81 protein-coding genes are annotated in these 91,779 nt (G+C 66.0%); 35 read left to right on the plus strand and 46 right to left on the minus strand.

Going from position 1 to position 91,779, the window contains the following annotated elements; all coding sequences use genetic code 11:
- Window positions 1-74: 74 nt before the first annotated feature.
- From P0086_RS22540 to P0086_RS22555, 4 genes are all read right to left on the minus strand, one after another.
- A complete protein-coding gene (locus tag P0086_RS22540; RefSeq protein WP_275790276.1) occupies window positions 75-1,619 on the minus strand; it encodes a DHA2 family efflux MFS transporter permease subunit in 1,545 nt (514 codons plus the stop codon).
- A 156-nt stretch (window positions 1,620-1,775) separates the two neighbouring features.
- Window positions 1,776-2,942 carry an HlyD family secretion protein gene (locus P0086_RS22545; RefSeq protein WP_275790279.1) on the minus strand — a complete coding sequence of 389 codons (1,167 nt, stop codon included), beginning with the start codon at window positions 2,940-2,942 and terminating at the stop codon, window positions 1,776-1,778.
- A gap of 237 nt (window positions 2,943-3,179) precedes the next feature.
- A complete protein-coding gene (locus P0086_RS22550; protein WP_112604776.1) occupies window positions 3,180-3,368 on the minus strand; it encodes a hypothetical protein in 189 nt (62 codons plus the stop codon).
- Between the two features lie 218 nt (window positions 3,369-3,586).
- The gene (locus P0086_RS22555) at window positions 3,587-4,027 is read right to left on the minus strand and encodes a hypothetical protein (protein ID WP_148656805.1); all 441 of its coding nucleotides are present in this window, start codon (window positions 4,025-4,027) and stop codon (window positions 3,587-3,589) included.
- A gap of 409 nt (window positions 4,028-4,436) precedes the next feature.
- On the opposite strand from P0086_RS22555, the gene P0086_RS22560 reads away from it, so the two are divergent.
- On the plus strand, window positions 4,437-5,354 hold the full coding sequence (locus P0086_RS22560; RefSeq protein WP_275790283.1) for an MBL fold metallo-hydrolase: 918 nt from the start codon (window positions 4,437-4,439) through the stop codon (window positions 5,352-5,354).
- 171 nt (window positions 5,355-5,525) lie between these two features.
- Here the strand turns inward: P0086_RS22560 and P0086_RS22565 are convergent, their stop codons facing one another.
- The 3 genes from P0086_RS22565 to P0086_RS22575 form a co-directional block, all read right to left on the minus strand.
- Window positions 5,526-8,336, minus strand: coding sequence for an MASE1 domain-containing protein (locus tag P0086_RS22565; RefSeq protein ID WP_275790141.1), 2,811 nt, complete (start codon window positions 8,334-8,336; stop codon window positions 5,526-5,528).
- Window positions 8,337-8,474: 138 nt separating this feature from the next.
- On the minus strand, window positions 8,475-9,617 hold the full coding sequence (locus tag P0086_RS22570; protein ID WP_275790143.1) for an alpha/beta hydrolase: 1,143 nt from the start codon (window positions 9,615-9,617) through the stop codon (window positions 8,475-8,477).
- 192 nt (window positions 9,618-9,809) lie between these two features.
- On the minus strand, window positions 9,810-10,424 hold the full coding sequence (locus P0086_RS22575) for a TetR/AcrR family transcriptional regulator (protein WP_275790145.1): 615 nt from the start codon (window positions 10,422-10,424) through the stop codon (window positions 9,810-9,812).
- Between the two features lie 569 nt (window positions 10,425-10,993).
- On the opposite strand from P0086_RS22575, the gene P0086_RS22580 reads away from it, so the two are divergent.
- The 6 genes from P0086_RS22580 (at window position 10,994) to P0086_RS22605 (ending at window position 14,283) form a co-directional block, all read left to right on the plus strand.
- The gene (locus P0086_RS22580) at window positions 10,994-11,149 is read left to right on the plus strand and encodes a DUF1127 domain-containing protein (protein ID WP_112598314.1); all 156 of its coding nucleotides are present in this window, start codon (window positions 10,994-10,996) and stop codon (window positions 11,147-11,149) included.
- The gene (locus tag P0086_RS22585) at window positions 11,149-11,559 is read left to right on the plus strand and encodes a cupin domain-containing protein (RefSeq protein WP_275790285.1); all 411 of its coding nucleotides are present in this window, start codon (window positions 11,149-11,151) and stop codon (window positions 11,557-11,559) included. Before P0086_RS22580 ends, P0086_RS22585 begins: the two co-directional genes overlap by 1 nt.
- A 28-nt stretch (window positions 11,560-11,587) precedes the next feature.
- A complete protein-coding gene (locus P0086_RS22590) occupies window positions 11,588-12,043 on the plus strand; it encodes a carboxymuconolactone decarboxylase family protein (protein WP_275790148.1) in 456 nt (151 codons plus the stop codon).
- Between the two features lie 128 nt (window positions 12,044-12,171).
- Window positions 12,172-12,615, plus strand: a complete 444-nt coding sequence (gene msrB / locus P0086_RS22595; protein WP_112604610.1) for a peptide-methionine (R)-S-oxide reductase MsrB — start codon at window positions 12,172-12,174, stop codon at window positions 12,613-12,615.
- The gene (msrA, locus tag P0086_RS22600; RefSeq protein WP_112604613.1) at window positions 12,615-13,121 is read left to right on the plus strand and encodes a peptide-methionine (S)-S-oxide reductase MsrA; all 507 of its coding nucleotides are present in this window, start codon (window positions 12,615-12,617) and stop codon (window positions 13,119-13,121) included. Before msrB ends, msrA begins: the two co-directional genes overlap by 1 nt.
- A gap of 220 nt (window positions 13,122-13,341) precedes the next feature.
- A complete protein-coding gene (locus tag P0086_RS22605) occupies window positions 13,342-14,283 on the plus strand; it encodes a YeeE/YedE thiosulfate transporter family protein (protein ID WP_275790152.1) in 942 nt (313 codons plus the stop codon).
- A gap of 43 nt (window positions 14,284-14,326) precedes the next feature.
- On the opposite strand, the gene P0086_RS22610 is transcribed toward P0086_RS22605, so the two are convergent.
- The 3 genes from P0086_RS22610 to P0086_RS22620 all read right to left on the minus strand — a co-directional run bounded on the left by P0086_RS22610 (window position 14,327) and on the right by P0086_RS22620 (window position 16,564).
- Window positions 14,327-15,643 carry an epoxide hydrolase family protein gene (locus P0086_RS22610; protein ID WP_275790155.1) on the minus strand — a complete coding sequence of 439 codons (1,317 nt, stop codon included), beginning with the start codon at window positions 15,641-15,643 and terminating at the stop codon, window positions 14,327-14,329.
- A 21-nt stretch (window positions 15,644-15,664) separates the two neighbouring features.
- Window positions 15,665-16,060, minus strand: a complete 396-nt coding sequence (locus tag P0086_RS22615) for a cupin domain-containing protein (RefSeq protein ID WP_275790158.1) — start codon at window positions 16,058-16,060, stop codon at window positions 15,665-15,667.
- A 66-nt stretch (window positions 16,061-16,126) separates the two neighbouring features.
- A complete protein-coding gene (locus P0086_RS22620; protein ID WP_112598304.1) occupies window positions 16,127-16,564 on the minus strand; it encodes a VOC family protein in 438 nt (145 codons plus the stop codon).
- A 220-nt stretch (window positions 16,565-16,784) separates the two neighbouring features.
- On the opposite strand from P0086_RS22620, the gene P0086_RS22625 reads away from it, so the two are divergent.
- Window positions 16,785-17,729: an alpha/beta hydrolase gene (locus tag P0086_RS22625; RefSeq protein ID WP_275790162.1), complete on the plus strand. Its 945-nt coding sequence runs from the start codon at window positions 16,785-16,787 to the stop codon at window positions 17,727-17,729.
- Here the strand turns inward: P0086_RS22625 and P0086_RS22630 are convergent.
- The 4 genes from P0086_RS22630 to P0086_RS22645 all read right to left on the minus strand — a co-directional run bounded on the left by P0086_RS22630 (window position 17,718) and on the right by P0086_RS22645 (window position 23,807).
- On the minus strand, window positions 17,718-18,650 hold the full coding sequence (locus P0086_RS22630) for a LysR family transcriptional regulator (RefSeq protein ID WP_275790165.1): 933 nt from the start codon (window positions 18,648-18,650) through the stop codon (window positions 17,718-17,720). The two genes, P0086_RS22625 and P0086_RS22630, sit on opposite strands and share 12 nt — an antisense overlap.
- 170 nt (window positions 18,651-18,820) lie before the next feature.
- Window positions 18,821-21,973: an efflux RND transporter permease subunit gene (locus tag P0086_RS22635; RefSeq protein WP_275790167.1), complete on the minus strand. Its 3,153-nt coding sequence runs from the start codon at window positions 21,971-21,973 to the stop codon at window positions 18,821-18,823.
- Window positions 21,974-21,999: 26 nt separating this feature from the next.
- Window positions 22,000-23,142 carry an efflux RND transporter periplasmic adaptor subunit gene (locus P0086_RS22640; RefSeq protein ID WP_275790170.1) on the minus strand — a complete coding sequence of 381 codons (1,143 nt, stop codon included), beginning with the start codon at window positions 23,140-23,142 and terminating at the stop codon, window positions 22,000-22,002.
- A gap of 56 nt (window positions 23,143-23,198) precedes the next feature.
- Window positions 23,199-23,807 (minus strand): TetR family transcriptional regulator, encoded by a 609-nt coding sequence (locus tag P0086_RS22645; RefSeq protein WP_112604635.1) that lies wholly within the window; start codon window positions 23,805-23,807, stop codon window positions 23,199-23,201.
- A 369-nt stretch (window positions 23,808-24,176) separates the two neighbouring features.
- Here P0086_RS22645 and P0086_RS22650 point away from each other — a divergent pair, with 369 nt between their 5' ends.
- On the plus strand, window positions 24,177-24,827 hold the full coding sequence (locus P0086_RS22650) for a GGDEF domain-containing protein (protein ID WP_275790173.1): 651 nt from the start codon (window positions 24,177-24,179) through the stop codon (window positions 24,825-24,827).
- Here the strand turns inward: P0086_RS22650 and rfbD are convergent.
- The 11 genes from rfbD to P0086_RS22705 form a co-directional block, all read right to left on the minus strand.
- Window positions 24,822-25,757, minus strand: coding sequence for a dTDP-4-dehydrorhamnose reductase (gene rfbD, locus P0086_RS22655; protein WP_275790175.1), 936 nt, complete (start codon window positions 25,755-25,757; stop codon window positions 24,822-24,824). The genes P0086_RS22650 and rfbD overlap by 6 nt on opposite strands.
- Window positions 25,754-26,839: a dTDP-glucose 4,6-dehydratase gene (rfbB, locus tag P0086_RS22660; RefSeq protein WP_275790177.1), complete on the minus strand. Its 1,086-nt coding sequence runs from the start codon at window positions 26,837-26,839 to the stop codon at window positions 25,754-25,756. Before rfbB ends, rfbD begins: the two co-directional genes overlap by 4 nt.
- The gene (gene rfbC / locus P0086_RS22665) at window positions 26,836-27,399 is read right to left on the minus strand and encodes a dTDP-4-dehydrorhamnose 3,5-epimerase (RefSeq protein ID WP_275790180.1); all 564 of its coding nucleotides are present in this window, start codon (window positions 27,397-27,399) and stop codon (window positions 26,836-26,838) included. Before rfbC ends, rfbB begins: the two co-directional genes overlap by 4 nt.
- Complete coding sequence (gene rfbA / locus P0086_RS22670) at window positions 27,392-28,273, minus strand: glucose-1-phosphate thymidylyltransferase RfbA (protein WP_112604650.1); 882 nt, start codon at window positions 28,271-28,273, stop codon at window positions 27,392-27,394. The genes rfbC and rfbA overlap by 8 nt, the downstream gene beginning before the upstream one ends.
- 37 nt (window positions 28,274-28,310) lie before the next feature.
- Window positions 28,311-29,468 carry a glycoside hydrolase gene (locus P0086_RS22675; RefSeq protein ID WP_275790183.1) on the minus strand — a complete coding sequence of 386 codons (1,158 nt, stop codon included), beginning with the start codon at window positions 29,466-29,468 and terminating at the stop codon, window positions 28,311-28,313.
- Complete coding sequence (locus P0086_RS22680; protein WP_148150978.1) at window positions 29,443-30,615, minus strand: polysaccharide pyruvyl transferase family protein; 1,173 nt, start codon at window positions 30,613-30,615, stop codon at window positions 29,443-29,445. The genes P0086_RS22675 and P0086_RS22680 overlap by 26 nt, the downstream gene beginning before the upstream one ends.
- Before the next feature lie 39 nt (window positions 30,616-30,654).
- Window positions 30,655-31,833, minus strand: a complete 1,179-nt coding sequence (locus P0086_RS22685) for a polysaccharide pyruvyl transferase family protein (RefSeq protein WP_275790186.1) — start codon at window positions 31,831-31,833, stop codon at window positions 30,655-30,657.
- A 36-nt stretch (window positions 31,834-31,869) separates the two neighbouring features.
- Window positions 31,870-34,548 (minus strand): glycosyltransferase, encoded by a 2,679-nt coding sequence (locus tag P0086_RS22690; RefSeq protein ID WP_275790189.1) that lies wholly within the window; start codon window positions 34,546-34,548, stop codon window positions 31,870-31,872.
- On the minus strand, window positions 34,538-36,019 hold the full coding sequence (locus P0086_RS22695; protein WP_275790289.1) for a DUF6212 domain-containing protein: 1,482 nt from the start codon (window positions 36,017-36,019) through the stop codon (window positions 34,538-34,540). The genes P0086_RS22690 and P0086_RS22695 overlap by 11 nt, the downstream gene beginning before the upstream one ends.
- A 171-nt stretch (window positions 36,020-36,190) precedes the next feature.
- Window positions 36,191-37,453 (minus strand): glycosyltransferase family 4 protein, encoded by a 1,263-nt coding sequence (locus tag P0086_RS22700; RefSeq protein WP_275790192.1) that lies wholly within the window; start codon window positions 37,451-37,453, stop codon window positions 36,191-36,193.
- A gap of 44 nt (window positions 37,454-37,497) precedes the next feature.
- Complete coding sequence (locus tag P0086_RS22705) at window positions 37,498-38,073, minus strand: MarR family transcriptional regulator (RefSeq protein WP_112615578.1); 576 nt, start codon at window positions 38,071-38,073, stop codon at window positions 37,498-37,500.
- Window positions 38,074-38,269: 196 nt separating this feature from the next.
- Between P0086_RS22705 and P0086_RS22710 the strand changes: the two genes are divergently transcribed.
- The 10 genes from P0086_RS22710 to P0086_RS22755 all read left to right on the plus strand — a co-directional run bounded on the left by P0086_RS22710 (window position 38,270) and on the right by P0086_RS22755 (window position 52,035).
- Window positions 38,270-40,030: a type I secretion system permease/ATPase gene (locus P0086_RS22710; RefSeq protein ID WP_112598271.1), complete on the plus strand. Its 1,761-nt coding sequence runs from the start codon at window positions 38,270-38,272 to the stop codon at window positions 40,028-40,030.
- A complete protein-coding gene (locus P0086_RS22715) occupies window positions 40,027-41,424 on the plus strand; it encodes an HlyD family type I secretion periplasmic adaptor subunit (protein ID WP_275790196.1) in 1,398 nt (465 codons plus the stop codon). Before P0086_RS22710 ends, P0086_RS22715 begins: the two co-directional genes overlap by 4 nt.
- Before the next feature lie 274 nt (window positions 41,425-41,698).
- Window positions 41,699-42,358, plus strand: a complete 660-nt coding sequence (locus P0086_RS22720) for a calcium-binding protein (RefSeq protein ID WP_112598268.1) — start codon at window positions 41,699-41,701, stop codon at window positions 42,356-42,358.
- 66 nt (window positions 42,359-42,424) lie between these two features.
- Window positions 42,425-44,680 (plus strand): glycosyltransferase family 2 protein, encoded by a 2,256-nt coding sequence (locus tag P0086_RS22725; protein ID WP_275790200.1) that lies wholly within the window; start codon window positions 42,425-42,427, stop codon window positions 44,678-44,680.
- The gene (locus P0086_RS22730; RefSeq protein WP_275790202.1) at window positions 44,677-45,516 is read left to right on the plus strand and encodes a class I SAM-dependent methyltransferase; all 840 of its coding nucleotides are present in this window, start codon (window positions 44,677-44,679) and stop codon (window positions 45,514-45,516) included. The genes P0086_RS22725 and P0086_RS22730 overlap by 4 nt, the downstream gene beginning before the upstream one ends.
- Window positions 45,513-46,766 (plus strand): glycosyltransferase family 4 protein, encoded by a 1,254-nt coding sequence (locus tag P0086_RS22735; protein WP_275790204.1) that lies wholly within the window; start codon window positions 45,513-45,515, stop codon window positions 46,764-46,766. The genes P0086_RS22730 and P0086_RS22735 overlap by 4 nt, the downstream gene beginning before the upstream one ends.
- An 8-nt stretch (window positions 46,767-46,774) precedes the next feature.
- On the plus strand, window positions 46,775-47,506 hold the full coding sequence (locus P0086_RS22740; RefSeq protein ID WP_112615566.1) for a hypothetical protein: 732 nt from the start codon (window positions 46,775-46,777) through the stop codon (window positions 47,504-47,506).
- Between the two features lie 86 nt (window positions 47,507-47,592).
- Window positions 47,593-49,755, plus strand: coding sequence for a hypothetical protein (locus P0086_RS22745; protein ID WP_275790292.1), 2,163 nt, complete (start codon window positions 47,593-47,595; stop codon window positions 49,753-49,755).
- On the plus strand, window positions 49,752-51,071 hold the full coding sequence (locus P0086_RS22750) for a glycosyltransferase family 4 protein (RefSeq protein WP_275790207.1): 1,320 nt from the start codon (window positions 49,752-49,754) through the stop codon (window positions 51,069-51,071). The genes P0086_RS22745 and P0086_RS22750 overlap by 4 nt, the downstream gene beginning before the upstream one ends.
- Before the next feature lie 76 nt (window positions 51,072-51,147).
- A complete protein-coding gene (locus P0086_RS22755) occupies window positions 51,148-52,035 on the plus strand; it encodes a UTP--glucose-1-phosphate uridylyltransferase (RefSeq protein ID WP_112604696.1) in 888 nt (295 codons plus the stop codon).
- A gap of 148 nt (window positions 52,036-52,183) precedes the next feature.
- Here P0086_RS22755 and P0086_RS22760 read toward each other — a convergent pair whose 3' ends face one another.
- The 10 genes from P0086_RS22760 to P0086_RS22805 form a co-directional block, all read right to left on the minus strand.
- The gene (locus P0086_RS22760) at window positions 52,184-53,143 is read right to left on the minus strand and encodes a hypothetical protein (RefSeq protein WP_275790211.1); all 960 of its coding nucleotides are present in this window, start codon (window positions 53,141-53,143) and stop codon (window positions 52,184-52,186) included.
- Between the two features lie 264 nt (window positions 53,144-53,407).
- Window positions 53,408-54,952 carry a 2,3-bisphosphoglycerate-independent phosphoglycerate mutase gene (gene gpmI / locus P0086_RS22765; protein ID WP_275790214.1) on the minus strand — a complete coding sequence of 515 codons (1,545 nt, stop codon included), beginning with the start codon at window positions 54,950-54,952 and terminating at the stop codon, window positions 53,408-53,410.
- 42 nt (window positions 54,953-54,994) lie between these two features.
- Window positions 54,995-55,948 (minus strand): LysR family transcriptional regulator, encoded by a 954-nt coding sequence (locus tag P0086_RS22770; RefSeq protein ID WP_275790217.1) that lies wholly within the window; start codon window positions 55,946-55,948, stop codon window positions 54,995-54,997.
- A gap of 37 nt (window positions 55,949-55,985) precedes the next feature.
- A complete protein-coding gene (locus P0086_RS22775; protein ID WP_275790219.1) occupies window positions 55,986-57,491 on the minus strand; it encodes an ethanolamine ammonia-lyase reactivating factor EutA in 1,506 nt (501 codons plus the stop codon).
- 42 nt (window positions 57,492-57,533) lie between these two features.
- Complete coding sequence (locus P0086_RS22780) at window positions 57,534-58,754, minus strand: hypothetical protein (protein WP_275790221.1); 1,221 nt, start codon at window positions 58,752-58,754, stop codon at window positions 57,534-57,536.
- 125 nt (window positions 58,755-58,879) lie between these two features.
- Window positions 58,880-59,734 carry an NAD(P)-dependent oxidoreductase gene (locus P0086_RS22785; RefSeq protein ID WP_112615552.1) on the minus strand — a complete coding sequence of 285 codons (855 nt, stop codon included), beginning with the start codon at window positions 59,732-59,734 and terminating at the stop codon, window positions 58,880-58,882.
- 122 nt (window positions 59,735-59,856) lie between these two features.
- Window positions 59,857-60,861, minus strand: a complete 1,005-nt coding sequence (locus P0086_RS22790) for a tripartite tricarboxylate transporter substrate-binding protein (RefSeq protein WP_112598246.1) — start codon at window positions 60,859-60,861, stop codon at window positions 59,857-59,859.
- A 38-nt stretch (window positions 60,862-60,899) separates the two neighbouring features.
- The gene (locus tag P0086_RS22795) at window positions 60,900-61,898 is read right to left on the minus strand and encodes a tripartite tricarboxylate transporter substrate-binding protein (protein ID WP_275790225.1); all 999 of its coding nucleotides are present in this window, start codon (window positions 61,896-61,898) and stop codon (window positions 60,900-60,902) included.
- A 147-nt stretch (window positions 61,899-62,045) separates the two neighbouring features.
- Window positions 62,046-62,576, minus strand: coding sequence for a tripartite tricarboxylate transporter TctB family protein (locus P0086_RS22800; protein ID WP_275790228.1), 531 nt, complete (start codon window positions 62,574-62,576; stop codon window positions 62,046-62,048).
- Complete coding sequence (locus P0086_RS22805; protein WP_112598241.1) at window positions 62,573-64,084, minus strand: tripartite tricarboxylate transporter permease; 1,512 nt, start codon at window positions 64,082-64,084, stop codon at window positions 62,573-62,575. Before P0086_RS22805 ends, P0086_RS22800 begins: the two co-directional genes overlap by 4 nt.
- A 559-nt stretch (window positions 64,085-64,643) precedes the next feature.
- On the opposite strand from P0086_RS22805, the gene P0086_RS22810 reads away from it, so the two are divergent.
- From P0086_RS22810 to P0086_RS22825, 4 genes are all read left to right on the plus strand, one after another.
- Window positions 64,644-65,231, plus strand: a complete 588-nt coding sequence (locus tag P0086_RS22810) for a chromate transporter (protein ID WP_275790231.1) — start codon at window positions 64,644-64,646, stop codon at window positions 65,229-65,231.
- Window positions 65,224-65,763: a chromate transporter gene (locus P0086_RS22815; protein WP_275790234.1), complete on the plus strand. Its 540-nt coding sequence runs from the start codon at window positions 65,224-65,226 to the stop codon at window positions 65,761-65,763. Before P0086_RS22810 ends, P0086_RS22815 begins: the two co-directional genes overlap by 8 nt.
- Window positions 65,764-65,898: 135 nt before the next feature.
- Window positions 65,899-66,768 carry a hypothetical protein gene (locus tag P0086_RS22820; RefSeq protein WP_275790236.1) on the plus strand — a complete coding sequence of 290 codons (870 nt, stop codon included), beginning with the start codon at window positions 65,899-65,901 and terminating at the stop codon, window positions 66,766-66,768.
- Window positions 66,769-66,797: 29 nt separating this feature from the next.
- On the plus strand, window positions 66,798-67,838 hold the full coding sequence (locus tag P0086_RS22825) for an amidohydrolase family protein (protein WP_112598235.1): 1,041 nt from the start codon (window positions 66,798-66,800) through the stop codon (window positions 67,836-67,838).
- A 26-nt stretch (window positions 67,839-67,864) separates the two neighbouring features.
- Here P0086_RS22825 and P0086_RS22830 read toward each other — a convergent pair whose 3' ends face one another.
- Window positions 67,865-68,158 carry a hypothetical protein gene (locus P0086_RS22830; RefSeq protein ID WP_112598234.1) on the minus strand — a complete coding sequence of 98 codons (294 nt, stop codon included), beginning with the start codon at window positions 68,156-68,158 and terminating at the stop codon, window positions 67,865-67,867.
- A 151-nt stretch (window positions 68,159-68,309) separates the two neighbouring features.
- Here P0086_RS22830 and P0086_RS22835 point away from each other — a divergent pair, with 151 nt between their 5' ends.
- The 3 genes from P0086_RS22835 to P0086_RS22845 all read left to right on the plus strand — a co-directional run bounded on the left by P0086_RS22835 (window position 68,310) and on the right by P0086_RS22845 (window position 71,138).
- The gene (locus P0086_RS22835) at window positions 68,310-69,419 is read left to right on the plus strand and encodes an alcohol dehydrogenase catalytic domain-containing protein (RefSeq protein ID WP_275790240.1); all 1,110 of its coding nucleotides are present in this window, start codon (window positions 68,310-68,312) and stop codon (window positions 69,417-69,419) included.
- Between the two features lie 125 nt (window positions 69,420-69,544).
- A complete protein-coding gene (locus P0086_RS22840) occupies window positions 69,545-70,222 on the plus strand; it encodes an RraA family protein (RefSeq protein WP_148150961.1) in 678 nt (225 codons plus the stop codon).
- A gap of 55 nt (window positions 70,223-70,277) precedes the next feature.
- On the plus strand, window positions 70,278-71,138 hold the full coding sequence (locus P0086_RS22845) for an alpha/beta hydrolase (protein WP_275790243.1): 861 nt from the start codon (window positions 70,278-70,280) through the stop codon (window positions 71,136-71,138).
- A gap of 20 nt (window positions 71,139-71,158) precedes the next feature.
- Here the strand turns inward: P0086_RS22845 and P0086_RS22850 are convergent, their stop codons facing one another.
- Window positions 71,159-72,094, minus strand: a complete 936-nt coding sequence (locus P0086_RS22850) for a LysR family transcriptional regulator (RefSeq protein WP_112598231.1) — start codon at window positions 72,092-72,094, stop codon at window positions 71,159-71,161.
- Window positions 72,095-72,260: 166 nt separating this feature from the next.
- Here P0086_RS22850 and P0086_RS22855 point away from each other — a divergent pair, with 166 nt between their 5' ends.
- Window positions 72,261-72,857, plus strand: a complete 597-nt coding sequence (locus P0086_RS22855) for a HupE/UreJ family protein (RefSeq protein ID WP_112598230.1) — start codon at window positions 72,261-72,263, stop codon at window positions 72,855-72,857.
- A 186-nt stretch (window positions 72,858-73,043) separates the two neighbouring features.
- Here the strand turns inward: P0086_RS22855 and P0086_RS22860 are convergent, their stop codons facing one another.
- From P0086_RS22860 to P0086_RS22890, 7 genes are all read right to left on the minus strand, one after another.
- Window positions 73,044-73,244 carry a hypothetical protein gene (locus P0086_RS22860; RefSeq protein WP_112598229.1) on the minus strand — a complete coding sequence of 67 codons (201 nt, stop codon included), beginning with the start codon at window positions 73,242-73,244 and terminating at the stop codon, window positions 73,044-73,046.
- Window positions 73,245-73,401: 157 nt separating this feature from the next.
- Entirely contained in the window at window positions 73,402-74,337 is a 936-nt protein-coding gene (locus tag P0086_RS22865) for an ABC transporter substrate-binding protein (RefSeq protein WP_275790249.1), read from the minus strand.
- 223 nt (window positions 74,338-74,560) lie between these two features.
- Complete coding sequence (locus tag P0086_RS22870) at window positions 74,561-75,511, minus strand: LysR family transcriptional regulator (protein WP_162702508.1); 951 nt, start codon at window positions 75,509-75,511, stop codon at window positions 74,561-74,563.
- A gap of 28 nt (window positions 75,512-75,539) precedes the next feature.
- Window positions 75,540-76,544 (minus strand): FAD-binding oxidoreductase, encoded by a 1,005-nt coding sequence (locus P0086_RS22875; RefSeq protein WP_148656773.1) that lies wholly within the window; start codon window positions 76,542-76,544, stop codon window positions 75,540-75,542.
- A gap of 2 nt (window positions 76,545-76,546) precedes the next feature.
- Complete coding sequence (locus tag P0086_RS22880; RefSeq protein WP_112598402.1) at window positions 76,547-77,377, minus strand: IclR family transcriptional regulator; 831 nt, start codon at window positions 77,375-77,377, stop codon at window positions 76,547-76,549.
- A gap of 78 nt (window positions 77,378-77,455) precedes the next feature.
- Window positions 77,456-77,977, minus strand: coding sequence for a hypothetical protein (locus tag P0086_RS22885; RefSeq protein ID WP_148150958.1), 522 nt, complete (start codon window positions 77,975-77,977; stop codon window positions 77,456-77,458).
- Window positions 77,978-78,052: 75 nt separating this feature from the next.
- Window positions 78,053-79,339, minus strand: a complete 1,287-nt coding sequence (locus P0086_RS22890) for an aromatic ring-hydroxylating dioxygenase subunit alpha (protein ID WP_275790254.1) — start codon at window positions 79,337-79,339, stop codon at window positions 78,053-78,055.
- Window positions 79,340-79,564: 225 nt separating this feature from the next.
- Here P0086_RS22890 and P0086_RS22895 point away from each other — a divergent pair, with 225 nt between their 5' ends.
- The 5 genes from P0086_RS22895 to P0086_RS22915 all read left to right on the plus strand — a co-directional run bounded on the left by P0086_RS22895 (window position 79,565) and on the right by P0086_RS22915 (window position 84,656).
- Complete coding sequence (locus tag P0086_RS22895; protein ID WP_112598218.1) at window positions 79,565-79,882, plus strand: non-heme iron oxygenase ferredoxin subunit; 318 nt, start codon at window positions 79,565-79,567, stop codon at window positions 79,880-79,882.
- Window positions 79,883-79,957: 75 nt separating this feature from the next.
- Window positions 79,958-80,725, plus strand: a complete 768-nt coding sequence (locus tag P0086_RS22900) for a class II aldolase/adducin family protein (protein ID WP_275790257.1) — start codon at window positions 79,958-79,960, stop codon at window positions 80,723-80,725.
- 236 nt (window positions 80,726-80,961) lie between these two features.
- Window positions 80,962-81,711, plus strand: a complete 750-nt coding sequence (locus tag P0086_RS22905; RefSeq protein WP_275790259.1) for an IclR family transcriptional regulator — start codon at window positions 80,962-80,964, stop codon at window positions 81,709-81,711.
- Window positions 81,712-81,899: 188 nt separating this feature from the next.
- Window positions 81,900-83,138 carry a cupin domain-containing protein gene (locus tag P0086_RS22910; RefSeq protein ID WP_112598212.1) on the plus strand — a complete coding sequence of 413 codons (1,239 nt, stop codon included), beginning with the start codon at window positions 81,900-81,902 and terminating at the stop codon, window positions 83,136-83,138.
- 3 nt (window positions 83,139-83,141) lie between these two features.
- Window positions 83,142-84,656: an ethanolamine ammonia-lyase reactivating factor EutA gene (locus P0086_RS22915; RefSeq protein WP_275790261.1), complete on the plus strand. Its 1,515-nt coding sequence runs from the start codon at window positions 83,142-83,144 to the stop codon at window positions 84,654-84,656.
- A gap of 64 nt (window positions 84,657-84,720) precedes the next feature.
- On the opposite strand, the gene P0086_RS22920 is transcribed toward P0086_RS22915, so the two are convergent.
- Window positions 84,721-86,334 carry an FAD-dependent monooxygenase gene (locus tag P0086_RS22920; RefSeq protein WP_275790264.1) on the minus strand — a complete coding sequence of 538 codons (1,614 nt, stop codon included), beginning with the start codon at window positions 86,332-86,334 and terminating at the stop codon, window positions 84,721-84,723.
- A gap of 242 nt (window positions 86,335-86,576) precedes the next feature.
- Between P0086_RS22920 and P0086_RS22925 the strand changes: the two genes are divergently transcribed.
- From P0086_RS22925 to P0086_RS22935, 3 genes are all read left to right on the plus strand, one after another.
- Entirely contained in the window at window positions 86,577-87,566 is a 990-nt protein-coding gene (locus P0086_RS22925; protein WP_275790266.1) for an ABC transporter substrate-binding protein, read from the plus strand.
- 91 nt (window positions 87,567-87,657) lie between these two features.
- Window positions 87,658-88,350 carry a class II aldolase/adducin family protein gene (locus P0086_RS22930; protein ID WP_162702511.1) on the plus strand — a complete coding sequence of 231 codons (693 nt, stop codon included), beginning with the start codon at window positions 87,658-87,660 and terminating at the stop codon, window positions 88,348-88,350.
- 31 nt (window positions 88,351-88,381) lie between these two features.
- Window positions 88,382-89,398, plus strand: coding sequence for an amidohydrolase family protein (locus P0086_RS22935; RefSeq protein ID WP_148150954.1), 1,017 nt, complete (start codon window positions 88,382-88,384; stop codon window positions 89,396-89,398).
- A gap of 207 nt (window positions 89,399-89,605) precedes the next feature.
- Here P0086_RS22935 and P0086_RS22940 read toward each other — a convergent pair whose 3' ends face one another.
- The gene (locus P0086_RS22940) at window positions 89,606-91,438 is read right to left on the minus strand and encodes a methyl-accepting chemotaxis protein (RefSeq protein ID WP_275790270.1); all 1,833 of its coding nucleotides are present in this window, start codon (window positions 91,436-91,438) and stop codon (window positions 89,606-89,608) included.
- Window positions 91,439-91,779 lie beyond the last annotated feature (341 nt).

Raw genomic sequence — 91,779 nt, forward strand, 5'->3', positions numbered from 1 at the left:
AGCGATCCTGAAAACGCGCCGCAGACCGGACGACAGCCGGCCTGCGGCGCGGGCAGTTTCGGTCCACGCGCTGATCAGTGCGCGTCGCCGCCGGACATCGGGCCGCTCGGCTTCTTCAGCAGAAGCGTTGCGAGCAGGGCGACGACGAGGCTGGCGCCGAGCAGGAAGAACGCATCGCTGAACGCCATGACGTTGGCCTGCTTGCGGACGCTGGCGGCGATGGCGACGACGGCCTTGTGGGCGGCCGTGGCCTGATCGCTGACGCCGTGGTTCATGAAGTAGGCGGTCAGCTTGGCGATCCTGGTTCGCGTCGCTTCCTCGAAGAGGCTGACCGAGTTTGACAGGATGTTGGAATGGAACTGCTCCCGTTTCGTCAGAAACGTCTGGAGCGATGCGATTCCGACCGCGCCGCCAAGGTTGCGCATCATGTTGAAGAGGGCGGATGCGGAACCGGCGTTCTCCCGTTCGATCCCCGCGGTGGCGACGACCGAGAGGGGGGCGAAGACGAGGGCCTGCCCGACGGCGCGGATGACGTTCGGCCAGAACAGCTGGTCGGCCGCATAGTCGCCGGTCATGTAGACGTTCATGAAATTCGAGGCGGCAAAGAGGGCGAAGCCGACGGCGATCAGCAGCCGGACATCGACGAGCTTCATCACCCGGGGAACGAGCGGGATGAGAAGGAGCTGCGGGATGCCGGTCCACGCCAGCACCGTCCCGATCTGTTCGGAATTGTAGCCCTGGATGCGCGCCAGGTAGATGGGGAGCACGAAGGCCGATCCGTAGAGCGCAATCCCGAGCATCGTGTTCGCCAGGATCCCGAAGGCGAAGTTGCGTCGCGCGAACAGCCTCAGGTTCAGGAGCGGGTTTGCGGACCTGAACTCTATGATCAGGAAGAGCGTCAGGGAGACAGCGGCGACGATCGAGAGCTGGACGATCAGCTCGGATCCGAACCAGTCCTCCTTGTTGCCCTCCTCCAGCACGGTCTGAAGGGTGGCGAGGCCGACCGCCAGGGTGACGATGCCGGCCCAGTCGCCCTTGGCCAGCATGCCCAGCTTCATCGGCGCCTTGTCGAGCGAGGCCCAGAGCAGCCCGACCATCAGAATGCCGGGGACCAGGTTGACGTAGAAGATGAATTCCCAGCCGTAGTTCTCCGTCAGGTACCCGCCGATGGTCGGCCCGATGGCGGGGGCGAAGGTCGCCGAGAGCGCGAAGAGCGCCAGCCCGACCGGTTGCTTCGGCTTCGGCAGCAGCGTGATGATGATGGTGAAGGCCATCGGGATGAGGACGCCGCCGGCAAAGCCCTGGATGGCCCTGAGCACGATCATCTGCTCCAGATTCGCCGCGAACGCGCAGGCCACCGAGAAGACGAGAAACAGGATGGCGTTGGTCAGGAGATAGCGGCGCAGCGAGAAGACCTGGGCCAGCCAGCCGCTGAGGGGAATGACCACGATTTCGGCGACGAGATAGGAGGTCGAGATCCATCCGCCGTCGTCCTTGCCGGCGCCGATCGCCCCCTGGATGTCGGCGAGCGAGGCATTGACGATCTGGATGTTGAGGACCGCCATGAAGGCCCCCAGGGTGGAACCGATCACCGCGCACCACATCCGCAGGGCGCTCATGTCCTTTGCCGAAGCCGGCGCTCCGGTGCCCTGCGGCTGCCGTCCGTTGCCGGCTGCAAGCGTGCGTGTCGCCATCGTTCTGCTTCCGCGCGGGCGGAACCTTCGTGCTGTGTTGTCGGGGATCAGGAATGGGGAACAGATATCCGCCGGATGCCGTCACTTGTCGTGCGACAGCCGGGCGATCCTGGTGTCGATCTTCGGCACGACGGACATTCCGGAGCGGAGCTGGGCGGCGCGCGCCTCGTCGTCGATGATGATCTTCACCGGAATGCGTTGGACGATCTTGGTGAAATTGCCCGTCGCATTGTCGGGCGGAAGCAGGGAGAATTCCAGGCCGCTCGCGGGCGCGACGCTGTCCACATGCCCCTTCACTTCGACCCCGGGAAAGCCGTCGACCTCGATTTCCACGGGCTGGCCCGGGCGAACGTAGGTCAGCTGCGTCTCCTTGAAATTCGCGACGACATAGACCGAATGCAGCGGCACGACCGCCATCAGCTGCGTGCCGGCGGTGACATACTGCCCCACACGGATCGACCGCGCGCCGAGCGTGCCGTCGACGGCCGCGACGATGTTCGTATAGGAGAGGTTCAACTCGGCCTGCTCGACGGCCGCGGCCGCCCGCTCCCGTTGCGCCACCGCATGGTCGCGCTGGCTCTTGAGGACCGGTACCCGGTCATGCGCGGCGATCAGCGCGGCACGGTCCCGCTGAACCGCCGCGGTCGCCTGCTCGAGGAGGGAGCGGCTCTGCTCGGCACGCGACTGCGTGCCCGCCCCGGTGTTGCTCAGCCGCGTGTCCCGCTTGGCCTCGGATGTCGCAAAGACCAGCGAGGCGTTCGAAGCGTCGACCGATGCTTCCGCCTGGCCGATGACCGATTTCTGCAGTTCGATCTGCGCGTCGATGTTGGTGATCGCCGCCTCCGCCGCCTTCAGCTCGGCCCGCGCCTGGTCCAGCGCCACCTGGAAGTCGCGATCGTCGATGCGTGCAAGCACCTGCCCCGCCTTGACGGCGTCATTGTCATCGACCAGCACCTCCTTGACGTAGCCGGCGATCTTGGGGGCAACCGTCGTGTAGTCCGCCTTGACGTAGGCATTGTCGGTGGATTCGATGAACCGGCCGACCGTCCAGTACCGGTTGGCGAAGTGGGCGCCATAGCCCGCGGCGGCGAACAGAACCAGCGCGACCACGCCTTTCTTGACGACGGACTTCCGCCGGGGGGCAACGGCCGGTGCAGGCGATGCGGGCTCGGCGGATACCGAGGCGGGATCGGGTCCGTCGCCGGCGGGCTCGACCTTGAAGGCTTCCTTGCGTGACAGTTCCATCACCACGATCTCCAGCGACCATCGCTCGCGATCGTCCTTGCGTCCGAACGCGCCTCGTGTCGCAACCACAGACAGTTCACTCGCTTTGAGGATGATCGGTCCGGACGGACAATCGGCGAGCGGCGCCTCTGCGCGAAGACTTGGTCATTGGCAGATGGCGCCTGTCAGGTTTGGAATCTTCCCGGTGCGCGGGACAGATATACAAAGGTTGGGAGATGCGGTGGCGCAGGTCGATGCGCCCTAGCGGGCACGCGACGGTCCGCGGAAGATGTTCATCTGCAGCTCGTGTCTCGAGGCAAAGCGCCCGAGGATCCGGATCAGGCGCTCCTCCTCGGCCTGGCATATGCCCGCCTGCCTGCAATATTCCGCAATATCCCACAAATGCTCCGCTTCGGTCGTCTCGGGCAGTCGGGTATCGCGGCAAGTCATCTTGCGCCTTTCGTGCACATAGGCGCCGCTGCCGCCTTGCATGGACATGGATCGGACCCCCCGCATGAATTCCGATGGGAGATCTGGAAGCCTATCGGCTTCGCGCAAGACGGATAACTATACGGTGGTTCTATCCTCCGCAGCGATGCGGAGGAAATCGGTCGACCGGCCGGCCGCTCACGGCGATCGGCCGGTCCAAAGATCGCTGCACGCGCCGTCTAGGCCCGAAGGGTCGCGGATTCCGGGCGGCCGGCCGCACCGGTCACCCGCCTGGCCGCCCAGAGGGTGGCGATGATCCCGAAGATCGCGGGCAGGCTTACGGCCGGAAAGTCGCGAATGATCACCGACGACGAGCAGATGCCGACCGCCACTTCCCACAGATGGAAGGTGGCATGCGCAATCAGCCAGAGGGTCGCGCCCGCCCAGAGTTCCAGCCGGCGCTGCGGCTTCCAGAGCCCGATGGCGAAGGCAGCCGCAATGAACCCCTGGATGATGCCGATGTCGCGCACGAAATGCTGGTTGAACATGCCGGTGTCGGTGACGCCGGGCACGAAATAGTACCAGCCCTCGGGGTCATAGAGCATGTGGAGGCAGAGCCAGGCCGCAAGCAACGTGTTGAAACCGACCATTCCATAGACAGTGTACCTTGAGAGCTGCATTTGAACCTCCTGCAAGAATGACCGCGGACGTTATCACCGCGGACCTGTGGCTGCGCCCCAAACGAAGGTTTATGCGGGCTCCCGGAACGGGTTGGCGACCCTCTCGGGTTGCACAGGTTGACCGGGTTTTCGGTTACCCGGGCCGCCGCCACCCGCGACTTCTTCCGGGGGCATAGGGAGGACAGCAGGGCGGCCTCACCTTGCCGCGTCGGACCCGCTCGACGAAATGACCATCAAGCGGCGACGGCTGCGGAAATCAAGCCCAACGACCGTTTGGGTTCAACGCCTGTGGGCTTCGACATAGACTCCGCGGAGTGGCCAGGGACCACACGTCATCAATACCGCAAAACAGGAGTTCGACATGCCACAGGCAGAAATGAAGGCCCGAGGGATCAGTCAACAGGCAGGCATGCGCTCGCAGGATGCGGTGCACCCTGTCGGACTGGGACAGGGCGAACTGGTTCCGTCGCGCTATGCGGTGAAGGTCGGCGAGATCGACGTGCTGGTGATCAGCGACGGGGTGCTGCCGCTCCCGACCGCGATGCTGGCGCACAATGCCGACCCGGCCGTCCGCGCGGCCTGGCTGAACGACATGTTCCTGCCGCAGGACAGCTTCGACTGGCCGCTCAACGCCGTGGTGGTCCGCAGCGGCGAACAGACCATCCTCCTCGATGCCGGGCTGGGACTGGACCCGGACCTGAACCTGCCGCGGGCCGGGCAACTGCTCAAGCGGCTGGCCGGCGCCGGCATCGATCTCGCCTCCGTGACCGACGTGGTGCTGACGCACCTCCACATGGATCACATCGGCGGGCTGCTCGTCGAGGGCGTGCGGGAACAGCTGCGCCCGGACCTGCGGATCCACGTCGCGGCCGCCGAGGTGAAGTTCTGGGAGGCCCCCGATTTCTCCCACACCGACATGCCGCCGGGCTTTCCGGATGCACTGCGGGCGGCCGCCAAGCGGTTCACGCAGGAGTACCGCAGCCATCTGCGGACGTTCGAGGACGAGCACGAGGTGGCGCCGGGCGTGGTTGTCCGTCGCACCGGCGGCCACACCCCGGGCCACAGCGTGATCCGGATGGCGTCCGGCGGCGACCGGCTGACCTTTGCCGGCGACGCCGTGTTCGCGGTCGGCTTCGAACAGCCCGACTGGCACAACGGCTTCGAGCACGACCCCGAGGAAGCGGCCCGCGTCCGGGTCCGCCTCCTGCGCGAGCTTGCGGCGACCGGCGAGCAGCTGGTGGCCACCCACCTGCCGTTCCCCTCGATCGGACGGGTCGCGGTCGACGGCGACGCCTTCCGATGGGTGCCGATCTTCTGGGACTACTGACCATGAGGCGGGTCAGCGCGGTGACCGCTCGGCACTGTCGTGCGGCGGCGTGACATCCGGTGTGCAGCCTGCGCCGGCGGGACATTCCCAAAAGCGCGAAGGGACGGCGATTGCCGTCCCTTTTTCATGACAGGCGCGCTCGGCGAAAGGCGGCCGCCCGCCGTTGTCGTGTCATGACGCAATCTCCGCCTCGACAGGCAAGGTGAACGTGAACGTCGCGCCCTGCGGCTCGTTGTTCTCGGCCCATAGCCGCCCGCCATGCGCCTCGACGATCGATCGGCATATCGCCAAGCCCATGCCCATACCGTGCGCCTTCGTGGTGAAGAACGGCTCAAAGATCTTTTCCGTGAACTCGATCCCGCCGCCGCGATCGCTGATGTCGATCTGGATCGCTTCCCCCGGGCGATGCACGCGCACGTCCAGAATCCTGTCGTCCGCCACGGAATCCATCGCATCCATGCCGTTGCGGATGAGGTTGACGAGAACCTGCTGGACCTGCACGCGATCGAGCGCGACCGGCGGCAGGTTGCTCTCCACGTCGATCTTCATGCGAATGCGGCGCCGCGCCGCCTCCTCGGCCATTAGGCTGTGCGCATCCCGGATGATGCTTTCGAGCGTCGTGCTCGTGCGCGTCTCCTCGGAGCGCTTGAACAGGGCGCGGATGTGCCTCACAACTTCTCCGGCGGAATGGGCGTTGTCGATGATGCGCTCCACCGATTTCCGCGCCCGCTCGAGATTGGGAGGCGTCGCCGCAAGCCAGGCCTGGCAGGCGCTGGAGTTGGCGACGATCGCCGCCAGTGGCTGGTTCACCTCGTGGGCGATGGCGGCGGACAGCTCGGCAAGGCTCGCCGCCTGGCTCGCCCGCGTCAGGCTCTCCCGCGCCAGATGCAGCTCTTCCTCGACGCGCACCTGGTCGTCGATGTCCTGCGAGAGGCCGAACCACTGGATGATGCGCCCGGTGTCGTCCCTGAGCGGCTCGGCGCGGCCCGACATCCAGCGATAGACGCCGTCCATCCTGCGCATGCGGTAGGTGAGCGAGAAGCTCTCACCGGTCATGAGGGAGCGATTGAGGGTCTCCCGCAGAAGCACGATGTCGTCGGGATGGAACAGGGTCGCCATCGCCGTCGCCAGCCGGTCCGTGCCGGGCTTGTCGAAGTCGCCGACGTCGCGGCCGCAGAACTCGACCAGCCGCTTGCTGAAGAAGGTCGGCTCGCCCTTCGGCGACAGTCGCCAGAGCAGGCTGGGAACCATGTCGACCAGCTGCGAGAGTTCCTGCTCCCGGCTGCGCAGCGTCTCCTGCGCCTTCACCAGATCGTCGATATCGACGCTCACGCCATACCACTGGATGATCGCGCCGGCATCGTCGCGCAAGGGCTCGGCGCGGCTCTCCACCCACCGGTGCGGGCCGTTGGCCCGGCGCTGGCGATATCTCGCCAGCAGCGGTGTCCCCGTCGCGACGGCCAGTGCGAAGATTTCGTTCACCGCCCCCCGCTGGTCCGGATGGATGACGGTCAGGGATCGCGATCCGTCCGGCGCGATCATGTCCTTGAGGCTGAGGCCGGTGACGTCCACCGCGCGCCTGTTGAGATAGCAGGGTATCCCTTCGGGGGTCATGCACCAGATGAGCGCCGGCACGGCGTCGATCATCTGCTGGAGCTGGCGCTCGCTGCGCCGCAGCGCCTCCTGCGCGCGCATCTCGTCATCGATGTCGATGGAAATCACGTACCATTGCGCAATCGCGCCGCCTTGGTCCCGCAACGGCTCCCCGCGGCCTTCGACCCAGCGGTACACGCCATCGCCGCGGCGCATGCGGTACTTCATCGCAAACGGCGCGCCGGTGGCAAAGGAATGGCGGGCCGTCGCCAGCAGTTCGCCTGCATCGTCGGGATGCACGAGAACCGAGATGGCTGCCGCAAGCCGGCTCGTGTCCGGCTTGTCCAGATGGGTCAGGTCGTCCAGGCCGAAGAAGTCCAAAAGTCGCTTGTTGAAGAAGATGGGCTCCCCTTCGGGCGTCATGCGCCGGATGTGGACCGGGACCATGTCCACGAGCTGCGACAGTTCCCGCTCCCGCTCGCGCAGGGCGGCGAGCGCCTGCTGGTTCTGCCTGGAAATGGCGGCCACGATGAGGGAGGAGAACGCCGAGATGGCCAGAAAGAGCTGCAGCATGACCTGCTTTTCCCGCTGGCTCGCCGGGTCGCCGACAAAATGGCTGCCCCCGGAAATCGTGAGCGCCATGGTGATCAGCGCGAGAAGCGTCAGGGCGACGGCCACGCCCTTGAACTCGAAGCGCACGGCGGCCCAGAGAAGCGGCGGCATGATGATGTAGGCCGAGGCCAGGTAGTCGGTGCTCAGGGACAGCGCGGCAAGGCCGAGGAAGATCAGGCCGAGAAGGCCGGCCTCCGTCCACTGCGCGGCAGAGAGCCTGGCCCCGGTGCGCCCCAGCTGGATCACGATCAGCGCCAAAGGCCCGACGAGCAGGATTCCGGTGGCGTCTCCGATCCAGAAGAGCGGCCATACGCCCGTAAAGGTCTGTGCCTCGACGCCGAACCATGCGAGCGCCGCGCTTCCCACCGTCGCGCTGACGAGCGGCGCGACGCCGGCCCCCAGTCCGACGAAGGCCAGGACGTCCGGCAAGCTCTCCAGCTGGAGCGGCCGGCCGCGCGCCCGAATGATCAGCGTCGCGCCGGTCACCGCGCATAGCGCATTGCCGACATAGATGAGGAGACCCGCAACAAGGGGGCTGTGGAACCATATCATCTGCGCCGTCATCTCGGCCAGGCAGCCGGACAGGATCCACCACGGCCAACTGTAGGGCGAGGTGAAGATCAGCGTCGCGATGAATACCCCGGCCGGCGGCCAGATGGACACCGTTATTCCGGGGACGATAGCCAGGGCGTCAGCGAACGCGCACCCCAGCACATATGCCAAAAAGAACAGCCCGAGGTGCAAGAACAAGGGGCGGTGCGACCAGACGGACACCATCGGCTACTCCTGCCGGGCAAAGACGGGCCAAGGCTTCCCAGGCCCTGCTATAGCACATGTTTCACAGCTTTGCGCAGCTGAACCCGATTTGCCCGCTCGGCGGTCTATCCCCGTCAGGCGTCCAACCGGACCGGCCCTTCATCGGCCGATCGGCTCCAGCGTCGAAGTCCTGGCCCTGAACACGAAGACGCCGGGCCCGGCAAAGTGCCGCCCTGACGGGTTCTCGATCTGGGACTGGAATTTCGAATAGAGCGCCACCATCGCGGTGAAGCGTCCGTGCAGGAAGCTGTCGGCCGTCGTCAGTTCCGAGATGTCGACGACCCGGACGCCGTATCGCTTGGCCGCAGCCTGCACCCATGGATCGTGGACATCGTCGACGCCGACACGCCGGCCGCCGGTGAGGATGCCGGCCATGGTGAGCGCCTTGTCATCGCTGGACACGAGCAGCGTCAGCGGCCGCGGCAGCCGGCCGATCGTCTCGAGCCGGCGGACCATTTCGGCGACGTCGATATCCGGGGCAGCCAGGACGATGTTCGAATAGCGCGCAAACACCGCCTGGCGGCGCTCCGGGCTCATTTTCGACAGCGTCTGCACGGTGAGCCACGCGCCCATGCTGTGGGCGAGCAACGTGTTCCCCCCGCCGGAACTCTGGGCCAGGATTTCGATCGTCCTTGCAAGACCGTCCGTCGATGCCGATGCCGCCGCCCGGTCCGCGGCGTAGGCCAGCGCGCTGGCCTTGGACGGCCAGGCGAAGAGCACCGCCACCCGGTCGTCATGCGCATCCGCGGCGATCTGGGCGAGACGATAGATCGATTCCGGATAGGAGTTGTTGTAGCCGTGAACGAAGAGGCGGACGGACCGTCCGCCACCCGGCGCGGCAGCGATGCCCGACCGGAATTCGGCTTCCGAAAGCCGCGCCGATTCGATCGTCACGAAGTCCGTGGCGCGATCCGGTCGGTCCCGCGGCCACTCGATCGCACCGGGCCGGTGCGCCGGCGGGATCGACACGACGTACCTGGCAAAGCGAAGCGTCGGCGACTGGACACTGTTGAAGGACGATGTCGTTCCGGGCTCCGGCGTTCGCAGCGTCGCGACGAAGATGGTGACCGTCCTGCCGCCGGGCTTCACATCGGCCGGCTCCAGGACCGTCGATCCGGGCCGCGACGCACACGCGGCGAGCATGACGATGAGCACGGCGACCAGAACGGGCGTCCATCGCAGCCGGAACGGCGGCCGGATGCCGTTGCGATCGCTCGTCCTTGTCCGGTCACTGGCACTCATGCCTGGGCGCCCCAATGTTTCGGCAGAACGCCCTCGTACCGGCTGAAGCGGACCTCGGACGTGGCCCTGCCGGCAGGCATGTGCCTGGAACAGGCGGGAGTGGCCGGCATTTCATACCCGACCCTTTTGACAGGTGTCAAACGCGCGCCGCTCTCCCACGACGGCCCGGCGACGGCTGCACCGGACGCTTCGCTAGACCCGGTCCGCCGGCGCCCTCTGCGCAGGGGTTCGCGGCGTCGAAGACTGCCCGGTCGTATCGAGCAGCTTTCGCGCCATCTCCCTTGCCTGTCGCACGGGCTCGGCGGTGCGGCTCATCTGCGCGACCACCATGGCGCCTTCATGCAGCAGGTGGATTTCGGCGGCAATTCGTTTCGGTTCGACGAGCCGGGCCGCATAGGCGAGTTCCTCGAAATAGGCGAGCGTCAGGCGCTTGTGCAGAACGGCGGCGCGGAAGACGGGATCGACGGTCGCCTTGTGCTCGCCGGCCGCGCTGACGAAGATGCAGCCGCGGAACCGCTGGTCGTCCACTGCGGCTTCCAGGAAATCGAAGGTCGCCAGCAGGCGCCCCATCGGATCGGTCGCATGCGCATCGACGAAGGCGCGCATGGCGTAGCGATCCTCCTCGTCGCGTCGCTCGAGCGCGGCAAGGATCAGATCCTCCTTAGTCTCGAAGTGCCGGTACAGCGTCGTCTTGGCAACCCCCGCCTCGGCGATGATCAGGTCGACCCCGGTGGCGTGGTAGCCGTGCTCGTTGAACAGCCGCAACGCCGTCTCGAGCAGATGATTGCGGATTTCAGAACGCCGCATTTCGTCCTCGCAGGAAAACAGATCTGTATTTTTAATTACTATTTTTTCCTGCCAATGCAAGTGCTCATCCGGATATTGCCTCGCAACCGGCTGTCCGCAGGGTGAGCGTCACCACCGCGGACGCGGATCGGTGGCAGCGGGTGAGTGAAACAGAATACCGTATTTTCATGCACTTATCAGACCCGACGTTGGCGACTTCCCGCCTCTGTGCTGCCGATCGCTCCAGGTCGCACCTGCCGGCGCGCACCGATGATATCTTGGGGCTTGCAAAACGATACAGATCGGTATACAAACCTCGACATCGATACAGATCGGTATCGTTTATCGATCGGGCAAGACGCCCTTGAGACGGCAACCAAGGAGGAGAAGGCAATGCTTGATGAATTCGCAACCGCCCTTGCGGTCGATGCGGGCACCCGGGAGCACGCAACCGACGTGGTCTCGGTCGCACCCGGTAGGTCCTGCTGAAGGACATTGGCCCATTCGCGCTCTCGATCGCGATCGGTTCGCCGGGCGCGCTGCGCGCCTCCCGCGCCTGAACAAACCTGCAAACGCAAAAGGAAACTCCGATGTTTGCTTCCTATATCCTGTCACGGATCCGCGCCCACCGGCGCTATCGCCGCATCCTGCACGAGCTGTCTCGCTACACCGACCACCAGCTCAGGGACGTCGGCATCTCGCGCTTCGAAATCGAAGCCATCGCCCGCAAGGGAGAAAGGTCATGATGCCTGCAGGATCGATCATCGGCGCCGCCTTCGCCATCCTCGCGATAGCCACGCCCGCAGCGGCCCATGGGCCGGGCGATGTCGTCACGCCGCATTTCGCACAGGCGATCCCGAACATTCCCGGCAAGACGCTGACCGCGCTGGTCGTCGACTATCCGCCGGGCGGGGCCTCGGTCCCGCACAACCACGCGGATTCGGCCTTCATCTTCGCCTATGTCCTTTCGGGGGAAATCGAATCGAAGGTGAACGACGGCCCGATCCGCATCTACCGCGCCGGCGAAAGCTGGCACGAGCCGCCGGCCGCCCGCCACCTCGTCAGCCGCAATGCGAGCAGGACGAAACCGGCGAAGCTGCTCGCCGTGTTCGTCGCCGACACCGGCGAAAAAGCCCTGACCACGCCGGTCGACTAGTGCCGACGCCGAAAAAGGATGCGTTACAATGAGCAAGCGCCTCGACTACAACCAGATCGCCCCCGCCGGCGTCAAAGCCCTTGGCGGGGTCTACGGATACGTCTCGCAGAGCGGCCTGTCCCCGACGCTGGTCGAACTGGTCTATCTGCGGGTGTCCCAGATCAACAACTGCGCCTACTGTCTCGACATGCACACGCGGGCCCTGCTGAAGAAGGGCGAGACGATCGAAAAGCTCGCCCTGCTGCAGGCCTGGCAGGAAGGCGGCGAGCTCTTCGACGCGCGCGAACGGGCCGCCCTCGCCTGGGCGGAGAGCGTGACGCGCGTCGCCGAGACCGGCGTGCCGGACGAGGCCTACGAGGCGGCCCGCGCCGTGTTCGACGAACGGGAGCTCGTTGACCTGACGATCGCGATCAGCCTGATGAACAGCTACAATCGCATGGCGATCAGTTTCCGCAACACGCCGCAGGCAGCGCTGAAGGCGTAGCGCCGGCGCACGGCCCACGAATTTCGACGACGGAGGCAGCCCTGGCGCTGCCTCCGTCCCCCCGCCGGCCGCGCGATGCCGATCGCTCGATCCGGCGGGTACTGCCCATCACTAGGAAAGGACAGCACATGACCTACAAGAAGACCGACGAGGCAGTCGCAAGGCTGACGCCGGAGCAGTATCGGGTGACCCAGCAGAACGGCACCGAGCGCCCCTTCACGGGCGAGTACAACGACAACAAGCGGCCCGGAATCTATGTCGACATCGTCTCCGGCGAGCCGCTGTTCGCCTCGTCCGACAAGTTCGATTCCGGTTGCGGATGGCCGAGCTTCACCAAGCCGATCGAGCCTGCGAACGTGCGCGAACTGCAGGACGGCTCGCACGGCATGATCCGCACCGAAGTGCGCTCCCAGCACGGCGACAGCCACCTGGGCCACGTGTTTACCGATGGCCCGCGCGACCGGGGCGGTCTAAGGTACTGCATCAATTCCGCAGCCTTGCGCTTCATCCCCCGTGAGGACATGGCGGCGCAGGGCTACGCGGCATTCATCGACCAGGTGGAGGATATCTAATGACCAACAGAGCTGTTCTGGCCGGCGGCTGCTTCTGGGGAATGCAGGACCTGATCCGCAGGCTCCCCGGCGTCGTCTCGACCCGCGTGGGCTACAGCGGCGGTGACGTGCCCAACGCCACCTACCGCAACCACGGGACCCACGCCGAGGCCATCGAGATCATCTTCGATCCCGAAGTCATCAGCTACCGGCGGATCCTGGAGTTCTTCTTCCAGATCCACGATCCGACGACGAAGAACCGGCAGGGCAACGACGTCGGCCTCTCCTATCGCTCGGCGATCTTCTACGTCGACGAGGAGCAGAAGCGTGTGGCCGAAGACACCATTGCCGACGTCAACGCTTCCGGCATCTGGCCGGGCAAGGCCGTGACCGAGGTCGAGCCGGTGGGCGACTTCTGGCAGGCCGAACCGGAGCACCAGGACTACCTGGAGCGCTACCCCAACGGCTACACCTGCCATTTCCCGCGCCCCAACTGGGTATTGCCCCGGCGCACTGCCGCCGAATAGCCGGCCCGTCTCCGTCAACGGAGACGACCGTCACCTTCGATGCGCCCGGCAGAAACGCCGGGCGCATCGAAACCCGCGACAATCGGCTTGTCGCTCGTTCGTCAGCCGCCAGTGATACCGGCGCGGCCCGCCGCGCAAAGAGGCGCCGGGCGGCCCGCGCCGGAGGGCGTTCTCCTCGAACCGGTCGTGAAGCCCACAGCGTTTACGGAAGGAGTTCGTCGTGAACGTCTTGTCGTCGACCACCACGGCCACAGGCGCCGGGCTCTGGCTGGCGATGGCGATGATCGGCGCGCTGGGATTTGTGCTCGGCTTCGCGATGAACCACGGATCGATCTGCACATTTGTCGCCACGACCGAACTCATCGCACAGAAGCGGCCGGCCCGGCTCATCGCGCTGATCGAATGCGCGTTCTGGGCTGCGATCGGCTATACGATCCTCGGCGCCGCGCCGACGATGCACGACGTCTGGGCGCCCGTCGCCCAGCTGGCGGCCGCAGCGATCGTCTTCGGGTTCGGGGTCTTTGTGAACGGCGCCTGCATCTTCGGCTCGGTCGGTCATTTCGGCAATGGCGACATCGACTTCGGCTTCACGTTCGTCGGCCTGTTCGTGGTCCTCTACCTCGGCTTCCTGAGCGGTGTCGGGGTGGAGCAGATGCCCGTCAGCGCGGCACCGCCGCTCGGTCTGGAGCCTCTCGCCGTTGCATTGGCGGCGCTGCTGGCGATCCGGCTTGCCATCTTCAATTCCGCGGGAAACTTCCGGCGGCTGACCGTGGCAATGGCGGTCATCGGCATGACATCGGCGGTCATGTCCGTCCTCGCCCCGCGTTTCGCGATCACGGCGTCGATCGGGTCGATTCTCTCGATCCCCGTCGCCGGCGTCCTGATCTTCGTCTGCATGTTCGGCGGCAGCCTGCTCTCCGCGCGCCTGCGCGAACGTCGCTTCGTTCTGCGACGCCCCAACAGGGCCGACATCGTCAGGCGAACGCTCGGCGGCGTTCTCATGGGGCTGGGCGCGCTTCTCATCCCGGGCGGCAACGATACGCTGCTGCTGGTCGGCTTTCCCATGGGCGCCTGGCAGGCCGCACTGGCCTACCTCCTGATCGTCGCCACGCTCGCCCTGCTGATCATCAGGTTCGGCTCCGCGGCTCGGTCGTGGTCGTGACGGCATCGGCGACGGTCCAGAACCTACAGTCGGGCCCCCGGCTTCAGGACCGCAAGGTCCTGAAGGCCGACCGCACCTCCTGGCTGAAGACCTCGGGCTCCTCCCAGGCTGCGAAGTGCCCGCCCCGTGCGGCGCGGTTGTAGTAGATGAGCTTGGGATAGGCCCCGGACAGCCAGGTTCTTGGCGGCTTGTAGACTTCGCCCGGGAAGACGGTGACGGCGGCCGGAACCCGGACGGGTGCCGGCTTGGCGCCCGAGGAGGCGTTTTCCCAGTAGATGCGACCGCTCGACGGGCCGGCATTTGTCAGCCAGTAGAGCGTGATGTTGTCGAGGATGGCGTCCCTGCCCAGTGCCCTCTCCGGATCGCCGCGCGTATAGACCCAGTCGGCGATCTTGTCGTAGAGCCAGGCGGCCAGGCCGACCGGAGAATCCGCGAGGCCGAAGCCGAGCGTCTCCGGGCGCGTGTTCATGATGGCCGCATAGCCGAAGCCATTGGCGACGAAGTCACGGACCTCGGAATAGACCTCCCTCTCCTGCTCCGTAAAGCCGGCGGGCGCCGGCGCGCCCTCCCTGAGCGCCCGCGCCGCCTCGGGCGGGAAGGTGGTGGCGCGTTCGATCCGGTTCACATGGATGCCGAGCAGCCCGTCCGGCGCCTGCCGCCCCAGGGCGTCGCTGATGATCGCGCCCCAGTCGCCGCCTTGCGACACATAGCGGTCGTAACCGAGGCGTTTCATCAGCCTGTCCCACGCCGCAGCGATGCGCTGCGGATTCCAGCCGGTGCTGTCGGGCTTCTGCGAGAAGCCGAAGCCGGGGATCGACGGGATCACGAGATGAAAGGCATCCTCCGCCTGACCACCGTGTCGGGTCGGGTCGGTCAGCGGCCCGATGACGTCCAGCAGTTCGAAGACCGAGCCCGGCCAGCCATGCGTCATGACCAGCGGCAGGGCGCCGTCGTGCGGCGAACGCACGTGAATGAAGTGAATGTCCAGCCCATCGATCTTGGTCACGAACTGCGGGAATGCGTTCAGCTTCCGCTCCGCCCTCCGCCAGTCGTAGCCGGACTGCCAGTAGTCCACCAGCGCCTTCAGCCTGGTAGACTGGACGCCCTGCGATCGATCGCTCACCGTCTCCCCGTCCGGCCACCGGGTCGCCATGAGCCGTTGCCTGAGATCGACCAGGGCCTCTTCGGGCACCGCGGCGAAAAAGCGGCGGACCTCGCCGGTGGCAGCGGCCGCATCGGCGCCTTTCGCCACGGCCGCATCGATGGCAGGCATGGCCTGCAGGAGCCCGATCGCCGCGCCGCCGAAGAGCAGCGCGCGCCGGGAAATGTCCGTTCTTCCGGTCGACGGATGGTCGGTCATGGCTTGTCTTCCGTGGTTCGTTTATTCAACCGGCTCGACGAGCGCGGCGCCCTTCTCGACGATGTAGGTCGCGAGCTCCGAGGCCCTGCCTTCGCCGACGTTCCGTGCCGAGTGCGGCGTCCCCGACGGAATGAAGAGCGACTGCCCCGCCGTGAGGGTCACCGGCGCGCGGCCCTCGAGCGTGTATTCCAGGCTACCTTCGAGGACGAAGGCGACCTCTTCGCCGGGGTGTCTATGGTTTGCCGCGAACGCCTCCGGCCCTAGGTCCACCCGCACTTGGACGACTTCCTTCGAGGAACCGCTGACATCGCTCCTGACGAGCTCCGTGCGCTGGATATCGGGTTGTTGTGCCTGCACCGCCTGCAGCGGAAACGCCAGGAGCGCGAACGCTGTGATCTTGATCATCGGGGTCTTCATCGAACTCTCCCTAGGATGAAGGAGGCACCGGCAGATGCCCGGCGCCTCCTCGCTTTGCCTGTCAGCTCACGCCGCATCCGGGCCGTGACGGAAAACGAGAACCTTGTTGCCTTCCGGATCGCGGAAATAGGCGCAATAGGGACCATTGTCCCCGCGCGGACCCGGCGCGCCCTCGTCCGCCCCTCCGGCAGCGAGTGCGGTTGCGTGGATCTCATCGACCTGCGCACGGGAGCGTGCCTCGAGGGCGACCATGTTGCCGTTGCCGATGGCGGCGGGCTGGCCGTCGAAGGGCCTGGTAATGCCGAATTCCGGAACCCGGTGGCCGTAATAGATGGCCCGCCCCGGCTGGACGAGCACGCGCCCGATGCCGAATACGGCAAAGACCCGGTCGTAGAAGCGTGATGCGGCTTCCAGGTCGTTGGTGCCGACGACGGCGTGACCGATGACCGCGCGCAGGTCTGCGGGCCGGGCGGCGGTTTCGTGGTTCGGTGTGATGGCGTTCATGTCGATCTTACCCTTTCCGTCGACGGCAAGCACCTGCCGTCTGCTGTTTCAGGCGGAAGCCAACGCTCCGCCCTGCGATGCCGACAATCTAGGGGGTGACCTTCCCGGCCGGTACTTGGCGAATTCGAGAGGGTGCTTCTCGGATTCCGGTGCTGGTCGGCGCCGCTTCAGCGCCCGATCATGAAGCCCGGCAACAGCTTTCCAACGAAGGAGGAATGACATGTCGACGGGCTCAACCGGAAAACGGCTTGCCGCCGCGGCGGTGTGGAGTGCCGTGACCTGGGCGGCACCCCAGGCGATCGCGGGCGCTCCCGAGATCGACTACCTGAAGATCGACGGCGACATCACGCTGCGCAGGATGGTCGTGCACGCGGCGGCTCCGAAGGGAACGGTCCTGTTCCTGCACGGCTTCCCGGAGACGCTCTATGTCTGGAAGGACATCGCCGCCGCGCTCGGCGACACCTACGAGGTCCATGCGTTCGACTGGCCGGGCTTCGGCCAGTCGTCGCGACCCGCAGCCGGCACGTTCTCCTATGCGCCGCAGGCCTTCGCCGCCGTCCTGAAGGCCTATATCGCCAGGGCCGGCATCGAACGCTCGACGCTGACGATCTATGCGACGGACATCGGCGCGCTGCCGGCCCTGCTGCTCGCGATCGAGGAGCCGGATATCGCACGGACCATCGTCGTCGGCGATTTCGCCCCCTTCGACCGGCCGGCATACATGTACGAGAGCCTGCAGAACCTGAAGAGCGAACCTTTCGCATCGCAGACCCGCGCCCACATGAACAGGACGAGCGCCGAAATCCTGGCGAATGCCTATCGCCGCGGCCTGCCGAAGGAGCGACAGTTCGATCTTCCGGCGGACGTCCGGCAGGACATGGAAACCGGCTGGGGCGACGGCGCGATGACGGCCGCCGACGCCTTCTATCACTACTATTCCCACTTCACGCGGGATCAGAACCTGCTCGAGGCGAACCTCGACCGGCTGAAGACACCCGTGACGGTGATCTGGGGCGAAGAGGATCTCTATATCTCGAAGAAGATGGGCGAGGAGTTCGCCGGCAGGATCGGTGCGTCCCTGGATGTCCTGCCGGGGGTGGGCCACTATCCTCACCTCCAGGACCCGGCCGGGACGGTCGCGGCCGTGCGCGCGTCAGCCCGATGACCGCAGGCCGTCCGACAGGGCAGCCGAGCGGTATTGTCCGCAAACCTCCCGCAGGCGCGGCAGCGTCCAGTCGATGAAGGAGCGGACCTTCACCGCCAGCAGCCCTTGCCGGGAATAGACGATGTGGATGGGCCGCGCCGGCCCGCCATGTTCCGGCAGGATCGGGACGAGCGCCCCGGACGCAAGGTGCTCGGGGATCTGGTAGTCGAAGAGCCGCGCGATGCCACACCCCTCCAGGGCAGCCGCAACGCAGTTTGCCGCCGTGTTGACCTCGAGGCGTGTCTGCGGATAGGCCTCGAGCGGTTCGCCGTCGACCTCGAACGTCCAGAAGAACGGCCGGTTGTTGAACATGATGCCGTCGTGAGCCGGCAGGTCGCAGGGATGGTTCGGCACGCCCCGCCGCGCCAGATAGGCGGGGCTGGCGCAGGTGAGGAGGCGGAACTCTCCGGCCTTCACCGCATAGAGGGAACTGTCGGCCAGCTCGGCCAGCCGGATGGCCACGTCGACCTGTTCGTTGATCAGATGCACCGACCGGTCGAGCGAGACGAGGTTCAACGAAATCTCGGGGTGCTCCTCCAGGAAGCCGAGCGCGATCGGCAGGACATACCGGTTGCCGAACTCGACGGGCATCGTCACCGTCAGATTTCCCCGCGGCGCCTCGTACTCGCCGGAGGCCCGTCGCTCGGCCTCTTCGAGATCGGCCACGATCCTGCGGGCGGCCTCCACATATTCGCGTCCGGCTTCGGTCAGTTGCAGGTTGCGGCTGGTCCGGACGAGCAGGCGGGCCCCGAGGTGGCGTTCGAGATCGGCGACCTTGCGGCTGACGCTCGGCAGAGGCGCGTTCAGCTTCCGGCTCCCGGCAGTGATACTGCCGGCGTCGACCACAGCGAGCAACACGCGCATGGCATCAAGTCGGTCCATGGAACACCGTAACGATCTTTCATGATCTTACAGTGCTTTTGCCTCCGTCCCTACCCGCCTCCGCCGTTCTTCTGCCGCGTTCGGGCTCGACGCGACGGCGCTCCGTCTCTCCGCCGACCCGCCAGGTCGGAAGCCCCAGCCCGGCGCGTCGTCGCAGCCGGCGCAGTTCGCTACTCGGCCGCGATCGGCAGCGGAGCGGGAACCGGGCGGCCCTCGTCGTCGCCTGTGCTCTCCGCAGGCGGCGCATCGGCCTCGGGGACCGTCTTCTCCCTGCCGAAGAACAGCGCATAGGCGGCCGGCAGCACGAGGATGGTCAGGACCGTGGCGACCAGGATGCCGCCCATCATGGCGTAGGCGAGCGGTCCCCAGAAGACGCCGCGCGAGATCGGGATCAACGCCAGCACGGCCACCATCGCCGTCAGCATGATCGGGCGGAAGCGGCGCACCGCTGCTCCGACGATCGCCTCGGAACGCTCCATGCCGGCGGCAATGTCCTGGTCGATCTGGTCGACGAGGATGATCGAGTTGCGGATGATGATGCCGAGAAGCGCGATGACGCCGAGGATCGCCACGAAGCCGAAGGGCGCGCCGCTGATCAGCAGTGCCGTCGCGGCACCGATGATGCCGAGCGGGCCGGTGGCCAGCACCAGCATCGCCTTGCCGAAGTGCTGCAGCTGCACCATCAGCAACAGGACGATGACGAGCAGCATGATCGGCGCCTTGGCGGCGATCGAGGCCTGGCTCTCGGCCGAGTCCTCGGCGCCGCCCTGGATCTCGACCTTGTAGCCCGGTGCCAGGCCGTCGCGCAGCCCCTTGAGCTCGTCATAGAGCTTCATCGTCACGTCGTTCGACTGGACGCCGTCCGGCAGGGTGGCGCGAACGGTGATCGTCGGCAGGCGGTCGCGCCGCCATTCGATGCCCTGTTCCAGGACCGGGACCACCTTGGCGACCTGCGAGACCGGGACGAAGCCACCGAAATCGGTCGGCACGTAGATCGAATTGACGGCCGACAGCAGGTGGCGGTTGGCGTCGGGCTCGCGGGCGACGATGGAGACAGTCTCCTCGCCGTCGCGGAAATCGTCGAGCGGCACGCCGGACATGGTCGCCTGCAGCATCTGCCGGATCCGCTGCGAGGTGACGCCGAGCGCGCGGGCGCGGTCCTGGTCGATTACCAGCTTCATCGCCGGCACGGGCTCCAGCCAGTCGTCATGGACGGCGCCGAGCAGGGGATTCTCCTCGAATTTCGCCTTCACCGCGTCGGCGATGCGGCGGACCTCCTGGCGGTCCGGCCCGACCACGCGCAGCTGCACCGGCCAGCCGGTCGGCGGTCCGAGGAACAGGCGGTCGACCTTGGAGCGGATCGAGGGGAAGTCCTGCGCAAGCATGGTCCTGAGCTTGACGATCAGCCGCTCGCGCGCCGGTTCGTCATTGGCCATGATCAGGAGCTGGGCGAAGTTCGGATTGCGCAGCTGCTGGTCGAGCGGCAGGAAGAAGCGCGGCGCGCCCTCGCCGATATAGGTGGCGATGAAGCGCTTGTCCGGGTCGTCCATCATCCGCGCCTCCAGGGCCTTCGCCTGGTTTTCGACCTCCTTGATGCTGGTGCCCTCGGGCAGCCACAGGTCGACGAGGATCTCCGGCCGCGACGACTGCGGGAAGAAGTTCTGCGGAATGAACTGGAAGGCCCAGAGACTGGTCGCAAAGGTGGCGAGCGTCAAGAGAAGCACGGCGATGCGATGGCGCACGGCCCAGCCGACCGTCGCCCGCAGCCGCTTGTAGAAGCGCGTGTCGAAGACGTCGTGATGCTCGCCCGCATGCGCGCGCTGCTTCAGGATCATGTGGCCGAGCCACGGGGTGAAGTACACGGCGACGAACCACGAGACGACGAGCGCGATGCCGACCACATAGAACAGCGAGCGGACATATTCGCCGGCGGTCGATTCCGCAAAGCCGACCGGAATGAAGCCGGCGGTGGTGATCAGCGTCCCGGTCAGCATCGGAAACGCGGTCGAGGAATAGGCGAAGCTCGCCGCCTCGACCTTCTCCAGCCCCTCCTCGAGCTTGCGCTCCATCATCTCGACGACGATCATCGCGTCGTCGACGAGCAGGCCGAGCGCGATGATCAGCGCGCCGAGCGAGATGCGCTGCAGGTCGATGCCGAGCTCGTACATGATCGCGAAGGTCGCGGCGAGCACCAGCGGAATGGCGATCGCGATCACCAGGCCCGAGCGCCAGCCGATCGACAGGAACGAGACGACGAGCACGATGATGAGGGCCTCGCCGAGCGCCTTCATGAATTCGCCGATGGCCTCGGTGACCACCTCGGGCTGGTTGGAGATCTGTTCGACAGCGACCCCATAGGGCAAGGCGCTCTCGAAACGGGCGTAGGTCTCCTCCACCGCCTTGCCGACGTCGGTCACCTTGAAGCCCTTGGCCATGACGACGCCGACCTGGACGCTGTCGTGACCGTTGAAGCGGTACTTGCGCTGGTAGGGATCCTCCAGGCCGGAGGTGACGGTGGCGATGTCGCCCAGCCGGATGACCTGGCTTCCGGCACGCAGCCGCAGCTCGCGGATGTCGGCCGCCCGGTCGACGCCGCCTTCGACGGAAATGCGGACCGACCGCGTGCCGGTATCGACGCTGCCGGCCGGATCGACGTTGTTCTGGCCCTTGATGGCGTTCTGCAGGTCGGTGATCGTCAGCCCGCGCTCGGCCAGCGCCTTCGACGAGACGTCCACATAGATCTTCTCCGGCTGGTCGCCGATGATGACAGCCTTCTCCACGCCGGGTGTCGTCAGCAGCATGTCGCGCGCCTGGATCGCGAATGTCTTCAGTTCCGGGTAGCTGTAGCCGTCGCCGCTGATGGAATGCAGCGTGATGTAGGTGTCCCCGAATTCGTCGTTGAAATAGGGCCCGAGCACGCCCTCGGGCAGCTCGCCGGCAATGTCGCCCACCTTCTTGCGCACCTGATAGAAGGCGTCGGCGACGTCCTCGGCGTCGGTGTCCCCCTCCACCTGGAGGGTGATGATGGCGCTGCCGGCGCGCGTATAGGACTTCACCCAGTCGAGATGCGGCGTTTCCTGCAGCTTGCGCTCGATCTTGTTGACCACCTGGTCCTGCATCTCCTCGATAGAGGCGCCGGGCCAGACCGCCTGGACCACCATGATGCGGAAGGTGAAGTCCGGGTCCTCCTTCTGGCCCATGCGCATCAGTCCCAGCACGCCGGTGACGATGATCAGGCCGAAGAGGAAGCGGGCAATGCTCGGATGGCCGATCGCCCAGCGCGAGAGGTTGAACGGCTTGCGGTCGGAGGTCGAGGCGCTCATGGCATCATTCCGTTCTGTCGAGGGGGTCAGCGAACGAGTTGGTCGGCTTCCGCCTGGGCGGACAGCGCTTCGCCGGCCGGCACCTTCACCTTCAGGTTCTCGCTCATGAACTGCGTGCCGGCGGCGACCACGAGATCGCCGGGCTTCAGGCCCTGCGTGACGTTGACGCCATCGGCGCCGAAATCGCCGACGGTGATCTCGCGCGAGCGCACCGTGTCGCTGCCGCGCTCGACGACCCAGACGATCGTCCGGCCGTCTCTCTCCGCGAGCGCGGCCAGCGGAATGGAGACGGCGCTCCGCTCGCTTTCGCCGGCCGTCTCGATCGTCGCCGTCATGCCGAGAAGGACGCGCGGGTCGTTCGGCAGGCTGACGCGCACGGCAAATGTCCGAGACAGCCGGTCGGCGCTGCCTGCGACTTCTCGAACCCGGCCGTCCAGCACGAGGCCCTCATCGGACCAGAACCGCGCCTTGACCGTCTGGCCCGGCCTGAACCTGGCGATGTCCATCTCCGGTACGGCGATCTCGGCCTCCTTCTCGCCATCGACGGCGACCGACACCACCGGCGTGCCCGAGCCGATCACCTGGCCGATATCGGCGTTGACGGCGGTCACGATGCCGGTCTGGTCGGACGTCAGGTCCGTGTAGCGCACCTGGTTCTTCGCCTGGTCGAGCGAGGCGATGGCGGCGTCGCGCGTCGAGACCGCCTGGTCGTAGGCGAGCGTTGCCTCTTCGAGCTGGGACTTGGAGGTGACGTTCTTGGCGAAGAGCCCCTCGGCGCGGGTCTTGGCGAGCCTGGCCGTCTCGACCTGCTTCTCGGCAGCGACGAGGCTGGCCGCGGCCGATTTCACGGCGAGCTGGTAGTCCGTCGGATCGATGCGGGCCAGGAGGTCGCCGGGTTCCACCCGGTCGCCGATGTTGACGTGCCGCTCGGTGATCTTGCCGGCCACGCGGAAGCCGAGGTTCATCTCGGTGCGGGCCTTGACCGAGCCGGAATAGTCGAGCGTGCGGGCCTCTCCGGCATCGGCGACCGCGACGACCTTGACGGGCCGGACGATCTCCTTCGTCTCGACCTTTTCCTCCGAGCAGCCGGACAGCACGAGGCCGAGAGCCGTCATCATGGCGATGGTTGGCAGCGAAATGGACATGCGTGTAGCCTTCGGCGAAAACATCGCTCGCGCTCCTGATCGATAGCTCTGTGTGTCGGATGGCGGCCGGGCCGCCGCATTCATGTCTTCAGCGCCCTGATCGCGAAATCGATCAGTTCGTCGGGTGTCGCGCGATTTTCCTTCGCGAGACACTGGGCCACCATCTGCGGATGGCAGAGCGTCACCGTCGCCGCGCCGAAGCATCGGGCCGCAACGTCGGCGTCCTGCTCCGGAAACTCCCCGGCCGCGATGCCCTCGCGGATGACGTCGGCCAGCAGGGCGTTCAACCGGTCGATATGCTTGTCGATGACGTGCCAGTCCCGTTCCATCGCGACCACCACCATCTCGTGGACCTTCTCCTGGTCCAGCATCGTCTCGACGGTCAGCCGATACTGCGCCTGGCCGTAGCGGCGGAGGCGGTCGACCGCACTGGCCTTCGAACGGAAAATCTCCAGCGCCATGGCATGGACGCCATCGAGCATCCGCGCGCAGAGCGCCTGGTGGATCTCGGTCTTCGAGGCGAAGAAGCGGTAGATGTTGGCGGGCGACATGCCGAGCTCGCGGGCAATGTCGGCGACGTTCGTCTTCGCGTAGCCGTAGTGCCTGAACAGGCGCTCGGCCGCATCCAGGATGCGGGTGACGTTCTCCCGCCTGGTGGTGTCCGCGAGACTGTCGACGATTTCGGTCATGCCCCGTCCAGCTCCGCATTATGAGTGACGAATTTCTTATTTCGTCACTCATAATACGTCATAACCTTGTCGTCAAGGCAGTTGCGCGCCTGCGGCCGGTCCGGCCGGAGGGCCGGTCGCATGGCCCGGCCCGCATCAGCGCTCTGCACGTCTGGAAGGCCGGTGCGACGATAGATTTCGGTTGCTGCGATTCCATCGGATCGAACCACCTGATAGTCTGGGCGAATCCATCAACGACCACCGGATCAGCGCCGTCCACCGATGCCCGTTCAATCCCGACCCCACCAATCCGCGATCGTCCCCCACCTCAGGATCGCAGCGCTTGGCGCCCTCGCCTGCGCTGCCGCGGCGGGCGCCGCCGCTGGCCTGGTGAGCCTGGTTTTTCCGGAGCATCCGTTCTGGCTGGAATGGGCGGTCGCGGCGCTCGTATCCGCCGCCGTTGCATTTCCGCTGCTGCTGACGATCGGCCGGCGCAACGAGGCGCTGCGGGAAGTCCAGGCGCAGCTTCGGCATGCGCTCAGCCATGATCCCGTCACGGGGACGCTGAGCGCCAATGCGTTCGCGACCTCGGTCGAGCATGCGATGGACCGCAGGCGCGTGCACGATGGAGAGAGCACCGACGGCATCATGCTCGTCCTCAGGGTCGGCAACCTCGATGAAATCGGTCGCCGCTATGGTCCGCAATGGGCAGACACGCTGCTTCAGTCGCTCGTCCGGATCGTGCAGTCATCCGTGCGCTACGGCGATCTCGTCGCCCGCCTCGCCTCCGACGAACTCGGCATCTACCTGCCGGACGCGACGACGGAGAACACCCAGGACATCTGCGAACGAATCCGCGCGCGCATCAGCGAAACCACCTTTGCCGCCGGCCAGGAGCGTCAGATATCGGTGTCGGTGCGGCTCGGCGGCACCCGGGTCGAGGACCGCGCCGACTTCCAGGCGCTCCGCGAAGCCGCCAACCGCGCCGCCCTTGCGGAAGAGGAGGCCGGCCCGCCGCTGTTCCGCGAACTGTTTTCATGATCCGACGGGCACCTGCCCGTCCACGATATCCCCGGCGGGCCGGTGCCCGCCCCCGGCCTCACCGAGAATCCGGCTGACGACCGCGTCGACCGACTGCCGCCAATGCGGCATGGTCCAGCCGAAGGCCGAGCCGAATTTGGCGCAGCACAGCTGCGTGTTCGACGGGCGAGGCGCCGGCGCGGCATAGTCGGCGGCGGCGATGTCGCGCACCTCCGCCCATGGCCCTCCGAGCGCCCGGCTTGCGGAAAACACCTGGCGGGCGAAATCGGCCCATGAGGCCGTGCCGGTTCCGGCGAGGTGATAGATCCCGTATGCCACGCCGTCATCCAGCGCCAAGGCGGCGCGCAGAATGCCATCGGCAAGGTCGAGCGCCGACGACGGATGGCCCCGCTGGTCCGAAACCACCGCGATTTCCGTCCGCTCGCGCGCCAGTCGCAGCATCGTCTTTGCGAAATTCGTCCCGAACGGGCTGTACACCCAGCTCGTCCGCAGGATGAGGTGGCGGGTCGTGGCCGCGGCCACGGCCATTTCGCCCGCGCGCTTGGAAAGGCCATAGACGTTCAGCGGCGCCGGCGCGTCCGTCTCCTGATAGGCGCCCTGGCTTTTCCCGTCGAAGACGTAGTCGGTCGACAGATGGATGACCGGCGCCCCCAGCCGGGCGGCCGCCGTGGCGACGGCCCCGGCGCCGGTGCCGTTGATGCTGTGGGCCAGTTCCGGTTCGTCCTCGGCCCGGTCGACGGCCGTATAGGCGGCGGCCGATACGACGAGGTCGGGGCGCGACGATGCCAGCGCCGGCCAGATGGTCTCCGGCCGCGCCAGATCGAGATCGGGGCGCCCGAGCGCGACCACCTCGACCTCGGGCAGCGTCCGCGCCCGCTCCATCAGCGCCAGCGCCACCTGGCCGCGGGTTCCGGTGACGGCGATCCTCACGCCGAGCGCCGCCGGCGTTCGCCGAGCCGCATGCCGGCGTAGCGCCCGTCGCGGATCGGCTCCCACCACCAGCGATTGGCCAGGTACCAGTCCACGGTCATGCTCAGCCCGTCGTCGAACCCCCACTGCGGCGTCCACCCGAGCTCGCGCTCGATCTTGGCGGGGTCGATGGCATAGCGGCGGTCATGCCCGGGCCGGTCGGCGACGAACGTGATGAGGTCGCGGTAGCTCTTGCCCTGGCCGCGCGGCCGCCGGGCATCGAGGCGATCGCAGATGCCCTCGACCACGGCGAGATTGCTGCGTTCGGCACGGGCGCCGACGGCGTAGCTCTCACCCGGCCGGCCATGCCGCACCACCTTTTCCAGCGCGCGCGCATGGTCCTCCACATGCAGCCAGTCGCGAACATTCGCTCCCGTTCCGTAGACCGGCAGGGGTTTCTCCTCGATGGCGTTGATGATCGTGAGCGGGATCAGCTTTTCGGGAAAGTGATACGGGCCGAAGTTGTTGGAGCAGTTGGAGATCACCGCGGGCAGCCCGTAGGTGCGCGCCCATGCGCGCACGAGGTGATCCGAAGCGGCCTTCGACGCCGCGTAAGGAGAAGACGGGGCATAGGCCGTCGCTTCGGTGAACGCGCTCTCCTCGAAGAAAAGATCGCCGAAGACCTCGTCGGTGGAGACGTGATGGAACCGGAAGCGCTCGCGCGCATCCGCCGCAAGTTCGCTCCAGTAGGCGAGTGCGGCGTTGAGCAGGCGAACCGTGCCGACGATGTTCGTCTTAATGAAGACGTCCGGCCCCTCGATCGACCGGTCGACATGGCTTTCGGCGGCAAGGTGCATCACCGCCTCGATCCTCTCGGCGCGCAGGATCTCGAGCATGCGCCGCTCGTCGCCGATATCGGCGCGATAGTGGACGTAGCTCGCCTCATTTTCGATCGTCCGCAGGGAAGCGAGATTGCCCGCATAGGTCAGCTTGTCGACATTGACGACGCGTTCCGCGCCGCCCGCCACCAGATGCCGGCAGACGGCCGAGCCGATGAAGCCTGCGCCGCCCGTAACCAGAATGCGCGTGCCCGTCCCCCTCATGCCGCCGCCTCGAACACCGTTGCGTTCGCCAGGTAGGGCGCATCCCGGTCCTTGGCCGACATCCGCAGGCGGGTGAACCCGGCGGGCCAGTCTATGCCGATATCGGGGTCGTCGAAGCGCAGCGCCCGGTCGTGATCGGGCGAATAGAAATCGCTCACCTTGTACAGGACCTCGGTGTCCGGCTCCAGCGTCAGGAAGCCGTGCGCGAAGCCGGCCGGCACGAGGATCTGGTTGCCGGCCGCGGCGGAAAGCTCGATGCCGAGCCATTTCGCAAACGTGGGCGAGCCCCGGCGGATATCGACCACGACATCGAACACCCGCCCGCGGACGACCCTGACGAGCTTCACCTGTGCCCGCGGCGGCAATTGATAGTGCAGGCCGCGCAAGGTGCCGGCCGCGGCGGAGCGGGAATGATTGTCCTGCACGAAGGCGGTATCGATGCCGCGCGCGGCAAGGGCCGCCGCGTTGTAGGTCTCGCAGAAGAAGCCGCGCTCGTCTTCGAACCGAAGCGGCGTCAGTTCGAGAACGCCGTCAAGGCCAAGGGGACGTATCTCAGGCATCGGCGAGCTCCCGGATGCGGCGGCGAAGATAGACGGCATAGTCGGTCTGCCCCAACAGCGCCGCGCGCGCGAGCACCTGGTCGGCCGAAAGATAGCCGAGTTCGAACGCGATCTCTTCCGGGCACATGATCTTCACGCCCTGGCGGTACTCGATCGTCCGGACGAAGGAGGCCGCATCGTGCAGGCTCTCATGCGTGCCGGTGTCGAGCCATGCGTAGCCACGGCCCAGCCGGCGCACGTAGAGGTCGCCGCGGTCGAGATAGGCGCGGTTGACATCGGTGATCTCCAGTTCGCCCCGCCCCGAGGGCCGGACCGAGGCGGCGATGTCGAGGACGTCGTTGTCGTAGAAATAGAGGCCGGTGACCGCCCAGTTCGATCGCGGCTCGGCAGGCTTCTCCTCGATCGCCTCGGCCTTGCCGGTGGCGGAATTGAAGCTGACCACGCCGTAGCGGCGCGCGTCGTCCACGTGGTAGGCGAAGATCGTGGCGCCGGCCTTCGGCGCGGCCGCGTCGCGGCAGATCTCGGCCAGTCCGGCGCCGTAGAAGATGTTGTCGCCGAGGATCAGGGCGACCGGGCTGTTCCCGACGAAGTCGCGGCCGATGACGAACGCCTCCGCCAACCCGTTCGGTTGCGGCTGCTCGGCATAGGAAAGCGAAAGGCCGAGCGCGCTCCCGTCACCGAGCAGGCCCTCGAACAGCGGCCGGTCCCGCGGCAGCGTGATCACCAGGATGTCACGGATGCCGGCCAGCATCAGGGTGCCGAGCGGATAGTAGATCATCGGCTTGTCGTGGACGGGCAGCAGCTGTTTCGAAACCGAAATCGTCACGGGATAGAGCCGCGTGCCGCTGCCGCCCGCCAGAATGATCCCCTTCATGCGGCCTCTCCGTTCAGTGTTTCCAGGCCCTTCGCCGTCATCGCGCCGGCGCTCCGGCGACATCCGGTGCGATCGCCGCCACGCCGGCCGGGCTGAGCCTGCCGCAGCGCCAGACGCTGTAGGACGGTTGCGTATCCCAGTCGTAGTAGAAGGCGGCGGCCAGCCGTCGCTCCGTGATCAACGCCTGGAACGTGCTTCGTACCGCATGGATCGCCCGCTCCCGGTCCCGCTCGTCGATCGGGCACGAGCGTGCCGTGTTGGCGATGCCCCATTCGGTCACCCAGCACGGCTTGCCCGCGCCGGCCGGCTGGCAGAAATCGAGGAGGTCCGTCACCGCAAGGCGGAGCGCGGGCTCGCTCTTGCGCCCGGGATAGAGGTGGATGCCGTAGCCGTCGATGAATTGGTCGATCCCGCGTGCGCGCAGCAGCGCAATGACCTCGTCCGGATCGAGCCGCTCCATGCCGCGCTGGTCGGCCTCGCCGGTGCCGATATCGGACAGTCCCGCCGAGACGACGGCCGCGTCCCGGCTGTGCACCGTGGCCCGCAATGCCTCGCGGGTGATCCTGACGGCATCGACATAGGCATCGAGCCCCCGCGCGAACGCCTCCCGATCCGCGACCTCGGCGACGCCGCGCGGCGTTCGTCGGCCCGGCGTGCGGTAGACGAGGAGATCGCCGTTGTAGGCGCTGTAGTTGATCTCGTTGCCCGGCTCGACGGCATCGAGCTTGATCTTCCTGTCGTCGATGGCCCGGAGAGCGGCCCGCAGGCCCGCGCGGTAACGGTCGAGGTCGAGATCCGATAGCCGGTAGACGTCCCAGATGCGACCGAAGCCGCTTCGGGGACGGACGTCTTCGGGGTAGTAGTCCTTGTTCCCCAGCTGGATCTCGAGAAGGATGCGTAGGCCCAGGCGGTCGGCGATCTCGAGCGCTTCGATGCTCCTGTCCACCGGCCGCGACAACGACAGCCGGACATGCGTGGCCCCGCTCGCCGCGATCGCCGCCAGCACACGCGCCTGATCCTGGCGCGCGAGCCAGGCCAGGTTGACGCGGTTGATCCCGATGCGACCCTGCGGCGCCTCGCCCGCGGCGGCCGGCGCCTGGCAAAGGGCGCAAAGGACCACGAGCGCGCAGGACAGGAGCCCGCGCGCCCTCGCCCGGCCGCTCTTGCGCCTAGAGACCGATCTGCCCGAGAGCATTGCGGAAATTGACTTCGCAGGCGGAATAGCGGTCGATCACGGCCTGTGAATCGATCTGGCCGAGGAAATTCGCAAGATACCCGCGCTTGTCGGCCTCCCGGTTCCAGGTCGCCGCCTCGATATAGGGGAAGCCGATGAACTCCAGCATCTCCCGCATGCGGTCGTCGACGGCGATCATCAGCGCCGGCGTGCCGGCCTGCATGCCGATGATGCAGCCGTGGAAGCGCCGGCCGAAGCAGAGGTCGCGCGCCGACATGGCGCCTCGCCACTGGTTCGTATCGAAATAGACCAGCAGCTCGTGCTTGCGCTGCCATTTCTCCGCGTGCTTGTACTCGGTCGCCCCGGTGATGCGCCCGCTCGCCGGGTCGTAGACGACCTGGTTGTCGTCGCCGGTCACGGACAGGTTGTAGGCCACCACCTCGTCCTGGACGACGTAGGATGCGACGCTGTCGGGCTTCAGCAGCGCGTGCGCGTCGACGATCGTGTCGGCGACGCTGCCGAGATAGCCGCCGAACGCGATCTTCTGGGCCTGTGCCAGCTCCGGATTGGCGAGGCTTGCAAGCGAGCGCCGCATCTCGTTGGGGGCGAAGTAGAGCGAGGGGCAGCCGGTCGGCTTCACGAACTTCATGCCCTGTTCCTTGAGGAACTCGGCCGTGAAATAGCCGCGGGTGAGGAAGAAGCTCTCCTTGCCCCGCAGCACCTCGAGGAACTTCAGCGTGCCGGCCGGCAGCAGTTCCTTCAGGCCCTCCTTGCGCTGGATGCCGATGCCCATCACCACGATCGGCATCTTCAGCTTGGCGAAGATGTCCGCTTCCAGGTCGGCGGAATAGCCCGGCCGCAGGAGATTGGCGGAGGCGAACACGCACAGGTCGAATTCGCGGTTGACGCGCTCGTAGAGCTCGTTCTTGTCGCGGTTGTTGGCGAGATGCCAGAACGGCAGGTAGGTGACGTCATGACCGCGCAGGCTTTCGGCCGCGCCCTCGCCGATCAGGTAGTTGCCGGTGTTGGCGATCCGTCTGACCTGGGAGATCAGATCCTTCCTGGTCCTGGTCTGGTCGAAGTACGGCCGATGGATGACGGTCGTCCCGGAGACGTCCGCAATCGTCCGCTGCAGATAGGATGGAATTCCCGTAAGCAAGATACGCATAACAGTCCTCTGTACCGAAAAGAGATGGCCTTGCGGCCGCTAGAGGCCAATGCCGATTTCGCGCAGCGTGACGCGGAAGGCGTTCTCGCGGTCGGAATACCGGTCGACGAGTTCGCTCGTGTTCAGCTTTGCCAGATGATCGACGACGAACTGGGCACGGTCTTCGGCCTTGTCGATCTCGTTGATGTCGACGGCGGGAAGGCCGGTGAAGCCCAGCATTTCGCGCATGCGGTCATCCACCGCCACCATCAGGCTCGGAACCGCCGCCTGCATGGCGATGATCGAGCCGTGGAACCGGCGGCCGAGGTTGAAGTCCATCGACGAGGCCCAGGCGCGCCACTGGTTGGTATCGAAGAAGGTGCGAACCTCGAAGCGCTGCTTCTCGCGCTCCGTGCCCGGATAGGCGACCTCGCCGATCATCAGCCCCGAGGCGGAATCGTAGACGCGGTTCTCGCCGTTGGGCTCGACCTTCATGTCGAAATGGAGGAACTCGTCCTGCACCACGTATTGCGGCACCGTATCCTGCGGGGCCAGCGCGTTCGCATCGAGGATCGCATCCTGATTGCCGCCGAGATAGCCGGAGAAGATCGTCCGCGCCTTGCCGATATTGACGCTCGTCAGTTTCTTCATCGAGCGGCGCATGTTGTCCGGCATGAAATAGACGGAGGGGCAACCGGTCGGACGCACGAACGAGAACCCCTGATCCTTCAGGAAGCCCGCCGTCTCGTAGCCGCGCGTCAGGAAGTAGTGCTCGCGCTCCTTCAGGATCGAGAGCAGCCGCTTGGTGCCTTCCGGAAGGTTGTTTTCCAGGTCCTTCCGGCTTTGCAGGCCGATGCCCAACATCACGATCGGCATGTTGAGCTGGCTCAGCACCTCCGCTTCCGCGTCAGCGGAGAGCCCCTTGCGCAGGAGGTTCGCGCAGGTGAAGACGCAGATGTCGAAATTGGCGTTGAACTCCTGCAGCCCGCCGCTGGCCTTGCTCAGGTTGTAGAGGTGCCAGAAGGGAACCTGCTTGGCATGCGGGGCGAGCGCACGAAGCGCGCCCTCGCCGATCAGGTAGTTGCCGGTGTTGCTGATGTTGCGCATTTCCTGCAGGAAATCGTCTTTGGTCTCGGGTTGCTTCTGGCGCTCCGCATAGGAGACCGACAATCCGTGGGCACCGTTTGCAAGGCGCGTGTAGTGACCAGGAATACCCGTCACGAGAATTCTTGGACGCATTGGGCTGGACCTTTCTGATTAACTCCGGCGGGGCATTCAGCCCAACGCCGCGACCCCGGGTTTGGCTGTCGACTGCTCGCGAAAGACCGCGGCTCGGGACAGCGATGAATTCTTCACGGATCCATCGCACCACGACAGGAACTCCGCGAAGGAGGATGACCATGAGCGTCGGGCGGCGGTCCTGATGCAGCCTTCCATGAGCGGGGCGAGCCGGTCGCGGCCGTGCGCGACCTCCTCGATGATCCGCGCCATCTCCCGCACCACCTGGGGATCGGAAGCCGCATTGATGAGGATGCCGTCCTCGCCGTCGGAAATCAGCTCGTCGACGGCACCGACCGCCGTGGCGATGGGGACGCAGCCGAGCTGCTGCGCCTCGGCGATCATCAGCGGCGCGCCCTCCCAGCGCGACGGCATGACGAGGACGTCGGCCCAGCCGAGCGCCTTGATCAGGTCCTTGCTGGCGAAGACGGGCGGCCGCACGTCGACGTCGAGATCCTTCAGCCGGTCGCTCCAGGAGACGCTGGAATCGGCCAGGATCTCCCCGCCGATCGCCCGGGCGTCGAAGGGCACGTGAGATGCGCGCAGGTCCGCCAGCGCTGCCGCCAGCCGGTCGATGCCCTTTTGCTGGTCGAGCCGCCCCATGTAGAGGAGCCGCAGCCGGTCGTCCTTGCGCTCGATCCTGCGGACCGCCAGGACCTCCGCCAGCGTCTTGGGCGGCACCGAGAAACTCGCGCCGTTCGCCACGGCAAAGACCTTCTCGTGCGGAACGCCGTAGCTGTGCAGATAGATCTTGAGCTGCTCCGAGCAGGTCAGGAAGGCGTCGTAGCAATGCTCGTGGGCGATGGCCGCGAAGGGCTGGCCGGCGGGCCGCTTGAAGGCCGTGTTGTCGACGACGTGGAGATAGCAGGCGGTGCGCGTGCCCTCGGCGCGAAGCCGGGCGATGAGCGGGTGCACGGCCATCACGTGGTTGTTGATGACCAGGTCGAAGCCGGAAAGCTGACCCTTCAGCGCGGCCCAGTCGACCGGATGCTCCTCTGCGATGAAGTCCTGCCCGAGGAAGGATCCCGAGCCGCCCCAGGCCGGTATCCCGGCATCCCAGAAGTGGATGTAGTCGAAGCTGGCGTCGAATTCGTCGATCACATCCATCCGCGACGTGCCGAGAACGAAGAGGTGGGTCTCGTGGCCGGCCGCCTTCAGCTCGCGCGCCGCGGCATAGACGACCTTCTCGGCACCGCCGAACGAGGCGTTCGGCACGAGCAGCGCCACGGTCCGCTTGCCCTCGTTGTGGCCCAGCGGCAGCACCGGCGAGCCGCCGACTTCCCTGCGCAACGCCTTGTGCAGCTCGGTGTAGGGCACCAGCCGCGCCGGCCGCCAGGTCCAGCGCCGCCCGGCCGTGTGGCGCAGCGAGCTCGAGGCGATCGCGTTGACGCAATTGACCATCACCTGCTGGGGCGTGATCAGGGAGCGGCGCGGCAGGGTCCGCGGGAAGGGAAAGCGCACCTTCAGCACGGTCGAGGTCGGCCACACCTGCTGGCTGCCGATCGACGCGAACCAGTCGAGCGCATTGTTGTGAATGACGTCCTGGACGAGCCGGGTCGGAAGGAAGACGAGATCGGCGGGGCCGATGTTCTGCCCCCCCGCCCCGTGGTCGATCGGCTCGATCTTGCGCTGGGCGGCGTCGTTGGCGAGCTGGACGAAGACGACGTTGCTGTTCTCGCTGAGCCGCTCCAGGTGCGAAAGCACGTTCGGCAGCATGCGCGAGCGCCGCAGCAGGTCGAGCGCGGCACCGCTTCCGGCCACCAGGAAAGGCGGGAAATGCACGTTGTCGGGTTCGCCGATATTGGCCCAGAACGCCGGGATGATGTCGTCGAGACGCAGCATCGTCGGCGGCTTGGTGGGATCGGTGAAGAACGAGATCGCCGCATCTTCCGTCCGCGCGAACATGTAGCGCGGGCATTCCTCGTGCTCGAAATCCACGAGCATCGGACGCTGGAACAGCGACCTGTGGCGCTTGCGCAGGAAGCTCACCGAGGTGGCGCGGTCGCGGTTGGCCTCCTTGAAGCGGCTCTCCGCCCGCAGCCGGTATTCGAAGACGGTGTCGTGGCAGGGCGTGCCGACGAAGCCGTTCTCGATGCAGGACAGCCAGAACTCCCAGTCCTCGAAGCCGTTCTGCCGGTCGTCGTTGAAACGGACCCCCGCCTGGAAGACGTCGATCGAGATCATCGAGCCGGTATCGCAGATGTTGTCGGTGATGCAGTGGACCAGGCGCGAATAGCGGTTGCCGTAGTGGGCGCGCCAGCTGACCGAAAACGTGTCGATGTTCGTGTAGACCCAGCCGCAGCCGCTGGCGCGGAGCTGGGCGTAGAGCGTCTCGATCGTGCCGGGCAGGATGCGGTTGTCGGCATCGAGGAAATAGACGGCGCGCGCCTCGGGGAAATTCTCCAGGATGAATTCGATCGCGCGATTGCGGGCCCCGCCCGGTCCGGCGTTCTCGCCGAACACGACGTGCACCGAAGGATGGGCCGCCGCATAGAGCAGCAACTGGTCGAACGTCTCGTGTCGCGGATCGCCGTCGACCGAGATGACCATGACCACCCGGCAGCTGCGGAGGTTCGACGCGAGCACCGACTCGATCGCTTCCAGCGCAAGGGCCGCATGGCCGTAGAGGGGCATGGCCACGGCAATCAGGTCGGGGAGTTCCTTGCTACCGGACATCGGCCGCCTCCGTCGATTGCTTGACCAGCCTGAACCCCGACACCTTCAGCCAGGAGAAATCGACGGAGTCCGCGACCGCGCGGCTGAGGATCATCAGATCCATCGGACCGCGCACCGGCTCCTCCAGCTGGATGTTGATGTTGATCGGCTGCTTGGAACTGACCTCGCGCCAGCCGCTGAAGTATGCGGACGGCTTGGCCGCGCCCTTGCGGGCAAGCTCGGCCACCTCCGATCGCGCGTTGGAATTCGCCGGTGCGAGCAGAAAGCTGACCGCCGCGGGCGCTCCCTGCGGATGATCGATGATGGCGCTGGCCGAGAAGGATATCGTTCCGGGTTCGACCGCCCGGCTGATCGCTCCGGCGGAGATGCCGCTCGGCAGCGGATGGCAGACGATGGCATGCTCGTGCTCCAGGAAGCGCACCGTCTGAAACTCCGGCACGATCGGCGTCACCGAGACGTCGGCGATCTGGCTCAACGTGTCGACCGCCAGCCGGTAGTCGACCGTGAACTGGCCTTCGAGCAGATTGCTGGGGGCGATCATGTTGGGCGCGCTGGCGGGCTTGACGCCCGGCAGTCCCGTGAACACCCGGAACGCCAGCGGGCGCAGGTCGAGATCGGGATGCGGGACCTCCGCGCGCGCCGCGTACCGCTCGCCGGCGATCGGATGGCCGAGCGACAGCCCCACGGTTTCGGGCCCGGTCGCGGAGATCCGCAACCGCAGCGTCCGCGCCGCCCCGCCGCAGGCCCGCGGCAGCGAGAAGAAGTTCCAGTTCGGGACCAGTTGCGCGTAAGGCACGGTCCACTCCGCGACGCCCTCGCCGCTTTCGAGATAGCTCAAGGCGACGACGAGCTCGCCGCTCGCCTTCGGCACCGCATGCAGGTGAAGCGCAAACCCGGCCACGCCGAGGCTGGACACCGGCAGCAGCTGCTCGACGAAGGCATTGGCAAGCAGCGGCCCGATCCCCTCGTCCTTCGGGTCCGAATAGGGGTCGTGGGCGAACACCTCGGAAACCGGCTCCCAGTTTCGGGCCTGGAACGCATCCTCGAGCGACCGGTAGTTTTCCAGGAGCGTTTCGCGTTCGCGCCGCAGGATCGCGAGCTCCGAGGTGATCGAGGCGCTGTATCGCGCGAGCCGGCCGACGCCGCCCTCGGTCAGCGCCTGCAGCAGCGCGAAGCTGTCCGACCGCGTTGCCGGATCGAGCCGTTGGACGGGAACCGCAGGCACGGTCCCGAGCGCCCCGAGCAGGTCCATTTGCTCCCGCAGATCCGCCTCGCCCTCGTCGGAGAAGGCCACGGCGATCAGGGGAAAGGCATTCTGCAGCGTCGCCGGGCGATGTTCCTTCGCCTCGAGGTAGACGACCAGGTCCTCGACCGCGCTCCCTTCGAAACTGGCGCGATCCCGGCTCGACGCCGCTATCAGCTTTCGCGCTGCCAGTCGTTTCCCAATGCCGGAAGATATCAACTCTTGCACGCACAGCCTCTGAAGAATTTTGTGACGCAACAAAACCAAAAGACGCTGAATAATCAGACGTTTACTCAAATCATCAGGCGTCAGTGTCGAGAACGTAGCAACTATTCTTGCGGCGCACAATAATAATTTTTGGCGTGAGTCAAGTAATATATTTCAAATATATTTAGAAAATCAAAGTAATACGCCGTCACTTTCTGTTTGCGCATGACGATGCAGCGATTTGCCGGCCAGATTCTCGATCATATCCTGCTGAAGACCAAGGCAGCGGTCCAATCGGAAGCGCCGCTCGACCGTCCGGCGCGCCGCGGCGCGCATCCCCAGATGGCTTTCCGGGTCCTTCAGGGCGCCGAGGATCGCCTCGGCGAGGGCGTCGGTGTCGAAGAAGGGCACCAGCAGGCCGTTCTGGCCGTCGCGGATGACCTCCTTCACCGGTGCTGTGTCCGATCCGATGACCAGGGCGCCGCAGGCCATCGCCTCCAGCACCGACCAGGACAGCACGAACGGATAGGTCAGGTAGAGATGCGCCGCCGAGATCTGGAACAGCTGCCGCAGGACCGGATGCGGCACGACGCCGGGAAAGACGATGTTCTCCTGCGGCATGTCCAGCGAGGCGAGAAGATGGTCCCTCCACGACCCGCCGCCGGGCGGCGGCATACCGTAGCTCGTGCCGTCGCCGCCCACGAAAACGAACAGCACGTCGGGACGCGCCCGCACAACCTTGGCGGCAGCCTCCAGGGCCTGTGGAAATCCCCGATACGGCTCGAGGTCGCGCGCGGCGAAGGTGACGACGGGCGGGCCGCCGGCGCCGAGGACGCGCCCGTCCGGAAGCCTGACCGAAGCCGCCGGATCCGGCCGGAACCGCGCCGTGTCTATGCCTTCGTGGCACACCGTGATTCGCTCCCGGACATCGGCGGGGTAGAGGCCCTTCTGCCAGTGGGTGGGGCTGATGCCGGCCTCGATGGCCTCGAGGGTGACGAGCTGGGCGATGTTGCGCAGCCGCAGCCTCTTGCGCGTCTCCAGATCGGGCGGATCGTCGGGGGCAAAGCCGATGTCCGCCCCTTCCGACCGGTAGAAGAACTCGCAATAGCCGAGTGCCGGCACCTGAGGCAGCACGTCCTTCACGAACATCATGCTGCCCCAACCGATATGGCCGACGACGATGTCGGGCACGAGCCCCTGTCGCACCATGGCGTCGAAGGTTTCGGCGACGCGATGGCCGATTCGCGTGTGATGGTCGGGAATTCCCATGTAGCGGGCCATCTGCGGGCTCGCGCGCGGGCCGGCCTCCGCCCGGTGTCGAACGACACGAACGGAGGGGATCTTCTGGTCGATGGTCTCGGTGATGAGGCTGACCTCGTTGCCCGCCCGCAGGAGCTGGGTGGCCAGGGCGGCGAACTGGCCGAAGCCTCGTCGATGAACGAATGCCACGTGCATCGCGTCTAGCCCGCTACCGCCAGGACCACCGCATCACGCATCGCTCACACGCCGAACCGTGAAGCGCTGCCCCAGGCCAGTTCGAGCTGGTGCAGCGTCTGGAACGCCGTTTCCAGCATGCGCTGGTCCTGGTCGCCCCGGTTGACCGCGCGCTCGTAGGTCATCGCCGCATCGCGAAGGCTTGCCCGCAGTCGCCGGCCCTTCTCCGTCAGCTTGATGCGCGCAGACCGCTTGTCGCGCTGGGAGGCGACGCGATCGATGTAGTCGCCGTCGGCAAGCTGCTTCAGGTAATACGAAACGTTCGAGCCGACATAGTGCCCGCGGTCCAGAAGTTCGGCGACCGAGAGCTCCGAATCGCCAATGGCGAGCAGGACCATCGCCTGCGCGGGCCCAATATCATCGACGCGAAGCTTGGTCAGCTCCGCGCGCACAAGACCAGAAAACCGTCGGCTCGCCCGCTCCATCAGACGAGCGAGCTCGAAATACGTAACCTGCCGGGGGGCGCCGATTTCGGCATCCTGCGGATGCTGGGCGTCAGCTTGCGCCCCCTGATTCTGACCTTGAATATTCGGATCTACATTAAGTTCTACGGACAGATTGAGCACACTCTCTTCTTTCATCCCACTCTCCAAAACGGAAATTACTTCAATTTTTGAAGTAATTTTCAAATATGCCCATTTCCCCCCGATTAACCTGAGCTTGCACAACTCCTCCCTTGTGTGCCAGATTGGTAGGAGCAATACTATGCGTCCGTCCAACTATAAGCCAATCCGTCCTCCAACAGATTGTTCTAACGTTAACTTCAGGCAAATCGCCATGCGTGATACTGTTCAAAATGAGACAAGAAGCAAGGGGCAAAATTGGGGTGGCAAGGCGCCAAACAACTCCGGATTGCTCATCTTGCAAGCGAAGCGTGTATTCTTGTCCGGCTTGCTCTATGCGGCCGCGCTGAGTGTGTGCCTGAATTTATTGCAACTCACGATGCCTCTGTTCATGCTGCAAGTTCATGACAGGGTGCTCAACAGTCAGAGCATGGACACGCTGGTGATGCTGACCGTCCTGGCGATCGGCGCCCTCGTCGTGTTCGGCGTCCTGGAGTACATCCGCGCCCTGTCGTTCCAGGCGATCGGCGGCGCGCTGGTGCGCCGGCTGAACATGCCCGTCCTCGCCGCCGCCGTCCAGGCCTCGGTCGACCAAGGCCTGTCGCGCGCCACCCAGTCGCTGCGCGACATCGCGGAATTGCGGAGCTTCCTGACGTCGTCGGCAGTCAGCGCCCCCCTCGATGCGGCCTGGTCGCCGATCTTTCTCGGCGCCCTGTTCCTGCTGCACCCGCTCTTCGGCCTGATCGGCGCCGTCTCGGTGGCCCTGCTTCTCTGCGGCGGCCTGGTGACGGACATGCTGACCCGCCAGCTCACCAAGGAGGCGAATCAGACGAACGTCGAAGCCCTGTCAAAGATCGGCGCATCCCTGCGCCATGCCGAGGCGATCGAGTCGATGGGCATGCTGCCGGCCCTGGCCAGCCGCTGGCGCGCCCTGCAGCTGCAGGCCCTCGGCGCCTTCGAGACGAGCGGAAGCAGGAGCAAGGCGATGACGTCCATCACCCGCAGCCTGCGCTATTCCATCCAGATCGTCACGCTCGCGGCCGGGGCGTACCTCGTGCTGGAGCAGGCGATCACGCCCGGCGCGATGATGGCGTCGAGCATTCTCGTCGGACGCCTGCTGATTCCCTTCGACACGATCATCGACAACTGGCGGCAGTGGGTTCTCGCGATCGCCGGCTGGCGCCGCCTCGAGGCCACGCTGAAGGCGGACCTTGCGATCCGCCAGACGATGCCCACGCCGCATTCCTCCGGCGACATCGTGGTCGACAAGCTGGTCTACGCGGCGCCGGGGCTCGACGTGCCGATCATCAAGGGGATCTCCTTCACCCTCTCGCCGGGCGAGGTGCTGGGCGTGATCGGCCCCTCCGCCGCCGGCAAGTCGACGCTGGCCCGCCTGCTGGTCGGGATACTGCGCCCCACCTCCGGCGGCGTCTTCCTCGACGGCAACAACACCTTTCTCTGGGAGCGCAGTTCGTTCGGCCAGGTGGTCGGGTATCTGCCGCAGTCCGTCTCGCTGCTGGAAGGCACGATCCGCGAGAACATCGGGCGGATGGCGGACAGCGACCCCTACAAGGTCCTGGAGGCGGCGCGGCTGGCCGATGTCCACGAGATGATCGGGCGCCTGCCGCTCGGCTACGACACCCCCGTCGGCGACGGGCACCTGACCCTGTCCGGCGGGCAGCGGCAGCGGATCGCGCTCGCGCGCTGCCTCTACAACCGGCCCCGCCTCATCGTCCTCGACGAACCGAACGCCAATCTGGACGCGATCGGCGAGCGGGCGCTCATCCGTGCGATACAGCATGCGCGCGAGGACGGCGCCATGGTCATCATCATCGCCCACCGGCCGGCCATCATGCAGGTCGCCGACAAGCTGCTCGTGCTCGAGAACGGCCGCATCACGCAGTTCGGACCGCGCGCGGACGTGGTGCCGGCGACCATGCCGGGTGAACAGCGCCGGGAGATGACCGCGATATGACCGAGAAGAAGCCCCTTGCCGTCCGCTCCGCCCTCGTCGAACGCCCCGCGCGGCACCAGCCGGTGCCGCTCGGCGTCAGCCCCCCGCATCCGGAGCTCGAGGAATTCGATACCCGCTCGCCGCTCCGACGCCTGGTCATTGCGGGCCTTGCCACGGTCATCGTGTCCTTCGGCGGCTTCTTCGCCTGGGCGTTTTCGACCGAGCTCAGCAGCGCGACCGTCGCCAACGGCACCGTCATCGTCGATTCCAAGCGCAAGACCGTCAGCCATTTCGAGGGCGGCGTCATGAACCGCCTCCTCGTCCAGGAAGGCGACAAGGTGATCGCCGGCCAGCCCGTGATCGAGCTGGAGGACACGCGCGCCCGCTCCAGCCTGCAGTCGCTGCAAAGCCGGCGCATCGGCCTGACCGCGAAACTGGCGCGGCTGAAGGCCGAACAGGCCGACATGCCGCAGATCGACTTTCCGCGCGATTTCGGCGAGGTCAGCGACCTGGCCGTCGACGACGCCATCAAGGCCGAGACGATCTTCTTCGAAAAGCGGCGCGAGGCGAAGCTCGGCCGGATAGACGTCCAGAAGAAGACCATCGAGGAGTACTTCGAGCAGGCCAAGTCGCTCGGCATCCAGATCCAGGCGACCGACCGGCAGATCGATCTCATCAACGAGCACCGGACGGCGATCGCGACCCTGGTGAAGAAGGGCGTCGCACCGCGCACGCAGCTGATCGAGGTCGAGGCCAACCTCAGCGAACTTGCCCGGACACGCAGCGAACTCGTCGGCGACAAGGCCCAGGCGGAAAAGGCCGAGGCGGGCGCACAGCTGGCGCTGACCGGCATCGAAAGCGAGTTTCAGTCGACCATCGCCGGCGAGATCACGACGGCACGCGTCGAGCTCGCCGACGTCGAAGAGCAGATCACCGCCTCCAAGGACGTTTTGCGCCGCCTGGAGATCCGCTCCCCGCAGGCCGGCATCATCAGCAACATCTGGGTGCGCACCCCCGGCAGCGCGGTCACCCCCGGGCAGGCGCTGCTCGAGATCGTTCCGGAAGACGAGCCGCTCCTGATCGAGATGCGCGTCAATCCGCGCGACATCGACAGCATCGCCGTCGGCTCTCCCACCCAGATCAGGCTGACGGCCTACAACCAGCGCTCCCGCCTGCCGCTCGAAGGCGCCATCACCTATGTCGCCGCCGACCAGTCGGTGGATGAAAAGTCGAACTCCGCCTATTTCGTCGCGCGCGCCAGGATCGACGCGGCATCGCTCGCGGCGAGCCCCGATATCCGCCTCTATCCCGGCATGCCCGCCGAGGTGCTGATCATCCACAAGGCCCGCCTTGCGATCGACTACCTGACCTCGCCTGTCGTCGAGAGTTTCAACCGCGCCTTCAGGGAAGACTGAAACATCGATACGGACTGCGATGGCCGTTGCGTGTAAATTACTATGAATTTTGAAGTTCTTTTCGGATAAAATCGGATAATTTTACTTCCTAAGTGCCATTATTACCAAAATAGGACGCGACGAACCGGGTTTCGCAAAATATATTTTTCATTATCGGACATTTTGGCCGTGCGATATGCTTGCCTTGTCTTTTATTGCAGTGCACATTCCCCACGCGCAATCGTCGCACCCTGCGCCGATAGCGCGAGAGTGTAACCCTGTAGAGGAGAGGCAGATGGCCACTTTGGAAGGCGGCGCATACGACGACGCCCTGTTCGGCTCACGCTTCAACGACTTCATTCGCGCCCATGGGGGCGATGACTTCGTGAGCGGAGGCAACGGGCACGACCTCATGTTCGGTGAGGACGGCGATGACATCATGTTCGGCGGCAAGGGCAACGACACCCTGTTCGGCGGCGAGGGCAGCGATCTGCTGAACGGCGAGAACGGTGACGACACCCTCGTCGGCGGCTGGGGCGACGACCTGCTGTACGGCGACAAGGGCAGCGACGTCCTGCTCGGCGGACACGGAAGCGACCTCTTGTCCGGCGGCAAGGGCAGTGACGTGCTCTATGGCGGCGACGGCGACGACCTCATCGACGGCGGCGCCGGCAGCGATGTCATGGCAGGCGGTGCGGGACACGACATCTTCGTCTTCGACGGCGGTGGCGGAAACGACGTCATTCTCGACTTCACCCCCGGCGAGGATCTGCTGCAGATCTCGAAGGACATCAATGGGCTCGACGTGTCTTCGCCCGAAGACCTCGTCTCGCGCATCACGCAGGTCGGCGGCAATGTCGTCGTGGATCTCGGCCATGGCGATACGCTGACGTTGGTCAACGCCGACGCGGACGACATCGAGGCCAATCCCGAGAACTACTTCACGGTTCACTGAGCGTGAGCTGGGCGCGCCCTGCTTCCTCCCGTGGGGCGCGCGCTTTCCGATCCAGAGGGATAGCGTGTGACGTTCGACGAATCGAGAAACGCCGCTGGCGATTTCAGGACTGCAAGGATCTTCCGGCTCGGCGCCGACCTGGCCGTCCTCATCTGGGACATTCCCCCATCCCCGTCGGCCGCCGCAAGATACGTCTTGTCGATGGACCAGCCGCCGGTACCGCTCGTCAGCATGACGCTGCCGCTGGCCAACGGCCGGCAACGGATGTTCTGGGCGATGCGGCCGGGAGAGCGGGCGGAGCATGTCGGCATCCGCGCCGAAGACGGCAGGACCATGGACACCGTGGTGATGCAGCCCGCGCACACTTATGCGCCCCTCGATGTGGAGACGCTGTTTGCCGATCTCGCGCCGGAATCCCGCATCAAGTTCGTCAACAACCTCCTGACGGTGTGGCGGAGCGCCTTTCGCATCGCCCGGGACCACCTCTTCAGCATGGTCGTCGAGGATGCCCTCTTTGCGCTCGTGCCCGAGCCGCGGACGGCCGGCATCCTGTGCCAGGTCGCGCAGGGGCGCCATCTGGTGGAGACCACCATCAATCCGGATCTCGGCGACATCACCGCGACCTATGCGGTCGGCGCTGCTTCGGTCGCGCGCCTGTCCGCGAGCCTGCTCCTGGGACGCCAGGCGAAACAGGGCCTGCAATCCTGTCATTTCATCGCGGAAGCGCCGCTCCCGCCCGCGCCGTTCCTCATCGTCCTGCTCAGCAAGAACGGCGTCGCCGTCCGCCAGCTTTCCGACGCCAGGCCGCGCCATCCCAGCCTGCAGAGCTGGTGGGGCAAGAACCGTGATGCGGCAGACTTGCGCGAAATGATCGTGCGCCGGCTCGCCGCCTTGCCGGACGGCGGTGCAGCCACGGCCGTCGACCTGCAGGTTCGGGCGCCGCTGGCGGCGCGCCGGATCGAGAAGTCGTCGATGCATCCCTCTGGCGAGGTCGACCTCGCCCTGGCCCTCCAGGACGGTCTTCTGGCCGGCGGCTGGTTTCATGCGCCCTCCTCCGCGCTCGCCGGCATCGACTACGTCAAGGAAGACGGAACGGCGGTGCCGCTTGATGGAAACAGCTACGAGTTTCCGGCATGGGCGCAGGGCAAGGACGAGAAGAGCAAGACCGATGTGACCGGCTTCGTCGCCTGGGTGCCGTTGACGGAATCGCCGGGTCCGCTCCTGCAGCCACGCTTCCAGATGCGCCTTGCCTCGGGAACCGTCAGGCCGCTGGTGCCGAAGCCGCAGCCTTTCGAGCCGGCGGCCCAGCGAAACCATGTCCTGCGCGCCGTGCCGCCCCAGCATGCGGTCGACGCGGCGTTCCGCACGATCCTTGCCCCCGCCCTTCAGGACGTGGAGCGGCGACTGGGCAAGACCGTCGAGGTCACCGCCACGAAGGACTACAGCCTGCAAAAGAGTGCGCCCCTCGTCTCCATCGTCGTGCCGCTCTACCGGGTCCTCGACTTCCTGCGCTTCCAGCTGTCGGGGATGGCGACGGACCCGTGGCTCACCCAGAACGCCGAGATCATCTACGTCCTCGATTCTCCGGAGATCCAAGACGAGACGGAGCATCTGCTGGGCGGCCTGCACCTACTGCACGGGCTGCCGATGAAGCTCGTGGTCATGAACCGCAACGGCGGCTACGCGCGGGCCTGCAACGCCGGCGCGCGGTTTGCGCGCGGCGCCATCCTGGTGATGCTCAATTCGGATGTCGTGCCTTGCGGGCCGGGCTGGCTGCAGCTGTTGTCGAAGCCGTTGCTGGAGAACAGGACGCTGGGGGCGATCGGCCCGAAGCTGATCTTCGAAGACGGCTCGTTGCAGCATGCCGGGCTCTATTTCGCCCGCGACCAGCGCGGAATCTGGCTGAACCACCACTTCCACAAGGGCATGCCCGGCGACTACGGGCCGGCGCAGCATGCCCGTGCCGTTCCGGGCGTCACCGGGGCCTGCCTCGTGGCCCGCAGGGACACCTATGAGCAGGTCGGCGGCTTCACCGAGGACTACGTGATCGGCGACTACGAGGACAGCGACCTGTGCCTCAAGATCCGCGGCCTGGGGCTCCAGATCGCCTACGAGCCGGCGGCCTGCCTGTACCATTTCGAGCGGCGCTCGATCCGCCGCAGCCAGGACTACATGCGCGGTGTCGCAAGCCAGTACAATTCATGGCTGCACACGCAGCGATGGGACGAGGCCATCACCGAACTGATGGAAAGCCAGTTCGGCAGAGACCCGGGTCAGCCTGCCGCCGCAGGCGGCAAAATCCGGGAAAGGAATGCAGCATGACGCAAGCGGCACTCGCACAGCCCCACGCGCCGGCCCGGCTGGTCGACGAAGACCGGATCCGCTGGCTCCTCGATTCCGTCCGGAGTAACCGCTTCCTGCCGCAACCGGACCCGACCAACGCCTTCGTCGGAGACGGTGACTTTCGCGCGATCGGCGCGGAGTTCCTCGGCCATTTCATCCGCATCGGCGGCCTGCGGGAGGACAGCCGCGTGCTCGACATCGGTTGCGGCATCGGGCGGATGGCGGTGCCGCTGACCCAGTATCTGGACCCGCAGGCGGGCCGCTACGACGGCATCGATCCCGTCGAAGGCGGCATCGACTGGTGCCAGCGGACGATCGCCCCGGTCTATCCCAATTTCGCCTTCCAGCGTCTGGACATCGCCCACGAGCTCTACAATCCGAACGGCAGGATCAGCGGCAAGACCCTGGCATTGCCCTTTCCCGATCGTCATTTCGACTTTGTCATCATGACGTCCGTCGTCACCCATCTGCCGCCGGCGGAGATCCTTGCCTATCTTTCCGAGGTTCGCCGGGTCCTGGTGCCCGGCGGCCGCCTGTTCATGACGGCGTTCGTGGTCGACCGGATCGCAGCGGCGAACGAGAACGGACGGCGCGACCCGCGCCTGGCCTTCCGCCGCTACGGCGAAAGCCCGTGCTGGTTCGTCCCCAACCAGCCGCCGCTGGCCGCGATCGGCTTCGAAGACGGCTTCCTGGAGAAGGCGCTCGGGCGGGCCGGCCTCGCCGTCGCCCTGAAATCGCTCGGCCACTGGCGCGGCACCAGCGCCGCCCACCACCAGGACTTCATCGTCGCCAAGCGCAAGGGAGACGGCCGATGAGCAAGCGCATCCTGGTCGCCGCCCACAACCATCCCTCCCTCCATCCCGGCGGCACGGAGATATTCGCCCACGACCTGTTCCGCGCCTACCAGCGCGCAGGCCACGAGGCGCTGTTTCTCGGCGCGACGAACCAGATCCACCGCGAGGCCAGGCCCGGCACGAGCTTTCAGGGCATCGGCCCGGCGGGAGACGAGGTGCTGCTGTGGTCGGGACACTTCGACCGCTTCTTCATGAGCCAGATCGACCTCTACGGCGTCGTGCCGGACGTGACGGAGTTGCTGCGCGATTTCCGGCCGGACGTGGTGCACCTTCACCACCTGCTGCTGCTCGGCGCCGAGTTCCCGCACATCGTCCGCCGCACCCTGCCCAACTGCCAGATCGTGATGACGCTGCACGACTACTATCCGATCTGCCATCACGACGGCCTGATGGTGCGCACCGGCAGCAGGGAGCTCTGCTACCAGGCGAGCCCCGACCGCTGCCATGCCTGCTTCAAGGACATTCCGCTCGATCGCTTTGCCTTGCGCGAGCGCCATCTGAAGGCCCTGCTGAGCACGGTCGACCACTTCATCTCGCCCAGCGCCTTCCTGAAGGAGCGTTTCGTGCAGTGGGGGCTGGCGGAGGATGCGATCAGCGTCATCCCCAACGGCATCCCGACCCGAAAGCCCGGCGCGGGAAGGCAGAGGCTCGACGGCGGGCGGCCGGTCTTCGGATACTTCGGCAATCTCAACCCCTGGAAGGGGGCGACCGTGCTGCTCGAGGCCGCGCGCCAGCTTCTGGCCGACGGCCTCGAATTCGAGCTCCGCGTTCACGGCGGCGCGCCCTTCCAGAGCAAGAATTTCGTCGAGGAGATCGATGAACTCTTCGCCGGGACCGCGCCTTCCGTGCAGCGCCGGGGCCCCTATCGGCGCGAGGACATCGGCGATCTGCTGGCCGCCGTCGACTGCACCATCGTTCCCTCCGTCTGGTGGGAGAACGCTCCATTGGTCATTCAGGAGGCCCAGGCGCAGGGGCGTCCGGTCATCGCCAGCAACATCGGGGGCATGGCCGAAATGATCGAGCACGGCGTCAACGGCCTGACCGTTCCGCCCAACGATGCCAGGGCGCTCGCCGCGGCGATGCGCAACCTGCTGGAACAGCCGAACCTGTTGCAGGAACTCTCCGCAAACGCCCGCAGGCCCGACGACATCGACACGACTGCCCGCCGCTACCTCGAACTGATGGAACCGGCACGGGTTCAGGCAGCATAGGAGAACGCATGGCCAACCCCGCTGAACGACCGGACGCCGCCCCGGAACAGGACAACGTCAAGCCGGTGAACGGCCGGGTCGACGCCATCGACCAGGGCCGGATCTTCGGCTGGGCGTTCGATCCGATGGCGCCGGAGCAACGGCTGACCATCCGTGTCCTGCTCGACGGCAAGGTGATCGCCGAAGCGGTCGCCGATCGCAACCGCCCGGACCTGCGACGCAACGGCATCGGCGACGGCAAGCACGCATTCGAAATCGCGCTGCCCGATCCCGTGCAGTCGCGCGCGAGCGAGCTCGTCGTCGTCGCCCTGAACGGCAGCGGCTCCGAGCAGGCCCTGCGCGTTCCCCAGCCGGACGAGCAGGCGGCGGAGGCGCTCATCGCCGCGCCGCTCGCCAAGGTGCTGGACAAGCTCGACGTGCTGATGGCCGCGCAGCGGCAGTTGCAGGTCTCCCAGCGCTCGCTGCAGCGCGCCCCGGAAATCGATGCCGACAAGGCCGAAACCGTCGGCCTGACCGAGATCGGCTCCGCCGTCGAAGGCCTCGGGACCGACATCAACCAGCGACTGAACGATCTCGATGTCCATCTGATGCGGCTGGATGGGGTGGTGGCCGGAATGGAAAAGAGCCTGACTGCGCTGCAGAAGCGCACGAACGCCGATTTCAAGCCGCTGCTGCTGCTCTTGTTCGTCCTGATGGGATTTGTCGCAGGCGCCGGCGTCGCCTTGATGGCCAGGATCTGATGCAGGGAGGGAAAGGCGTGCCGGTTGCAGAACAGTCCCACACGGCAGCGACCGCCGCGACAGGCAGGCACGGCGCCAGCCGGGCCCTGCGCGCGGGAAGGGTCGTCGGCTGCCCGGTCGACGAGGCGACCGTGCTGTTCATCGGCCTCGGCCGGGTCACGGCCGGAGACGTGGTGGTCGCAGTCGACGGAGACCAGGCGGGAACGCGACGCGCCTTCGTCTCGAACTGGCGAATGCCCGCCCCCTCGCCGCGGACCAGGCAGGGTTTTGCAGCACTCCTTTCGACCGACGGCACGGACCGGGCGCTGACGACGATCCGCTTCGAGGACGAGGCGGCGGGCGCACATTACGTCGTCGCACCCCGTCCTGCCTCCGCGGAGGAAGCGGCCGCACTCCTGGCCGAATCCGCCGGACCTCAGGCCGCCGCCGTCATGGACCGGCTCGTCGACGCCCTGATGGCCGGCAACGTCTCCTTCCGCGGTCTCAGGACCATCGCCGCGCTGTTGCAGGCGACCCATGCGAGCGATGGCTTCGTCGAACTGGTCGGCGAAAGCCATGACGGGGCGACCTTCCTGCAGGGCTGGAGCCGCAGCATGGCCCCCGGGCGTTGCCGGGTATCGGTCGTCGGCAGTGCTGCGCCGGTGGTCGCGGACTGCGGCATCGCCGTCTTCCCCCGCCCGGACGTTCCCGACGGGGCGGCGGGCTTTGTCGGCCTCCTCGATGCCGACGGCGCCGCCGACGTACGCGACATCGAAGGCCTGGTCTTCCGGGGCCGCGCCGGCTGGCGGTATGCCGCCGCCCACGCCCGCAAGCGCATCGCCGGCCCGCTCGACACGCCCGAGCATATCCGGTCGGTCCTCTTGCGCACCCAGAGCGCACCGGACGTGCTCTTGTCGCTGCGCGCGGCCGCCAACAGCTTCGAGGGCAAGGAAACCGTCTCCGGCCTGCCGTATCCCGTCCGGATGGGACTGGACAACGCCTTCGAAACGGACGGCGGAAACCTCCTCGTCTCCGGCTGGCTGTACGACCCCGACAATCACGTCGCGGCGGTGCGCCTGCGTCGACACAGGGCCGCAGCCCGCCTTGACGAGTGCTGGACGCGCCTCGACCGCCCCGACGTCACGGACAGTTTCGACGACCAGCCGGATTTCGCACCGGGCCTTCGGGGCGGACCACAGGCGCACGGCTTCGTCGCCCACGCCCGGTTGGCGGACGCAGACCCCGAAGCGCCTCTCTACTTCGAGCTGACGCTGCGGGATTCACGCCGGGCGTTTCTGCCGGTGAAACCGACCCGGGCCGCAGCCCGCATGGCGGCCCTGCGCCAGATCGGCGCCATCGATCCGGCGACCTGCACGTTGCAGTCGATCGTCGATGCGCAGATCGTCCCCTTCCTCAGCGATTGCAAGAGATCGGCGCCGGTCGTCGACGCCACCATCGATGCCGGCGCCTTCGACGAGGACTGCGGCCCGCCGATCGTCATCGGCGCCGGCGAAGGCGAAGACCACATGTCTCCGCTTCTGGCCCTGCTCGCACTCGACCCGGAGACGCGGGCCGCGCCGATCGTGATCGCCATCCCCGCCGAGCGCTTTTCCAGGCAGGCGCCCCGCCTCATCGAACTCGCGCGGTTCTATCGCCTCTCGGCCCGGCTGGTGTCGGCGAAGGGAGCGGGCGACGTCTACGACCTGCTGGAGGCCGGCACGCAGGCGCTCACCTGTGAAACCGTCGTATTGCTCTCCGCCGCGCTGATCCCGCACGGAAAAGGCTGGTACGGCAGGCTGGTGGCCACGGCGGCGACCCTGAAAGGCAGCATCGTCTCCCCGGTCCTGGCCTACGAGGACCATTCCGTCCGCTGGGCGGGAAGCTGGATCAACGACGATCCCGACGACCAGCCGGTCGTGGGCCGCTATGCCGGATATCCGCTCAAGGCGGTCACCGCGATGAAGCTGACCCGCATTGCGGCAGCCTCGCTCGAATGCTGCATCATGCCCCGCGACGCCTTGCAGCGCGCGGGCGGCTTTTCCGGCGGCTACATGGGGTCGCAGGAAAAGGGCCTGGATCTCGGCCTGCATCTCAGCCTGTCCGGCATGGAGTCCTTCCTACTGCCTTCGGTCCAGCTGTGGGGCTGCGACGACACGCCTTGCCCCGACACCCCCGCAATGGCGGCCGTCGTGGAAGAGATCGACCGCAAGATCTTCAAGCGCCGCTGGGCGTCGGCCCTCAGGAAGGAATCGGAGAAGAGAGCCGTATGAACGAACAGCTTCGCGTTCTCGTCGTCTCGCATGCGCATCCGACCGTCTCGCTCGGAGGCGCGGAAATCGCTTCGCACAACCTGCATCGCGGCCTGAATGCGCTGCCGAACGTCGAATCGGTCTATCTGGCGCGCGTCGGCCATCCCGTGCCGCGGCATGCCGCTTCCGCCCTGATGAGCCATCGCCTCGCCGATGACGAGGTGCTCTTCCACACCGACGACTACGACCACTTCTTCCTGTCCAACGGCGACACCCAGGCGATCAGCCGGGATCTGCTGCGTTTCGCCCGCGACCTCAGGCCCCATGTCATCCATTTCCATCATGTGCTCGGCATCGGCCTCGAGGCACTCTATGCCCTGCGGGAGGAATTTCCGCATGCAGCCATCGTCGTCACGTTCCACGAATACCTGTCGATCTGCCACAATCACGGGCAGATGGTGAAGCGCCCCTCCGGCCAGCTCTGCGAGACGGCCTTCCCCACCGCCTGCCACGGCTGCTTCCCCGACATTCCCGTCTCGCACTTCCTGAAGCGGGAACTGTTTGCGCGCGGGATGCTCGGCCTCGCCGACGCCTTCGTCTCCCCCAGCCGGTTTCTGGCCGACCGCTACGTCAAATGGGGCCTCGAAGAGGAAAAGCTCTGCGTGATCGAAAACGGGATCACCGTGGAGGCGGCCGCCCCCGCACGGGATCTGCAGGGCCGCAACCCGCGCCGCAACCGCTTTGCCTATTTCGGCCAGATCACGCCGTTCAAGGGCGTCGACGTCCTGATCGACGCGGTTTCGCGCATTCCGAAGGAGACATGGGGGGAGGACTCCTGCCTGATGATCTTCGGCGGCAACCTCGAGCGCCAGCCGATCGAGTTCCAGGAGCGGATGAAGAAGCTCATCGCCGACGCCGGCCAGCGCGTCCGCTTCTACGGCGCCTACCAGAATGCCGACATGCCGCGCCTGATGCGCTCCGCCGACTGGGTAGTCCTGCCGTCGGTCTGGTGGGAAAATTCGCCCGTCGTCATCCAGGAGGCCCTGCTCCATGGCCGGCCGATGATCTGCTCGGACATCGGCGGCATGGCGGAGAAGGTGCGCGACGGCAAGGACGGCCTGCACTTCCGCGCCGGGAGCAGCCAGGACCTCGCCGACCGGATCGTCGAGGTCCTGAGCGACACCCGAAGCTGGGAACGGCTGCGCGCCACCATGCGCCGACCGGCCGACCACATGGCCTGCGCACATGAACACCTCAAGCTCTATCGCAGGCTGCTGCGGCAAAAGCTCGATGCCGCCGGCGTCGAGAGCCCCGGGCTGCTCGCGCACGCGCTCTAGCGAAGAACACCCGTCCCGATCTCCCACCCCTCGAGCAACACCGTTCGAACGCTCGCATGAACTGGAGGCTACCCACATGCACACGAAAGTCCGCAAGGCCATCATCCCCGCCGCCGGTTTCGGAACCAGGATGCTGCCCGCCACCAAGAGCGTTCCCAAGGAGCTGCTGCCGATCGTCGACCGGCCGATCCTCGACTACATCGTGGCCGAAGCCTTTGCCTCCGGGATCGAACACGTCGTCATCGTCACCGGGCGCATGAAGGGGGCCATCGAGGACTATTTCGACCACGCCTTCGAGATCGACGTCAGCCTGCGCAACGCCGGCAAGCACGGCCTGGCCGACCGGATGGCGCAGCACACGCCGGGCACGGGCAGCATTTCCTTCGTTCGCCAGCAGCAGGCGCGCGGCCTGGGGCACGCGGTCTGGACGGCGCGCCAGATCGTCGGCCGCGAGCCCTTTGCCGTCCTGCTCCCCGACATGCTGATGGTCGACGACAAGCCCTGCCTCCAGTCGATGATGGAGCTCCATGGCCGCCATGGCGGCAACGTCATCGCCGTCGAAAAATGCGCCCCCGAAGAGGCCCACAAGTTCGGCATCGTGTCGCTGAAGCCGACCGGCGACGGCCCGGTCGTGACGGGTCTGGTGGAGAAGCCGGCGCCCGGCACGGCGCCGAGCAACCTGTTCATCTCCGGACGCTACATCCTGCAGCCGGAGATCTTCGACCTGCTGGAGACCCAGGCGCCCGGCGCCGGCGGCGAGATCCAGCTCACCGACGCGATGATCGCGCTGCTCGGCACGCAGGAGATCCGGCCGTTCGAATTCTGCGGCCGCACTTTCGATTGCGGCTCGCCGGCCGGCTTCGTCAGCGCCAACCTGCACATGGCGCTCGCCCGCGCCGACCTCGGCGCCAGCGTCGACATGGAGATCGAAACCCTCGCCGCCGCCCGCCGCGCCGTCGCCTGAGCCTGCGGCCGTATCCGCTGCCACACATCTCTCTCCCGAAACCAGATCCCGGTTTCGGGAGACGTGCATCGGCCGGCAGTGGCCCGTGCGGGCGCCGGATCCGCGGCAACCTCCGGCCTTCCGCAACCCGCCCGGAGGACGAGTCGGATCAGGAAAGGGTGCCGCCGCCGTCCGCCCCGCGGCTGCGCGCGATGCGGCCGTCCAGTTCGGCGATGCGGTGGGCGAAGCCGAGGTTGCCCGGCTGAGAGGCCAGGGCGTCCTCGAGCATGGTCCGCGCCGTCGCGAGATCACCGTCGCGAATGTGGCGGTTGGCGCGGTGGTAGAGGAAGTTTGCCCGCTCGACCGGAGAGAAGCCGGCGCCGAACCGTGCATGGAAGTGGTCGGCCCAGGCACGGTGGCGCGCGATCGCCGTCATCGCGATCTGATAGGGCCGCATCGGCGCCGCGACCCTGGCCGTGCGGACCAGCGCCCGCAGTAGCGCCAGATCGTCGTCGCGGCAGGCCTCGATCAGCGACAGCGCGCGCGCCGTCCCGGTGAAGGCCCGGACGGTGCCGTGCCCCGTCATGTGTACCGGGATGAGATTCGTCCGCTCCTGCAGTGCGGCGATCCGTTCCGCATGCCGGCGATCGACGGCATGGAACGGATCGAAGAAGAGATAGGCGCGGCCGGCGGCGTGATCGGGCGCGATCCCCATCCTGGCGTGAAGCTCCGGCGAGAAATGCCGTGCGAACCGGCCGTCGAACGGAACGGCCTTCGGATCGATCGAGACCTGCGGGCAAAAGGCGATGGCGATCGTGGCGTCGAAACGCCTGCGGTAGCGCAGCGCCGCGTAGCCGCCCTGCGAGTGGCCGTAGAGGATCCGCTCGGGTGCCGCGCGCAGGATCGGTGCGACCGCATCGACCGCCTTGACGATGCTTGCCGCCGGAAACCAGTTCGGCCGTCGGCTGATGAAGCCCAACGCCGAAATGTCCGCCTTGTCGCAGAACCGCTGCCCCCAGTACCGGCTGCCGTTCGCCTGCATCTCCATCTCGTTGAAGGTGACGAGCAGATAGGGCGAGGACCCGGCACGATGTATGACTTCAAGGTTATCGTCAGAATATACGATCATCGCCCACCTGAACTCCAATTATACTTCAATATTTGAAATACAATTCCTTCCCCTCCAAATAGACAGAGATTCCGGTTCGAAATCAACCGCGCCCGCAGACGAAGAACATCGCTTTCCGGAAGTCCCGACGACCGCACCGCGCCGCCTGACGTGCCCGCCACCGTAAGAAAGCCCGCCGTCTTTTGGACAGCGGGCTTTGGGTTGATCTGGTGCGGGGCCCGAAACGATGGAGACTGGCCTGTGGCCTCCGCATGCAGCGCCCGGCTAGACTTGCTCGCTCGTGCTGTCGCTCGAAATGAGGGACGTGCCGGTCATGGCCGCCGGCCTTTCTATGCCCATGAGCGAAAGGATGGTCGGCGCGACATCGGCGAGGATGCCGTCGTGCAGCGCGCGCACATCCTCGCGCCCGAACAGGAAGACCGGCACGGGATTGAGCGTATGTGCGGTGTGCGGCTCGCCGTTGACCGGGTCGATCATCATCTCGCAGTTTCCGTGATCGGCAATGACCAGCAGACTGCCGCCGGCGGCCGCCACGCGGTCGGAGACCTGGCCGAGCGCGGCATCCACCGTTTCGACCGCCTCGATCGCGGCGGCAAGGTTGCCGGTATGGCCGACCATGTCCGGATTGGCGAAGTTCACGACGACGAGGTCGTACGCACCGCTGTCGATCGCCTCGACCACCTGTCCCGCCAGCTCCGGCGCCGACATCGACGGCTGCAGATCATAGGTCGCGACCTTCGGCGAGGGCACGATGCGGCGGTCTTCCGACGCAAAGGGCGCCTCGCGACCGCCGTTCAGGAAGTAGGTGACATGGGGGTATTTTTCCGTCTCCGCCATGTGGATCTGCGTGCGACCGGCCTTCGATACGGTCTCGCTCAGACCGTCCACCAAAGATTGCGGCGGAAACAGCGTGTGCATGACCGCATCGAGCTCCGCGCTGTAGGACACCATGCCGATCGCCATCGCCAGACGCGGCCGATCCTGTCGCTGAAAACCGGAGAACGCCGGCAGGAGCAGCGCGCCCAGAATTTCGCGGACGCGATCCGAACGGAAGTTGGCACAGAGGACGCCGTCGCCGTCCCGGATGCCTCTGTAGCCGTCGATCACCGTCGGGGCGATGAACTCGTCCGTCTCGCCGCGTTCGGCAGCCTCGCCGACGGCCTTTTGCGCAGTCTCGGCCACATTGCCCTGGCCGGATACGATGGCCCGATAGGCCCGCTCGACACGATCCCATCGGTTGTCGCGATCCATGGCATAGAAGCGGCCGCTGACCGTTGCGATCGTGGCCTCGGCCGGCAAACCGGCGGAGAGGCGGGCCAGAAAGTCGCCCGCCGATCCCGGTTGCGTGTCGCGACCGTCGGTGATGGCGTGAATGACCGGTTTCACACCGAGTGCTACGAGGGCTCGCGCCAGTGCGGCGATGTGATCCTGATGCGCATGGACCCCGCCCGGGGAGACGAGGCCGATGATGTGGCAGGCGCCGCCCGTCTCCTGCAACAGCGCAGGCAGGCCGGTGCCGGCCAGCAGTTTCGTCAGGCTGTCGTCCGCCACGGCCGCGTCGATGCGCGGCAGGTCCTGCATGACGATGCGCCCTGCGCCGATGTTGAGGTGGCCCACCTCCGAATTGCCCATCTGCCCTTCCGGCAGACCGACCGCGGGGCCGTGCGTCGTCAGGAAAGCGTGGGGACAACGCGCCCACATGCGGTCGAAATTGGGCGTCGTTGCCTGGAGGATGGCGTTTCCGTGCGGGTCTTCGCGCCAGCCCCACCCGTCCATGATCATGAGAACTGTCGGCTTCCTGTCTGCCACGCCTGTCCCTTTCCGCTGAGCTTCAGCACTACCGTTGTTCATCTATCCCGGCACCGATACCTTCAGCCGCGCTTCGAGGATCGCAAGGAACGCACGCAGCTTCTTCGGCACGAAGCGGCTCTTCGGATAGAAGGCCTTGATGACCCGCCGGGAAATGATCTGGCTTTCGAAGATCGAAACGAGCCCGCCGGAATCGATCTCCCGTGCGACGCTGTAGAGCGGCAGGCGGGCGATCCCCGCCCCCTGAACCGCGGCCAGGACGATCGCACTCTCGAAATTGGAATGGAAGACGCCGTCCACCTGCACCGCGACGTCCTGCTCGCCGAGCCGTGCGGTCCAGAGCCTGGGGTCCGGCTTCTGGGTCGTATGGATCAGGCAATTGTGGTGGCGCAGGTCCTGTGGCTTTTCCGGGCGAGGATGCCGCTCCAGGTAGGCCGGCGCGGCGCAGATGACATAGGGCGCCGGGCCGAGCTTGCGCTCGAAGAGGCCGGTGTGAAAGGAATCATCGTCATCGAAGTCACGGCTGCCGATGACGACATCGACGCCGCGCTCCATCAGATTGACGGAGCTGGCCGATACCGTCAGCTCGACCTTCACCGTCGGATAGAGCGCGTTGAACTCGATGATCGCCGGCGCAACGAGGGCCTGGCCGACCCCGGGCGTGGAATGCACCCGCAAGGTGCCGATCAGCTCGGTGCCGAGGCCGCTCGCGTCGGCCTTCGCCGCCTCGATCTCCGACAGGATCCGCACGCAGTGATCGAAGAACACCGAGCCGGCATCGGTCAAGAACACGTTGTGCGTCGAGCGGTTGAGCAGCGTCAGCTTCAAGACGTTCTCGAGCTGCGTGACGTGCTTGCTCATGTAGGACGGCGACTTGCCGAACAGCTTCGCCGCAGCGGTAAAGCTTCCGTGCTGTACCACGCGCGCAAAGATGACGATATCGTTCAGATCGAGCCCGTCGAAGCTCGATCGCGTTGCATCGGAAGAACTGACCATCGCCAACGTATTGGCACAAGCCGTCGCGTCCGGCAATTCAGGAGAAGAGCAGGGACTTGATGACAACGGGGATGACGCCCGGCGGGTTCATGAACTCGCCCAGATCGACGAAGTCGAGATCCTTCAGGCGCACGCCGTCGACGGAAATCAGGTGGGAATGGATCCCGAGCTCGCGGTCGAGGATGCGGCCGATCGTCTGGCCCACGTCTCCGTCTATCATCAGCACGAGCGGCTCCGCGCGCTTGCCGTCGGGTGCTGCGACCGCCTTGATCGCCTGCGCCACCGCCAGCAGCCGCTGATAGTCCGGCGCGCCCGTCCAGGAGAAGGCAAACGCCACCATCGCCGCCGTGTCGCGGTCCTGCCGGTCGGCGCTCTGGCGGAAGGCTTCGGCGATCTCCGTCGCGTCGATGACGTCGGGAAGTTCCCGGCCGAGATGGACCACCGGGATGTTGTGCCGCGGCAGGACGTCGGCACCGTTCATGTAGAGCGTCTTGCCGCTCACCTGCACGGTGAACTGCGAGGCGCCGATGACGGTCGCCCGTATGCGCTGCCCGGCATCGACGATCGGGATGCCGATGCGCGGGGTGAGCTGCGTGACGATCTCGTCGGCCAGCAGCCGGGCGATGTCGCCATGGTCCTTGTCCTCGTAGCCGAAGATGTATTCCGAGACGCCGCCGGAGAAGGTGAGATAGCTCGGCGCCACGCGCCGCTCGAGCGGCTCGGTCAGAAGGAAGCGCTGGCCGAGGGCGTCGAGCGGCCCGCCCAGGATCTCGTCCACGGCGAGAGCGGCAAGACGCCGGGCGATCGCCGTCCTGTTGGCCGGGTCCGCCATCGCGCCGGCGTCGGTGGCGATCCCGAGTTCCTCGGCGACGAGGCGGGCCGAATCGTCGAGCCGCGACCAGACGCCCTGCCGGTCCTGTGCAACGAGCCTGCCGCCGACGGCAAAGGCTGCGACGCTGATGATCTCGCCATTGTCGATCAGGGCGAGCTTCGTCGTCCCGCCGCCGATGTCGACATGGAGGCCGCAGGCGCCGCGCTTCTTCGACAGCGCCGTGGCGCCGGATCCGTGCGCCGCCAGCATGCATTCGAGCTTGTGTCCTGCCGTGGCGCAAACGAAGCGGCCGGATTCGTTGGCGAAGATCTCGTCGATCGCCCGCGCATTCGTCTTCTTGATCGCCTCACCGGTCAGGATCACCGCCCCGGTGTCGATATGGCTGCGGCGGTAGCCGGCATCCTCGTAGCAATGCTGGAAGAAATGGCGTAGTTCCCGCGCGTCGATCGTGCCGTCCGGCAGGAAGGGCGTGAGCAGGATCGGCGAACGCCAGACGATCTGCCGGTCGATCACCACGAAGCTGCTGGACAGATCCTCCGTCTCCCGGCGCAGCACGACGCGGGCGAAGAGCAGATGCGAGGTGGAGCTGCCGATGTCGATGCCGACGGTCAGGAGTTCGACCGTCTCCTGCTTCCACAGCCAGTCGGCGATCTCCTGCCGCTCGCTCTCGGACATGTCCTCATGTTCGTGTTCGAAGTCGAGATCGTGCACGTTCCTGCCGCCTCCCCTGGTCTTTCCCGCCCTTCAGAGCGCTCAGCTTGCGGGGCCTGCGAGGATCGGCGTCTGGATGACCCCCGTCAAGCTCTCCTTCGGCAGGGCCATGATCGCCGCCTCGTCGAACAGATCGCCCATTGCCGAAGGAACGCCGGTCTTCTGCAGCTCCTCCAGGAATTTGCGGTGAACGCGCGGATCCTGATCCTCGTACTCGATCTGGCGCCCGCCATCCTTCACCGAGGTCGCCCCGCCGCCTTCGGCGCTCTTGCGCCTGAGCGAGATGAACGGATAGCGGCGGCTGCCGAGGCTGCAGGCGACATAGCGCGCCGGCTGGCCGCAGGTGTTGAAGTGCTGGTGATACATCCAGAAAGGCGGCGTGTACATGAAGCCGTGCCGCCACGGGATCTCCTTGAATTCGCTGTCGCCCTCGTACCACATCAGCGAATAGCCCTCGCCGTCGACCGCATGGACGTGGGTGCCGGCGGCGTGGCGATGGGCCTTCTTGTAGCGGCCGACCGGCATCTGCGAAACATGCGAGTGCATGGTGCCGTCGGCGAGCACGAAGTTGACGTTGAGCGAGCCCCTGCCGCGGCCTTCGAACTCGTAGAGCTTGAAGCTCGTCAGGTCGTGGACGAAATTCGTCTCCCAGATGTTCTGCACCTTGCGGGCCGAATCCAGCCCGTAGGAATAGAGCGATCCGTCGCCGTCGAAGTGCTTGGCGCCGCCGATGCGATCCTGGAAGACGAAGTCGTTGGCGAAGACGAAATCGAGATTGTGGTAGAGATTGATGGTCAGCGGCGCATTGTTGGTGCAGGAGAGCCGCACCGTCTCGATGCCGGAGCCATTGTTGAACTGATACTTGCAATTGAGCGGAATGGCAAACAGCGCCTTGGGACCCCATTCGAAGGTGCGGGTCTCGCCGCTCGGAAGCCAGACGGTCGTCGAGCCGTAGCCGGACAGGACGTAGAAGAAGGCCTCATAGAGGTGCTTGACCGGCCGGGTCTTCTTGCCCGGCAGGACTTCGATGACGTAGTTCGCCATGAAGTCGCCCATGCCGTGGGTGTGGGCGAAGCAGCCGCGCGCCTCGTAGCGGTCCCATTCGCCGGTCTCCAGGGCCAGGAGGTCGTGGCCGAGATCGAGATGGATCGGAATGCCTTCGTTCTTCGACCAATCCTTGTAGGGATCGACCAGGAACTTGCGGTTTCCCGGATCAGGCGTCACCGTCGGCTCGAGAGGCGATGTGCTGGGCGTGCTGGTCATCTCTTTCACTTTCGCTGTTCTTTTCGGCTCTGTAGCGTGGCCGAACTATGGAATTTCGGGGCCGGCGCCGGTAGTGCGTTTTCGGAAAAGACATTTTCCCAAGCGCACGGTCCGGCGCCCGAGGATCAGGCCAGGCCGCCCTCGCTCGCTGCGAGCGGCCGCACGGTGCGGCCGAGATAGGTCGCCTCCGGGCCGTAGAGCAGTTCCTTCACGTCGGCCGCCTTCAGGGTCTTGACGATCTGGTCCACCTGGCCCGAGAGCGGCAGCATCAGCCCTGCCTTCTGGGCGAGCTCCATCGTCACGTCCATGTCCTTTTCCTGCCAGGTGAAGCGGGTCGTGTCCCAGCGGGCGAGCGTGCCGTTGGTTCCGGGGCAGGCGAGCAGGATTTCGCGCATGCGCTGGGCGTCGAGCCCGTAGCGCTTGGCAATCAGCAGCGTCTCGAAATTCGCGACGCAATGGATCCAGTGCAGGAGATTGTTGCAGGACTTGGCGATCTGCCCCGCCCCGAGCGGGCCGACATGCACGACGTCGCGGCTGTAGCAGGCAAGCAGCGGCCGCACCCGCTCCACGTCCGCCTCCGCGCCGCCGCACAGCGACAGGAGCGTCCCGTCGCGGGCACCCGAAGCGCCGTAGACCACGGGCGCATCGACGAGATGCTGCCCGCGCGCCTCGATGCGCGGCTTCAGCGCCAGCATCGTCTCGGGGCTGATGGTCGCGGCCACCACGATCGTTGCGCCGGCGGCGTCCGACAGCCCGTCGCAGACCTCGACCACCTGCTGGTCGGTCGCGACGACCAGCAGGAACACGTCTGCGGAGCCTGCGGCATCGTCGATGCTGTTCTTCGGTTGGAGGCCCTGCTCGGCCGCCTGTTTCAGCCTTTCCGGGCTGATATCGAACGCCGAGACCTCGAAGCCCTTCCTTCTGATGTGACCGCCCATGGCAAGGCCCATCTCGCCTGCACCGATGACTGCAATTCTCATGTTCACCTCGAATGATCACGGCCGGGCCGGCTGCAATGTCAGATGCTGTGGCCCAGTCCCGGGTCGGCTCGACACAGGGCGGGCGGCCTCGCCGGAAGCCGCCCGCTGTCTTGGTCTGACGATCAGTCCTTCTTCAGCGTTTCCTGGAGGAAGGTCACGATTTCCGGCGACTGGTTGAGCGCGGCCTTGACCACGGTTGCCACGTCATCGCCGACCTTCGGGTCGACCGGCAGACCGAGCGACTTCGCCTTTTCCAGGAACGCCGGATCGGTGGTCGCCTTCGTATAGGCGTCACGCAGGGCCTGCAGGCGATCTTCGGGGATACCGGCCGGGCCGGCCGACAGACGCGAAATGTTGCTCTGCGAGGCGACGAGCGCGATCACCTTCTGGGCCTCGGCGTCGTCGGTCATGGAGGAGAGCTGCGGCACGTCGCTTTCCGAGCCGCCGATCTGGGCAATGATCTTCGCATTGCCCTCATTGACGAACTCCTGGAACGACGACCGCGAGGCGATGATGCCCTGCACTTCGCCGCGGCGCATGGCGAGCTGGTCGTCGCCGCCATTGTAGCCGGAGACGATTTCGACCGGCAGGCCGAGCGCCTTGACGAGCATGGTCGTCTCGACGGTGGAGGCGCTGCCGACACCGGCGGAGGCGAACTTCACCGGCTCCTTGCTGTTCTTCAGCTGCTCGAAGCTTTCGATGCCCGAATCCTTGGTGACGACGATGACGCGCGGGTCGGACGCGACCTTGCCGATCCACGACATGTTGCCGAGGTCGAACTTGATGGCGGGGTCGCCGGCCAGCTGGCCGTAGATGAGGCCGGTGTTGAAGGTGCCGAAGGTCAGGCCGTCCGGCTCGGAGGCATAGACGTAGTTGGCGCCGATCAGGTGGCCGGCGCCCGGCATGTTCTGGACGACGAAGGTCGAGCCGGGCAGATATTTCTGCATGAATTCGGCGACGAGACGGGCATTGGTGTCGTAGCCGCCGCCCGGAGCGGTTGCGACGATGTAGTTGACCGTCTTTCCGTTGAAGAATTCGGCGCCTTCCTGTGCGAAAGTCGGCGTCGCAGCCATCGCGGCGATCGTCGCTGCGCCGAAAATGACTTTGTGTAGTACATGCATGCTCATCGGGTTCCCTCCCAGTTGTAGTCGGTGAAGAGCGAGCCTCAGCCCTCGCTCAATGCTTCTTTCAGTGCGTCGATGACGTCGGGCTTCTGGTCGAGGGCTTTCTCGACGAGGGCACTGACGTCGTTACCGACGAGCGGATCGACCGGCAGGCCCAGCGTGCGGGCCTTCTCGATGAATTCCGGGTCGGATGTGGCTGCGACATAGGCGTCGCGGAGCGCCTTGAGACGGTCTTCCGGTATGCCTGCCGGACCGGCGGTCAGGCGTGAAATCCCGCTCTGGGACTCGATCAGCGCAACGACCTGCTTGGCCGTATCTCCGTCGATCATCGAGGAGAGCTGCGGCACGTCCGTGTCGTTGCCACCGACCTGGGCAAGGATCCGGCCCTTGCCCTCATCGATGAATTGCTGGAACTCCGAGCGCGAACCGATCACGCCCTGCACCTCGCCGCGCATCATGGCGAGCTGGTCTTCGTTGCCATTATAGCCCGATACGACCTGGATCGGCAGCTTCAGGGCCTTCACGAACATCGTCGCCTCGATCATCGAGGCACTGCCCTTGCCCGCCGTGGCGAACTTGATCGGCTGCTGCAGCGCCTGCAGCTGGGCAAAGCTCTCGATGCCCGATTCCTTCGTCACGATGATGACGCGCGGATCGGACGCGACCTTGCCGATGAAGGACATCTTCGTCAGGTCGAACTTGATGTTCGGATCGCCGCTCAGCTGCCCGTAGATCAGACCGGTGTTGAAGGTGCCGAAGGTCAGCCCGTCCGGCTCGGACGCGTAGATATAGTTGGTGCCGATCAGGTGGCCGGCGCCCGGCATGTTCTGGACGACGAAGGTCGAGCCCGGCAGGTGCTTCTGCATGTACTGCGCCACCAGCCGGCCGTTGGTGTCATAGACACCGCCCGGCGACGTGGCGACGATATAGGTGACGGTCTTGCCGTCGAAGAAGGCCGCCCCGTCCTCGGCCCGGGCGCCCTGCGACCCGGCCGCAAGAAGCGCGGCGGTCAGCGCCAGTGTCGAAGCCTTTCCAATCATGTGCATTGTCTCCTCCCAAGTTGCCGAAACTGCCTGATCAGGATGCAAAGGATCCTCCACCGCCGGTCGAACCGGCCAGTGCCCAATGCCTTCCATTTCTGATGGTCGCGGCGCCCCGGTTTCGGGACGCCCGTCTTTCGCAAGTCCTCAGATCGCGCCGATGCCGAGCAAGGTCAGAAGGCGCGGCGTGACGAAGCCGGAAAACAGCTGGATGTGCAGCAGGGCGCCGAACATCAGGTAGAGAACGAGCGGTGCGGCGACAGCGAGCGAAAGGGTCATCCTCCACGACGCCTCCGCCTGTCTGCGCAGGAACGTCACCAGCAGGATCGGGATGCTGACATAGAACCCGAAGGCCAGGATGCCCGCCACGAAGGCCACGAAGTAGATCCACATGGTGATTTCCTGGGACACCGTGTGCGGACCGAATTCGGGCAGTTCCGGCTCCATGCCGGGCACCTCATGGGCGATGCCGGCGCGCGGGGCGCCGTGGAAGGCGCTCTTCGGCGAGTGGAAGAGGTCTATCGCCAGCTGGACGAGACAGAGGACGATGGCCGGAACCCCCACGATCAGCGGCATGAAACGAGCCTTTGCCGGGAATTCCATCGCCAGCCCGACCATCACGCTGAAGAAGACGAGCATGATGATGGTGAGCCAGGTGCTGAAGGAATAGTGTCTCATGTGTTGACCTCCATGCCGGCATGGGGCTTGCCCGGCCGGAAGTTACGGTAGAAGGCGTAGACCATCAGGCCGACGATCATGCTGATCAGCACGAGCGACAGCGGACGCAGGAAGAAGGAATAGCCCCACAACTGCAGCGCCTGATGGAGCGAGGCTTCCGCCTGTCCGCCGAGCACCAGGCCGATGACGAAGGGCGAGCGGGGCCAGCCGGCGCGCTGGAAGCCGTAGCCGATCGCGCTGAAGAGCACGAGGACCACCAGGTTCTGCCACTGCACGTCGCTGACGAAACAGCCGATCGTCACGAAGATCAGGATGAAAGGCACCAGCATGCGGCCGTTGACGAAGGTCAGCACCGCGATCCAGCGGCAGGAGACCAAGAGGATGCCGACGGCGATCAGATTGCCGACCACGAGCGCCCAGATCAGCGTCCAGACGAGGTCGAGATGCTTGGTCACCATCGTCGCACCCGGCTGGATGCCGAGGATGAGGAAGGCGCCGAGCAGGACCGCCATGCCCGAGCTGCCGGGGATGCCGAAGAACAGAGTCGGCAGCAGCGAGCCGCCTTCCTTGCCGTTGCTGGCGGTCTCCGGGGCGATGACGCCTTCGATGGCGCCCTTGCCGAAGCGTTCCGGCGTCTTCGAGCTCTGCACGGCGTGGCCGTAGCAAAGCCAGGCCGCGGTCGAGCCGCCGAGGCCCGGGATCATGCCGATGACGGCGCCGATGACCGAGGTGCGGATGACCAGCCACCAGTGGCGCGGCACTTCCGCGACGCCCGACAGAAGCTGGCGATAGGAAAAGCCCTTGTCCATGGACACGGCCGAGATCGAGCCGCCCTTGGTGGCGAGCGACAGCATTTCCGGCACCGCGAACATCGCAAGCACGGCGGTCACGAGGCTGACGCCGTCCCACAGGAACAGCATGTCGCCGGCGTAGCGGGGCGTTCCGGTGATCGGGTCCATGCCGATGGTCGACAGCATCAGGCCGTAGAAGCCGACGATGAGGCCCTTGACGATCTTGCTGCCGCTGGCGAGGAAGGCGATGAAGCTGATGCCGAGAAGGGCGATCAGGAAGAATTCGGCCGGGCTGAACATCAGGATGACCGGCTCGAGCACGGGGATCATGATGGCGAAGACGACGGCGCCGATGATGCCGCCGACGCCGGACGCCGTGATGCTGGCGCCGAGCGCCCGGGCTGCCTGCCCCTGCTTGGCAAGGGGATAGCCGTCAAGCGTCGTTGCGGCGTCGTCGCCGTCGCCCGGAATACCGAACATGATGCTGGATATCTGACCGCTGGTGCCGTTGACGGCGTGCAGCGTCAGAAGAAAAACCGCACCCGCAACCATATCCATGCCGTAGACAAACGGAATTGCCATGGCGATGGAGAGCTTTCCACCGATACCGGGCATCACGCCGACGAGCAGGCCGCACACGACCGCAATCAGCATGAGACCCATGATGTGGGGCGTGCTCACAAGACTGAAGAGCGCCCCGAACATAGTCTCGATCATTTTTGGTTCCAATCCTCCCGTGAGACGGAAACGACGCTGCCTGCGCAGCGCTTCCTCCCGTCTGGCATTGGCCTGCGATTTCCTCCCGCAGGCTGGGCAACTGCCGTCTTTTCGCGTCGGCTGTCTGCCATTCGCATTTGTCAATTAGCGCCACCGGGCCAGCGTTTGTCCAAAGCAAAAAATTATGCTTAGTCCAGCAGTTTTTGCGCGGACAGCGGCTTCGAGCGATGCGCGCGCCGTCCGCCGCCGACGCCGGATCGGCATCTATCTTTTTGAAATCGCTAATACTCGTCGCCGATTTCGCCGACGGTGCGCAAACCGCCTTTGCGGCGCCCTCCAGGACCGCGCACGCCCAGGACATTTTAGCATTCCGGAATATGGACGCCAGCGCATTAAGTTTTTCTTACTTCGAAGCTAAGCCGAAATGGCATGGACTTCGCCCTTCCTTGGCCCCTAGCATTCCCTTCGTCGCGCGACGCACCGATGCCGCGCCTTTCCGGCCATGATTGCGCCCACCCCCCGGCCCGCTGCCGGCGGGCTGATGCCGTTCGGAGTAGAAATGGACAAACCCGTCGACAAGAGTGAAGCCGTGGCGGTCCAGCCGGTGACGGTGCTGGAGCTGCTCACATCCTTCCTGCGGCTCGGGGCATCTTCGTTCGGCGGCGGGATGACCGGCTGGACGCATCGCGAGATCGTCGAACGCCGCCGCTGGCTGACGGACAGCGAGTTCCTGCAGACGCTGACGATCGCGCAGATCATGCCCGGCGCCAATCCGGTCAATCTCGCCGTCTACATCGGGCTGAAGCTCGCGGGCCTGCGCGGCGCCGCCGCAGCCCTCCTCGGCATGATCATGCCGGCCTTCCTGGCCATCCTGGCGCTGAGCTTCGCCTACCAGCAACTGCGATCCTATCCGGAGGCGCAGGCGGTGCTGCGGGGCCTCGCCTGCGTCGGCATCGCATCGAGCCTGACCATGGGCATCAAGACCGCCCGGCGGCTGAAGGCGCATGTGCTTCCCGTCGGCATCGCGGCGGGCGTGTTCCTGCTCGTCGGCGTGCTGCGCTGGCCGCTCGTTCCGGTCGCCCTCGGCGCCATTCCCGTCAGCGTCGCCGCCACCTTCTGGCTCGAAAGGAAAAACGGTCGTGGATGACGACAAGCTCCTCAACCTGATCATGATGTGCATTCCGCTGTCGCTGGTCTCCTTCGGCGGCGGCCAGACGATCATCGCCAGCCTGCAGCACCAGACGGTCGACGTGCAGAACATGCTGTCGGGCGCGCGCTTCACCGATCTCTACGCCATATCGCGCGCAGCCCCCGGGCCCGGCACGATGATCGTCTCGCTCGTCGGCTGGGAGGTGAGCGGCCTGCTCGGGGCGGTGTTGGCGACGCTCGCAATCTTCGTGCCCTCGTCCATCCTGATCTGCGCCGTCGGCAGCTACTGGCAGCGCCATCGCGGACGCCCCTGGGCGATCGCGGCGGAAAAGGGTCTCGCCCCTGTCGCCGTCGGGCTGATCTTCGCAGGCGTCTTCGCCGTCGGCCGCTCCGCCCAGTTCTCGCCGGTCGAGCTGGCGACCACCCTGGTCGCGGGCGCCATCCTGCTCAGGACCAAGGTCGGGCCCTATCCGCTTTTGGCGGCGGCGGGCGCGCTCTATTTCGCCCTGAGCATCGCCGGGCAGGTCTGAACCCCGCCCCCGCTTTCGACCCCATCCGACAAAATTGGCGCGGCGCGATTGACCGCACACCGATTCACAGTATGATACTTAAAAGAGAACGCTGTTCCATATAAAAGAACACTTCTCATCTGGAGGAAAATCGACATGGCTCACCCCTTGGTGCTGAAAACGGCGGTCGGACAGCACGACCACGTGAAGCCCCTGAAGGACGGACGCGTTCGCTCCAGCCGGGTCGAGCTGGTCTTCGAGGAGTTCGAACCCCTGCCGAAGGCCTTTCGCACCATGGTGCGCGGCAGCGATCTCGATGTTTCCGAAATGGCGATCGTCACCCATCTGCTCGCCCATCACTACCGCAAGCCAATCACCGGCCTTCCCATTCCGCTCTGGAGCCGCCTGCCCCACACCAACCTCGTCTGTCCCGTCGATTCCCCGGTCGAAGGGCCGCGCGACCTCGCGGGAACCAGGGTCGGCGTGCGCGCCTACGCCCAGACGTCCGGCGTCTGGGTGCGCGGCTTCCTCAGGCACGAATACGGCCTCGATCTCGACGGCATCACCTGGGTCACCATGGAAGACGCCCATCTCAGCGAATACGAGGACCCGGCGAATACCGAGCGCAACACGGGCGAACTGGCGCTCAGGCCGCTGATGATGTCGGGCGCGCTCGCCGCCATCATGGGCGAGCGCGAGGTCGATCCCGCGGGCATCCGCACCGTCATCCCGGATGCGCAGGCGACCGCCGAGGCGTGGATCGCCCGCACCGGCATCGTGCCGATCAACCACACGCTCACGGTCAAGACGGCGCTGATCGAGGACCACCCCTGGTTGGCCGGCGAACTGATGGAGATGTTCGAGGAGGCCCGCCGCATCGCCATTGAGGACGATGGCGCGACGCCGCCGCCGGTCTACGGCCTCGACGCCAATCTCGCCTCGCTGCAGCTCGCCTTCGCCTATTCGGCCGAGCAGCGCGTCACGCCGCGGCTCTACGACGCCAACGAACTCTACCCCGCGATCTGAAGCCGCCACCGGCCGTCAAGGACAAAGCCATGATCATCGACATTCACGGACACTACACCACCGAGCCGCAGGCGCTGCATCAGTTCCGCGACAGGCAGCTTGCCGGCCTCGCCGACCCGATGCGCCGCCCGCTCACCACCGATCTCGGCATCACCGACGAGATGCTGCTGAAATCCGTGGAGCCGCAGCTCGCCTTCCAGAAGGAGCGCGGCAGCGACCTGACCATCTTCTCGCCGCGCGCGGCCGGCATGGCCCATCACGTCGGCACCGAGGCCGTCAGCATGCAGTGGTCGGCGATGTCCAACGACCTGATCCACCGCATCTGCACCCTGCTGCCGGACAATTTCGCCGCCGTCGGCCAGCTGCCGCAGCATCCGGGCGCGCCGCCAAAGAACTGCATTCCCGAGCTAGAGCGCATCGTCAACGAACTCGGCTTCGTCGGCGTCAATCTCAATCCCGATCCGTCGGGCGGCTACTGGACCGATCCGCCGCTCACCGACCGGCAGTGGTATCCGCTCTACGAGAAGCTCTGCGAACTCGACGTGCCGGCGATGATCCACGTCACCTCGTCGTGCAATCCCTGCTTCCACCACACCGGCGCGCACTACATCAACGGCGACACCACCGCCTTCATGCAGCTCATCCAGGGCGACCTGTTCAGGGATTTCCCGACGCTGAAGTTCGTGATCCCGCACGGCGGCGGCGCCGTTCCCTTCCATTGGGGGCGCTATCGCGGCCTGGCGCAGGAGATGAAGAAGCCGCTTCTGACCGAGCACCTGCTCAACAACGTCTTCTTCGACACCTGCGTCTACCACTATCCCGGCATCGAGCTGATGGCCAAGGTCATCCCGGTCGACAACATCCTGTTCGCCTCCGAGATGCTCGGCGCCGTCAAGGGCATCGATCCGGAGACCGGCCATCATTACGACGACACCAAGCGCTATCTCGATCAGCTGACGACGCTCGACGAGGAAAGCCGCTACAAGATCTTCGAGGGCAATGCGCGGCGGGTCTATCCGCGATTGGATGCGCAGCTTGCCAGGCGCGGCCGTCCCGGCCGGAAGGGGTGACGGCCATGCTCACCGCATCGCCCGCCTCAGCAACAGGACAGGTCGCCGTCGGAGATGATCGCGTCCTTCATCCAGTAGGGCGGCAGGTCGTCCTCCACGACCTCGGCGACGCGCTTGAAGACCTTGAACTGGTGGCGGCGATCGGGGGCGGTCCAGAAGGCGACGATGGTTTCCAGCGGCGGGCATCCGGGCAGGCCGCAGGCAACCTCCGAGACCATGATCGCCACATCCTCGTCCAGCGAAAAGCGTTCGCGCGTCCAGGCCTTGACCCGGCGGGTGGCGGCGACGGCTTCGGAACGGGCGGCAGAGGATTTGAGCATGGTGTCGGTCCTGACCTGCGGGCATCGCGGCCGGCAGCACAACGATACTTAAAAGGCCGGGGTCCGGCCTGTCAAAAACCAATTCGGAAAAACCAACCGGGCGGAAACGGCATGCCGCGCTTCGGCGGGCAGCACTTGAAAGGATGAAGAGATGACGCAACAGGTACTCGCCGCGGTTCGCACCGGCCCGGGCAAGATGGAGATGCGGGAATTCCCGATGCCCGACATTCCGGAGGACGCGGCCCTCCTGAAGATGGAAGTGGCCGGCATCTGCGGCACCGATGTCAAGCTGTTCAAGAACCCGCCGAACAACGCGCCCACCATTATGGGCCACGAGAACATCGGCTACATCGCCAAGGCCGGCCGGGAGTTCACCCGCCGCAAGGGCTTCAAGGAAGGCGATCTCGTCTTCGTCGAGCACTATGTGATGTGCGGCAAGTGCCAGTGGTGCCACCAGGGCCAGTACCGCCATTGCGAAAACACCGACTGGCGCAACAACCCCGAAGGCATCCGCTACGGCTATACCTCGGCCGAGCGCGCGCCGCATCTGTGGGGCGGCTTCGCGCAATATGTCTACCTGCCGTGGAACGCCGTCGTTCACCGCGTGCCCAAGGGCGTGACGCCGGAGCTCGCCGGCCTCGTCACCCCCATGGCGAACGGCGTCGAGTGGTCCCTGTTCGACGCCGGCGTCGGCTACAATTCCACCGTGCTCATCCAGGGGCCGGGCCAGCAGGGCCTGTCGCAGACGGTGGTCTGCAAGCAGGCCGGCGCGTCGCTGATCATCGTGACCGGAACGACGAAGGACACGGCCCGCCTGGAAGTCGCCAAGGCGCTCGGCGCCGACTATGTCATCGACGTGCAGAAGGAAGACCCGCTCGCCCGCATCATGGAGATCACCGGCGGCAAGGGTGTCGACATCTCGCTCGACTGCACGGCCGGCGCCGGCACCATTCCGATCCTGCTCGGCGTCGAGGCCTTGAAGCGCAAGGCGGGCACGATCCTGGTCCAGGGCGAGATGAAGGAGTTCCCGAACTTCCCGCTGGAAAAGGTCACCACCAAGGCGATCACCATCAAGAGCGCCCGCGGCCACAGCTACCTCGCCTGCGAACTGGCGCTCGAGCAGATCGCTTCCAACCGCTTCCCGCTGGAGAAGATCACCACCCACCGCTTCGGCCTTACGGATGCCGACCTCGCCATCCGCTCCGTCGGCGGCCAGGGCGTCCCGGACGTCATCCACGCATCGCTGATGCCCTGGGAATAAGCCGGGCCATCGACCTCCGCCGGGCGGAAACATCCCGCCCGGCTTGATCCCACCGACGCGATCCGGGCCGCGTTCATCGGCTCCCGCGTCGTCACGCCGTCAACGCAACAATGGAAGCAACGCTCGTGTCCATCGGATTCAGAATTCTGCCACGCCACCGCAAGGTGACCGCCGAAACCGCAAAGCGCTTTCTCGATGTCCCCGTCGCTTGCGTCAGCGACGCCATGAACCGCCTGACCGCCGGCGGTCCCACGCTCCGCCCGCTCCATGCCGGTGGCACCATGGCCGGCGCCGCCTTCACGGTCCGGACCCGCCCCGGTGACAACCTGATGATCCACAAGGCCCTCAAGATGGCCGAGCCGGGCGACGTCATCGTCGTTGACGCCGGCGGCGATCTCTCCAACGCGCTCGTCGGGGAAATGATGCTGTCGCATGCCCGCGCCATCGGCGTCGTCGGCGTCGTCATCAACGGCGCCGTGCGGGACTACGGCTGGATCCGCACCAACACCTATCCGGTGTTCGCCGCCGGCGTGACCCATCGCGGCCCCTACAAGGATGGCCCGGGCGAGATCAACGTGCCGATCTCGCTGGGCGGCATGGTGATCGAACCGGGAGACCTCGTCATCGGCGACGATGATGGCCTGCTCTGCGTCCCCTACGACCAGACCGAAGCCCTCTACCAGGCCGCCGCCAAAAAGCACGAGACCGAATCCAAGACCCTCGCCAATACGCTGGCCGGCAAGCTCGACCCCAAGCTCTGGGTCGACGAAACGCTCCAGCGTCTCGGCTGCGAAGGCCTCTAACCCGATCGGGCCGCGGCCGCCTCGCGGGCCGGGCATCCATTCAAGGAGATGTACCTTGGCAAACGTCGTCATCGATGGAATCGATACCTACTACGAGGTGATCGGTTCCGGCCCTCCCCTGTTGATGTGCGCGCCCGGCGGCTTCGATGCCGACGTGGAAAAGTGGCGGACCCAGGGCATCTATTCGCAGGTGAAGTTCCTCGACAATCTGACGAAGGACTACACCTGCATCGCCTTCGACCGCCGCGACACCGGCAAGTCCGGTGGCCGCGTCGAGGCCCTGCAATGGGTCGACTATGCGCACCACGCCAAGGGCATGCTCGACGCGCTCGGCATCGACAGGGCCTACATCATGGGCGGTTGCATGGGGTGCACCGTCGCCGCCGCCTTCGGCGTCGCCTACCCGCAGGCCACGGCCGGCATGGTGCTCTTCTGGCCCGTCGGCGGCGCCAGGTACCGGATCAACGGGCACCAGCGCTTTGCCGAGCATCTGGCCTTTGTCCACCAGAACGGGCTCGAAGCCGTCGTTGATCTTGCCAGGCAGCCCGGCAGCGCCTTCGGCAAGGACCCGCGCGTCGGCCCGTGGGTTTCGGTCCTGCGCACCGATCCCGCGTTTGCCGAACGCTATGCGACGCAGAACGTCGAGCAGTACAAGCTGATCGTGGCAGGCATGGTCCGGCGCCTTCTGGATCGCGACACCTCGCCGTGTGCCGAACCGGAGGAACTGCTGCGGCTTGGCATCCCGACCCTGATCGTGCCGGGCGCCGACGCGTCCCACGCGACTTCGGCAGCGCGCTATCTGCAGGAATGCATTCCGGGCTCCGAATACTGGGATGTCCCGGTCTCCGCCCAGACCGAGGCGGCCACCAATGCCCGGGTGATCGCGTTCCTGACCGGCGCCGCCGGCTCCGCCTGACGAACGGGCACGCCTCCGCCTCAGGCGGAGGCGTCCTCCAGGCCGACGAAATCGGGAAGAAATTTCTTTCCCTCGCTGGAGAGGAACGTCTCGAACGCCGCGATCAGCGGAGTCATGGCCCTGTCCGTGCGGCTGACGGCAAACCATTGTCGGCGGATCGGCAGGCCGACGACGTCCAGGATGGCAAGCTCGCCGGCCTGGACCTCCGCCGCCACGCTGTGGGCGGCGAGGAAGGCCACGCCGTTGTCGGCCAGGATGGCCCGCTTGATGTCCTCGATCGATTCCATCTCGGTGTTCGGGCCATCCGCCCGTCCCGGGATTTCGCTCATGAAGCGATCGAAGAAGACGCGTGTCCCCGAATCCGGGTTGCGAAGATAGAAATGCTCGCGCGCGATCTCTGCCTTCGAGATCGCATGCCTGCCCACCAGCGGGTGATGACGGGAACTGACGGCGACGAGCGAATGCTCGCCGAAGATCGCAGCGCGCACCGAAAACTCCCGCGGCGGGCGACCGAGCAGCGCCACGTCGATCGTGCGGTTGCGCAGGCGCTCGACGGTTTCGGCCCGCCGTTCGATGACGAGTTCCAGGTCGATGTTCGGATAGGCGGCGGCGAAGGCGGCCACCATCGGCTGGGCGAAGTACTTCACGGTGGAAACGGCGCCGACGACGATCCGGCCTCTCTTCACGCCCTTGAAGGCGTCCATCTCCTGCTCGAGCTGGGCCAGCCGCTCCTCGATGTCGCGCGCGGCGGACAGGACCGCATGGCCCGCCTCGGTCGGGAACATGCCGTGCGCCATCCGGTCGAACAGCGGAACGCCGGCCTCCGCCTCGATCTGCTTGAGCTGCAGCGTCACGGCCGGCGCCGTCAGGCCGAGCGCCTTCGCGGCCCCGACGACCTTGCCTTGCTTTTCGATCGCAAGCATAGACTTCAGCTGACGAAACGTTATGTTTTTCATGAGCAAAGCATAGAAAAACTTAACACGCAGGTAAAGAGATTAAAATTTACTTTCGAGGTGGGATGGGGGATTTTCATTGTCAGCAGGTTAGCCCCCCGGACAATCCGCGACGGGAGCGAGCGGTCGGCATCTGCGCTATCGTTCGAAACATCAAGGGAATCGAGAAATGAAAGCAGCAATCAGGAGCGGTCTGCTGGCCTTGGCCGCCGCATCTCTTCCCGCTGTCGCCCATGCCCATACCGGTGTCGGCGATGCGGGCGGCCTCGTCCACGGCTTCATGCACCCGATCGGCGGCGTCGACCACGTTCTGGCCATGGTCGCGGTGGGCCTATTCGCCTCCATCCTCGGCGGGCGCGCCCTCTGGCTGGTGCCGGCGAGCTTCGTCGTGATGATGGCGGTCGGCGGCCTTCTCGGCATGCAGGGCGTCGCCGTCCCGTTCGTCGAGATCGGCATTGCCGCATCGGTCGTCGTGCTCGGCCTGGCCGTGGCGCTTCGCTGGAACCCGCCGACTGCGGCGGCCATGGGCGTCGTCAGCCTCTTTGCGATCTTCCACGGCCATGCGCACGGCGCCGAAATGCCGCTTGACGCCTCCGGCCTGCAATATGCCCTCGGCTTCATGGCCGCGACCGCGCTTCTGCACATCGCCGGCATCGGCGCGGGCCTTGCCATCGGCCGCGTCGGCGCCAATTCGGCAACCGCGATGCGCTTCGGCGGCAGCGCCATGGCGCTGGCCGGCGTCGGCCTGCTGTCCGGCTATCTCTGACGGGTTCGCATTTCCTCGCGGACGGGCCGCACACCGCTTCGCGCGGGATCGGCAAACGTAAAAGGCCGCCTCGATCTTCGAGGCGGCCTTTGTCATATCCATGACCTGATCTTCGCCAGGAGCAGGTCCGGCAGGAGCGCCGGAGGGTCCGGCGCCCGGAACGACAGGGAAGCGAGCGGCGAGGCTCTAGCGGCGCTTGATCGCCTGGCGGAAGGCGGTCTCGTCGATGCCGAGCGTCTGCAGGGCGCTGGTCGAGGGACGGCGCCGCTCGCGCGTGGCGTCGGCGCATTCGCGGGCCGCGCTGAGCATGCTCATGCCGTCCCTGAAGCCGCCGAACATGCTGCCCAGCCAGTTCGTGTTTGCATAGTGTGCCACCAGCGTCGTCATCTCTCGTCTCTCCGTTTTATATGCAAAGCATATAATGCTGCGGCGCAACGGAGAAAAGTGCAACGCAAACAGGCCTGCCATGCTCGCGTCGCATGGCGGCCTAAGTGCTTGTGGCAAAAGGACGATGTCCGGCGCTGCCCGATCCCTGGATCGGGCGTCAGATGACGAAGCTCTCCATGGTTTCCGGGGCGAAGATGTCCTGCGAATGCAGTCTGCGCTTCGACAATCCCTGCTCGTACGAATAGCGCAGGAAGGTGTCGAGCGTTTCCTTGTTCTGCTGGAAGCCGTAGCTCCAGTAGTCCTCTCCCATCAGCCGCCGCGCGTCCTCCACATGGGCGCTGAGCCAGGGCAGCATGACCTTGAGAGCCGCCGTTTCCTGCAGCTCGCGATAGACGCGGCGCTGCGCCTCGGCAAAGGCCTTGTAGAGCGATTGCGCGATCCAGCGATGGGCCTCGTAGATCTCGCGGCGAATGACGATCGTGTGCATGATCGGGAAGATGTTGGTCTTGCGGAAATAGGCCCGCTCGACCTCGACGAAATCCTCGAACAGCCTCCTGACGCGTCCCGACGGGCCGTCGTAGGAGGAGGGCTTCCGCGCGGTGTAGAGCGCGTCGATCTCGCCGTCCCGCAGCATCGCCGACAGGGTCTGGTCCGGCCCCAGCCGGTTGAGCCGGATATGGCCCGGCAGGTCGAGCGGCAGCTTTTCCGGCCGGTTCGGCTGTTCCTCGCCGCCGGCATAGTAGGTGACGTCGTCGACCTTGACGCCGTATTCGTCCGACAGGATGCCGCGAATCCAGACGGGGGCCGTCATCTGGTATTCCGGCGTGCCCACCCGCTTGCCGACGAGATCGCGCGGCTCGCGGATGCCGGACGCCGCATTCACATAGATCGAGGAATGCCGGAAATAGCGTGACGGGAACACCGGAATGGCCACGAACGGCCGCGGCTCGGCGAAGCACGACATCACGTAGGAGGACAGGGACATCTCGGCGATGTCGAACTCCCGGTGGCGCAGCATGCGGAAGAAGGTTTCCTCGACCGGCATGTTCAGGAAGACGAGGTCGATGCCGTCGGGAGCGATCGTCTTGTCCATGAGGGGGCGCATCCGGTCGTAATCCCAACAACCGAACGACAGGCGTAGCAGCGAACTCAGCGTCTTCTCCCTGGCATTTCCGAGAACGGAACGGCCGACCGGTCGCCTCCCCGATCGGGAATGGCGCCCGGTTCCTCGCGGCCTTCTCTCCGTCCTCCGTTTCAATTCGACCGATCATCGAACGCGGGGGCGGGAATGTCCAAGATAAAACCTATAGGCAAGCTCAAACGAAATCCGCTTGCTCGGGCGGAATGAGCCGGTCGATCGTATGCGCGTAGGGCCCGACCTCCGTGGTCAGCCGGTCGACCATGCGGTCGATGAAGGCGAGGAACGGTCTTTCGTCGGCAAAGCCGCGATGGCTCGGATGCGCCAGGAACAGCGTGCGTTTGACCGCCGGCCGCGCGATGCGGCGGGCGACCAGCTGGCCCTTGCGCACCTCCTCGGCCACGATCCCGTAAGGCATGATGCTCTGGGCGACGCCGTGCAGGATCAGGGCCTTGATCGCCTCGTTGGACTGCACCTGATAGGTAATCTTCACGTCGACGGAGAGCCGCGACGCCGTTTCCTGCACGCGCTTCCAGATGATGTCGCGGTTGGAGACGAGGGCGAGATCGCCCGCCACCGCCTGGCGGAAGGAGATGTCCCCGTCCTGCTGCTTTCCGTTGGGCGCCGAGACGTGCAGCAGGTCCTCCTCCAGCAGCGCGACGCGCCGGATGCCGGGATTGTCCTCGATGTCGTAGGCGAGCACATAGTCGAGCTCGCCGCGCTCCAGCGCGTCCGTCAGCATGAAACTGAGCTCCTCGACCACCTCGAGGGCGATGTTCGGCAGCTGGGCGTTCGCCGCCACCAGCAGCTCCGTGCCGATCAGCTTCAGGATGCTGGGCGTGGCGCCGAAACGGATGCGGACCTTCTCGCCGCCCATGGTGATCAGGTCGCGCCGCGTCTCCTCGATCCGCTGCAGGATCTCGATCGCACGCTCGTAGAGCAGCATGCCCGCCGGCGTGGCGCTCACGCCGCGGGAATGGCGGTCGAGAAGCTGGATCTGCAGGCTGTCCTCGAGGTTGCGGATCTGGATGCCGAGCGCCGTCTGCGCCAGATTGAGTTGCTCGGCTGCGCGCGTGATGTTGCCGACTTCAACGACTTTGACGAAATAGGCAAGCTGCCGCAGCTTCATCGCATGTCCCAGCATAGGCGTGTGCGTCTCAGTAGAATTGATCGAAATGAACCTGGGCCGGCGGCACGCCCCGGTCAACCAGCATCTTCTGGATCGCCTGCCCCATCAGCGGCGGACCGGCGAAATAGATTTCGCAGTCGCGCAGGCGATCGCAGAACAGTCGTTCGGCCACCTCGTGCACGAAGCCGCGATGGCCGGACCAGCCCTCCTCGTCGTCCGCCGACACCACCGGATGGTAGCGGATATGGGTGCCGAAGCGCGGCAGGGCGGCCAGCATGTCCTCGCCGCAGATGTCCCGCGCGGTGCGCCCGCCATAGACGAAATCGATGCTGCGGCCGGCAAAGCGCGGCGAGGCGGCGGCGGCGCGCGTCACCGACACCATCGGCGACAATCCCGAACCGCCGGCGAGACAGATGATGTCGCGCTCCGCCTCCTCGCGGAAATAGGCCATGCCGTAGGGACCGTCGACGCCGATCCTGTCGCCGACGGAAAGCGCGTCGAAGAGCTTGCCCGTCGCAGCACCGTTCGGCACGCGGCGGATCTGGAAATGCCATTCGCCGGCGTCGTTGTCGGTGTTCGCCATGGAATAGGCGCGGCTGCCCGCCACGCCCGGCAGGTCGAGCAGGGCATACTGACCGGCGAGGAAACGGACCGGGCGGTCGAGCGTGAAGCGGAATTCGCGGATGTCGTGGGTGATGTCGCGCACGGCCGAAAGGACGGCCGACTGGCGGACCGGCGGGAAACGGCTCTCATATTGCGGCATGAACCGCAGCTTGACCGTACAGTCGGAAAGCGGGCGGGCCTGGCAGCCGAGGCGGCGCCCGCGCTCCCGGTCGCGCGGGCTCAGCCCCGGCGCATCGGCCCGCAGCTCCTCGATGTCGCCGTCCAGGAGATCGAAGCGGCAGTTGCCGCAGGAACCGACGTTGCACTCGTAGGGAAAACCCAGTCCGGCTCGCAGGGCCGATCGCATGATCGTATCATCGTCTGCACAGTGCCACTGGATGTCGCTTCCCTTGACTGCAATCGTCGGCATCTTCAACTCCCTAGATCATGCTGATAGGCCGCGGTGTATCCGAGGCGGGATGATATGGTCGCAGCGGCCGCGAGCAGCGGCTGCGAATAACCTTCGAGCGTCTCCATCGAAAGCCGCTGGAGGGGGCCTGCGATGGCGACCGCGCCGATGACGGCGCCGGTCGAATCGCGCACCGGCGCCGCGACGGCGCGGATGCCGGGTTCGTTTTCCTCGTCCTCGAAGGCGACCCCCCGCGCGCGCACCTCGGCGAAGATCGCCCGCAGCCGTTCGGGATCGGTGACCGACTTGGGCGTGCGCCGCTGGAGCGGGCCGGCCAGCACCTCCTCCATCGCCGCCGGCGGCGCGAAGGCGTAGATCGCCCGGCCGACCGCGCTGCAATGGGCGGGCTTGCGCGCGCCGAGGTCCGACTTGATCGCCAGCGCCTGCGGGCTCTCGAGGTCGTAGATGTGCATGATCCCGCCATCCGCCGGGATGCCGAGGATGATGGTCTCCCCCGTCAGCTTGCGCAGGTCGAACAGATACGGTCGCGCCTCGTTCGACAGGTCCATGCGCCGGCGCACCAGCGTGCCGAGTGCGAAGAGGCCGACGCCCAGCCGGTAGCGCTCGGTCTGCGGGTTCTGCTCCAGCAGCCCCTCCGCGACCAGCGTCTGCGCCAGCCGGTGCACCGTGCTCTTGGCCACCTTGAGCTTCTTGGCCAGCGCGCTGACGCCGATCTCCACCTCGTTTTCGGAGAAGGCCTTCAGGAGGTGGATGGCGGTCGCCACCGACGAGAGCCGGTTGCGCGTGGCGGGGCCCTTGGCGGGCTTTTCGGTCTGCTTCTGGGGTGCGTTCATGATCGGGTCATCCGTTTGCAGGTTCATGGTCCGTCCATAACACAGCTCGCCCGATTTCCCACAATGCCCCGAACGATCTCAAACCCTTAGGGCGCTCAGCATTTCGCTGACATACTCGGCGCCGTTCGAGATCACGAGCATGGCCGCGAAGGGGCGCATATTGATCAGCGTGCGCGACAGCACCTCGTAGGGCACCTCCGGCGCGCTCAGCACCAGGCCGGTCGGCAGCTTGTTGCGCACGAAACAGGCGTTGCCGATGACCTCGGCGGCCTCCGCCGCGGCACCGGCGGTCGTCACCATCACGATCACGTCGGCGTCGGCGACCTCGTCCACGAGGTTGACGCGGTTGCCGTCGAAGTCCTCCAGCACCGCGTCGACAGGCAGCATGTGCAGCCTGTCGCTGACCGGCCGCGCCTCGACGTAGCGCAGGAAATGCGCGTCGTTCCACGTCTGGCCGGCAAGGTCGCGCAGCGCTTCGAGGCTTTCTGCGTCGAGCGCGATGATGCGCGACTTGCGCGGCCGCGAGTTCGGATAGCCGATGCGGAAACGGGCCTCCTCCGCGGTGCTGAAGCGGGCGCTCTCACTCATTCCAAGCTGCATGATCTCCTCCATTGCCGGGCGCGGGTCTTTCGCCGCAAGGCCGGCCCTTTTTCCAAGGGCCGGCATCGTCTTTCGTCAGACGCTCGTCGGCGCCTTGCCTTCGATGACGACCAGTGCCTCGTCGGCCACGTCGACATAGGGCTTGTCCACCGGCAGGACGATCGCGGCCGAGCGGATGCGATGATGGGCCGGATCGACGCCGGGCGGCGTGATGCCTTTGTCGCGCAGCGCCCGGGCCGCCTTCATCAGGCGATGCCGGGCCATGATGATGCCGTTGTCGGTCGAGACGAGGTTTTCCTTCGAGCGGTCGACGATCGGCCCCATGCTTTCCTGCAGGGAGGCATCCTGCATGGCGATGCCCTCGACGCCGGAATAGGTGGTGCCCTTGCGCTGCGCCTCGCGGTCCATCAGGTAGTCGTTGTCCTTGTTGGCGAGCGGACGATAGGTGCCCGGCACATAGGCGACATGGATGCCCTTGCCGTCGATCATCGCCTGGCGCTCCTCGGTCGTCAGCGCCCGCTCCGGACGGTAGTCGAAGCTCCAGGCCCAGCAGTTCTCGTCGTCGATCGGGATCCAGAAGTGACCGTGGACCGGATGGTTGCCGCGCGGCGGCACCATGGTGAAGGACGGCATGACCCAGGGGGTGACGCGCCAGTAGTAGTGCCCCTCCTCGGCATTGCGGCGCGCGCCGATATAGAGGCCGCCCTCGCTGTCGGTCACCTCGAAGAAGGGACGGGCGTCCGACATGTTGTACTTGTTGCCGCGTGCGCCCTTGAAGAGCGGGTCGCTGTTGAGGCTGCCGCTGTGCAGCCAGGAAACGTGGCTGGAATCGATGCCGCCTTCCATCGCCTGCAGCCAGTTGCATTCCTGCCAGCGCTTCGAGGTGAAGGTCTGCTCGGCGGGAACGAGCGCGAACTCCCATTCCGGATGCGGCGGCTCCTTCTCGGCCGGGCCCATATAGGTCCACAGGATGTCGCCGACCTTGATGAGCGGATAGGACTTCAGCTTGATCTTGCCGCAATAGCCGCTTTCCTTCGGCTCCGACGGCACCTCCGTGCACTGGCCGGTATGGTCGTATTTCCAGCCGTGATAGGGGCAGCGCAGCCCCCCCTGCTCGTTGCGGCCGAACCAGAGCGAAACGCCGCGATGCGCGCAGAATTCGTCGATGAGGCCGTAGCGCCCTTCGCTGTCGCGGAAGGCGAGCAGCCGCTCGCCGAGCAGCTTGACGCGCACCGGCGCGCAGTCGTTGTCCGGCAGCTCCTCCGCCAGCAGCGCCGGGATCCAGTAACAGCGGAACATCTCGCCCATCGGCGTACCGGGGCCCGTCTGCGTCAAGAGATCGTTCTGTTCCTTCCTCAGCATTCCTTTTCCTCCAGATCGGGGCTGCCGACGCAACCCTCCCTTTGATGTCTGCCATCCCTCGCCCGCCTGCCGAAACCGGCGGCCGGAAATACGGGTTGACGTTCGCGAATGATCCGCTATCCTTTGATCGTTCCTTTATGTGGAACGTCGTTTCTTTTTAAGGAACGTACTCGCTGAAAGGGGCGTCGTCAAGCGCCGCATGAATCTCGAAGGAGGAAACGGAAAATGGCCGAGGCATGCACCAAGATCAGGCTGTGTTCGACTGACGACGTGGATTGGGACAGCGCCATCCGCGTCGAGGAGGGAGACCTCATCCTCGCTGTGTTCAACGTCAACGGCGTCTTCTACGTCACCGACGACCTGTGCACGCACGGCCCCGGCTCGCTGTCCGAAGGCTATCTCGACGGCCACACGATCGAATGCGACTTCCACAACGGCGCCTTCGACGTCCGCACCGGCGAAGTCGTCACCCCTCCCTGCATGGTGCCGGTGAAGACCTACAAGGTGAGCATCGAGGACAATAGCGTGCTGATCGAAGTCTAGCCTCCACGGCCTGGCGCCCACTTGCCAGGCGTAATAATTCGTATAATGTGGGATTTATTAAAAGTGGAGGATGGCATGACACTGCAGAAACACGCGGATCATCGGGCGGATGCGACGGAAATCGCGTCCGAAGAGGCTCTCCGGCTCGACGTATCCATGAGCACGCGACTGCTCAACAGCATGAAAATCCTGGAATATAGCGGCCACGTCTCGGCCCGCCTTCCGGGCGGCGAGACCTTCCTGGTCCAGCCCCAGAACAAGAGCCGCGCCGAGGTCAGCCCGGACGACCTGCTGGTCTGCGACCTCGACGGAAAGGTGGTGGCCGGCACGCCCGGCGTCAAACCGCCGTCGGAAGTTTTCCTTCATTGTGAGATTTATCGCGCACGGTCGGACGTGAATGCGATCGCACACTTCCATCACGACGTGACCAACGTCTTCACCCTCGTCGAGGATGTGCCGCTGCTGGCCTTCAAGAACCATGCGATCCGCTGGAAGAGCGGCATCCCGGTGCATCCGGATCCGGCGCATGTCGACGACCCGGAGCGCGGCCGGGGCATCGTCAGGACGCTCGGGCCGCACCATGCCATGCAGATCCGCGCCCATGGGCAGATCGTCACGGCGGAAACGGTCCGCGGTGTCTTCATCGATTCCGTCCATCTCGTCGAAAATGCCGAGGCGGCCTATCGCGCCTGCTCCCTCGGCAAGCCCAAGCCGCTGACCGACGAAGAGATCGAGTCCTTCTCCCACAGCTTCCGCCGCGGCCATCACATCCGCAAGCTCTGGAGCTACTACACCCTCGGCGCCATTCGCGAGGGCGTCTTCCCGGAGGCCTGGGCCGCCTGAGGGCGCCGGAGACTGTGGGCGGCCACGGCATCATCGTTCGAAATCGCTTGATGGCCCCGCGCAGGTGACACACAATTGCCGCTGCTTCGGCCCGCCCGCCCTTCCGGCGCCGGCGGCCGGCGCAGCGGCGGTTCTCGCCGCTTGCAATCCGAGCCGAGAGACATGTCGTTGCACGACCATTCCCTTCCTTGCCCCGCCGAACGCTCCTGCGCTCCTGTCTCCGGGAGGCATGCCGCTTGAACAGCCATGAAAAGATGCTGGGCCTTCTCGACCTGTTCGACGGCGAGGAGAATGCGGTCACCGTCACCATCGACGAAATGCACGAAAGGCTCGGCTACACCCGCTCGACCCTCTATCGCTATCTGAAGACGCTGACCGATGCCGGGCTGCTGACGTCGCTGCCCTCGGTCGGCTACATGCTCGGACCGCGCATCGTCGAACTCGACTACAAGATCCGCACGGGCGACCTGCTGATCCGCGCCGCCCGCACCGTCATGGAGGAGCTGGCCGGCCAGTTTCGCGGCATCGCGCTCCTGTGCCGTCGCTATCGCTTCGACGTGCTCTGCGTCCACCAGGAAAGCGGCACCGACGCCATCCACTCCGGCTATGAGCGCGGCCGCCGTCGCTCGCTGCTGCACGGCGCGGCTTCGCTCGCCATCCTCGCCTACCTGCCCGAACACCAGTTGCGCAAGTTCCACGGCGATGCAGCGGCGCAATTCGCCGAGGCCGGCTTCGGCGAGACGCTGCGAGACGCCAAGGCCATCCTGCGCGAGCAACGCCAGCGCGGCTGGGTCAGCACCGCCGGCGACGTCACCCCCGGCGTCACCGGCATCGCCGCGCCCGTGTTCGACGCGCGCGCGGAAATCCTCGGCAGCCTCAGCCTGACCCTGCCCGACGCGCAGCTCCAGGCGAGATCGCTGGACGACATTGCCGAGCGGGTGGTCTTCTGCGCAGCCGTGATCTCCAAGACCATCGCCCGCAGCTGACCCGGCGTCACCTCTCCATTCGTTTCCCGTCAGAAAGAAGCCCTTTCCGAATTCGCACTACCGCGCCATGGGGCATCTGTTAGCGTCTCTTCAAACCGGGAAGGAAGACGGCCGTGCGGCCATGCCTGCGACCAGGGCGTCGGGGCACCTTCCGCTGCCCGGCGTTTTGGATGTGAGAGGAGACAGCGATGCACCAGGACCCACTCGGCGGCGGCACCGGCACGCACTGGCACGAGCCGGCAGGCACCAAGAAGGCGGGCTTCGGCGAATTCAAGAAGAAGCCGACACCCTATGACCAGTTCATGGAATCCGAAGGCATTCCGGTCTTCCGCGACCTCGGCATACCCAATGTGCGCGACCTGCCGCTCGCCCCCTGGAAGCGCACCGGCGGCCGCGGCTCCTACATCCAGCTCTACGGCACCGAAACGAAGTGGGGCCACCATGTCGTAGAGGTCCCGGCCGGCGGCGCGCTCAATCCCGAAAAGCACATGTACGAGGAGATCTACCTCGTCGTCGAAGGGCGCGGATCGACCGAGGTGTGGCTGGAAGGCGAAGGCAAGAAGCATGTCTTCGAGTGGCAGCAGGGCTCGATGTTCTCGATCCCGATGAACGCCATGCACCGCATCGTCAACGCCACCAACAAGCCTGCCCTGCTGATGGGCGGCACGACCGCGCCGAACGTCCTGAACCAGATCAACAATGTCGAGGCGGTCTTCAACAACCCCTTCGTCTTCCGCGACCGCTTCTCCGGCGCCGACGACTTCTACAAGTATCGCGAAGAGATCGAGCCCGATCCGGTGCGCGGCCTCGCCATGCGCCGCACCAACTTCCTGCCGGATGCGGTCAATTGCGACCTGCCGCTCGACAACCGCCGCTCGCCCGGCTACCGCCGCGTCGAGCCGTTCATGACCAACAACCAGTTCTATTTCTGGATCGGCCAGCATGAGAACGGCCGTTATTCCAAGGCGCATGCCCACACCTCGGCGGCGATCCTGATCTGCCTCAGCGGCTCGGGCTACACCTATACCTGGCCCGAGGAATGCGGCGTCAATCCCTGGCGGGACGGTCATGCGCACCGCGTGCGCCGGCTCGACTATGGCCAGTTCGGCATGGTGACGGCCGCTCCCGGCGGCGCGCGCTGGTACCACCAGCATTTCAGCGTCTCCAAGGAACCCTTCCGCCTGCTCGCCTGGTTCGGCCCGCACAATCCGGGCCGCGATCCCGGCGCCCCCGGCGAAAAGCACACCGACTACACCGCCATCAACGTCAACGAAGGCGGCACCGCCATCCCCTACTGGATGGAGGATCCGCACATCCGCCAGGAATACGAGGCGCTCCTGAAGAAGAACGGCGTGGAAGTGCGCATGAAGCCGGAATGGTACGAGAAGCCGGCCGACACCACCTCCAAGATGTCCACCGTCGTCTGACCCATGGCCGACGACGAGGAAGAACAGGGCGGCCGCATCTTCTTTTCGAATGTCGGCCGCAGCATGGAGCTGGAGGACGAGATCGTGCTGACGAGCGTCGGCATCGATATCGGCTCCTCCACCTCCCATCTCGCCTTCTCGCGCATCGTGCTCGAAAGGCTCGATACCCGCTACATGGTGGTCGAGCGCACGCTGCTGCACCAGTCGGACGTGCTGCTGACACCCTATAGCGGCAACAACGAGATCGACGCCGAGGCGCTCGGCGCCTTCATCGCGCAGCAATATGCGGCGGCCGGCCTGGAGCCCGGGGCCATCGACACCGGCGCCCTCATCCTGACGGGCGTCGCCGTGCGCAGGAAGAATGCCCGCGCCATCGGCGACATCTTTTCGGCCCAAACCGGAAAGTTCGTGGTCGTCAGCGCCGGCGACGGGCTGGAAACCACGCTCGCCGCCTTCGGCTCCGGCGCGGTGGCGCGCTCGGCCAGGGGCAACATCCGTGTCCTCAACGTCGATATCGGCGGCGGCACGTCCAAGCTCGCGCTCTGCGAGGGCGGCGCGATCCGCCACATCAGCGCCATCGACATCGGCGCGCGCGTCATCGCCTTCGACGAGACCCGCCGCATCACCCGGATCGAGGAGGCCGGCCATCATTTCGCCGGCCGCGCCGGGGTGCCGGTCGCGATCGGCGATGTCCTGAGCACGGCCGATGCGCGCCGGATCGCCGATACGATGATCGACTGCCTGTTCGAGGCCATGCAGGGCGGCGCCCTGCCGCCGCAGACGCTGGCCCTGCATCGTCTGCCGCCCTTGCCGGCCGGGCCGCTTCCCGATGTCGTCACCATCTCCGGCGGCGTCTCGGAATTCTTCTATGCCGGGCAGGAACAGAGCTTCAGCGATCTCGGCCCCCTCCTTGCCGAGGCGCTGCGAAGGAAGCTCGCCGCCTGGCCGCCGCGACTGGAGGTGCCGGAGCAGGGCATTCGCGCCACCGTCGTCGGCGCCTCCCAGTATACGGTGCAGGTCAGCGGCAGCACGATCTATGTCGAGCCGCTGGGGCTGCTTCCGCTCCGCAACGTGCCGGTGATCAAACCGCCCCTCGCCTTCGACGAGGAAATCGATGCCGGCGCGGTCGCCGAAGCGGTCCGCGACGCGCTGTCCCGCCTCGACCTCGTCGACGGCGAAAGCCCGGTCGGCCTCTGCTACGAATGGGAGGGTTCTGCCAGCTACGGGCGTCTCGACGGCTTCTGCCGGGGGATCGCCGAAGGCTTCGCGCCGATCCTCGCCAAGGGGCATCCCCTCATCCTCGTCGGCGAAGGCGATATCGGCGGCCTCGTCGGCATGCACTGCCAGCAGGATACGGGCATCGCAAAAGTCGTGTCGATCGACGGCATCAAGCTCGACGAGTTCGATTTCATCGACATCGGCGCCATCCTCGAGACCTCCGGCGCCGTGCCTGTCGTGATCAAGTCGCTCGTCTTTCCGAGCCTCGGCCTCGGCCATGAAGCCTTCGAGAAACAATAGCGCCCACCTGCAGGAAGCGCCGTCTCGGGCCGCGATTCCGTCTGGAATGCGCGGCCCTTTGCCATCAGTGCCCCGTAGCCATCGCCGCAAGCGCTGCGGCATCCTCCGGCGCCTGCTTGCCGCGCCAGACGACGTGCATGTCCGGCCGGAGCAGGATCAGGTCGTAGCCGTAGATGTCCCGCGCCTTCTGCCCCGGAATATCGAGCGTCGCGAAGGGAACGCCACGCGCGCCGAAAGCCTCCGCGAGCTTGCCGTCGTCGGCGCCGGTCCCGCCGAGCCGCAGCAGCGTATAGCCCGGCCCGATCAGGTCCTGCACCGCGACGCCGTTCTCGAGCCACAGATGCGGCAGGCGCGCGCCTGGCCAGGTCGTCGGGTGATACTCGCGGAAGAGATGTTCCGGCCCGCCCGGCTCGTCGGTTATGACGGGCGAACCGACATAGCGGTAGCCGAGCTCCGCCCCGATCATCTCGTTGGTCTTGCGCTGCTCGACATCGGCCACCCGTGCGAGGTTGTCGCGCGTCGCCTGCCCCGCCGGCGTCGCATCGCGAATGTCCGGGCGATACTGCGAGCGCCACTTGCGCCGGCCGAGCGAGGCATAGCGCGAGGCGCCCACGTTCCGGTCGCCCACCTGCCGGCGCTCGATCTCGTAGGAGGCGAGAAGATGGGGACCGCCCCAGCCCTGGAGCGTCGCCGCCAGCTTCCAGCCCAGGTCCACCGCATCGCCGACGCCGGTGTTCATGCCGAGCCCGCCGGTCGGAATGACCAGATGGGCGGCGTCGCCGGCAAGGAACACCCGGCCAGCGCCATAGTGATCGGCGAGCAGCAGGTTCTGCTTCCACTGCCCGACATAGAGCATGCTGTAGTCGACCGGCGTGCCGACCGCCTTCTCGAACTGGGCGGCCATGTCCTCGTCGCGCTCGACCACGGCATGCAGCGTCCAGTGCTTCGTCGAATCCTGCATGATCAGGAAGGTCGACTGCCCGTCCGCCACATGATAGTGCCGCCCTCGGCCGGGACCGTCCCCGATCGGAATGCGGTCGTACAGCGTCTCGCTGTGGTAGAGCGCCTGCCGCAGATGCAGGAGATTGCCCTCGCCGCGCAGTTTGATGCCGAGCTGCTTGCGCACAGGGCTTGCCCCGCCGTCGCAACCGACGAGATACTTCGCCCGGATCGTGCGCCTGTCGCCCTTGCCGTCCAGAATCGTGGCGGTCACCCCGCCCGCGTCCTGCTCGAACGACAGGAACTCGCAGCCATAGCGCACCGTCACCGACGGCAGTGCTTCGGCGACCGACTTCAGCAGCGGCTCCAGCGTGTATTGCGAGATCAGCTGATAGGCCTCGAGCGGCAGCGACGCATCCTCGGAGCGGGCGATCTCCTCCAGCGCCTGCGACACCGAACCGTAGGGCAGCCTGAGAAGCGGCGGCTCGTTCATCGCCAGCACCACATAGACATCCATCGGCACCGAGGCATCGAGCCCCGCCGCCCTGATCTTCTGCGACAGGCCCATGCGCCGGAAGATTTCCATGGTGCGCGCGTTGCAGCGCTCCATCTTCGGCAGGAATTCCGGGCTCGCCTTCTTCTCGATCAGGGTGCAGCGGACCCCCCTCTGCCCCAGGTCGATCGCGAGCGTCAACCCGACGGGACCGGCTCCGACAACAATGACATCCGTTTCATTCATTATGGGATTCCATCAAACAGCGTTGAACGAGATCGATCGGGCAGCAGCGCATCTTTCCGGCAGATTGCCGGCGAATGCGGCCTCCTTCTTGGGCGCTCAGTATTGCAGGGCGATTCTTTTCGTCAATCTCAAAAATATAAAAATCTCATATTTTGGGATTTTACAAAAAACGATGGACAAGACGCATCGGCTGAAGCATGGTGGCGAAGCAGCCTCCGAGAGGGAGCGCGGCGGGAGGAAACATGACGAGAAAAGTGGAACTGACCCTGGCCTGTGGCGACTACGAGATCGTCCGGGCCCTGAAGGAAGGCACGGTCAAGCCGGACGGCATCGATCTCACCATACTGACGGAGATGGATTCCACCACCCGGCACTGGCGCTTCCTGAGAAACCGCGAATTCGACGTCGCCGAGGTTTCGCTGTCCTCCTATATCGCCGCGCGGGGCCGTAACCTGCCGTTCGCCGCGATCCCGGTCTTCCTGCACCGCCGCTTCCGGCACGGTTTCATCTTCATCAATACCGCAAGCGGCATCCGCGAGCCGAAGGACCTGATCGGCCGCAAGGTCGGCGTGAAGAACTATCTGGTGACCGCCACCCTCTGGCAGCGCGGTCTTCTGGAGAGCGAGTACGGCGTGCCGCACACGGCGATGGACTGGTATGCCGAGCTCGACGAGGACGTCGAGTTCACGCCGCCCGCCGGCCTGAAACTCCATCGCCTGCCGGACGACAAGTCCGTCGAGCAGATGCTGGTCGACGGCGAGATCGACGCCCTTCTGCATCCCGACCTGATCGATCCGATCGTGCGCAAGGATCCGCGCGTCGGCCGCCTGTTTCCCGACTACAAGCGCGAGGAGATCGGCTATTTCGAGCGCACCGGCATTTTCCCCATCATGCATGTGCTGGGCATCCGCCCCGAGATCGTCGAGCGCCATCCCTGGGTGCCGATCAACCTCTACCAGGCCTTCACCGAGGCCAAGCGCATCGCCATGGAGCGCATGGAGAACCCGCGCATCGTGCCGCTCGCCTGGTATCGCGAGGCCTGGGAGGAACAGCAGGCCATCCTTGGCGACGACCCCTGGGCCTATGGCCTTGGCGCGCAGAACCGCAAGACGCTGGAAACGGCGATCGGCTACGCCCTGCAGCAGGGCCTGATCGACAGGAAGCTCGACCTGTCCGAGCTCTTCCTCGACCTCTCGCAGGGCCGCAAGCGGGGCGACAAGCACCGTGTGTAGCGCCTGCGATACGCCCGACAGGGAAGACTTCAAGCCTGCCTGGCAGGCCACGGCTTGCGAACGACAGCCGAACCGACCGGAGGATATGACCATGCACGAAGACCTGAAGCAGCGCATGATCGAGGCGGGCCGCATCCTCGAACAGGCCGGCCAGGGCGACTGGACGCGCGGCCACATCTCCGTGCGCGTTCCCGATGCGCCGGACCGGTTCTACATGAAGGCGTCGAAGATCGGGCTGGAGGAGATCACCCTCGACAACATCATCACCGTCGGTCTCGACGGCGAGAAGATCGAGGGCGACCACGGCCGCCACAACGAGGTCTACATCCATTCCGAGGTGCTGCGCGCCCGCCCCGACATCAACGCCGTCGTCCATACCCATGCGCCCTATGCCGTGAGCTTTTCGGCGCTTGGCAAGCCGCTGCAGGCGATCGGCCACCCGGGCTCCATCTTCGCCGAGGGGCTTCCGGTGTTTTCCGAAACCACCCAGCTGATCACCACGGCCGAGCGCGGCCGGGCCGTGGCGGCAACGCTCGGCGCCTGCGACGCCATGCTGTTGCAGAACCACGGCCTCGTCACCGCCGCGCCGACGATCGAGCAGGCGATCTATCTCGCCCTGTCGCTCGAAAACGCCTGCATGATGCAGCTGTGGGTGGAGGCGGCAGGCGGGGCCAGGGCGCTCGGCAAGCCCGAGGATATCAAGGCCAAGCGCAAGCACATGTTTCGCGAAGAAATGTTCAAGGCGACGTTCGCCTATCTCGTACGCCGCCTGAAGCGCGGCTGATCGGCATTGCCGATCGTTCCGGAGGAGACCCATGCACTATATCGACGCATTCAACCACTTTTTCCCCAGGGCTCTGTGGGAGCGCATCCAGAAGCTGGAGGGCGCCGGCAGGGACATCGGCCGGCGCATGCAGGGCATTCCCTGCATCTACGATCTCGACGCCCGCCTGCGGGTGATGGATGAATTCCGCGACTATACCCAGATCCTCTCGCTCGGCATGCCGCCGCTGGAGGCCATGGGCGGTCCGGAGGTCTCCACGGAGTTCGCCCGCATCGGCAATGACGGGCTGGCCGAGCTGGTGGACAGGCATCCCGACCGTTTCGCGGGCTTCGTCGCCGCCCTGCCGATGAATGCGCCGGAAGCCGCCGTGAAGGAGGCCGAGCGCGCCTTCGCCGATCTCGGGGCCAACGGCCTGCAGATCCACACCAACGTCAACGGCGCGCCGCTCGACGAAGAGCGCTTCTTCCCGATCTTCGAGATGGCGGCGAAATACGGCAAGCCGGTGCTGCTGCATCCCTCGCGCGGCGCCTCGATGCCGGACTACGCGACCGAGGACAAATCGAAATACGAGATCTGGTGGACTTTCGGCTGGCCCTACGAGACGAGCGCCGCCATGGCCCGCCTCGTCTTCTCCGGCTTCATGGATCGCCTGCCCGGGCTCAAGGTCCTCGCCCACCACATGGGGGCGATGGTTCCCTTCTTCGAAGGCCGCGTCGGTCCGGGCTGGGACCAGCTCGGCAAGCGGACCTCCGACGAAGACCTGACCCAGGTCCTGAAGCGGCTGAAGAAGCGGCCGCTCGACTATTTCAAGGACTTCTATGCCGACACCGCCGTCTTCGGCTCGCGCGCCGCCACGCTCTGCGGCCTGGAGTTCTACGGCAGCGACCGCATCCTCTTCGCCTCCGACAGCCCCTTTGATCCCGAAAAGGGCCCCGGCTACATCCGCGACACCCTCAGGATCCTCGCCAGCCTCGATCTTCCGAAGGAGGACATGGAGAAGATCTGCTTCCGGAACGCCGAGAACCTGTTCGGCCTGAAGGCGAAGTAACGACGAATCCGGCCTGCAGGCACCGCAAAGACCCGAACCATGAAAAGCCCGGCAACCGCCATGACGGTTGCCGGGCTTCCTGTTTGCCGCAGCGGTGAACGGCTTCAAATCGCGCCGCGGGGCCTTTCGTCGTCGAGACGTTGCCGAAGCCGCGTTTCCGCCGGGACCGGAGCGCGCCGGCCGACCGCCGCCGCACCCCGTCCGATGTCAGGCAACCCGCCGCATTGCGGTCGCCATCTGCCCCAGCGTGACCGCCGACCCCGTCCTGAACCGCTGCACCTGCCGCGCCAGGTCTTCCGTTTCCAGGGCGAGCGACCGTGCGGCCGCCGTGGTCTCCTCGACCATCGCCGCATTCTGCTGGGTCACCTTGTCCATGAGATCGGCGGCGGCGGAGACCTCCCTCAGGCTCGTCGCCTGTTCGCGCGAGGTGCGGGCGATTTCGGCGACGACGCCGCTCACATCCGAAACCTGGGTCACGATCTCCTGCAGCGACACACCGGAGGCCTTCACCAGCTTGACCCCCTCCCCGACCTGCCGGCCCGAGGTCGAAATCAGATCCTTGATCTCCTTGGCGGCCCCAGCCGACCGCTGGGCGAGCTCGCGGACCTCCTGTGCGACCACGGCGAAGCCCTTGCCGGCCTCGCCGGCGCGGGCCGCCTCGACGCCGGCATTGAGCGCGAGCAGGTTGGTCTGGAAGGCGATTTCGTCGATGACGCCGATGATCATGCCGATCTGGTTGGACGACGACTCGATCGCCGTCATCGCCTCGACCGCCGTCGCAACGATCTCGCCGCCCCTGCGCGCATTGTCCTGCGCGGTCGTCGCAAACTCCTGCGCACGGCCGGCGCCGATCGCCGCTTCGTCCACCCCGCGGGAGGCATCGGAGAGGGCGGCAACCGTCTCCTCCAGGTTCGCGGCCTGCTGCTCCGTCCTCTTGGCGAGATCGTTCGACGCATCGGAGATCTGCGCAAGGCCGGCGCGGATCGTGCCGATCGAGGCGACGACCGAACCGACCGCGTCCTCCAGCGCCGCGACCGTGTCGTTGAACTTGTCGCGAATGGGCTCGAACTCCGGCGCCACCGCATCGTTCATGCGGATGGTGAGGTCGCCTTCCGACAGTTCGGTGAAGCAATGCTGGACGGCATCGACGAAACCGCGCAGACCCTCCGCCCGCGCGCTGTCGATCGCCGTCTGGCGCTCGCGCTCCTCTTCCTGCGTCCGTCGCACCGACGCCGTCTCGGCCTCGAGGCGCCGGTTTTCATCGGCCGCGTCCCGGAAGACCTCGACGGCGCGCGCCATGGCGCCGATCTCGTCGCGGCGATTGTAGCGCTCCAGTGCGATGTCGGTGTCGCCGCCGGCAAGCTTCAGCATCAGTCCGGTCATTTCCGACACGGGCCTGCCGATCAGCCGGTTCAGCAGCCAGCCGAGCAGGGCGGAGGCGAGGATCAGCAAGCCGATGCCGACGCCGAGCGTCACCTTGGTCGCGAAATTCGCCCTGGCCACCGCGACCGCGGCGTTGTCCATCGCCGCGTCCTCCGCCTCCCGCAGTTCCTCGATGATGGTCTGCGCCGGGTCGATGTAGCCGTCTGCCGCGTCGGACATGGCGATCTCCACGGCCTGGGCGTAGGTCTTCTCCTTGAGCGCCTTCTCCATCACCGGCTCGAGAACCTTCAGCCGCCACAGGCCGACATGATCGAGCATGGTCTTCATCCTGGCCGCGACGTCCGGATTGTTTTCGGCCGTCTTCTTCGTCATGTCGACGTTCTTCAAGAGGCTCGCATAGTGCTTCTCGATGCTGTCGATGTAGCGCTTGTCCCTGCTGATCAGCAGCCCGCGCACGGAGCTTTCCAGGCGTGCCATCGAAAGCCGGATATCGGTCGCGGCCGCAACGATGCGACCATGCACCTCGCTGGCCCGGCCGGCCTGCTCCACGGTCACGACCTGGTGGTAGACGACGGCCCCCATGCCGCCGGCCCCGACGACCAGGAGCGCGAAGGCCAGCCCCAGTTTCCGCGCAATCTTGAAATCCCTCATCCGCATGTACCCCTCCCCATGAGCGGCCCACCCGCCACATCGAAAACACCGCAGTCGAGCCGTTCGCCACCGCGGTGAAGACGATTGCTAGATTTGCCGAGTAAACGGAGCCCTAAAAAAGCCGCCTTCGATCCAAGCTAAGTTTCGCTGGCAGAACGCACATTTTCCGCTTGCAACGCCCGTGCGCATTCCAACCGCAGATAGATAAGGTGCTATCCGGCCGCGTGGCAGGCGGGCAGGTCTCCGACGACAAGTTGGCAATCGGGCTGCGGCGACCTGAGAACAAGCTCAAAGTTCGGATCGGGCAGGAGGGACCCCGCATTACTGATCGGACGGGACGTGCCTAG

It is taken from the genome of Mycoplana sp. MJR14, assembly GCF_029210525.1.
In the GTDB taxonomy this organism is placed as follows: domain Bacteria; phylum Pseudomonadota; class Alphaproteobacteria; order Rhizobiales; family Rhizobiaceae; genus Mycoplana.

Bases quoted from the DNA above. Each gene is read 5' to 3' on its own strand.
- msrB (WP_112604610.1), top strand. From the start codon at position 12,172: ATGACCTACAAGAAGACCGACGAGGCAGTCGCAAGGCTGACGCCGGAG.
- P0086_RS22540 (WP_275790276.1), bottom strand. From the start codon at position 1,619: ATGAGCGCCCTGCGGATGTGGTGCGCGGTGATCGGTTCCACCCTGGGG.
- P0086_RS22850 (WP_112598231.1), bottom strand. From the start codon at position 72,094: ATGAAAAACATAACGTTTCGTCAGCTGAAGTCTATGCTTGCGATCGAA.
- P0086_RS22690 (WP_275790189.1), bottom strand. From the start codon at position 34,548: ATGTCCGGTAGCAAGGAACTCCCCGACCTGATTGCCGTGGCCATGCCC.
- P0086_RS22705 (WP_112615578.1), bottom strand. From the start codon at position 38,073: ATGAAAGAAGAGAGTGTGCTCAATCTGTCCGTAGAACTTAATGTAGAT.
- P0086_RS22675 (WP_275790183.1), bottom strand. From the start codon at position 29,468: ATGCTCTCGGGCAGATCGGTCTCTAGGCGCAAGAGCGGCCGGGCGAGG.
- P0086_RS22820 (WP_275790236.1), top strand. From the start codon at position 65,899: ATGGCTCACCCCTTGGTGCTGAAAACGGCGGTCGGACAGCACGACCAC.
- P0086_RS22635 (WP_275790167.1), bottom strand. From the start codon at position 21,973: ATGAGCGCCTCGACCTCCGACCGCAAGCCGTTCAACCTCTCGCGCTGG.
- rfbB (WP_275790177.1), bottom strand. From the start codon at position 26,839: ATGAGGGGGACGGGCACGCGCATTCTGGTTACGGGCGGCGCAGGCTTC.
- P0086_RS22785 (WP_112615552.1), bottom strand. From the start codon at position 59,734: ATGAGAATTGCAGTCATCGGTGCAGGCGAGATGGGCCTTGCCATGGGC.
- P0086_RS22685 (WP_275790186.1), bottom strand. From the start codon at position 31,833: ATGCGTCCAAGAATTCTCGTGACGGGTATTCCTGGTCACTACACGCGC.
- msrA (WP_112604613.1), top strand. From the start codon at position 12,615: ATGACCAACAGAGCTGTTCTGGCCGGCGGCTGCTTCTGGGGAATGCAG.
- P0086_RS22880 (WP_112598402.1), bottom strand. From the start codon at position 77,377: ATGAACGCACCCCAGAAGCAGACCGAAAAGCCCGCCAAGGGCCCCGCC.
- P0086_RS22680 (WP_148150978.1), bottom strand. From the start codon at position 30,615: ATGCGTATCTTGCTTACGGGAATTCCATCCTATCTGCAGCGGACGATT.
- P0086_RS22770 (WP_275790217.1), bottom strand. From the start codon at position 55,948: ATGGTCAGTTCTTCCGATGCAACGCGATCGAGCTTCGACGGGCTCGAT.
- P0086_RS22755 (WP_112604696.1), top strand. From the start codon at position 51,148: ATGCACACGAAAGTCCGCAAGGCCATCATCCCCGCCGCCGGTTTCGGA.
- P0086_RS22795 (WP_275790225.1), bottom strand. From the start codon at position 61,898: ATGATTGGAAAGGCTTCGACACTGGCGCTGACCGCCGCGCTTCTTGCG.
- P0086_RS22740 (WP_112615566.1), top strand. From the start codon at position 46,775: ATGGCCAACCCCGCTGAACGACCGGACGCCGCCCCGGAACAGGACAAC.
- P0086_RS22940 (WP_275790270.1), bottom strand. From the start codon at position 91,438: ATGCGGATGAGGGATTTCAAGATTGCGCGGAAACTGGGGCTGGCCTTC.
- P0086_RS22875 (WP_148656773.1), bottom strand. From the start codon at position 76,544: ATGCCGACGATTGCAGTCAAGGGAAGCGACATCCAGTGGCACTGTGCA.
- P0086_RS22910 (WP_112598212.1), top strand. From the start codon at position 81,900: ATGCACCAGGACCCACTCGGCGGCGGCACCGGCACGCACTGGCACGAG.
- P0086_RS22640 (WP_275790170.1), bottom strand. From the start codon at position 23,142: ATGTTTTCGCCGAAGGCTACACGCATGTCCATTTCGCTGCCAACCATC.
- P0086_RS22920 (WP_275790264.1), bottom strand. From the start codon at position 86,334: ATGAATGAAACGGATGTCATTGTTGTCGGAGCCGGTCCCGTCGGGTTG.
- P0086_RS22890 (WP_275790254.1), bottom strand. From the start codon at position 79,339: ATGCTGAGGAAGGAACAGAACGATCTCTTGACGCAGACGGGCCCCGGT.
- P0086_RS22585 (WP_275790285.1), top strand. From the start codon at position 11,149: ATGCCTGCAGGATCGATCATCGGCGCCGCCTTCGCCATCCTCGCGATA.
- P0086_RS22855 (WP_112598230.1), top strand. From the start codon at position 72,261: ATGAAAGCAGCAATCAGGAGCGGTCTGCTGGCCTTGGCCGCCGCATCT.
- P0086_RS22810 (WP_275790231.1), top strand. From the start codon at position 64,644: ATGGACAAACCCGTCGACAAGAGTGAAGCCGTGGCGGTCCAGCCGGTG.
- P0086_RS22580 (WP_112598314.1), top strand. From the start codon at position 10,994: ATGTTTGCTTCCTATATCCTGTCACGGATCCGCGCCCACCGGCGCTAT.
- P0086_RS22780 (WP_275790221.1), bottom strand. From the start codon at position 58,754: ATGACCAGCACGCCCAGCACATCGCCTCTCGAGCCGACGGTGACGCCT.
- P0086_RS22750 (WP_275790207.1), top strand. From the start codon at position 49,752: ATGAACGAACAGCTTCGCGTTCTCGTCGTCTCGCATGCGCATCCGACC.
- P0086_RS22915 (WP_275790261.1), top strand. From the start codon at position 83,142: ATGGCCGACGACGAGGAAGAACAGGGCGGCCGCATCTTCTTTTCGAAT.
- P0086_RS22630 (WP_275790165.1), bottom strand. From the start codon at position 18,650: ATGGACCGACTTGATGCCATGCGCGTGTTGCTCGCTGTGGTCGACGCC.
- P0086_RS22710 (WP_112598271.1), top strand. From the start codon at position 38,270: ATGCGTGATACTGTTCAAAATGAGACAAGAAGCAAGGGGCAAAATTGG.
- P0086_RS22550 (WP_112604776.1), bottom strand. From the start codon at position 3,368: ATGACTTGCCGCGATACCCGACTGCCCGAGACGACCGAAGCGGAGCAT.
- P0086_RS22935 (WP_148150954.1), top strand. From the start codon at position 88,382: ATGCACTATATCGACGCATTCAACCACTTTTTCCCCAGGGCTCTGTGG.
- P0086_RS22865 (WP_275790249.1), bottom strand. From the start codon at position 74,337: ATGGACAAGACGATCGCTCCCGACGGCATCGACCTCGTCTTCCTGAAC.
- P0086_RS22570 (WP_275790143.1), bottom strand. From the start codon at position 9,617: ATGAGTGCCAGTGACCGGACAAGGACGAGCGATCGCAACGGCATCCGG.
- P0086_RS22625 (WP_275790162.1), top strand. From the start codon at position 16,785: ATGTCGACGGGCTCAACCGGAAAACGGCTTGCCGCCGCGGCGGTGTGG.
- P0086_RS22735 (WP_275790204.1), top strand. From the start codon at position 45,513: ATGAGCAAGCGCATCCTGGTCGCCGCCCACAACCATCCCTCCCTCCAT.
- P0086_RS22900 (WP_275790257.1), top strand. From the start codon at position 79,958: ATGACACTGCAGAAACACGCGGATCATCGGGCGGATGCGACGGAAATC.
- P0086_RS22835 (WP_275790240.1), top strand. From the start codon at position 68,310: ATGACGCAACAGGTACTCGCCGCGGTTCGCACCGGCCCGGGCAAGATG.
- P0086_RS22615 (WP_275790158.1), bottom strand. From the start codon at position 16,060: ATGAAGACCCCGATGATCAAGATCACAGCGTTCGCGCTCCTGGCGTTT.
- P0086_RS22730 (WP_275790202.1), top strand. From the start codon at position 44,677: ATGACGCAAGCGGCACTCGCACAGCCCCACGCGCCGGCCCGGCTGGTC.
- P0086_RS22560 (WP_275790283.1), top strand. From the start codon at position 4,437: ATGCGCTCGCAGGATGCGGTGCACCCTGTCGGACTGGGACAGGGCGAA.
- P0086_RS22870 (WP_162702508.1), bottom strand. From the start codon at position 75,511: ATGAAGCTGCGGCAGCTTGCCTATTTCGTCAAAGTCGTTGAAGTCGGC.
- P0086_RS22895 (WP_112598218.1), top strand. From the start codon at position 79,565: ATGGCCGAGGCATGCACCAAGATCAGGCTGTGTTCGACTGACGACGTG.
- P0086_RS22790 (WP_112598246.1), bottom strand. From the start codon at position 60,861: ATGAGCATGCATGTACTACACAAAGTCATTTTCGGCGCAGCGACGATC.
- P0086_RS22610 (WP_275790155.1), bottom strand. From the start codon at position 15,643: ATGACCGACCATCCGTCGACCGGAAGAACGGACATTTCCCGGCGCGCG.
- P0086_RS22575 (WP_275790145.1), bottom strand. From the start codon at position 10,424: ATGCGGCGTTCTGAAATCCGCAATCATCTGCTCGAGACGGCGTTGCGG.
- P0086_RS22860 (WP_112598229.1), bottom strand. From the start codon at position 73,244: ATGACGACGCTGGTGGCACACTATGCAAACACGAACTGGCTGGGCAGC.
- P0086_RS22925 (WP_275790266.1), top strand. From the start codon at position 86,577: ATGACGAGAAAAGTGGAACTGACCCTGGCCTGTGGCGACTACGAGATC.
- rfbA (WP_112604650.1), bottom strand. From the start codon at position 28,273: ATGAAGGGGATCATTCTGGCGGGCGGCAGCGGCACGCGGCTCTATCCC.
- P0086_RS22760 (WP_275790211.1), bottom strand. From the start codon at position 53,143: ATGATCGTATATTCTGACGATAACCTTGAAGTCATACATCGTGCCGGG.
- P0086_RS22645 (WP_112604635.1), bottom strand. From the start codon at position 23,807: ATGACCGAAATCGTCGACAGTCTCGCGGACACCACCAGGCGGGAGAAC.
- P0086_RS22930 (WP_162702511.1), top strand. From the start codon at position 87,658: ATGCACGAAGACCTGAAGCAGCGCATGATCGAGGCGGGCCGCATCCTC.
- P0086_RS22555 (WP_148656805.1), bottom strand. From the start codon at position 4,027: ATGCAGCTCTCAAGGTACACTGTCTATGGAATGGTCGGTTTCAACACG.
- P0086_RS22620 (WP_112598304.1), bottom strand. From the start codon at position 16,564: ATGAACGCCATCACACCGAACCACGAAACCGCCGCCCGGCCCGCAGAC.
- P0086_RS22830 (WP_112598234.1), bottom strand. From the start codon at position 68,158: ATGCTCAAATCCTCTGCCGCCCGTTCCGAAGCCGTCGCCGCCACCCGC.
- P0086_RS22715 (WP_275790196.1), top strand. From the start codon at position 40,027: ATGACCGAGAAGAAGCCCCTTGCCGTCCGCTCCGCCCTCGTCGAACGC.
- P0086_RS22885 (WP_148150958.1), bottom strand. From the start codon at position 77,977: ATGCAGCTTGGAATGAGTGAGAGCGCCCGCTTCAGCACCGCGGAGGAG.
- P0086_RS22800 (WP_275790228.1), bottom strand. From the start codon at position 62,576: ATGAGACACTATTCCTTCAGCACCTGGCTCACCATCATCATGCTCGTC.
- P0086_RS22825 (WP_112598235.1), top strand. From the start codon at position 66,798: ATGATCATCGACATTCACGGACACTACACCACCGAGCCGCAGGCGCTG.
- P0086_RS22565 (WP_275790141.1), bottom strand. From the start codon at position 8,336: ATGGTGTCCGTCTGGTCGCACCGCCCCTTGTTCTTGCACCTCGGGCTG.
- rfbC (WP_275790180.1), bottom strand. From the start codon at position 27,399: ATGCCTGAGATACGTCCCCTTGGCCTTGACGGCGTTCTCGAACTGACG.
- P0086_RS22720 (WP_112598268.1), top strand. From the start codon at position 41,699: ATGGCCACTTTGGAAGGCGGCGCATACGACGACGCCCTGTTCGGCTCA.
- P0086_RS22805 (WP_112598241.1), bottom strand. From the start codon at position 64,084: ATGATCGAGACTATGTTCGGGGCGCTCTTCAGTCTTGTGAGCACGCCC.
- P0086_RS22590 (WP_275790148.1), top strand. From the start codon at position 11,588: ATGAGCAAGCGCCTCGACTACAACCAGATCGCCCCCGCCGGCGTCAAA.
- P0086_RS22700 (WP_275790192.1), bottom strand. From the start codon at position 37,453: ATGCACGTGGCATTCGTTCATCGACGAGGCTTCGGCCAGTTCGCCGCC.